The following is a 115343-nucleotide window of genomic DNA, read 5'->3' as shown; positions in this document are numbered from 1 at the left end:
TTTTTACGAAGAAGTCCGTTATCAACGAACACACAAGTAAGCTGCTTGCCTACCGCTTTATGAAGCATAACTGCCGCAACAGATGAATCCACACCGCCTGAAAGAGCACACAAAACTTTACCGTCACCAATCTTTTCACGCAAAGCCTGAATTGATTTTTCGGCAAAATCGGACATAAGCCAATCGCCCTTACAACCACAAACGTTAAACAAGAAATTCTTCAACATCTGCTGACCTTGTACAGAATGATTTACTTCCGGGTGATACTGTACCGCATACAATTTCTTTTCTTCATCTTCATAAGCCGCACACGGACAATCGTTAGAATAAGCAGTAATCTTGAAACCTTCCGGAATTTTATCGATATAATCCGTATGGCTCATCCAAACTACTGTATTTTTATCAACATTTTCAAACAACTTACTTTCAGAAGTTGTAATTTCCGTCTTACCGTACTCACTTACAGGAGCAGTATCAACGTGACCGCCAAGAGTATATGCCATAAGCTGACTGCCGTAACAAATACCCAAAATAGGAATACCAAGTTCAAAAATCGCCTTATCGTAGTGTGGTGATTTTTCGTCATACACACTGTTCGGACCGCCAGTAAAAATGATACCTACCGGATTTTTTTCTTTAATCTTCTCGATAGAATTTTTGTATGACATAACCTCACAATATACGTTACACTCACGTACTCTGCGGGCTATAAGCTGATTATACTGACCGCCGAAGTCAAGCACAATTACTGTTTCATTCTGCATTTTCTTTCCTCCGTTTATTATATTATTTTAATTATATCATTAATCGACACTGTTTTCAATAGCTTTTAAAAGTTTTAATGTTCTTTGCACGACCATTCTGTCACAGCTAATTTTATGACAGCCGTGCGTTCAAGCACGTTTTCGTTAAATTCATAATCGGATTTACCTGTATAGTGGTGCATGATCTGATTAAGTCCTTTAATTTTAGTGTCCCTGTCTGCCACTATTTTTACCTGTCCCCTACCCATAATGCTTTGATACAAATACGAATGCCCGCAAGCAGTATCACTTGTTACAAGCTCATGTTTCGTATCTGTTTCAAAACTTATTTCGGGTTGATTATTGATTAGATCAATCTTCTTCCCCTCTGTCGCTCCGTGAAAATACAATGTAAGTTTGCCGTTATTATCTTCATATCCGAAGTTCATCGGAACAATATACGCACCTTTATCGTCCACCAACCCTATACGACAGCAGTCACACGATTTCAATATTTCAATCATTTTATTGTAATCCGTAACTTCACGTTCTTTTCTTCGCATAATCACAACCTCAGTTCTTGCTCTCCAAAATTATTGTAACAGGGCCGTCATTTGTAAGTGATACTTTCATATCCGCACCGAATTCGCCTGTTTCGGTATGTATACCTTGTTCCCTGATATATGCAACAAATTTTTCATACATTTCATTTGCGCTGACAGGCTCCATTGCATTGCCAAAATACGGTCGTCTGCCATGCGAGCAATCGCCGTACAAAGTAAATTGCGATATAACAAGCATACTTCCGCCGACATCTTCAAGACTCAAATTCATTTTATCGTTTTCGTCACTGAAAATACGCAATTTTATAATCTTGTCTGCGATATACTTCATATCTTCTTCTGTATCACCGTTGCCGACACCTAGAAGAACAAGCAAGCCGTTATCAATTTTTCCGTTTACTCTGCCGTCAATTTTAACATCGGCATTTGTTACTCTCTGTACAACCGCTCTCATACGTCATACCCACTTTCTTCTATTATCATTTGCAAGCGTTCCCATTCTTCCATAAGGCTTTCGATTTTGTCCTGCAATTCTGTTATTTTGTCGGTTATCTCGCCTGCTTTGACATAATCGGTTGCAATATCGGAATTTTCAAGCTCTTTAGAAAGTTCCTCAACCTCCGATTCCTTATTTGATATTTCGTCCTCAACCTTTGCAAAGCGATTAAGCGTTTTACGTTTTTCCGCCTCCAAACGCTTTTGCTCCTTATAATCAAGGTGACCTGCCGACTCTGTTTTCTGTTCTGTCTTAATCGTTTCGCGTGCCACAAAGCTGTCGTAATCACCGCTGTAACTTTCGACACCGTTTGGCGTCAAATACAAAATTCTGTCAGCAAGTTTATTTATAAAATATCTGTCGTGCGATACCATTATCATAGTACCGTCATAATCGGAAAGTGCATTTTCAAGAGCCTCTCTCGATTCAATGTCAAGATGGTTTGTAGGTTCGTCCATTATAAGCAGATTAACACTCTTAAGCATAAGTTTTACAAGTTCAACCCTAGCTCTCTCGCCACCGGACAACTTATGTATTTCCTTGAACACATCTTCACCTTTAAACAAAAATACTGCAAGTGCATTTCTGATTTGGGTTTGAGTAAGGTTAGGATATTCATCCCACACCTCGTCTATAACCGTTTTATCCATATTAAGATTTTCTTGAATTTGGTCATAGTATCCTATATGAATATTCGCACCGATTTTATATGAACCTTCCGTCTGCTCATAATCGCCCATTAAAATTTTAAGCAACGTCGTTTTACCGCAGCCGTTCGGACCTAAAAGGAATACCTTTTCACCCTTTTTAATAAGCATATCAACATTTGAAAACAATCTGTTATTATCAAATGCCATACCCAAACTTTCCGTCTGCACAACGTCTTGTCCGCCGCCTGCACAAGCCTTGAATGTAAACTCCATTTCTTCTGGCGACTGCATAGGTGCATTCAAATCTTTTTCAAGTCTTTCGATAACTTTCATTTTGCTTTCGGCGGTTTTAATATTTTTCTCTCTGCCCCAACGTCTTTGTTGCTCAACAACATTTTCAAGACGTTGAATTTCACGCATTGTGTTATCATAATTTCTCTGTTCGGTCTTTTTGTCAATCTCTTTTTGTGCCATATATGCACTGTAATTGCCGTTATATGAACGAAAACGACCGTTTTCAAGTTCAAAAGTCTTGTTCGTAACTCTGTCAAGAAAATATCTGTCGTGCGATATTACAATAAATGCACCGCTATAATTTCTTAGGAAATCCTCTAGCCATTCAACCGACTCTATATCAAGATGGTTTGTCGGCTCGTCCAAAAGCAACAAATTTGCATCGGACAAAAGAATTTTACCGAGTGCGACACGCGTTTTTTGACCGCCGGATAATTTGTCTACACACAAGTCAAATTCATCTTCCGAAAAGCCCAGTCCCGTAAGTGTGCTTTTAACTTTTGATTTATAATAAAATCCATCACGTTCGGCAAATGCTTCCTGCAAAGAAGTTTGACGTTTTACAAGCTCGTCGATATTGCCGTTATTATTTTCTATATCGAAACGAATTTCATCAAGCTGATTTTCCATTTCGATTACATCGGCAAACACCGTAAGAGTTTCTTCCCATATACTCTTTTCACTGCCGTTTACGGAATACTGATCAAGGTAACCGACACGCAAGCCTTTATTCTTAAAAATTTCACCCTCATCATAATCCATATCACCTGTGATTATTTTAAAAAGGGTTGATTTTCCCGCACCGTTTACACCGATAAAACCGATTTTATCGTTACTGTCAACATTAAACGATACACTGTCAAAAAGCGTTTCATCAAGAAACATTTTCTTTATATTACTTCCATTAAGCAGTATCATAAATTACTCCTTGTATTTTAGTATTTCAACATATTTTCAACCATTGTCATTATGTCATATCCGTAATTAATATCAGGACACCAACGTCCGCCAAGTTGCTCGACATACTTTACCGTACCTGCCCAAGCTATACTCTTTACAACATAATATCTGTCGTGCGGCTCTCCTACTGGTGCAAGTCCGACATACGCAGCCATATGATTATAATGTGCTCTTACACCGTCCTCAGGTGTTGCAAAAGTTTCGTGATCCTCTGTTTTGTCACCTGTCGGTTTTTTAATTTTTATGCCTGCCCAGTTATTCATTTCAGGCAATACAGCGCCGCCGTAATTTCCGTATGCTGTTTCTTTGCCGGCTTGTGCATACATCACTTCCGGTCTGATTCCGAAAACTTCTCCGTAATACCAATAAATCGGTGCTATATCAATAAATCTTTGGTGTGCCCCTTTTGCCTTTGCCCAAGCCTGTGCCTGTTCAACCGTTACCTGTGCGTTACCTGTGATTGAAGTTTTGTCTGCCGCAGGATTTACCACTCTGTAAAGGAACGTACAAGCCTCCGCTCTTGTAAGCAAATCTTTCGGACGTATATTACCGCTGTCACCAAGCATATACAAATTTGTTACTGCGGTTTCAAGAAAATTTTTATATGCGTCATCAACGCTTTGAGCGTCTTTAAAGCTGTAATTTGTGATTGTATAACTGTCAGCTGCCTTTTGACCGCTTGCTTTTACCAATGACGCCGCAAATTCTTCACGCGTTACATATTCACCGCCGTTAAATAACGAGCCTTTTTTCGGCATATAATCTTGAAATGCCTGTACATATTTATATGACCACTTATTTTTTTCCACATCATTAAATCGAACTGCTGAATTCGATTGTAAATTAAATGTATCTGTAAATATTTTCGCCATTTGTTCTCTTGTAAGATTTCCGCCGAGCATAAGGTCACCTGTTTCGTCACCCGAAATTATATTGTTTTCCAAGCAATATTCAACGCTTTCCTTTGCCCACGGATACTGTTTCTGCCAGCCTGCCGCCATAACAGGTGCAGATGCCGTCGCACAAATCGCCACTGCAGATATTAACGAGATTATTTTTTTCATAATAGAATGTTTCCTCCAAGTCGTATATTTTACCAATAATACATTATATATCAAAAACATACCGATTTCAACATCATAGTTAAAATTATTTTGATATATTACCAAAATATATATGTATCATATCTCAATTTACCGAATAAAATACATTTTTAAGGTTATTACTATACACAAAAGGAGTGATATTATGATAGAACAAGATACTGTAAAACTTTTAAGAGAATGTGACGCCGGTATAAAAATGGGCGTGTATTCAATAGAAGAAGTTCTCGGTGATGTAAACAACGGTAATTTCAAGCAAATGCTTGAAAAAGCAAAATCAGACCACCAACAACTTCAAGATGAAATTCAAATACTTCTTGACAAATACCACGACGACGGCAAAGATCCTAATCCTATGGCTAAAGGTATGTCGTGGTTTAAAACGAATATAAAAATTTCTGCCGATTCTTCGGATAATACGATTGCCGACCTTATCACCGACGGCTGTAATATGGGTGTTAAAACATTGCACAAATATCTTAACAAGTACAAAGCCGCCGATGAAAAGTCAAAAGATATTGCTAAAAAACTTATCAATATTGAAGAAGAACTTACCGTTGATATGCGTTCTTATTTATAATTTATTTAGATAAAAACGAAACAAATCTGAACTTTTTATCCATCATATTGCCGATAATGCCGACCGTTTTACCCATAGTAAACGCCGCAAGGACAGTTCCTATTCCCAATCCGTCAAGACGTCCGAAAAATATAAGCGTCATACAGGCAGTTACTGCCAAACACGTTACGTCAAAAATTATTTTGACTTTTGAATATGAAACGTTTATAATCTCCGATAACTCTCTCGGGAAAAGGTCTGTCTGTATTATCGGTAATTTACATCTGTTTGATAATGCTATGCCTATGCAAAGCAAGAAATAACTTACGACAAAGTATAACACGCACCAACCCAAATCGGTCGGTAAAATGTCTATCCACATTTTATGTACATCAAGCAATTCACTGAATATAAAGCCCACCACAAAGCTGAACAAATATTGCGGAACAAACTTTTTTCTAAGAATCATTAAACTCAAAACAAGCAATCCTTGAAAAATATATGTCCATGTTCCAAGCGATACTTTCGGAATAACCTCCGAAAACGCATACGGAACACTCGATATAGCCGAAATTCCCGCACCTGAATATAACATAAGCACAACGCCAAAACTGTTGATTATAACCGCCAACGCAAGTGCCAATTCTCCTCTGAATATATGTAAATTTTCTTTATCCGTTGTGTATCCCTCCATTGTTTTTTGCCTTTGATTTACACATCGGGATTTATTATACCACAAAATTATTTCTGATACAACAGAAAAACTTCTATAACACAACGTTACAGAAGTTTTTGAATATCTATATTTTTAATTTTCACATTTTGTATTGCATTTTCGTTAAATCCGTTTACTTTTGCGTTAATCTTTAAATTTTCAAAAGTAAAATCAGACAATACATATTGACTTTCATCTGTCTTGACATCAAAAAACGTATTACACTCACATTCGCAATTTTTCATTACAACATTATCCGCATAAGAAAGTGGCACATCTTCCCTGTCTTTCAAATCGTAAAACTGCGTCCACGGGTTTATATTAATAAAACTGTCAATTTTACCTTTTATATCTTTAACACTGATATATTCATAATGCTGAGGTGTATCTGGACGCATTTTAAGCCACAACAAATTTTTACCCTCTTTAATATTTATTCTTCTTAAAATTATATTTTTATTATGTACAGATTCCGAACCGCAAGTTAGGCAACCGTGACAGAAACCGTATGTACAATCTTCAATTAAAATACGTTCGTTAGAGCCGTTTTCGGGTAATTTATCCGCCCAAGGACCTTTTCCGCCTTTCAGTACCACCGAATCATCATTAACTTCAAGATAACAATTTTTAACCAAAACATCTGTACACACGTCTATATCAACAGCGTCTGTACTCGGTGCTTTAATCGGCTTTGACGGTGAAAATATATTGCAGTTTATATACTTGACGTGATGACATTTGTATATATGAGTAGTCCAATAGTGCGAATTTTGCAAGTGCAAATCGACTATTGTGACATTACTGCTGTTTGATATGTAAACAAGTCTTGGACGTTGCTCGTCCTTGTTGGTACAGTTTGGATTCCATTTACGTCTTAGCCAAAACGCTCTCCACGCTTTCAAACCGTTTCCGTCTATTGTACCTTTTCCGCACATTTTAAAACCGTCAACATTATCTGCATTAATCAACGCAGCAAAATACGGACACGTTTCACCCTCCATACGAGTTTGCATTATCGGATAATCGTAAATATCATCACTGCCCTTTAACACTCCGCCGTCCTCAATATAAAGATTTACCCCTTGTTTGAAAAACAACGCACCCGTAAGATATGTTCCTTTCGGAACTACAATAACTCCGCCGCCGTTCTCATATGCTCTGTCAATCAAATTCTGTATTTCTTTCGTATGTATCTTGCCGTCATCAAGGACATTGTTATCGGTTAATACATATTGCTTACCCAAATCACTTAATTCGGGTATCTTTATATCGTAAAACCACTTATCTATAACAGTTCCGTCAGGGAAAATTTCTTGTTTGTCCATATTAATTCTCCTATTTTTTTATTTAATTATATCACGTCACTTTGCATTTTGCCATATGTTTTGCTTGTTTTTCACCTGCATAATATGATACAGTAAAATAAATTTTTATAATATTGAAACTTTTTATATATTTTCTGTGTATATAATAGCGTACACATCAAAAAATAGTGCTATTTTTTACAACGAGAGGAGGCTTATATTTTGATTGATGAACAAAAACTTTTACATAATCTCAAAAAGCGAAATCGTAACAGCTTAGATGACATTATAAAAATATACACGCCGTATATAAGCGTGATTGTTTATAATACAGTCGGCTGTAAATTATCAAAAGAAGATATGGAAGAAATCGTTTCCGATACATTTTTTCTTTTATGGCAAAACTCTTTAAATATTGATGAAACCAAAGGCAATATGCGTTCATATTTAGCAACTATTGCCCGAAACACATCAAAGAATAAACTTCGCAAATATCATTCAAATGAAGTTCTGAATGAGCAAATTATATCAAGCGATTTAACACCTCAAGACAATATAATAAAAGCAGAAAACAGTCAATTTTTAACCGAACTGATTACATCACTCGGCGAGCCTGACAGTGAAATATTTTTCAGGTATTATTACTACAATGAAAAAATCAAAACAATTTCAAAAGCAATGAATATTTCCCTGTCGACAGTCAAAACAAAACTGTATCGCGGTAAACAAAAATTAAAAAACACTATTATAAAAAGGAGGGCTAATGATGAATAAACATTTAGCTAAATTACAAAAAGAATTAGATATTTCAGATACTCATAATATGCCGAGTACGGATATTATTCTGAAAAACGTAAACAACAAAATCAATGTTTCTCCTGAAGAAAGGAAGATTTATATGAAAAGAAAATATTTAAAAATAACATCAATCGCCGCCGTTATATGCGCACTTGCGGTTACAACCGCATTTGCAGCTGATTCAATCAGCGGTAAAATCGGCGAAATTATATCATATTTCCAAAATGACAATGCTGTCGAAATGACAAGCCTTGAACAGCTTGCAAATTTTAACGACTCAATCGGAAAAAGCATATCAAAGGACGGTTACACACTTACTCTCGACAACGTAGCCGCTGATGATAACTTTGTTCATGTATTTTATACAGTTACTTCTGAAAATGAGCCTTTTTACAATAGCTCTGACAATAACGCACCTATTTGGAGCAACAGTTTAAATGTTTCGGCAGACATTCGATGTGTTATAAACGGCAAGCTATCAGACGTAAGCAACAACAATCACGAAAGCGGATATTTTGTTGACCAACATACATATAAATGTGCGAAAAAATACAATGTGTCAGGATATAATATTCCGAATAAATTCAATCTTGAATTGTTTGCATTTATATCAAAAGCAGATACTTCCGAAGAAAATTTTCCTGTCGCATTTACCAAATTGTTGAACGGTCAATATGACGGTATAACCGATGACGATAAAAACTCAGTGTGGTACATTTCAACCGATATTGACAAATCAAAAGTCAAGGTTAGTAGTATAACAAAAGACATAAATTTAAAATTGCCTAATTCTGACGCTACTGTTGAAAAAGCCGTATTTTCACCATTCGGCAATCAGCTTGTGATTTCAACCCCATCAACAGGTGATCCTGATAATGTCATCGCAAATATTGACAGTTTTGCTTTGTATGACGAAAACGATACTTGCCTTGATATTTTAAACTCTGATTTAAGTGTAAATGGTGACGGAAGTTCACGAAATTCACTTGAATTTCTTAAAGCAAACAAGGATACAAAACAGTTAAAATTCGTACCTGTTAAATACTCATACAATACAGAAGATTGCGATACAATATTTAACAGTGTCGGAACATATCCTATTGAATACAAAATTAACGACTATGGCAAAGTGATTGTAACCGGTATCAGAATTACAGACGGTGAAATTGACATTGATTATTACAAAGACGGTTTTGTTCCATATGATCCTGCGTTTGTTCTTCAAAATGATAACGGCGAAAATGCCGAACCAGGCGATAAATTCAGCTCAACATTATACACCGATGTAAATTACGAAACTAACAGCTATACTGCAAGGTATGTATTTGAAGCATATGACGATAACGGTAAACTATTACCGATACCCGAAAGTTCAAAAGCAGACGCTCTAAAACAGCAATTTACAAAACTCGGTGTTGTTAAAACAGATTACTACACTCTTGATTTTGACAGTGCCGTAACAGTTAATCTAAAATAGTTAAAAAGGTGTCAAGCCCAAGTGAACATAATTTCAAAAAACTGATAATAAAAAAGAGCCTCCTATGGTAAAATGAAACCATAGGAGGCAATTTTATGTCAAAAAGTTATCGTCATATACAAGAATGTAACAAAGAAATTATTGGATTAAAGCATAACGGCTGTCCGGTTAGACAAATATGTGAAAAATACAGATTTAGCAAAAATACTACTCTATATTATTTTGAATGTTCATTACAGAATACACGGCAAGAAAATAAGAGGGAGAGAAGAAATCTTATTAGGGGTAACAAGTAGACCGTATATTCTGAAATCAACACTCAGCTCCATCAATTATCACATATATCGGCAATAACACCGGCTAAAGCATCTCCCATCTGCTTATATCCTATTTCAGATGGATGCACCCAATTAGTTATATGTCGTTCAAAATGTTCTGAATATATATTACTTTTTATGTAATCACTCTGAAATCCATTCACTGTATCACATACAGCAAGCATAGGACATACAAAAATATTCTCGTTTCTGCGTCTGTCAAACAAGTCTGTAATTGCACTGCAAGCCATTTTTATACAATATTCATATTGTTTCGCACTGCTTTTACAACCAAGTTGTGTACCCCATGAATATTGATCGCCACCACATATAGGGAGATTTATGACAATTTTTATGTTATGATTATATTTATGTATCGCCTCTATCATATTATTAAGATTGCATATAAATTTATTTAATTCATTGTCAAATTCAGAATAACTGCATATTTGAAATTCATTTGCACCGAATAAAATTGAAACAATATCAGGAGTCGGCATTGAATAACGCTCCATATATTTTGAAAAATCAAATTTGAACACCGGATTTTCACAAACAACATCATATATTCCTTTACTATAACGATACAGTTTATCATTATCGCAAATAACCATTCCGTCTTGTATTGGCGTTACAGATGTTCCTATATGACTGTAATCTGTATTTGCATTGAGCATATATTCATAAAATTTTTTATCACCGTAATATTCTTTACCGTCAAATCCTTCAGGAAATAAGAACGGAGAAATTCCCCAACCGTCATCTGTATATTTTTCAAAATACGCACTGCAAGTCCAACCGCCTCTTCCTTCGTGATTTACATTATGACTGATATTTCTTAAACCTATTGTATTAATATTTTTTAGTTTATTCACAGTATGAGCAATATAAGTTTCAGCCATAGTCATACTGTCACCGATGCAAAGCAAATTAACGGTCGGATATTCTTTTTTCTCAAATATTTGAACGCGGCAACTCTTTTCAGTGAGCAATTTGCCGTAATATCCATAAATTTTCAACGTAAGCAAAAAAGTATCGGCTATGTCATTAAACTCTTCCAACCGCCAACAATTACCAAGATTTTTGCCAAATTCACACTCTATCTGAACATCATATTCTTCAGAGTATGGATAAATAATATTTTTATAATATATCGAATACTGTTCAAAGTCTGTATATATACTTTGATTTTTGACATCTCTTAAAACAGAAATTTTTTCAGGCAATATTATAATAGGCTTATCACAATACATAATCATTTCATCCTTTGGTTTAATATATGTGATACGCGGCATAATGCCGCATATCACATTATAAAAATTATTTATATATAGGTCCGTAGTTTTTGCAAGCCGCATAATCTGCTGCTTGAGAATCTTCTGTACCAAAAGACGACCATACGTGTGGACGATATACCTTTTCATCAGCTACATTGTGCATTGTTACAGGGATTCTCAACATTGAGCAAAGGGTTATCAAATCAGCGCCAACGTGTCCGCCGATTGTCACGCCGTGATTAGCACCCCAATTAGCCATTACACTGTATACATCAGTAAATGCGCCCTTACCTGTAAGAATCGGAGCAAACCATGTTGTCGGCCATGTAGGGTCTGTACGTTTATCAAGTTTATTATGAATATTATCATCAAGATTGCAAGTATATCCTTCTGCTATCTGAATAACCGGTCCAATACCTTCAACGATATTCACTCTAAGCATTGTTACAGGCATTTCTGCTTTTGTTCTGAAGTGGCTTGAAAAACCGCCGCCTCTGAAATATTCATAATCTGCTCTGCACCAATCTGTTGCATCAATACAATTTTGAATATCTTCATCAGTCATATTCCACCATTCTTTTTGTGTACCGTTGCCGTTCTCGTCTTTTGCCGCACCTGTACAATCAAGCGCCGTTGCACCGGAATTAATGAGGTGAATAATGCCGTTAGCGGCTTTACCTTTAAGTTCTTTACCTGTTACACGTTTTACGGCGTCGGGTGACCAATATGTACGAACATCGTGGAATGCAGGTGCTTTACCTGTAACAAGTGTTGCCAAAAGCATTGAAATACCGTTTAATGTATCATTTTCGGTTGCAAACGGAGTAGGCATTTTTTTACCGTTCCAGTTGAATGACGATGCCATAATTGCCTCTGTAAAATCAGCGTTAGGCAGCCAATCTGTCCAGTGTCTTTGACCTTGGAAACCGCCTACTATTGCATTCTTTCCAAGTGCTTCTTCATGCCAACCAAGTTCGGCAAGTTTTGGATTTCCGTAAAGAATATCATTTACGATTAACGTAAACTTAGTGATGAATTCCCAATCCTTATCTGCCGGAACAACTTTCGATTTTGTAATAATATCAGGCAAGTTTTTACCTGCATTTTTATCAAAGCCTTCTTTGCAGTTTTCTTTTATCCATTTATATGCTTTTTCATACTCATCTTTATCATATATACCAAGAGTAATTCTTCTCAATATTTCTGTCAAATCAACAAATTCAGCTCGTATACCAAGATACTTTTGCATAAATGACATATCACAATATGAACCTGCAATACCCATTGCGACACTGCCAAGGTTCACATATGCTTTGTTCTTCATTTGACCGACCGCAACAGCACCTTTTGCCCAACGAATCATTTTTTCGGCAACATCTTCAGGAACTGTGTTATCATCAATGTCCTGCACATCGTGTCCGTACATCGAAAATGCAGGAAGTCCGCGTTGTGCAAATGCAGCCATTACTGCGGCAAGATAAACCGCACCGGGACGTTCCGTTCCGTTAAAGCCCCATACAGCTTTTACTGTATCCGAGTTTAGGTCCATTGTTTCTGAACCATAGCACCAGCATGGTGTTACAGCCAATGTTGCACATACATTTTGTGTTGAAAAATAATCGTTGCATTTAGCCGCCTCAGCGCCTGAACCTATTGTACAAGGTGAAATTACACATTCAACAGGTGTTCCGTCTTGATAATGCACATTACTTTCGATAAGTTCCTTAGCTGCATTTGCCATAGCCATTGTTTTTTCTTCAAGGCTTTCTCTGACGCCGCCCCAACGACCGTCTATTGTCGGTCTTATTCCTATTCTTGGTTTCATTTTTATTACTTCCTTTCTGTTTTTAATTAATTATAAGCATGAATATAATACATTTCTCAGCCTTGGCTGATAATATTCTTCTTGTGGGTTTAACATATGGTGTGCATAGAAAAGTGCAACTTTTTCTTCTGTATCGGCAATTATTGTTGCACCTGCCGCACCTCCCCAACCGATTTCACCGATTGAACTGTTTGAACCGCTTTCGGCTTTATCTATAAGCGTTCTTACACCTAATCCGTAACCGTAACCTCTAAGACGTCGCCAATTCATAGTTTTACGCTGTGCCTCATTTAATTGATTTGTTTTCATCAGTTTTACTGTGGCACTGCTAAGTATACGATTATTATTAAGTCCTGTTCCGCTATTTGCCAAAGCCGCCGCAAACTTAGCATAATCATCGACAGTCGTTATTATTCCTGCACCTCCGCTGTCATAATTTTCACCGAATACAAGTTCATTGCCGTATGCTCTTTTGACAACTCCGGTTGTATGTTCTTTTTGCTGAAGTTCTACAATGTTCTTCGTATCTTGTATTTCGTATATATATTGCGGAGATATTATAACATCGTTCGGTGTATAGTATATAAGTGCATATCCTCTTGAACTTTACGAGCATAAGTTATCAACTATGAAATTGCAAATTATCGGTATTTTACTTTTGCTTATGATTATTATTTTCATACTTGCTTATGTTGCGTCTGTCAGAAGTTACAGTCCGCTTAATGAAATTATTTCATTCCTTGATAATTCACAGCCTCCTGCCGACAGTATTGAGGAAGAAGATAAAAACGAACTTATGTATATAATAAACAGCATACAGACGCATATCAACGACAAGACAAAAATGGCTGAAATTTTAGAAGAGCGTATGAAACTTCTGAGGAAATCACAATACGATATGCTCCAAACACAGATTAATCCGCATTTTCTTTACAATACGCTTGAAACAATTAATTGGATGGCTTATAATATGTCCAATTCAGAAAATCCGGTATCTAAATCACTGATTAATCTTGCAAGCTTTTTCAGAAATACACTTACTTCCGGTTATTTTGTTTCTATCGAAAACGAAATAAAATACACCAAAGAATACATTAATATTCTTGCACTGCGTTACGGTGATTTGTTTGATATAGAATGGGATATTGACGAATCGATTTTATCATATACGATTATAAAAATCTGTTTGCAACCTATTATTGAAAATGCCGTTTATCACGGAATAAAGCAGAAAAATGATAAAGGCTTAATAAAAATCAAAGGCTTGTGTGACGACAACAATATTATCCTCATAGTCAGTGATGACGGTGTCGGAATTGAAAAAGACGATCTTGATGAATTAAACAAAACTCTTTCCGAGACATCTTTTACAAACGAAAAATCGCATATAGGTCTTTCAAATGTAAATCAAAGAATTAAAATTATATTCGGTGACAGCTACGGAATACACGTTGAATCAACAGTCGGTGTCGGTACTGATGTGTACGTAACTATTCCTAAAAAAGAACAATAGAATCACAGGCAAGCCTATTTTACGGCTTGCCTGCTTTGTTGTGTCATTATTTCGATTTATTTAATATTGCGGCTTTAACTGTATTTTTCATAAGCATAGCGATAGTCATAGGACCTACGCCGCCGGGAACAGGAGTTATTGCACCTGCAACCTTTTCGGCACTTTCAAATTCCACATCACCGCATAGTTTCTTATTTTCAAGTCTGTTTATACCCACATCAATTACAACAGCGCCTTCCTTTATCATATCACCTTTAATAAAGTTAGGTATACCGACTGCCGCTACAAGAATATCTGCATTTTTTGTTTTTTCAGCAAGATTCTTTGTCTTTGAATGGCATATTGTAACTGTACCGTTTTGATGTAAAAGCAGCATTGCTTGCGGTTTGCCGACAATATTACTTCTGCCGACTATAACACATTCTTTACCGCTTACATCTATACCGCTTTCTTTTATAAGCTCCATTACACCGGCAGGTGTACAAGGTACAAAATCATAATTGCCTACCATAATTTTACCTACGTTTACAGGATGAAATGCGTCAACGTCTTTATTTGGTGCTATTGCGTTAATAATCGTCTTTTCATCAATATGTTTAGGAACAGGTAATTGTACCAAAATACCCGAAATACTGCTCTTATTATTAAGTTCATCTATAAGCTTTAATAGCTCTTCTTGAGTTGTTTCTGCAGGAAGTGCGTACTTCTCCGAATATATTCCGCATTCTTCACAAGCACGCTCTTTATTTCTTACATATACCTGACTTGCAGGGTCTTCACCTACGATGATTACGGCTAACCCCGGATTTATTCCCTCTTTTTTCAGATTTTCTACTTCTGTCTTGAGTTCTGCCTTTATTCTTGCCGAAACTTCCTTTCCCATTAATAGCTTTGCCATTGTCATTCCTCCTATTTTTCTTTTGATTATTAGATAGTATATCGCCCTTTGGCGGTCTGATAAGACATCTGTTCTGATAGCCTATTAAGTCTGTTCTTCCTATCTTAGTAAGTGCTTCGTAAACAAGTTTATAATTTTCGGGATTTCTGTATTGCAACAATGCACGTTGTACCGATTTTTCATGCGGAGTTTTTGGCACATAAACTTTTTTCATTGTAAACGGGTCTATTCCTGTATAAAACATACAAGTTGAAATTGTTCCCGGTGTAGGATAAAAGTCTTGTACTTGTTGCGGATTTATATTGTGTTCATGCAAATATTCCGCCAAACGTACCGCGTCACGAATTGTACTTCCGGGGTGACTTGACATAAGATACGGCACCAGATACTGTTTTTTACCTATTTTCTCATTTATCTGATAAAACTTATCCGAGAACTTATTAAACACGCTGTTTTCGGGCTTACCCATATATTTCAAAACATTGTCACTGATATGTTCCGGTGCAACTTTAAGCTGACCGCTTACATGATATTTACACAATTCATAGAAAAACGTATCGTCCTTGTCGTTTATAAGATAATCGAAACGTATTCCCGAACGAATAAACACCTTTTTAACGCCCTTTATAGCACGAAGTTTTCTAAGCAAATTAAGGTACTTCTTATGTGAAATATCCATATTCTTGCAAGGCTCCGGAAATAAGCACTGCTTATTTTTACAAGCACCGAGTGTCAGTTGCTTTTTACAGGCAGGTCCTCTGAAATTAGCAGTCGGGCCGCCGACATCGTGTATATAGCCCTTAAAATCAGACATTTTTGTCATTTCTTCCGCCTCTTTTATAAGAGATTCATCGCTTCTTGAAGTGACAATTCTGCCTTGATGAAAAGCCAAAGCGCAAAAGTTACAACTTCCGAAACAACCTCTGTTTGCGGCAAGCGAAAATTTAACTTCCTGTATGGCAGGAATACCGCCGTCTTTTTCATACATCGGATGATAATTTTTCATATACGGAAGTGCATACACTTCGTCAAGCTCGTCCGTTTCCAGCGGCGGCATAGGCGGATTTTGTATAAGATATTTGTCACCGTGCTTTTGCACGAGTGTTTTTCCTATATACGGATTCTGCTCATAATACTGCAGTCTGCACGATACAGCATATTTACTTTTACTCTCTACACATTCTTCATAACTCGGAATAAGAACGGAATTTTGTTCATCATATTCAGATGATATATAGCACGTTCCCGGTATATCCGTAATTTCGTTTACAGGCACACCGTCCCTAAGTTTATCGGCTATTCGTACAATTTGTTTCTCACCCATACCGTACATCAAAATACTTGCACGAGAGTCAAACAAAATCGAACGTCTAATCTTATCATCCCAATAATCATAATGAGCAAATCTTCTAAGACTTGCCTCAACTCCGCCGATAAGTATCGGCATATCTGAGCCGAAAGCCTCTTTAATTCTGTTACAATACACAAGTGTTGCTCTATCCGGACGCATACCGCCCTTCCCGCCGGGTGCATACATATCGTCATGTCTGCGTTTTTTAGCGGCAGTATAGTGATTTACCATACTGTCAATATTTCCTGCCGATACAAGCACTCCGAGTTTAGGTCGTCCCATTCGTACAAAATCGTCTATTTTATGCCAATCAGGCAATGCAACTATACCCACCTTATATCCGTGGCTTTCAAGCACGCGTGATATTATGGCATGTCCAAAACTCGGATGGTCTACATACGCATCTCCGACAATATATAAAAAGTCAAGTTGTTTCCAACCTCTTTTATCCATATCTTCCTTTGAAACAGGAAGAAAATCAACCTTCTTCATATTCTTCATTCTCCGGTCGTGATAAATCGGCATGGCTCACAAGCACATCTCTTGGCTTTGAGCCGTTTGCACCTGATATTATCCCTCTTGCCTCCATTTGATCTATGATACGTCCGGCTCTTGAATAACCCACGCCCAAACGGCGCTGTACCATAGATGTTGATATTTTGCCTAAACTCATAGCAAGTTCAATAGCCTCAGGAAGAAGTGCATCGCCGTCATCTTCAACATCAGGTGTAACACCGTTTTCGCCTGTTGCGTGACGTTCTATTTCTTCTTCCAAATCCTCACTGTAATGAGTTTCGCCTACATTTTCTTTTATAAATTCAAGTACCGACTCAATTTCAGGGTCTGAAACAAATGCACCCTGAACTCTTGTTGCGGCTCTTGCACCTGCGGGATGATACAACATATCACCCATACCAAGCAATTTTTCCGCACCGCCTTTATCAAGTATTGTACGGCTGTCTACTTGGCTCGATACAGCAAAAGCAATTCTTGACGGTATATTTGCTTTAATAAGACCTGTAATGACATCAACAGACGGTCTTTGTGTTGCGATAATCAAATGTATTCCTGCGGCACGGGCAAGTTGTGCCAAACGACAAACATAATCCTCAACTTCCTTTGCCGCAACCATCATCAAATCAGCCAACTCGTCTATTATAACAACAAGCTGCGGTATTTTCTCACCGCCTGTGCTTTCCATAAGTTTGTTGTAAGACTCAAGTTTTCTCACACCTGTATTTTTAAACAAATCATAGCGGCGCATCATTTCGCTTACCGCCCAATTAAGTGCACCTGCCGCCTTTTTAGGCTCTGTAACAACAGGCACAAGCAAATGCGGTATACCGTTGTAAACGCCAAGTTCAACAACCTTAGGGTCAATCATAATAAGCTTAACTTCCTCAGGTGACGACTTGTACAAAATACTCATAATAATACTGTTTACGCAAACACTTTTACCCGAACCTGTCTGACCGGCAATAAGAACGTGCGGCATTTTTGCAATATCGCCTATAACTACATTGCCGCCTATATCCTTACCCAAACCGACTGTCAATTTTGACTTTGCATTTTTGAATGCATCCGATTCAAGCATTTCGCGTATTGAAACAGGAGTAACCTTGTTGTTAGGTATTTCAACACCGACAGCCGCCTTACCCGGAACAGGTGCGACAAGAACAGTTGACACAGCAAGGTTAAGTGCTATATCGTCTGCAAGTCCTACTATTTTAGAAAGTTTAACACCTGTGTCCGGTTGAATTTCATATCTTGTTACAGTCGGACCTTGTGTTACTTGCAACAGTTTTGCTTTCACGCCGAAATTGTCAAGAACGGAAATAAGTTTTTCCGCCGTTCTTCTCATTTCTTCACGTTTATCACCCGAAGTTGCCTTAGGTTTGCTCAATAAATCCAAAGGCGGTATTACATATTTCGGAATAGGTCTTTCTATTGCCTTGTTAAATTCCTCGTTGTATCCCTCTTTTTCACTTTCGGACATATTCTTAGCCTTTTCGGGTTGTTCTTCCTTTTTCTCCCCGACTTCTTCTATCGGTTCTTCAATTATATCATCCATTTTACCGAATGCCTCATCTATACCGTTTGAAAAAGGTTCTTCTGCCGGTTCTTCTTTTATAGGCTTTTCTTTTGTTTTTGATGATTTTTTAGCAGTCGGTTTAGTTACTGATTTTTTTGTGTTATTCTTTGTGTCATTTGCAAATGAATTTGCCGCGTCAAGAGCACTTGTTTCTTCTTCGTAATATTCATCTTCATACACATCATCTGTATACTCATCTTCATATTCTTCTGCAAGCATTCTTTCTTCCATTCGTCTGTCATATTCTTCTTTTAATTCCGAATACTTATTTTTCGCACCAAACATAACATTTCTTGCCCATTTGAAAAATTCCGTAAAAAACGATACATTAGTTATAAAGCTTGCCAATACAATAAGTGTAATTGATAAAATTATGTAAGACGCAACTTTCTGCACCATTTGTTCCATAAATACAGAAACACACGCACCTAATAAGCCTCCGCATATATACTGCTGACCTGCCGAAAAAGCATAGCTTATATCAGTATTAATCGACGAAAGATTTACAATCGCACTGACATTAATAAGTGCCAAAAATGACAGTATAACCTTACTCCAAAAACGCTTTATGTCCTTAGTTTTAATAAGGTATGCCGATACACCCGCACAAATTACAGGCACAAAATAACCGCATATGCCGAACAATCCGCGGAACAGATTTTTCACCGCATTATTTATTACTCCGCCATTACCTGTATCAATGTACATAAAAACAGCTAATAACAATGTAATGAGCATTGATGAGATAATGTATGTAGGCATATAGTTTTTTGTCTGATTATTCTTTTTTACAGTAGCTTTTGCCGTAGTTTTAGAACTTTTTTTTGAACTGCCCTTTTTAGCAGTTGACTTCTTTGTTGCCATAAAACCTTGCCTTTCTTATGTAAATAATAATTTTATTCATAAATATTCACTGTGTATTATATCACAAATCATTTAAAAATTCCACAATGTTATAATAATGTAATATTTAAAGTACTTGTTCCGTTGTCAGTTTATCTATTACCTGCGTTTCTGTTATAATGTCCTTTACTTTGCCGTCGTCACTTACAATGTAAACCACATTATAGTCTTTCGGAATAAATTCATCCACTATGTCACAATAATTACACTCATTTTCAACCACAATATGTCTTACCGATTTTTTCTTTTTATTGTTGAACATCAATGTTTTAGTTAAATCCACATTATATTTTTCACTTTGAGTAAATATATTGCCTATCATCAAAGCAGAAAACAGCAATACCGAAAAATTGAATTTTGTAATGTACATCACATATATACCAAGTCCCATAATCATAGCAGAAAACACTGCGGATATTATAGTCATAATCTTATTTGCACTGTTATATCCGAGTCTGTATGCTATAATCTTTTTGAGCAAAATACCGCCGTCCAAAGGTACTGACGGAATCATATTCATACAAAACAGCATAGTATTGCTTATATAAAAAAACTTTACGCTTTCATTCGGATAACGGCTGTACACAATCATTGCGATAAGTGCAAATAAAATATTACAAAACGGTCCGCTGAAATATAATATCATTTCATCTGCAAGTGAATATACAAGTTTATTTTTTAATTTCAAATTGACACCGAACGGATAAAAGTCAATATGCGATATTTTAAGCCCTATACACACAGCCGCAAGGCAATGTGCCAATTCGTGCAAAATCATAACCGCATATGTGACGCAAAGCATATCCGCTTTATTAAATATAATGCAAAACACAAACAAGGCGATTGTCAGTACATTAACTCTTAAATAGTTTGTTATTTTAATCAAGACAAGCACCCCCTCTGATTATTATATTCACATAGCATACAATACAGAACACAAAAATACCCTTTATGCTTTCACACAAAGGGTATTAAATCATTTTGCCGTATATTCAAATTGAATATCCACACGTTTATAATGATGTGTATTATCGACAGGAATTTCATAAAAGCCGTATTTTTCATATATATGCAATGCCGGTTTTAAAATACTGTTTGACAGGATTATAAGTTTATTGGCACCGTTTTCCAAGGCATAATCCATACACGCTTTAAAAACAGCACTTCCCGCACCGTGTCCATCATATCTTTCGTCTGCGGCAAGTTTACATATTTCCCACTCATTATTTGTCATAGGCTGTGCCATACAAGTTGCGTAAACTACACCGTTTTCAATAGCAAAATAAATCATTGCACCGTTTTTGATAAGTTTATCTATATTTTCAAAAACTTCAAAATCATCACTTTCAAGTGCAAAGTATTTTGTTATCCAATTCTTGCTCAGACGGATAAAATCGTTTTTGTATTCGGGTTTATATTTTACAATTTCCATATTAATCATACTTTCTCTTGAATTTTGATTTATTATAGCATATAGATTATTTTTAGTAAAGCGAATATTTTTAGACAAATTCCGATTTTATGCTAAAAGTTTTGGGAAATAAAAATTCTCTGCAAAACAAATTGCAGGGAAAATTTTTTTCTATTCTTCAGTAATTATCGGTTTCATATTGTCCGTCGATTCCCAATAAAACTCTTTGTGTGATGATGAATTTTCAGTTTGCTTTATATCTTCGATACTGATTTTTTCGATTGAGCTATCCTTTAGCGTTCCGTTATCGTTGTAATCGGCCGTAATCTTTACACATTTCAAATCATCATTTGTAATTCTCGCCTCAATAACACCGCCTGCACAATTTGTACTGCTCTTTGGTGCAAATTTAACAGTAACGCTGTCCTTTCCTTTTGTATATTCTTCAGGAATTTCATAGAATACATCATATGCGTTATTCATTTTTTCGTTGTTAAGCGTTTGTTCGGCAAGTTTATTATCATCAATAGAGATATAGAAATCACGCGTATAATTTACATTATTTTTTGTAAACGGTCCGTCACTGCCCCAATATCTTACAAACAGATAATTTTTATTGCTCTTATCCACTTCCAAAGAATATTGGAAATATGCGTTGTCACTACCGTATGCGTCACGCCAGTAATATGTTTTTGTACCGCTTGTAAAACTGCCGTTATTTGAATTTTCACTTGCCAAACCGTGTCCGAGTTCGTCCTGCTGACCGTCCGGTTCAACTCTGTCAATCGTTGCACTGTTCAGACGTTTATCATATTCATTCACACCGTTTCCTACGTTGAAATATACAGTATAGAAACTGTGGTGAATTTCATAGAACGGTTTTAGTTCAATATCCTTGCCTGTAGATGAATTTTCAGCCTTAATTTTAAACATCAGCTTGTCCGTGTCAACCGTATCTATATACTTATCCAAATTGCTTGAATTACCTACAATATACGGTACATCAGCAGTTACACTGTCAATCTTAGTTTCGTTTGAAATATATTCATTCACTCCGCTAACGTCGCTGACGCTTCCAAGGTCTGCCGCCAAAACCACAGGACCGTACTGATATGCCGCCTGTCCGTCAATTCTTGAATTGTATACTGTAACAGACATTGGAATTGTAATATCTATAATGTCGCCGTCTTTCCATTCGTTAGATATAGCAAGATATTCTCCGCCCTTTGATGTATACGTCTTATTGCCTGCTTTTACTGTCATATCACTTTCAAGCCATGACGGAGCTCGTAGGTTGATATTTGCACTTCCTGTTCCTGCGACTTTAATTTGTACCTTGTCGGAATAAGGATATGTTGTTTCAACAGTGAATGTAAGACCTTTTTCTTCCCATTCATATGTACCCGGCATATAAAGATTTACATATAAATCGTCACCGTCTTCATAATACGCACATCTTGTGTATCTTCCCGGGTTCTCCATACCTGTACCCGTACAACACCACCAAGATTTATCCTTTTGCTCATATACTCTGTGGTGTCCTTGCAAAAGCGATACAAAGTACATTTTTGCACCTGTTTCAGGCTCTTGCTGACCGAGAATATGGTTGTACAAAGCCTTTTCATACCAATCCATATATGCACTGTCATGTTTCAAAGCGAATAAATGCTCAGACAGACGCATCATATTATATGTATTACAGCTTTCGCAAGTCTTAACTCCAAGTGTCTCTGCACCCTCTGCCTCGAAATGTTCGGCAATCGAGTTACCGCCTATTGCGTATGAACGATTGTTTACAACGTAATTCCAGAAATTTTCGCAAGCCTTTTTATAATCGGCATATTTCTCCGGATTTTGTTCATATATTTCTGCCGCACCGATTATTTTCGGTATTTGAGTATTTGCGTGAAGTCCTGTCAAACTGTCCTTACCTTGTATAAGCGGATTTAAAATCGAATCGTGAGTAAATCTTCTTGCCGTATCCAAATATTTTTCATCACCTGTAATTTCATACATTCTCGCAAAAATTTCATTCATACCGCCGTATTCAACGTCAAGCATTGACTGCATTTGTGCGTCGGTAAGATTTGATGTACCGTCAACTGCCCAATCTGCAAATTTTTTCAATACTTCATAAGCAGTGTCATTTTCTGTATAGTCATACGCGTCAAGCAAGCCTTGATATATTTTGTGTATTCCGTACCATGGCACCCAATAGTTATCAGCCCACTTTGTATTACCGCTAAACAGTTTTGTAAAACAATCTTCGCTACATCCGCCTATATATGGTGAATTTGAAGTCTTTTGAAGTTCATCGAGTTTAGTTACCGCATAATTAAGTTTAGTCAAAACTTCTTCATTGCCTGTATCACGATATAATACCGCAGCTGCACTCATCCAATGTCCCAACGAATGTCCTGCAAGTGTGAATGTATCTTTTGAACTTCCCCAGTTGCTTGCACCTTTTCTTTCCCAACCGCCGTAACGATGTGCATTGTTCGGAGCGGTCAGTCCATGCATTTCGTATGACGGTGCAAGAAGTCTGTCAACGTCTATTGACAAAACATATTTAAGTCCTACTTGCTCACTCTTTTCAAATAAGCTGTCCTTCTCTAAATTAACTCTGTCGCCTCCGGCAAAGTTACCTGTATTATCTATTTTTCTTTCCATTACGCTTGAAATCGCCTTTCCTGTTGATTTGTTATAAACGGCTGTTTTCACAGTCAAATTACCCTTATAATCTCTAATATCTTTCTTCATTTTTACAGTATTGTCGGACGGCACAAAATCTTTTGTATCTTCCGACAGAAGTGTATCACCACTATAAATTTGCATTTTTAAAACCAAAGTGTCGGTTAGTTCAGATGTTACAACATACTCCGCTTCAACAAATGATGAACCCGAATTTTTAACAATATTCATATTACGGATTACAGAATAATTATCGTCCAAAGAATCTGTTTCAACAGTTATATTCGCGATAACATCGTAGCTTTTTCCTGATATTTTCGTAGTACCTGTTACTTTATACGTTCCCTTTTCGGTATAACTGTTCACTTCTCCCCAGTCAACTATCGTTTTGCTTGTCATTCCGTTGAATATGATGCTGTTAAATCAGCCGCATATGCACTTGCCTGCAATATAAATGCCGTAGCCGCTGCCGTTAAAATCACTTTCTTGAACTTCATTTTCTCCCTCCAAAAAATAAATTTTCAACAAATTAATCTTTATATATCCCGGGTTTCTTTAGTAATATTATATAGTATATTTTTTTAAAATTCAATTAACTATATTAACATCATTTGAATGTATATTAACATTTTCACATTGACTTTAATAACTGTTAATGCTATACTGAATATGCAGGAGGTACGCTATGAATCCGAGATTATATTTTGATGAAAAAACGTTAAAAAAATTAGGTGATGTATTTGTTGTAAACACATATTTCCCTATTAAAACAGTTCCCGACAGTGCCGACTATTTTTTGCTTGTATATATTGCTCATTCTAACGCCATACACAACATTGATAATACAAGCAGAAAATTAGAAGAAGGCGATGTCGTGCTAATATCGCCGAATGTAGTCAATTCATTCACCTGTACCCATAAAGATGAACTAACCATTGCATATTGTTGTGTCTTTTCCAAAAACGCATTACAATACAGCTTAAAACAGTATTCAGGCAATTTTCCGTTGCTTTCAGATTTTTTTGAGGGAAAACGCTCATATATACAAGTACACGACACACCGTCAAAAACAATACGAAATTTTATGATACAAATGATAGATAATTTTAACTATTCACAACCCGGATATTTGTTTTCAATCCGCAGTACAATAACACTGATTTTAGTTAATATGTTCAGATTGTATTCAGTTGATAAAAATAAAGCCGACGGTTTTCATTCCAATGTGGTTATAAATAACGTTACCAACTACATAAATTCAAAAATATATTCAAAGCTTTCGCTTAACGAAGTAGCCGATAAATTCGGTATCACCCCGCAACACCTTTGCCGATTGTTTAAGAAACACTTTAATATGACTTTCACCCAGTTTTCAAACAGGCAACGTGTCGATAAAATCCGTGATGAACTCGAAAATATCGACAGACCTATATATCAAACCTATGAAGAATTTGATTTCACACCTCAATATTTAAACAGTATGTTCAAAAAATATACTGGCTACTCTATCAGTGAATATAAAGCCAAATTCAACTATAAAGCCGGTAATCCGCTTTATACGATATAATATAAAAGGACGACTGCACAAGCCGTCCTTTTCCATTAATTTTTAACTATTCAGCAATCCTAATTGCTCTTGTTTCTTATTTTCTAATTCAGACAATTCTTGTTTCATTTCGTTTACATTTTTTATTATTTGAGCAATTAATATGTCTGCCTTTTCTAATTGATTATCGTATTCTATCTTTAATTTTGAGATCATTTCTTCACATTCTAATATTTGAGGATTTGATACAATACTTTTCTTAAGCGTTCTCATAGCGTCATTAAGTTTCTGTAAATCTTCTATCATCCTATCCTCGGATTTTGTTTTAAAAATTGAATGTAACGGTGTTGAATTTTTTCTTTTCCTTGACAATTCTGTATATTCACACTCCATTTTATCATACTGTTTTTTCATTTCTTGTTCAATTTCTTTCTTTTTCTGTTCCTGTTCTCTAATCGCTTGTTCTAATTCACCTTTTCTTTTACTAAAACTATTTCTAATATCATTCTGTTCAAGTTCTTTTTGCTCGATTTTCCTGTTAATATCTCTTATTTGTTGTTCAATCTCCAATATATTCTGATTTATTTCATTTATAATATCATCATTATATTTTTTTATTTTATCAATATAATTTCCTTCACCAAACCTTATTGCTTTTTTGTAATTTCCATAATTATTTAATGGTTTTTTTATCGTTAATAATTTTTCTTCACCATTGAGTCTCAATTCACACAAAAGTTTACCTATATACGCTTTTGGTTCTCTCGGATTCCTGTTAAGAACCTGTTCCAATAATTCATCAGCTTTCTTGAACTCAGAATCTTCTATACACAAAAATGCACGATCAAGTAGAGGTGCAATATTTCCTGCTACATTTTGTACTATATTATTTTCATTAACAGTATTATCATCTACTGACGACGCATCAACTATTTTTTTTATTCCTCTTATCAAGTCTTGCATAAAACCAAGTTTAGACATATCTTGTGCCTGTAAATGAGAAAATTCATCCGGTAAATCATACGGATCCATTTCCTTATATGCAGGAATTAAAATTTTATTTTTATTACTTTTTATGAGTTTTAGAAATCTTGACCATTCATTTTTTACCCACACTGCATTGAAATATTCTGGTTTTGTACCAACTACTACCATAACTTTTGCACTGTTTAATGCTGCAAATATATATGGTTCATATGCTATTCCAATTTTATCTTCAAGAGTTATTCGAGAAAAAAATACTTTATACCCCTCTTGTACTAATTGATAATATAAATCTTGTGCCAAAACACTGTCTTTTGTTCTTTGACCTTTTTCATCCGTTTCTTTATAGCAAATAAATACATCAAATGCATCTTCATTTTGCGATATTTCAAGAATACCTTTTTGAATATTATCTATAGTTTTTGCCTCTTCTTCATAGATTGCCTTTTGATATGGATCGGCATATTTTATTGCATCCTTGTAATTTTCATTCATAAACACGGATGTATATTGTGCTCTATTGACTGTAGGTATTCTCTTATGCGTAGCTGGATCTTCTACATATTCTATACCGTATTCACACAATAAAAGCGACCAATATGCCTCAGCATCAGTATTATCTATATCAAGAATTCTCTCATAAATAGACATTGCTTTATCATAATCATTACTTCTTCTAAAATGTCCAGCTCTATCATACAAATTTGATTTTTGTTCTTCATCTAATTTAGGTAAAGTTTGCTTTGTGCCACAATATTCACATTCTGCAACACTCATTCCGTCAACAACGTCCAAATCTCCACCACACATTTTACACTTAAATACTGCCATTGTACTTTCCTCCGTATTTTATCTATTTATATAAATTAAATAAATTGTAATAACCAACATAATTAATAATATTACTATTAATTTTATTTTGTTTCGTTCCGCCGTTTTAGGCTTACGATTAACTTTTTCTTCCTCAAATTGATTATATCCAAATTTTGCGTTATTTTCAAATTCATAAATATATTTACTGCATTGTTGCATTTTTTCACGCGAATTCTTATAGTCGCCAAGCCTTTTAAAAATTTTATAAGCTTCGCAATAATCCGCGTATGTAGACGGGCTTGTTTCAATTAGCTCACAAGCAAGCTGATATTCGGCAAATCCGTCCTCTTCTGCGCTTAATTGTTCACATTCCGCAATCTTGTTTTTAATATCTTTATAATCGGTCTTCTTAATCCTTTTCAAGATTTCAATTGCTTCACTATACCTTTTCTCGTCCATTGCTTGAACTGCCGATTGATAACTTTTTTCATATATTCGATTTTTTATAACCTCGTTGTATCTTATTATTGCGTCTTTTTCGCTGCCTCTTGCAAACCTTACAGCCTTTCGGTAATCAGCATCATTTTCTAAATCACTTGAACATTCTGTAATTTTTTCTTCAAGTTTAATCTTATGACTAATCATCATTTTATAAAGATATGCCTTTGAACATTCGTGGTCTTCATCAAGTACTCTTTCGCAGTATTCGTTTGCTTGTTTCCATGCTCCGTCCTCCAAAAACAAGCCTATTCTTCTCAGTAATGCAGAATTATTGCTGTCCTTGTGAATTTCGTGTGTAACGACGGTATTTTGTTCCTCACTGCCGACTATCTTTTTAACACCGCGTATCAAGTCCTGCATAAAGCCGAGCTTTGACATGTCTTGTGCTTGCAGATTAGAAAATTCTTCGGGTAAATTGTACGGGTCCATATCCTTGTATGCTGGAATTAGTATTTTATCCGCACCGTTCTTGATTTGTGCCAAAAATCTCGCCCACTCATTCTTTACCCATACTGCATTAAAGTATTCGGGCTTTGTACCGATTACTACCATTACCTTTGCGCTGTTCAGTGCCGCAAAAATATACGGCTCATATGCCGCACCGAGTTTGTCCTCAAGCGTTATACGCGAGAAAAAGACTTTGAAACCCTCTTGTGTAAGCTGATGATACAAGTCATTTGCAAGTACGCTGTCGTGCGTTCTTCTGCCGTGTTCATCTGTTTCCTTATAGCAGATAAACACATCAAACGGTTCTTCATTTTGCGATATTTCAAGTATGCCTTTTTGAATGTTATCAATATTTTTTGCTTCTTCTTCATAGATTGACCTTTGATATGCGTCTGCGTATTGTATTGCCGATTTGTAGTTTTCGTTCATGAAAACAGACGTAAATTGCGCTCTGTTCACTGTCGGTACTCTTTTATGTGTTGACGGGTCTTCTACGTATTCGATACCGTATTCACATAAAACAAGCGACCAATACGCTTCCGCATCGGTGTTGTCTATATCAAGGATTTTCTCATAAATCCCCATTGCCTTATCAAACTCGTTGTTTCTTCTGAAATGTCAGGCTCTTTCGTACATGATTTCTTTCTCGTTGTCGTTAAGCTTCGGTAAAGTCTGCTTTGTACCGCAGTACTCACACTCCGCCACACTTATTCCGTCAACAACGTCCAAATCTCCGCCACACATTTTACACTTAAATACTGCCATTGTACTTTCCCCCGAATAACTACTTTAACAATTTACATTTTTTGTTTCTGTCTGCAAATAGTACGTTCATTTCTTCACAAACTTTTTTCACTTCAAAACAATCATTATTGTCCACAGCCGTTTCCAAAGCGTTAAATCTCATTGTTATTTGATTTTCTACGCCATTTAAGGCACTACTCGACATCGGATCACTGTATCTGCAAGTGTCTTTTATTTTGCTTACTTCCTTTTTAATATCTGCGTTTTTAGCTTTCATTTCCAATGTTTCCAAGTCAATTGTAAGCGATTTTATAAACAAAGTTTTTTCCTTTATCTTATTGTCAATATCACTTACAATCTCACCGACTGCCGTCGCTTTAACAATAGCAGTTGCATATATAACAAATATAAATACACATAATATCGCACCGATCCACACCGGGATAAACGGAATAATCATACACAAAACGCCAACAACTGTACTAACAATTAATGCAGAGTAACTTACTGTTATAATAGGTAAATTTAAAAATACCTTATTTGAATTGTCTGTATCTTTAAAAAATTTGTAACTGCATGCTGCTTGACCAATGAATGCAATCATAACAAATATATATCCTACCCAATATGTCCCCTCAAACTTACCAATCATTATTGTAGACGGAATTGCAAATGATATTACATTAAAGAGCACAACTGCCAACAGCCAAACTATTCCATAATATTTAAACCCTTTTTTCATTATCTTAACTCTCCTCAAATTTTCTCGCCGCACTCAGGGCAGAATTTTGTATTTGCTTCTATTTCATTGCCGCATTTAGGGCATACATTTTTAGTCAATTTGCAACCACATTCAGGACAGAATTTACCTCGTGGTACTTTTTTCCCACATTCAGGGCAAATTACAGTATCAGTCTTAATTACTTTCTCGCCGCATTCAGGGCAAAATTTTGTACCTTTCTTTATAAAATTTTCACAATTCTTACACTGAATCATCTGTGAAGGATCTTGCATCGTAGTATTTAGGGTGTCATTCATCATATTACCTACCATACCTCCGACTGCTCCTCCTACTCCTGCCATAGTCCCAAATCCTACACCCATATTAGTAAATTGACCTACAGCTTCATTTCTTGCAATATCATGTGCAACATCAAAACCGCGTTCTTGTTGATATGTATAGCCTTCCTGTGCTCTCTTTTGCGCTAAAGCCTGTGATTCTATAACCATCTTTTGCGCTTCCGTCTGCTTGTCTATAATGCCAACTTGTTGTCTAAGCTTTGCTTCCGCAATATCCGCATATTGTCTGAAATGCAGGCTCTTAAATTTTTCATATGCTGAGTCACCGTCAGGCTTTACTATCGTTGTAACAAAAAATCTCTCTAATGCTACACCGTAATCGACAAAATCATCGATAAGCATTTTATGCAGATTTTCCGATAGCTCCTGCAAATGCTCGTCAATTTCAAAAATGCTTATTTTGCTTTCACGTATGCTTCTTGCCAAGTAAGTTTTTATTTTTGTCATCAGAAATGCTCGAAATAATTGCGTAAGCTTGCTTTGTGTTAAATAATTTTCTGTGCCGACTACCTTTAGCAAAAGCTTTCTTGAGTCCTCTGCTCTCAAATTCATTTCACCACATGCACCTATTTTTATAGGAAATTGATATGTCGGCTCCATAAATTCAACCTTGCTGTCCGTACCCCATTTTATTGCCATTTGTTCAGTTTTATTTATAAAATAGACTTCACAATGAAATGGTGTTTCATCACCTGTTGCTCTTTTTAAAAATCGTCCAATCTTAGGGATATTTTGAGTTTCCAGTGTATATCTTCCCGGTCCGAACAAATCCAACGCCTGACCGTTCATCATAAAAATCGCTTCCTGTGATTCGTGTACAATTAATTGTGTCAATGAATTAAAATCCTCATTCGGATGTTTCCATATAAAGGTTGTATTATCACCTTCATATTTTATCACATCAGCTATTTTTTCCATTTTTCCAGCACCTCTCGTTCTTTATTTTATACTTCCATTTATAAATCCAACAAAAATTTTGGTATATATTACAAAATTATAATACCACATTTGACTTATTCTGTCAACATTCACTACATGAATCATTTTCAAAATGTATAATCACATTTTGAAAACAAAAAAAACTCATTACAATGTATTTGCATCGTAATGAGTTTTTTAGGTAGTATTATTAATTTTTAGCCGCATTATAAAGCATAACCGCGACATCAATACGTTTAACATCTGTGCCTAATCTGCTTGATGTTACATTATCAAACAAATTATACTTTTGAGCGGCGGACATAAAGCCGTCGGGATATTGAGTTTTACTGTTTGCATATCCGTATGCACTTGTCAATATTTTAACCGCCTGTTCAACGGTAATATAATTATCCGGTGCAAATTTATTATCACCGATACCATGTATTATATCTGCTTTTACGCACGCATTTACATATTTACTGCTCCAATGATATTTTGTATCTGTAAATGTGCTATTCTCACCAACATTATACCCCATCATTCTGCATATAACCGCAGCAAATTCTGCTCTGGTTATGGTTGCGTCAGGTCTGAATGTATTATTTTCATAGCCTGTCATAATATCATTGCTTATAGTGTAATTTACTGCATTTTTCTGACTGTTATTAAGATAAGATGTATCAGAAAAATCCTCTGCTTTTTCTGCCGGTGCATAGCTGACAAGCTGATATTCACGAGTCATAGAAGTTCCGTTATTCCCATTTGACACCACTCTTAAATTATGCGTACCTTTTATGTCACTTAGTTGTACGGTATAAGGTATTTCGTTTGTTGATTTAACGAGTTCACCGTCAAGATAATATTCAACATTTATCCAATCCGATCCGTATATATGTGGATATGCGTACAGTGTTGTATCTCCGTTCATCGTTATTGTACTGCCTGCCTTTTTAAAGAATTGTCCGGCGCTGTTTGCATTATTATTTTGTATAAACCACTGTGACTCTGTTACATCATTATATGAGTTTTGAAGTTCACTGTCTCCGTCGAGATTATAGTAATTCACCTCATAATTCATTTTAGCGTTAAAATACGCTATAAGCTTTACTTGAGGATATACCATAGGAATAAACGTATATATTTGTTTCAAATATTTTGCCGCCCATTCACTGTCGGTTTCATTTATATCACCGTTAGTTCTGTATGCACTTCCACATTCAGAAATCATTATAGGTTTTCGACCGCCGTATTTTTCAACAGCATCCTTTATCATCAACACCGGATCGGAACTGTATCCTGTTTTAAAGCAAACTTCATTATACCTGCTTTCCCCCTGCCAAACTCTGCCCTGGAAATACTTACTTGCATAACAATTCACGCCTACCCAATCAACATATTCATCACCGGGATAGAAGTCATCAGCCGTATAAGGCCAATCGTTTGTTTTCCATGAAGATGTGTGTGCCATACTCCAAACAGTAGCAACGTTAGACAATCCGCTCACACTGTTTGCAACTGCTTTGAATGCAAATATAAATTCATCGGGTGTACATTTATCACCCCAAACATTAAATTCAGCACCTATTCTCAAATAAATCGGCATGTTTTTGTAACTTGACAACATAGAGCGTAAATTCAATAAAAAAGAATCCGAACTGTTTATATTTCTTACCGTTGTGCCTTCCTGCGGAAAATTGAGAGTAATTTCTACCGCTTTATTTTGTGTTTCTGCTTTATCAAGCATCGCACGAGTCCAACCGAATGTACTTTCATCACCGTATTCCAAATACAGCAATGTCATTGATTCATTACTTTTTGCCTTATCTGCCACTTGTCCGTATAAAACACCGTTCGGCTCATTTTTTGCACCATACACCTTTTGCGATTGTTCCGTAGCTTGATATACGTCAAATGTATTTGTAAATTGCTTAACGCAATTTTCTGCAATAATTACGCCATCAGTCCACCCTAATTGCTTACCGTATGGAATATACATTTCAAAATACTTCGCCGCATTTGTATAATCACCGTTCATAAAATACGCAAATGCAACGTCATATGTTCTTGAGCCTAAAATATTTATTGTCTGCTCATTCTTTGGCTCTGATGATATTAAATTGATAATTTGTACTCCGTAATTTATCGTTTCATCATAATTTTTGCTGCTTGTTGCATTTGAATAACCAGAGTCCAAGCCCCAAAATGCGTGCGGCAATTCATATGCCGTTACGCTTAAATTACTTGAGATTATCAGACTTATCATCGCAATTAATATTATGCTTATTCTTCTTTTCAATTAACATCACTCCCAAGATTATTTTATATTCAGTATATCATACTAACAATAAATTTACAATTACCCATTTACATATTAATGCAAAATGAAACAAAATATTCTTAATAAATACTAAAGTATATCTTTTTTAAAAACATTAATTAAAATTACATTCTAAATTATTACTAATCGGAACTAAGTTATTTAGACTTTCAAAAAAATATACATCAGCCCTTGATATCGTTGTATATCCATTTATCGAATCAGAATGGATTAATTTGCTATTATATGCAATGTCAATATCGCCATTATGAATCTTAATAATATTGCCATTTTTATCTCGATATACAATTATTACAATACCTTTTATATCTTCGGCTGATAAATTCGTAATAGCCACTTCCAACATATATGACACATCCTTTTTTGTACTTTTCATAACTGTACTATTACAAACTATTGATTTAATAGGTTTTGAAGAATTTAATGTTGTAAATGATTTGATTTCCCCTTTATATTCTTTTCCATTTACTATTGCATAACATTGCCAATAGTATTTTGTGTTACTGTCTAAATATAATCCTGCTTCATCATTCAAATCATACCACATGTCAAATGGATTTTTATTATGATTAATAACATCATTTGCGACTTTTGACATACTATTTTCCGAGGTACCAAAATAAATCCCAACTTCATTTGGCTTTTGTCCACTATAAGCCACCGTACCTCGAACTGTTGCATTAGATTCCGTAATGCTGTCCGCCATAGTTGTATTCACTGTCACCGGATTTACGTCGATGTATTCACCATACCAATAATTCATATCAACATTTGTATTTATACCGTTTACATATCCTGAACTTGTATACTGCCACATAGTATAATTTCCCGAATATGTACAGCTTGAATTATATTGAGCTACCCACTTATACCATAATGAATTATTAAATGCAGAGTCAGTCAAATAATTAGTCCACCAATTTTTATTGGCATATATACCCACTTTGTATCCTTCATTTTGAATTATGTTGCAAAATACAGATGCTATATTCCCTCTTTCCGAATCAGACAATACAGCCTGTACCTTATCTTCCATATCCAAATAAATAGGAAAACTAAGGTTATATCCTTGTATAAGCCTTAACACATGCTGTGCCTCGCTTACAGCCTTATCTGTAGTATCAGCATAAGAATAAATATATACTCCAAACGGTATTCCTAATCTTGTGCAAGCATTAGCATTATTATACCATTGACTGTCATCTTGAGTTATATCATCATTACCATATCCACATCGAATAATCGCATAATCAATATTTCCATATACCGAATCCCAATTAATAACACCTTGATGCTTGCTTACATCAATTCCTTTCATTGTAGGCGTTGCAAATGAATCCAATTCATTACTATCACTTTCTTCAGTTTGTATTGGTATTCCATTCTTATATCTCCAACTGTTTTCTTTTAATTCTTCTGCATTAGCAGTAATGGTCAATAAGGAAAAAGCAATACTGAATAGGCATAAAAATTTTAATATATATTTCAAAGTCATTACTTCTTTCTATTAATATTATATATAAATTTGCGGCAGCAATAATAATATCGCTGCCGCAAATTTATGTTTTATTGTAAAACTATATATGATTTATATGAGTATCCGCTAATACCGTTATATTCTACCCAATACCAGTTTCCTGATGTCTTATCCGGATATACTGTACATGTCGCACCTTCAGGGATATATCCAATATCATTTCCAACCTTTGGCTTACTGTTTATAACAAGACTTCCATCTGTTCCTCTGATAATACCAGTTCGTGTATTTGAAGAACTTGATTCCCTTTGAGCCATCAACTTCACCATTATCAGCATATACATAGATTGTAGTACCCATACTACCTAAGCCACCGTTCTCTACCAATTCTTTTGAACGCAATACAAACGCATATGCTTGTCTTCCGTTATGTTCCACTGTAGCAGTGTCACCGCCAAGAAGAATATCGGAATCATTTACGAACTCTGCAGCTTTTTCTTTTGCTTGTTCATATGCAAGCAGTGCATTTTCTACATAAACACTTCTTGTTGCATTATCCCAAGTAATATTTAATCCAACCATATCGCAAAATGCTCTTAATGGAACATAAAAAACGTCACTGTATTGCAACGTTGCCGGAACATCAAGTTCATATGTTGATTCAGCTTGACCATCAGATATTGTTTCAGCTGTATAGTTTTCTGCTGTAAATTTGTAACTTACTGTCCCACCGTCTTTTGCAAATATTACTGTTTTTGCATTTGAATCGTATGAGTTAGAATAACCTAAAGCTTCAAATATAGGAACCACTCTTACCAAAGTTCTGTCGTTAGCAATAATAGGCTTATATTGACCGTTGTCGATTTTTTGACCATTCACATATACTGAAACATCTTCAGCATATGATGTTTGTTCAAATGCACCTGCTGTTACAGAGACTAATGCACTTACCGTCATCATAGCAGCTGTTGCTGCCGCAAATACTCTTTTTTTCATAATTTTGTTCTCCTTTATTTTTTAATTTGCTAAACCTACAATTTTGTTATTTGCATCTACTATAACACACGATGTATTTTCATCATCACTTTTATCAAAGTTTTCTTCTGAAGTAGATAAAACATAATATCTCGAATCTTGTTTGTTATATGAAACTTTATAACATCTTGTCATTGGTGGATTTGTATCTTTTGATTCTACATCAAATATTTCTATAGAACTATCTTATAATTACCGTTCTTCTGCACACACCGCAAACAACAAAATTTTTCTTAGGTATATTTATACTTATGGGATGTATATTCATACTCAGTGACGATAAGCCATTGAAAAAGATATTATTTACATTCATTCCTTATATATCGGATATTTTATTGTCCCTCATATATCTTTCGCTTAGAACAATATTACTGCCGAATTTTGATTCGGCCTACGGAGGTCAAACACTTACAAGGCTTTCGCGTATACCTAACGCTGTTGAACCGTTGCTTTTATTTATAGTTGAAATGTTAGTACTGTTTTTAATCTCAAAATGGATACAACATAAAAAACCTAAAATGAGCGACCTTACCATCATATATATACTTTCAATAATAATTGTTCAAATATTTATATTAACATTCTTAATGCACATTTATTATGCAAAAGTAAGTATATTGAAATTTATATTGGTTTTAATTCTTTATATGGTTATTTCAATTTTGCTTACAGTTCTTGTTATACGTTACAGTATTCGTATCAGTAAAGAGCAAGCAAAGCAAGAATTTGTTGTTAATCAGTACAATCTTTTAAGCTCGCAATACGACCAACTGAGAAACAACTATTTAAACTATAAAAAATTACGTCACGATTTAAAAGACCATATTAACGTTATTAACGGTCTGTCACAAAAAGCAGACAAAGAAGAATTAACCGAATATACAAGTAAGTTATTAAAAAATTGGGATTCACTTTCGGCAAAAACATATTGCGATGTTCCGGCGATTGATATTATATTGGCTGAAAAATACAATATAGCTGCAGCTAATCATATACGAACCGATTTCTTAGTCGGCGGTATTAAAGAGGCTAATCTCGACAATGTTTACTTATGCAGTATCTTCTCCAACCTATTAAATAATGCTTTAGAGGCGTCTAAATACTGTACGATAAATCCTTATATTGAATTAAAAAGCAGTATACAACTCGGCAATTTAGTTATCACCTGCCGCAACAGTATGCCACAAGTTATTCGTAAAAAAGACGACCCTAATCACAATCACGGGTACGGATTACATATAATTAAAGATTTATCCAATCTTCTTGGCGGTAATTTCGTTTACGAACATGATGAGCACAATTTTACCGCCATTGTAACAATCCCGATTAATGACAAGGAGGAAGTACATAAATGATTAATATCGCGATAATCGATGATGATAAAACTTTCTGTGATGATTTTAAAGAACAAATAAAAAAAATTGATAACAGCTATAATACCGACTGTTATTATGATATAAACACTTTTTTAGAATCGGTTTCAAGCTACAATATCGCTATTATTGATATAATGCTTGGAAAAGATAACGGAATAGATATAGCGTCAGCAATCACTGAAAAATACCCTAATATAAAAATTATATTTATATCTGTTGAGCAAGACTTTTTTCAAGACGTCTATTCCGTCAATCATTTATACTTTTTGGTAAAACCAATATCGAATGAACAGTTAAAACAAGCCTTGTCAGTTTGTTGCAGTGAAATAAATAAGCAGACTCTTTATACAAAGCTCGGCAGCGGGACTACTGCTATAAATCTAAATGATGTTTCCTATTTTGAGGGGATTTTAAAGAAAACTATCGTACATTATGTCAATGCGCCAAAGCAAACCTTAAACGAACCTCTAAAGGACATTGAAAAAGAAATTCTTAACACCAACTTTATACGCATACATCAAAGTTATATTGTAAATCTTACATACATAACTCAATTCACCAAAACAAAAGTCAATATTCAAGACCTTGAAATACCTATAAGCAGAAAATACTCACAATCAGCCTTAAATGGCATAAGCAAGTTTTTAGGTAATAATCTAATTTAAAAACAAGTCGGAGTCGGGCTCCTAAAGGAGTCCGGCTCCGACTCTGAAATTAACCTTTTCGGCTTATTTTAAAATTTATCTGAATTTACATATTGCGTTATACTGCTTAAAAGCTGTTTACATTCGGGATAATCTCCGTCTAAATCAAAACCGCAGAACAATAGCTTTGCTTTGCCTATTTTTGTTTCAAACAGCGGTGATGACGCAGTATTATCAAAAAAATTCGGTACTGTTTCAATTATAGGTTTTACTTCACCAGCAAACTTCGATATATCTGTACCGACCGAGTTATCAAGCAGTCTTTTCCACTGATAATCGGGATATTTTTCTGTCGGGAAATCATCAAATATTCTATGCTTATTATCAATTATTGCACCGCACGGTTTTTGTGACGGGAAATGTACCGGCGACCAAAATACAGGTATAAAACTTCCATGTATCGGATTTTTGAAACACTCTTTCGTCACAATAGCTTTTCCGCCGTTTTTGATTATATCATCAAGTTCTTCTTCCGATTTAATCATACGAACATTGTTTTCAATCTTATTTTCGGCAAAAACAAATATTCTCCAAGTATTTTTATAACCGCTCACTTCAAGCATAACACTAAGCATTGTTGATTTTGTTATACTGTTTAGAGGTATACTTACCTTGCTTTCTGTTGTTGACGTTTTATAAAATACTTGCTCACCGTTTTGTACCGTCAATTTATAAACAGGATTGTTGATTTTCTTTTCGCCGAAATCATATAAGTCCAATTCCGCCTCCAATGTATCTGTATTTTTAAATATTCTCTTTGCTTTAAATAACGGTACTGCCTCACCTGCAAAATTTTTAAATTCATCGGACGAAATTAAGCCTTTACTTTCATAAAACACATCAAGTATGCCGACAGTAGCTGTACTTTGCCCTGTGTAATCCGATAGCGACAAAAGTTCAAAACCGCCGAAATCTTTTGTCCTAAGTGCCGCCTCGATATCTTCTTTATAAAGCTTAACAGCTAAGTCGCCCGACGCCTTGATATAATCATTCAATTTATGATACACATTCTTTTCAATCATAAATTTTTTAATCGCGTCAAGGTTTACCGGCAGAATATTGCCTGTATATTTTTCAATTAAGTCAACATCTGGATATACACAATACTGCCCCACTTCAAACGAAATTATCGGTACAGACACATCTTTTACCGCAGAGGAATAATCAAGCGATGTGTTTTCAGCCGCCTTATCCTGACAGTTTTGTATTCTGACATTGTGACCGCCTGCCTCATATGCACACAAATAATCTTCACACGGCATAATTGGGTGGTCGAAGTTAGTCGTAAGCGTATAAATTCTTCTGTTGTCATAAGCCTTTATGCAAGTGGTTATGTCGTTAAGCATATCAAAATCGCCCATATTTTCATTACCGTTTGAAAACATTATAAATGACGGGTGATTTCCGTATGTTTTTGAGATATTAATAGCCTCCTGCATAAAATATTGACGGTGTATAGGATCTTCACCTGTTTCAAGTGCACATACATCGTGATTAAGCCATAGCGGCATTTCAACAGACATATACATTCCTATTTCATCAGCCGCATTAAAGGCACATTCAGGCGGACACCATGCGTGAAAACGAACGTGATTTAAGCCATAGCTTTTGATAGTCTTGAAATTTTTTCGCCACACATCAATATCCATAGGCGGATAACCTGTAAGCGGATATATAGCACAATCTATTGTACCGCGCAAAGAAATTTGTCTGTTGTTAAGCAAAATCTTTTTATTCTCCGTTTTTATCGTTCGCATACCGAACTTTACGGATTTTATATCGGTATGACCGTTACATTCATATTTAACTGTTACAGTATATAAATTAGGATTAAATTCGTCCCAATAATTTATTTCGGAAATATCGTATCTGAAATAATCGACTTGTTTTGAATTAAACACCTTCGTTTCAAATATTTTTTCTCCAAGTAAATCTCCTTTTGGTGAAGTGACATTTACGGTAACAGTCGCTTTCTCCGTTTTAAACGGAGAATGTACATCCGATGTTTCAACGACTTTAAGCGTTATGCCTTTGTCATCTGTATATACTTGAATATTGTCAATATGTTCTTTTTCTTCATATTGCAGTTCAATACGTCCGATAACACCGTTCCAATATCCTTGCGTATCGACACTGTATCCGCTTGCCATTGTATCAAGGTTTAGCAAATTTCTGTTGTCTATTTTCAGTGTAAACATATGTTCGCCCGGAGTTATTTTGCCTGTTAAATTGTATATGTGAGGTGTGGACAGCTCAATTATTTGTCTGTCTGTTTTCACACCGTCTATCCATAATTCAGATGCTATATTAACTCGCTCCATAAACAGTCTGACAGTTTTACCGTCTGTATCATTCGGAATGTTGACCTTTTTTTGCAACCAAAGAGGAGCGATATATTCATATCGCTCTCTCGGTGCACGTACAGCCTCTTTTGATATTTTGTCAAAGTATTCTGTTTTTTTGCCTATATGATTATCACAAGTTGAACCCGGAAGATTAAAATTATTATTTTCAAATTTTATGCTGTCTATTGTCTGACTATCGTCAATATCTGTTTTATAATTCCATTTTCCGCTTAAATCTATTGTTTTCATTGTATCACGTATAATTAAAACTATCTCGAAAGGGGGGTAGTTTTAATTATTTCTCCTTTCCTCAAAATTATTATATTTGCAGGAGTAGCTACCTGCGATATAATAAAGACAAGCACTGTGGATTTGTATCTATTGTTTTACAGCTCAGACTGGTTAGAGGTGACTCAAACCACAGTGGTTTGTCTGAAATGGTAATTAGTTAGTTAACGCTCTGACGTTTCTATTTGCGTGAATACATTGGCAGACCATCTGTGGAAAACAGCAGTGCAAAAATATCAAAAGGAGGAACCCATGTATTACATTGGTATCGACATTTCAAAATTCAAGCACGATTGTGCCGTAATTGACGACTCCGGAGAAATTGTTACTCCTTCGTGGTCTTTTACAAATGACGCTGAGGGATTTTCGCAATTAAAGTTATTGCTTAATTCCCTTGATACAGAAACAAGAATAGGACTTGAATCTACCGGTCATTATGGTATGAATCTAAAGCTGTTTCTTGAATCCAACAACTTTTCATTCATGGAGTTCAATCCCCTGCTTATCAATCGTTTCGTTAAATCCAAGTCCCTACGAAAGACTAAAAGCGATTCTATTGATTGCATGATGATTGCTCACTATTTAATGACGGTAGAGTACAAGCCCTATCCATCATCATTTTACCACACAGAGAAGCTAAAGTCACTAACAAGATTCAGAGATTCTCTTATTAGGCTCAGAAGCCGCCAGCTTGTAGAGCTCACAAACATCTTAGATAAGGTGTTCCCTGAGTTTAAACCATTCTTTGGCAGTAGGTTTTCGGTTACAGCATTATACATACTCTCTAATTACTCATCGCCTGAAAAGATTGCTAACATGAACTCTAAGTCTTATGAAGCACTACGCAAATTATCTCGCGGCAGATTTTCAACAGTAGATTTTGCAAAGCTTAAACAGCTTGCTAAAAATACTATAGGTACTACTGAAGATTATTTACTCTTACAAATGCAGATTGTTTTGGATATTTACAGACAATTGGATTCAAAGATTGATGAGACAGAAGTTTCTATCAAGGAATGTGTTTCCGATATGAATCCGCCTATGCTTTCTGTTCCGGGAATCGGTATTGAATCTGCTGCTGTAATCTTAGCTGAATTTGGCGATTTCTCTAAATTCAAGAATGCTTCTCAAATGCTTTTCTTTGCCGGATTAGAGCCGGGATACTTCCAATCAGGAACATCCGAGACAACCGGTAAAATGGTTAAGCACGGTTCATCATATTTGCGTTATGCACTTATGAACTGTGCCCAGACAGTTGTAAATTATGAACCGACATTTGCTATGTTTTACTCCAAGAAACGTGCAGAGGGTAAACCTCATCGTGTGGCCTTATCGCATGTTGTTAAAAAACTACTGCGTGTCATTTATACGCTGCAAACTAAAAACATTGCATATGATGCTGATTTTGTAAGGTAGTTACTAACCTACTATTTTTTAAGTCCTTGCAATACAGGACTTTTTTGCCATGTTGTTTTTCAGCTTTTAAAAATTTTTGAAAAACTTTTCAAAAACCTCTTGACTTCTAATAGTTAGTCACCTATTTTACTATATCTCTGAGTTCTGCGTGGCATTGATTTAATTCAAGTCCTTGCTTTGCATACTTTTGGGCATTATCAGTATCACCGATACCCAAATATCCCAGTGCCGCCATAAGATTACAATGCACCTTATTGTTTTTATTTAAGTCACCCTCGAATATCAAGAAATCAGGCAACGATACTGCAAAATAATCAATCTTCATTTCATCATTCATATGATTATTTGCATACTCGATAAATGCATTAAATCTCTTTTTAGCCTCGTCTTTATCGCCAAGTGCCTCAATCGCTTTTGCGGAATAATACATCATCTGTGGCGGTTGGTCGTTATAATACATCGCCGAAGAAAGATTAAATTCACCTCTTGCTGCAAGTCTGTATGCCTGTTCGGACTTTTCCTTATCTTCATACAAGTTACCAAGCATATAATATATATCGTTATCCATATTACCGATTAACTTGCCCTCACCTAAATTATACGGATAAACGAGAGCTTTTTCAAGATATTCTATTGCTTTTTCTGTATTTTTTTCTGCTTTAGCCTTATTAATAAGCGCAATTCTGTACTGAGCAGGTATCTTACCTTCACCGCCCTCCCAAGGGTGGAAGTTATGGTTCATAATACGATTGTATGCGTTATCATATTCGCCGTTCATATTAAGCAACGTGATATATTCCGTATATAAATCGTCACGCTTTTCAAGTAAGTCGGAATTTTCATTCATATTTGCCAATCTCTTTTCAAGAGAAAAATTAAGTGTTTTGTACAGTTGATCAAGTTCAAAGAATATTCTTGCGTCACTCTTATCAATACCGAATGCTTTTTTCATTGCTTTTAGTGCTAAGACACCGTCTTTTAATTTATTGTAATAAACAAGTGAAAGGTTTCTATACACTGTCGGAAGTGTTATATTATCCGCACACTTTTCCCATAATTCTTTTGATTCTTCCCATCTGCCTTTGTCATAGAACAAACAGCCAAGATAATAAGCAGCATAATTACCGCCGTTATATATTGCCTTTTTCAATACAGCTATATCTTCAAGTCTGTTTGGGAAACAATACAGGCTGTCAGAATTTTCAGCTTTATCAAGTTCTGATTTGTCATTTGTCAGTGCATACAGATAGTAATGTACCATAGGCTCATTGTCATTCGGTGCAAGTTTTAATATTTCGATTGCGTCATCTGTCAAATATGCTGACATATAGCTAAGTGCAAGTTCGATATAGTTATGATTGTCACCACGCATAACAGCTTGCATTTCGTCTAAGCCGTTACCGTTTAGTTTGTAAAGTTCATAATATGCACTGTGATCTAATGCGTCTATATTGCGTGTTTCTTTTGCAAATTCTGTTGCCTCTGTATTTTTTCCGAGTTTTCTGAGCAACGCCGATTTTAAAGTTCTTGCCTTTAAATTATGCATTCCCTTTACAAGCGACTTTTCTATATATTCCAACGCATCATTATAATCACCTCTGCCCGATGCAATACAAGCTAATTGATAAAATGCTTTATCCTGCATATTTCCGTCCCAAACAGCTTTATAAAACGCGTCAAATGCAGTATTGATTTTACCTTGTTTCTTTAATGACAAGCCTAAATTATAATACGGTTCACAGTCATATGGATTGGGATTTTTCCAGGTTGATGATTTAATAGCCTGTCTGAAATATTTTTCACTTTCCGCAAATCTGCCCTTATTATACAAATACTTTCCGTATCCGTTATTAAGACGAATATCTGTTTCATCTCGTTTCAATCCCTCAAGGTAATAATCTTCAGGCGAATATGTAGCGTGACGGTATTGCTCTAAATGTGTAGCCGCAAGGAACAGTTTTTCGGTTGTTTCCACAAATTGCGGTTCAGGCAATGCCTCTGCCGGATTAGGTGTTTCCTCGTCATTTTCGCCCATAGGAGTGTAGCTTAATAATTCGTTTCCGTCTTTATATACGGCAAGTGTAAGCTTTGTTTCATCAATGTCAGGAATAGAAACACTCTTTGTAAATATATCGGTCGGTGATATGTTTGCTTTTTCTTCAAATACCGTATTTCCGTCATAAACAAGTTTGATTGTCACATTGCCAAGTTGTATCGGAGAATATACAGTTACATTAGCACTGTCGTTATCCAATTCAAGATTCATAACAACTTCTGTTGAAGCATTTTTAACCGCACCGACATTTTTGTATGGCATAAAGTATTGAACGAAAGTCTTTTCTTCATACGGTTTTAAGAATGTAAAGTCGGGCTGATTATCAGTAAACATACCTGTCATAAGTTCAATATACGGACCGTTTTCGTCTGTAAGATTTCTGTCCCACGCTTTTCCGAAATCACCGTTACCCCAAGTCCATTGCTTTTTACCCGGTGAAACGTGATGGTCGGCTATATGAAGAAGTCCCGCATTTTTGGAATAATCGTAATTGCCTATAAAATTATAATCTGAATGATATGCCATATACGAAGTCGGTACAGGAATATTTTTGTATCTTGAAATATCCGTACCTGGCGCATAATCAACCTTATAATAAACTCCGTCGGCAATAGGGAATTTTGATACGTCACGTTTGCCGTGATCCATTACAGCGTGAACGTCAGGCGGGAAGATTGACTGTGTATAGTCATTTACCGCAACGGCAGGATTTGCCCACCATAAAAATGTTTGAGGTCTATCTGTCGGATTGTATACCTGACCTTTTATTTCAAGATATGCCTTGTCTGGGTATACAGTAAATCCCGCCATACCTTTCGTATGGAACATCTTTTCTGTTTCGCCTACCCATACCGTAATTGAACCGTCATTGTTTTCTTCGATTTTATAGTCAACAGGATCAAATGTGGACGGTCTGTGATGTTGCGGCCAATTAAACTCAATACCTCCCGAAATCCATGGACCTGCCAAGCCTACAAGCGCCGGTTTTACAACTTCATTATAATAAACAGCGTCATATCCGTTTGTTTTATCGTATAATCTTTGAATTTTACCGCCGATTTCAGGTAAAATCATTACAAGAATATAATCGTTTTCCAAGAAAATTGCGTTGTATTCTTTATCAGTCTTAACGTCCGAAACGCCCTCGCATACAGGGTGCGGATAAACTCGCCCGCTTGAACCTTGATATACACGTTTTTCAAGAAACATAGGATTTTTGTCGTAATCAGAAATTTCATATGTAGGTATTGTAACTTTTTCTTGCTTTAATATAACCTTACCCATAATAATTGCTCCTTTGCATATCGTTTTATTTATGATTAGATTATACACCGCCAAATCCAAAAAATCATTAAGCATTATTGCTGTAAAATATGAAATTATTGCTTTTTATAAAAAAGCAATAATTTCATTTGCCGACGCTGAACCTTAATCTTGATATGCGATCCATTCAATTTGTGCCGTTCTGCAATATTTCATATACTTTAAATAACATTTCTACCGCCACAATAATACTTAAAAGAGAAGTTTTTAAATGTGTACATACATTAACATTTTAAATAACCCAAAAAGGTCGGTGCATTATGCACCGACCTTTTCTATAAATTTATAATATTGAAATTTCAACAGTTTCTGCACCGTTATATAAAATTTCTCTGCCAATATCCATAAGTTTTTCTTTACCCTCTGTTACAGTCAAGAAATGATTGCCTGCAAGTTCACCGGCTTTGCTTCCGAAGTGGCAACAGCCATATGCCAACATCATTTCTGTTTCACTTACACCGCCGGGATACAAAACCATTTCTCCTACTTTCGGATATGTCGTTGCATTTTCAGGAGGAAGTCCTGTTTTTGTATCTCCGTACGGAATCCAAACAGCTTCACCACTCCAACGAACATGAATTATTTTATTTTTTATCGGCAACATTTTTTTGAAAAATTCACAGGTAAGCGGTGCTTTTTCTTCTTCCAATACTGCCTTTAATTCTTCTTTGCCTATTTTAAATTTAAGTTCCGTCATAAGATTACTCCTTTATTCATAACACAAACCAAACGGTTTTGCACTTACAAATTGACCCGTTCCGCTTTTACCTACATATTTTCCGCAATCTGCAACAAGTTCACCGCGAAGAAAAACTTTATCCGGTCTGCCCTTTTGTTTCATACCTTCATATGTAGAATAATCAACACCTTGCAAACTGTCCGCATTTGTAAATACGCCCTCATATTCAGGATCAAATATAACAATATCCGCATCCGAACCCGGGGCAATAACACCCTTTTGCGGATATATTCCGTTTATTTTTGCAGGATTTGTACAACAAAGCTCAACGTATTTCTGACGTGATATTTTTCCCGTTTCAACACCGTATGCCCAAATCACATTCATTCTGTCACCCATACCCGGCGCACCGTTAGGAATATTCACAAAATTGTCTTTACCTTGATGTTTATTGTCTTTCCAGTTAAATCCGCAGTGGTCAGAACTGATTGCATTCAAATATCCTTTTTTAACTGCTCCCCACAATGCGTCCAAATGCTCTTGTGAACGAAGTGCCGGTGAACAAACATATTTTGCACCTTCAAAATTCGGCTTTGCAAGATTATCTGTTGTAAGTGTTAAGTAATGTGTACACGTTTCTCCGAAAATAGGATAACCGTCTGCATAAGCATCTCTGATTGCCTCCATTGCCCCCTTAGCAGTTACATGAGCAACATACAACGGTGCTTTAGCAAGCTTAGCCAGTGAAATTGCTCTTTCAGTTGCCTCAACTTCTACAACAGGCGGTCTTGAAACCGCATGTCCGTATGGTTCTGTCATTCCCTTTGCAAGACATTCTTTCTGTAATGTATCAATCATATCGGCATTTTCACAATGTGTCATAATAGTTACACCGGCACCGACCGACTTCTGCAAAGCTTTAAGCACCGTGTCATCATCACAATGTTGAGGATGGCCTTTATATGCCATAAACAACTTACAGGTTGAAATGCCTATCTCCGGTAATTTCTCGATTTCATTTATGATTTCATCTTTTGACTCAAATATTACTGTGTGCAAAGAATAGTCACAGCAAGTAATACCGTCAATTTTATTTGCTCTGTAATCTCTTACAGAATCAGTCATACTTTTTCCTATTTCCTGATTTGCAAAGTCAATAACAGTCGTTGTACCGCCTACAACCGCCGCACCTGTGGTATCCCAACCTTGCACAACAGCGTCACCGAATTTAAAATTAAAATGAGTATGCTGATCTACGCCACCAGGGAAAACATATTTTCCTTTTGCGTCATAAATATTTTCGGCTTCAACCGCTAAGTTTTCGCCGATTTCCTTTATCTTACCGTCCTCAATCAGTATATCAGCTTTATATTCAGCTGACGCAGTTACTACTGTACCGTTTTTAATTAATGTTTTACTCATTTTGATAACCTCCTAATCTTCTGTTTCTTTATCTTGATTATAGTTTTTTTATCAAAACAAAAAAAGTGCATACTGCACAATTATAGATATATCAAGCAATCACTTTGCACAATAAAGAAAGCGAGCCTAAAAAAAAACGGAAAATGAGGTGACCACCAATTTGTCAGATTTTTGGTCTGACTTTTGGGGTCGGTTCAAAAACCGCTCTTTAAAATATCACTTTATTTGTAAAATGCGTCTATAATTTTCTTCGCATGTATTCCCATTTGTATATTTAGAACAACCTCACTGTCGTCTAAATCCATCATAAGAATATCTTTAATTTTCTCCATTCTGTAAAGCATGGTGTTCCTGTGAAGATGAAGAACATCTGCCGACTTTGATACGTTTTTGAAATTATCTATATACGATTCAAGCGTTATCAAAAATTCCGTATTATTTTCTTTGTCATATTCGTCAAGTATTTTTACCGTTGATGAATATATACCGTAAATTTGCTCATAATTCATACTGCTGTGCATAAGGTTATATACCAGCATATCCTGATACATATATGACTTCTTATTCGGATAAAGTTTCATTCCCAAAGGCAGTGCGTCAAGTGATTGTTTGAATGAGGTTGAAATATGAGCTATCGAATCTCCAACCGTACTTATTGATATATGATACTTATATTCCGCCGCATCAAGCTGTTTTTGCAATGCTTTTGTTACTTTTCTGACGTCCGATACAATATCTATATCGGACACGTTTTTAGAAAACAAACAATAAATCAAAAAGTTATTTCTGAAATGTGCATAATAACAATTTACATTGCAATCTCTCGATACATTATTTTTTACCCGTATCATATTGTTTTGTATAGCCGAACGCTTGTCGTATGTCATATTAAGAAAATCGTCAATATCTATGTTTACACACATACGTTTTTTCGTATAATCAAAACCGTATATATCACAATAGTACTTTATCATATCTTCACTGTCGGAATTTGAAAGCAATACATTTGACACAAAATTATTTTGTGAATGCTTTATATTTTCCGACATAAGTCTGTCCTGCAATAAGTGTATACCTATTATTGATACAACATTTTCAAGTATTCTGTAATCGGTATAATTCAAATGAGCCACTGTTTGCGGTATAGCCAAAAACCCAAAAAGTTGTTTTTGCATTTCAATCGGAAGTATAGCCATATCTATACTTTTTCCGTTTTTGCTTACTTGAACGCTGTGTGCCTTAAAATGTGTTTCTTTGTAAAAATCAATAATATCATTTTTTTGAATTTCGTTGAATACGCTGTAACCGTATGTGAGTTTAACAAAATTCATAAGGTTTACGTCGTTATCCGCAACATTTTCATATGCAATCAGATTAGTATCCTCATCAAGTAAGAATAACGGATTATTTATTACATCGGCAATGTTAAAAAGTGCTTGTTCAATATCAGCACCCGAAAGCACTGACTTTGTAACCTGTTGATAGACAAGATGTGTTTTTTCATTTTCAGACATTTCATCGCTGAATAGGTTTGTGTACACAAACCTTGAAATATCCGACATACGCATTTCATACGAAATCTCAAGAATGGGAAATCCGTATTTATTACCCTCACTGATTATTATATCGGGTATTTTTTCAAAGTATCTCTTTACTTTAAACCCCAGACCGACACAACCTTTTCTGTGTAAGTCCTTTACAAGTGTATTAAGCATGGACGGATTATTCTTTGTCACATATCCCGTTGACAATATAAGCTCACCGCCATAAAGCCACGACACAATTTCAGGATTATCAACGACATTTACACCGAGTATTTCCTTATCCAAACCCTTATGTCCCGCGACACATTTAAGTTCTCCGTGATATGATTTTTTTAAAAGCTGATTTAATGTAATAGCCATACCAATCACCCTCCCATTGTACTAATTATATCATAGATACAATGAGTATACAATTAACATTTATCACGAATTTGCAACGGCAACAGCGTTGTAATTTTTCTTTTCTTCATACACCAGAATAAATGATACCGTAAACATTATTATTGCACATATCCACACTGATTTTGCACCTATCAAATTACTGAATATCGCACCGATTCCGCATCCGATACAAAACGTAAAAATTATAATATATAATTTCATGCACACGGATTTTTCCGACTTTTTTTCAGTACCGTCTATAATTTTATATAGCAGCTCCGTTGCATTTCGGAGCATACCGGTACACATTGTAGTCGCATATGTACAGTCTTTCATATGTTTGAATGCACCGTATTGCATAGCGGTTATAAATGATATTGTAACCACGACTATGTCGTCATACTTCGATTCAAGCGGTACAAATCCCGCTAAGACCAATGCGATTGTTTCAAACAGTAAAATAAATCCTTGCCATGTAATAAATCTTTTAAATTTGAAATTTTTCATACAAAATACCGAACAAAGTATTCCGATTACAAACGCTATAATTGCACACACATTCGTTATCGCATCGCCTGCATTGCCTTTGGCAAGGTTGACGCCCGTCATAACTATATTACCCGTCTGTGCATTTGCGAAAGTACCGCCTCTCAGCATAAATGTATATGCATCCAAAAAACCGCCTGTCAACGTAAGCAGCAATGCAACAAGTATTGAATCTTCTTTTTTACCGTCCATCACACAGCACCCTCTCTGATACGTTTTTTTCTAAATCCATATTGCCATTTTTTCGTACTTACATACCAATGTCCAATCGGTATTGACACACTCGGTGCAACAGCACAAGCAATAAATACACCGACAATTCCAAAAAGCATATTGAATACTATTGTTAACACCAATCTGAAAATAATGCAATTAACAAAAGAATTACATAGCACAAACAAAGTATGACCTGCTCCTGTGGCAAGGGAATGTTGTATCATAAACACACTGTAGAAAAGCTGACCTATAACTTCTATTCGGATATTTAATACCGCATAATATATCGCCTCTGTATCCTCCGTAAACACCCCGGCAAGATACGGTGCAAAAATTTCCATTATAATTATAAGCACTGATGTAATGCCAAGAGTCATACCCATTGCCGTATACATTATTTTTTCAGAACGTTCATACAGACCGGCTCCCAAGTTTTGTGCAATCATAGCCGACGCCGCATTCGACATTGTACTGACAACCAAAAACGGAATATCTCTGAGTTTCATACTTATAGCGCTTCCGGCTGACGCGGCAACACCGTATGTATTGATTGTGTATGTAACAACGATAAACGAAATACCCGCAACAGTCATTTGCACTGCACACGGAAATCCTATCTTTATAATTTTTCCGAGAACATTACCGTAAATTTTTAAGCTTGTCCACATATCTTTTTGTTTCAGAACAAATCCAAGTGCCATAAAAAAACTTATTCCCTGTGCTATAACGGTTGCCAAAGCCGCACCTGCCGTGCCTAATTTAATAACTCCCATAAATATAATATCAAGCACAATATTAACGGTTGTCGATACAAAAATACAATACATAGGCATTTTTGAATTACCTACCGCACGCATAACACCGCTGAGAGCGTTATAACAAAAAGTAAAGAAAACTCCTATTGCACACACTTTAAAATATGATACCGCCTCATTATATGCCGGTGTTTTCATAAGTGTTATAATCATCGGCGATACAAAATACAATACAACAGACATTATAATTCCCATAATAAAGAATGAATTTATAAAAGTATTGCTTGCATTCTGCATTTTGCTTTTCTCACCTTGACCGAACAGTCTGCCTATAAGTATTGTTCCGCCCATAGACAGCCCTATTACAACCGTATTCACAATTCCCAACACCTGCGAACTGTTGTTAATTCCCGATATGCCCGCACTTCCAAGAAATCTGCCTGCTATTAATATATCAAACAGACTGTAAAGTGATTGCATTACACTTGTTGCTATTAGCGGGAGTGAGTATTTTACAAGTTGTTTCCATATTACACCTTGTGTAAGGTCATTTGCCGATTTCATTTTGACCACCTCATTTTTCTATATTGCTGTACTCTTTTCCTAAATAAGATGTTCTTATATCTCTTAAATACGGAATTTCATCTCTTTGTTTGTATATATCATTAATATCTATATCCGCCATTACAACTTCGTTGTCCTTAGTTGCCTCCGCAATAACTTCACCTTTTGTATTGACAATTCTGCTCATTCCGCAAAACTCAAGGCCTTCCTCGTCCGATGAATGATTTGACGCAAGTACAAAGCAACCGTTTTCCAATGCTCTTGCTCTCGTTGCCAAATCCCACGCATATCCTCTTGCACGCCCGAAAGCCGCACTGTAACAAATTATTTCCGCACCGCCGAATGTAAGCATTCTTGCATTCTCGCTAAAACCAACTTCATAACAAATCTGAGCCGCTGTATTTATACCGTCATTTTTCCATACCGATAATTCCTCTCCTCTGATAAATCTATTCTTTTCCGCACCCCACAAATACATCTTTCTGTATATCTTTGCTTTTTCATTTTTATGTACATACATAACCGAATTATATACAAGTCCGGGAACATTTGAACGCTCTATAAATCCTGCCATTATGCTCGTATCATATTTTACGGTATAATACTTCAGAAATTCGTATGTTTTATCGTTACCTGTTTCGGCTAATGCCCAATCATCCCTGCAACAATAACCGGTATTAAAAAGTTCCGGCAATACAATGAGTTTTGCACCGTTTTGGCAAGCCTCTTCAATCATCGGTGCGGCTTTTTCAAAGTTTGCGTTTTTATCTCCGATTGTACACGTCATTTGTATAACTGCAACTTTCATAATCTATTCCTCCTTTAAAAAAGCGGACAGGCTTTCACCTGTCCGCTTAAATTCAATTTATTTTTTTGATAAAAAATCTTCGCATGCCTCAGCGTATGTAACGAATGTAACTCCAGGCTTACTTCTCATATATTCAATTAATTTTCTGTGCATTAGAATACCTTGAGGACGTCCGCTTACGTCAGGATGAATTGTAATCGGGAATACGCCTTCTCCTTCTTCATATAGGAAATCGAACTGATTTTTCCATAGTTCAAAGATAACATCAGGTGATACCCAACCGAAACTGTTTGGACTTGACTTAATAAACATCTGCGGCGGAAGATCGTCAAGATACCAGCTACATGGTACTTCAACAAGATCGGTTTCCTTACCGAATTCCATTGGTTTCATCCATGTATCCGGGTCTTGATCATATCTGATTGGATACCACTTATCACCCGTTGTTACAAAATACGGATGAAATTCATCGTGCATAAGACTTGAATCATACTTAATACCGTGTTTAACAAGCAAGTCATTTGTAACCTTTGAGAATTCCCACCATGGTGCTCTGTAACCTACCGGCTTTTTACCTGACAATTCAGTAACAAGGTCGATTGTGTGAAGAAGAATTTTTTCTTCCTGTTCCGGTGTCATTGCAAGCGGATTTTCGTGTGAATATCCGTGCAAGCCGATTTCGTGACCTCTTGCAACAACGTCTTTCATCTGTTCAGGGAAAGTTTCGATTGAATGTCCGCATGAAAACCATGTTGTTTTAATTCCGTATCTGTCGAATAAATCAAGCAATCTCGGAATACCTACTCTGCCGGCAAATACACCTCTTGAGATGTCACACGGTGAATCTTCTCCTCCATATGATCCGAGCCAACCTGCCACACAGTCAACATCAATACCGTAACATACCTTAATGTCTTTCATAATCTTATCCTCCATTTTCTTAATATTATTTTTAAACACTATGCGTTTTGTAACTTAGTGATTATGTTCAAATTCCTTTTTTATTTGTTCCGCATCATATCCCATTGATACAAGTACGCTTAATTTCATTCTTGCTTTTTGTCCGCTTAGATTACCGCCGTTTATAAGTCCGATTTTTTCCATAAGCATTTTTCCGCCGCCTAAATAGTTATAAACCGGTACGACATATCCTCCTATACATCTGCTCACAAGCACAATCGGAATACCTTTTTCAACTGTACTTTGTAAACATTCAAGCATATCTCCAGATAAATTACCTGCTCCGAAAGCCTCTATTACGATACCTTTAACACCATGCTCAACGCATGCTCTTATTAAAAAATCGTCCATTCCCGTATATGCTTTTAAAAGCACTACGTTTTCTTCAATATATTTAGGTTTGTATGTCTTTTCTTTGATAGGATAGTGATAATACTTCACTTCACCGTAACACGCTACACCAAGTGAGCCGTTAGGTGAACTGAAAGCGTCCACATTTGTTGTATTCATCTTTTCAACATCATAAGCCGAAAAGATAGTCTCATTAAGAAGTACAAGTACCCCTTTACCTTTCGATTCATCCGCCGCAGCGGTTTCTATTGCATTTAATAAATTTCCTCTTGCATCTCTCAGTGCCTCCGAGTGACTTTTCATTGCGCCGGTAAAAACAATAGGTTTATCGCCGCCGTGCAATATACTTTGCAGATAACTCATTTCATCAAGAGAATCCGTACCCTGTACAACAACCGCACCGTCTATATCGTCTTTTAGCAGGCAAGCCTCAATCTTCTTATTAAGTTCAAAACCTACCGTTGCATTAAGCTGTGAACTCGGTACACGACATACGTCATGTAATTCGACCTTAATCCCATGCAAATCATTTTCTATTTCATGTATTAGCTCTTCACCGCTTAATGTCGGAATTGAGCCGTTTTCTTCATCATAAACACAACTGATAGTACCGCCGATTGTAAATACTGCAACTTTTGGCATATACTACACCTCCATATTCGCAAGATCAAATAATGTATTTGCAAGCAATTCCGCTCCGCAAGCTATATCAGCCATTTCGGTAAATTCAGCTTTATGATGGCTTATTCCGTCTTTACTCGGTACGAAAATCATAGCCATCGGTGCAAACTCCGCTACAAGAAGTGAATCATGATATGCTCCGCTTACCATCTTTTTATATGGAAGTTTCATTTCTTTGCAATGTTCTTCAAGAATTTTAACAATTCTTTTATCTGACATTCTCGGAACATCATTTCCCGTTACAGTGTATTCGATTTTAACACCTCTCTCAGACGCCACTTTTTCCATAAAGGAAATTATACGTTTTATAACTCCGTCTTTGCTGGCCATATCAACATCTCTTATATCAATGACAAAATCAACTTGACCGGGGATTACATTTGCGGCATTTGGGAAAACATTTAATTTACCGACAGTCGCAACCGCATTTATACTGCTGATTTCATTCGCAGCCTTTTCTGTTTCCAAAATAATTTCAGATGCCGCACACATTGGGTCTTTTCTAATATCCATAGGTGTCGAGCCGGCATGTTCTTGAACTCCTTTTACCGTCACATTAATATACGACGCTCCGCATATGCCTTCAACAACTCCTATAGGAAGTTTTAATCTGTCAAGCACAGCGGCTTGTTCAATATGCAGTTCAACACTTGCAAACACATCGCCTTTTTCTTTTTTTACTTCATCAAATTTATCAATCGGGAAACCGAGTTTTACAAGCAAATCATATAATGAAATACCTTGTTCGTCTTTCATTTTTTTACTGTCTTCTAAAGTTAAATGACCTGCCATCGCACGACTTCCTATACATGATATACCAAATCTTGTCGGTTCTTCGGAAGTATAAACGATTGCCGTAAGATTTCTCTTATGTTCAAGTCCCGATTCTTTAATCGCCCTTAATGCCTCAATCGCTGATATAACGCCTGCCATACCGTCAAACATTCCGGCATTAAGCACAGTGTCTATATGCGAGCCGCTCCATACGGGTGACAATGTCGGATCTGTGCCTTCAAGTGTACCGAATATATTTCCTATTGCGTCTTCCGTAACAGTCAATCCGCACTCTTGCATAAGTGATTTTATATACTCTCGCGCTTTCACTTCTTCATCTGTAAACAATACTCTTGTTGTACCGTTTCCCTCCGTTGAATTGAATGTGTTTAGAGTATTAAGTCCTTTTGCTATATTTTCCTTACTAATCGAAAATCCCATATAAATCAACAGCCTTTCGCTTTATACTACATTCTGCGGTTCACCGCTTTTCCAAGAAGTTATATTATTAATTGTTATAACAGCCCTTTTATAGAGAGCCTCTTTTGTTGAAAAACCAATATGAGGCATAAGTACCGTATTAGGTGCGTCAAGCAACGGATAATCGGGTGCAAGCGGTGGTTCTGTATCAAAAACATCAATTCCCGCTCCCGCTATTTTTCCGTCTTTTAATGCTTTTGCCAAGGCCGCATTATCTATAATCGGTCCTCTTGCCGTATTAATTAAAATTGCATCGCTTTTCATTTCATCTATAAGCATTGATGAAACAAGGTCTTTTGTTGAATCATTAAGCGGTACATGTACCGATATAATGTCACAAGTTCTCATCAAGTCACATAGCGTGATATACTTAATTCCGTCAATGTGTTTTTCTGTTCGGCTGTAAGCATATACTTCACAACCAAACGTCTTTGCAATTTCTGCTGTTTTTAAACCTATTGCCCCTGTACCTATAATTCCGAATTTCTTACCTGATAATTCTATACCCGGTGCCATTTTTACACCGGAAGTCATATTTTCTTTACCCTCATTAATCTTTCTGTAAAGTGAAATAATAAGTCCGAATACGAGTTCGGATACCGCATTAGTCGAATATCCTGCCGCATTGCATACGCATATTCCTCTTTTTTTACATTCATCCACTGCAACATGGTCAACTCCCGTAAATGCTACCGAAATCATTTTTAACTTTTCGCATTTTTCAACCACTTCTGCCGGAAACGGCTGATTGGCAAGCACAACCACATCTGCGTCTTTTACCCGTTCAATGAGTTTATCTGTATCGGTTTCACGACTATCGTAAGCAATATATTCGTCACCGTTATTTTCAAGTTTTTCAACAAGAGATTTTAATTGTTCGTCTGTTATACCCAAAGGCTCAATCTGTACAATTTTCATTTTGAAAACCCTTTCATATAATTTTTTCTATCTCCGCCGAATTTTAATCCGACGGAGATATATTTACTATTCCAATACGTTTGATGATGTATACAAATCAGGAAGTGTTTCTTTCATTACTCCAAGTTTCATATAGTCAGCAAGTTCATACTTCTTTGATGTAACTTTTTGTTGTAATGCGAAATCAGCAATACCGTCTGTTGAATTCAAGAATGTATCGTCAACTTCCATTGTGTAATCGTTCTTTTCCATAATACCCTTTAGCAAATCTTCATCAAGGTCATATTGCTTAGCAAGGATTGGAATTGCCTCTTCACGATTATTGTTAAGGAAATCAGTACCTTTCTTTAGTGCTTTGATAATCTTTTTAACAACATCTGCTTGATTGTTATATACATCTTCTGTTACTGTCAAACAAGTATATAAGTTACACCAGTCAACTGTTTCACCGTTATTTTCAGGCAAGTAGCTCTTTGAACCCGAGAACAGAAGTGTACCGCCTGCCTCAACGCCGTGTGAAATCCATGGTTCCCAACAAGCCATCAAATCAATATCGCCTTTTTGCAAAGCTGTAAGTTGGTCTGAAAGTGTTAGATTTACATATTGTAATGAATTTTTATCAACGCCGAATTGGTCGCACATATTCATAATAGCAAGCTGTACTTCCGCACCGTTTACCATACCGATTTTCTTACCTTCCAAATCCTTTGCGGATTTTATCTCAAGTCCCGGTCTTGCAACAACACATTGTGTACCGCCGATATTAACAACCGGTGCGGCAATCTTTACAGGGATACCGCTTTCAACCCAACTTAGCGTTGTATATGTAGTAGCAAGTGAAATCTTTGCGTCACCGCTTGCAATCATCGGTGCAAGGTCAGGTGCAGATGCAACCCAGTTATTATTAACATCAAGACCTTCTTCTTCATAATATCCTTTTTCCATTGCAATTACATGCGCTGCCGACATTTGTGGGTCAGGGATTGTGTACATTTCAACTTTTTCAAGACTTCCCGATGACGAATCGGCTGTCTGCGTTTTACTGTCCCCACTTCCTCCGCATGACGCGGTTGCCAATACCATTGTTCCTGCCAATGCAAATGCAATTCCTTTTCCTAATAAACTCTTCATAATCTTTTCCTCCATTCTTTTTTCTTAATTATTTTCAACTACTGCTGATATACCTGTCTTCTTCCATTTGAATAACTTCTTTTCAAGGAAAGAAAGTAGGAAGTAAATAACAAGGTATTCGGCAGCAATAAGAAACATTGCCATAAACATATCCGAAACTCTGAACCAGTTTTTAGAGTCTACTATGATATATCCTAACCCTATATCCGAACCCATCATTTCTGCAACTACCAAACCCGAAAATGCAAGTGCCAAGCTTGTTTTCATACCTGAAATGATACTCGGGAATGCCGCTTTAAATGTAATTCTCTTAAATATCTGCCATTGGTTTGCTCCCAAACTCATTGCCGCTCTTATCAATACGGGATTAATACTGTTAATTCCCTCTCGCGTATATGACAGCAATGGGAAGAATGTTACATATGCAATCATCAAAAACTTCGGAAGTTCACCGATACCGAACCAAATGATGAACAATGGCATAAATGCGTAAGCCGGAATCGGACCGAATATATTGAATATTGGGTCTAATATGTTTGAAATTATCTTGCTCTTACTGCATATATAACCTACCGCAACCGCAACTACCGAACCAAGTAAAAATCCGCCAAGTATTCTGTAAAGGCTTGTCCATATGTGCTGGAACAGTGTTCCTTTATCAAATATGTATTCAATAACCGTTTGTACAACCTCTATCGGTCCGGGCAAGTATTTCGGATTCATAATTTCAGCCGTTTGATTGTATATACTGAATCCTTGCCAAAACAGCAAAAACGCTACTATCGACATAATGTTTAGTAATACGTACTTTTTTTCTTTTAATTTCTTCATATTCCTCACCCCTTAATCATTTGTTATTGTTGTCTTTGCAACTTGATTTCCGTCTGAAAGCATTGCTTCAAATCTGTTTACATACTCAACAAATTTCGGATTGTTCATCTCACGTTTTCTCGGGATATCAATCTTTTCATCCATTTTTATTTTTCCCGATTTTATCATTACAACTCTGTCCGCAAGATATACAGCCTCCGGAACACTGTGAGTAATAAATATTACTGTCGTTTTTTCTGTTTCCCAAATATTCAAGAGTTCTTCTCGCATTTTTTCTCTTGTGTATGGGTCAAGCGCTGAAAACGGCTCGTCCATTAACAGTATTCTCGGATTATTTGCAAGTGCTCTTGCTATTCCGACTCTCTGTCTCATACCGCCTGAAAGGCTGTCCGGATAATAATCCTTATATTTTTCAAGTCCTATCATTTTGATATACTTCATTGCTATTTCTTCTGCATTCGGGTCTTTTCTAACCGATGGACCAAATGCTACATTCTGCAATACTGTGTACCACGGATATAACGCGTATTCCTGAAATACAATCCCCCTGTCAGCCGAAGGTCCGTGTATCATATCTTTATCGAGATACAAGGCTCCGTAATCCGGTACAGTGTATCCGGCAAGAAGATTTAGAAGTGTACTTTTACCGCATCCGCTTTTACCCAAGATACAGACAAATTCGTTATCTTCGATTTTAAGACTTATGTCTTCAAGCACTCTCTTTCTTCCGCCACTACTCTGTGGAAATTCTTTTGTTACCTTATCAATCCTTAGCATTTGACTCACCTCATCTTTTAATACAAAAAGCGATGGCTGCGTTTTTTTATGACGCCTTTGCCATCGCTTTCTCTTTGTTTATTTGTTAAACTTATTATAGCAGTTGAACTCATTATGTTATAGTATACTATGCACAAAAACCGACACTTTATTTAAACATTTCATACAATGATAAATGTTTTGTCATTGACGGTAGATTTCTTTTTTGATACACATCGGTAATAATTCGCATATAATAAATTTCTCACATTGTGTCGTATAATTCAATCTAAATCATATATATATTCACTTTTATAAAAAAATAACCGTAGCATAAGCTACGGTTATCTGCTTTAAATTATTACTTTGAAGCCAAGAAGTCATTAATCTTCTTTACAAGTTCGTCAGCGTCAACGCCGTGAACCATGCAAGCTTCCTCAAGCGATTCACCCTGTGATGCCGGGCAGCCAAGGCAGTGCATTCCGATACCCATTAGTATTGGAGCGATTTCTTCATCTATGCTTAAAGCCTCACCGATTAGAGTCTTTTTTGTTACTTGTGCCATTATTGTTTCCTCCTTTTTATATATTAAAACATTCTTCAAATTCTTGACCGTCAATAGTTTCCTTTTCAAGAAGTTTTTCAGCCACTCGTGTAAGTACAGCCATATTTTCAGTAAGAATTTGTTCAGTTTTCTGATATTGTAAAGTCATTATATGCTTTACTTCCGCGTCAATATCTGCGGCTGTTTTTTCGGAATATGCTTTTGAGTGTGCAAAATCACGTCCGATAAACACTTCACCGCCGTCATCATACGATACAGGGCCGATTGCCTCTGACATACCGTATTTTGTAACCATTTGACGTGCTATATCAGTTGCACGCTGAATGTCACTTGACGCGCCTGTGCTGATGTCGTCCATTGTAAGTTCTTCGGCTACTCTGCCGCCAAGCATTACAATTATTCTGTCCAACATCTCATTTTTTGATGTGTACATTTTATCTTCATCAGGCACATACATCGTATATCCGCCGGCTCTGCCACGCGGTATTATTGACACCTTATGAATATGCGATGTTTTATCGACAAGTTTTGCCAAAACCGCATGACCTGCCTCGTGAAATGCCGTAAGTTTCTTTTCTTTTTCGGTAATAATTCTCGAACGTTTTTCCGTTCCCATCATTACTTTTAAGTTTGCGTCCTCAATATCTTTTCTTGTTATTTCAAGATGGTTTCGTCTTGCCGCAAAAATAGCGGACTCATTCATCAAGTTTTCAAGGTCTGCACCCGAATAACCTGCTGTTGCTTTTGCGATTTCTTCCAAGTCAACATCATTTGCCAAAGGCTTTTTAGCCGAATGAACTTTTAGAATAGCCTCTCTGCCCTTTACGTCAGGAACGTCAACGACAATCTGTCTGTCAAAACGTCCCGGTCTTAAAAGTGCGGGATCAAGTATATCCGGACGGTTTGTAGCCGCCATCATTATAACGCCTTCATTTTCGCCAAATCCGTCCATTTCAACAAGCAACTGATTTAAAGTCTGTTCTCTTTCATCATGACCGCCGCCCATACCGGCACCTCTTTTTCTGCCGACTGCGTCTATTTCATCAATAAACACAATACACGGTCTGTTTTTCTTTGCCTGTTCAAACAAATCTCTCACTCGCGATGCACCTACGCCGACATAAAGTTCAACGAAATCCGAACCGCTTATAGAGAAAAACGGAACTTTCGCCTCTCCGGCAACCGCCTTTGCAAGAAGTGTTTTACCCGTACCCGGTGAGCCGACAAGAAGTACGCCTTTCGGTATTCTCGCACCAAGACTTACAAACTTTTGAGGATTTTTCAAAAACTCGACTATTTCCGCAAGTTCGGCTTTTTCCTCATCAGCTCCCGCAACATCATTAAATGTCACATTCTTGGTGTTCTCATTAAGTCTTGCTCTGCTCTTTGTAAAATTGGTTGCACCCGAACCGCCTTTCCGCAAAAATCCGAAAAAGAACACACATATAAATACAATTATCAAAATTATATTTGTAACCGCCGTCCATGAAATCTTGGTTTCATAAGCCTCTTGCTTTAAAGTGCCTTTATTCATTTGGTCGTTCATTTCTTTTCCGACATCTGCCTGCAACGTGTCAAGTGACGGAATTTTCACCTTCGCTTTGTCACCGTTTGTAAGTGTCACCGTTACGGTATTTCCCGACACAAGCATCGAATTTACCTGTTCGGACTTTATACTGTTGACCAAATCAGAGTAAACCATTTTGGTCTGCGATGCACCGAATCCGACTGCAAACATATAAATCAGATACGCAACTATAAGCATTGCCACCCATACTCCGAGTCCTTTAAATCTTTTCTGCAACTGACTGCCTCCTTAATTATCGTAAAATTCTATTTTTATGCCTTTATCCTTGAAAGCAAAACGTTTGTCTATTCTGTTGCCGACTGCGGCAATTTCGCCGTTAATCTCAATTATCGGCACACTGTTTCGTTTATCTTTAGGAATTTTTTTATCTATAAAATATTCCTTTAATTTCTTCGTACCGTTCATACCCATAGGCTGAAATTTATCACCGTTTCGCCTGTTTCGTACAATGACTTTATCAATTTTGTCACACGAAAGATATACCGCACCGTCTTTATTTCGCATATCCGTTTCAGATACCGAAATTTTTTTGTCAAGTTCCGAAATAAAAACTGTTTCACCGATATTAATACTGACTTCAAACGGCTGTGTTTCTTCTTTTTTGTGTTCAAGTATTATTTTGCCGTACTCGTTTTTTGCAACAATACCGTACGGCAAATTTATTTGTCTGCCGCTTGATTTATCGGCAAGCAACAATATATCCGCAACATATGTTGACGAAATATCGTTAAGACCATTATAAATATCTCTTAACATCAATCTTAAAACACGTCTTTTTATCGCAATATCCGTATTATTCAAATCTTCAATATTAACAGCACAATTTCTGATGTGATGTTTATAAAAATCTTCCGCAATACCGTCAAGATAATCACTGTCATCCTTTATCAAGCAAGCATTTTCCGTAACGGTTTTAATAAAACTCGTATTAAATTCCTTTTGAATATACGGAAGTAATGTGTGACGTATTTTATTGCGTGTGTAATCTTCTGTCAAATTTGTACTGTCTGTCATATATTCAAGTCTGTTATCACTGCAATATTTTTCGATTTCATCTCGTGAAACATTCAATATCGGACGAATTATATTTCCGCGGACATACGGTATTCCGCAAAGTCCGTTTGTCGTACTGCCACGCATAAAATTCATAAGCAAAGTTTCGGCATTGTCATTTCTGTTATGCGCCGTTGCAACTTTGTTTATATCGTATTTTTCGCACAATTTATTAAAGAAATTATATCTCACATTTCTGCCGGCTGTTTCTTCCGACACATTTGTATCTTTTGCAATTTGGGGTATATCTGCATTTAACACAAAACATTCAATGCTCAATTTTTTTGAAAAGTTTTCGGCAAAAAGTTCATCTCTCTTTGCCTCCTCGCCTCTTATGCCGTGATTAATATGAGCCGTATATAATTTTATGTCAAATTCATTTTTCAGCGACCAAAGTGCGTGAGTAAGACACACCGAATCCGCACCGCCCGAAAGACCGACCAGCACGCTGTCGCCGTTATTCAATAAATTATATTCACGCAAGGTCTTTTTAATAATATCTAAAACCATTATTCTTCCTTCAATGCAAATTCAACATTAGAAAACTTAGTATATTCACCTTTCCAACCAAGTTTAAACATACCGGTTTCACCGCTTCTGTTTTTTGCGACAATACATTCAGCCAAATTTTTATCCTCGGTATCGGGATTATAATATTCGTCACGATACAAAAACATAACCATATCGGCGTCCTGCTCGATAGCACCCGATTCACGCAAGTCCGAAAGCATGGGACGCTTATCGCTTCTCGATTCAGCCGCACGCGAAAGCTGTGAAAGTGCAATGACAGGAATATTAAGTTCCTTTGCAAGAATTTTTAACGAACGCGAAATTTCGGCAATTTCATTTTGTCTGCTCTCTGTTCTTCCGCTCGACTGCATTAACTGCAAATAGTCGATTACGATAAGTTCAAGATTTTTTGTCTGCTTTAATCGTCTGCATTTTGCACGGATTTCCGATACCGTTATTGACGCAGTATCGTCTATATACATCGGTGCAGTTGCAACTCTGTTTACTATTGCACCGATTTTTTCCCAATCTTCGCCTGTTATATCACCTGTTCTGATTTTATTTGAATTAACAAGTGCCTGGCTGCATATAATACGGTTTACAATCTGTTCTTTCGGCATTTCGAGGTTGAATATCGCAACGGTTTTTTTATCGGTAATACTGACGTGTTCCGCTATATTTACCGCAAAACTTGACTTACCCATACCCGGACGTCCGGCGATAAGAATAAGTTCGCCGCCATGAAAACCGCCCGTACGTCTGTTAAGTTCATCAAAACCTGTAGGCAAACCCGTTATACCGCTTTGATTTAAAGAGTTTTCAACAAGTTCCTGATAACTGCCCATGAATATCTCACTTATAGGAAGTATATCGCTCTTGTTGTTTGATGATGTAACGTCAAAAATAAGCTGTTCGGCTTGGTCGACTATTCTTTCGACTTTATCGTTCTGACCGTAAGCCATATCGGAAATATCGTTGGCACTTTTAATAAGTGTTCTCAAAACTGCCTTTTCCTTAATTATTTGCGAATAATACGTCACGTGCCTTGTTGTCGGCACATTTGTTGCCGCATTTCTCAAATAAGCGATACCTCCGACAGCCTCAAGTTTGTCGCTTTGGCTCAACTTATTTGAAACGGTAATAAAATCTATAGCCGCATTTTCGTTAAATAAATCAAGAATTACACTGAATATTTCCTTATTCTGTGGGAAGTAAAAATCTGACGGTCTAAGTATTTCAACCGACTCCGCAACACTGTGCGAATTAGTAAGAGCACTGCCTATTACAGCCAATTCCGCCTCTTGACTATATGGCAGTTCTCTGCCCATTACGTCAACAGGATTCGACATTTCTGCCATAAATCCATTACCTCCCCAAAGTTATATCTGTTCTACAACTACGTTTAACTTACCGACAACGCCTGTATAAATTTTTACATCAACAGTCGTTGTTCCCAATGTCTTTATGCCGTCAGGCATAACAAATTTCTTTTTGTCAAGTTTGATGTGGTGTTGTGAAGTAAGCGCCTCTGCTACATCTTTTGATGTTACAGATCCGAAAAGTTTACCGTTTTCGCCTGCTTTAGCCTTTAGCACAACCTTGATTTCTTTCATTTTCTCTGCGATTGCATTTGCCTCTTCAAGCTCAACTTTTTTCTTGTATTCAAGAGATTCCTGCTTACCCTTCATTACGTTTATATTCGACTTTGTAGCCGGTTCGGCAAGACCTCTCGGCAAAAGATAGTTTCTTGCATAACCGTCAGATACATTTACCATCTGACCTTTTTTACCTTGTCCTTTTACATCTCTTGTCAATATAACTTGCATTGTCCTTCCTCCAATTAACTTTCATTATTTGCAACGTAATCAAAGACAGCCTTTTCAACGTCCTCAATTACCATATCTACATTTTTGTCTTTTACTTGTGCACCGGCAACGGTACTGTGTCCGCCGCCGCCGAGATACTCCATAATAAGCTGTACATTAATATCACCGAGTGAACGGGCGCTTATACCCACGCCGCCGTCCTGTGCATATACAACTATCGACGCACGAATATCACCTATATTAAGCATTTCATCAGCCGCCTGTGACGCTATCACTCTTATATTGGGATACTTTGTGTAACACTTTGCGACTGCAATCTGCGATACTATAATTTTCGATGTCTTTACAATATCGGCTCTGTGGTCATAGTCCTCTTTATTCACGTTAAACAGCTTTTTAACGTCTGCCGTATTCAGTCCCAAACGTCTTAAATATGAAGCCGCCTCAAATGTTCTGACACCTGTTTTTACTATAAAGTTCTTTGTATCCATCAAGATACCCGTATACAAACACTCCGCCTCAACGGTTGTAAGTGAACTTCCCAAATTCATATATTCCAATAATTCAGTAGCCATTTCACAAGTTGACGACGCATACGGTTCGTGATAAATAAGCGAACAAGGATTAATAAAATCAGTCGAACGTCTGTGGTGGTCGATAAGCACAACCTTACTTGCCTTTTCGATAAGTTTCGGGCATGGCAACATTGACGGTCTGTGCGTATCAAGCACAACTATCAATGTATCTGATGTAACGTTTTCGACTGCGTCGTCATTGCTTAGAAACATACCTCTGTACTCACTCATTGCACGAAGGTCGTCATACATTTTTTTTATGGCCGGTGAATTGTTGTCATAGACAATATACGGCTTTTTGCCGAGTGTTCTGACTGCTCTCTGCAAGCCTACCGCCGCACCGAAGCAGTCATAGTCTGCACCGGAATGTCCCATAAATATTACTTTGTCGGAATTTTTTATAAAGTCTTTTAATGCAACAGCAATAGCTCTTGTTTTAACTCTTGTACTCTTTTCATAATCACGAGCCTTACTGCCGTAAAATTTATACTGTGTATCGTCCTTTATGCTGACTTGGTCGCCTCCGCGTCCAAGTGCCATATCAAGTGCATTTCTTGCATACATATCATTTTCCGACAGACTTCCGCCTACGCCGATACCGATACTTATACTTACCGGAAGTTTCATATCTTCACCGACTTTTCTCACCTTATACAATATATCAAACTTTTTACTGACATACTGTGCAAGATAGCGATGTTCAAAGAACATATAAAATCTGTCGCGGTCGGTTACTTTTAAAAGTGCATTTGATTCGTCTACCCATTCATTGATACATTTTCTTATTTGTGCCAAAATCTGTTGTTGCTCATTGTCATTGACACGTTGCAATACATCGTCATAATTATCAATATTGATAATCGCAACATCTGTTTTTTCGTTAACGTATTTTCTTTTTAATTCATATTCAACAGTTCTGTCAATAAGATAAATATATACGGATACCTTGTCCTCATCTTCGGAAATACTTATATTTCTGTTTCTGATTGTATTTGCAATAAGCAAATATCGCTTATCGTCAATTCGTATACGTTTTTCATAGTGTGAGGCTGATTTTAAAATTTCTCCCCACTTTATATCGGATATTGAATTTTCGAGTTTTGTGTCAAAAAGGTCCTTATTAAAAAACAATTCCGAAAATTTGCCGTTGTACCAGCATATAGAACCGTCTATATGCACAACAACAATAGGTATAGGAAAAGAGTCCATAATATTTGCCGAAATCGAATTTGAGCTTTTCGCCATAATTTCAAGAAAATTATTAACACTCTCATTTCTTTTATTTCTTATAAAAATAACCGCACAAAATGCTATTATCCCCGCAATTATCTCTAATATTGCTATAACCTTGCCTTTAATCGCATAACTGAGTACACCGCTTATGATCAAAAGTAGTGCTGATGCAAATGCTATCTTAATGCAAGTTTTAACAACTTGTCCGTAATGTTTTCTCATAAGTCCCTCCAAAGTGCATTAATGCACTGTAAGCCTTAGCGGCTCTTTAAATACTTCTTTAGTTCCGACATATCCGAAAACTCTATCTCAAGTTCGTGTCCGTTTTCTTCACCTATGCCGAGAAGTTCGGAAATTTTTTTATCTATGCTTGCATAACCGATTCCCAACCGTCTTGCAAGTATGTAATCCATAGCAATAACCGTTGCTATTTCATTTGTAACACTCTCATAATCGCCTATTTCGTCATAGTCCGCAAGAGTTCTGTAAAGATGTGCTATCTCCGATAAAATCTCACCTTTTATCATATCAATAGCTTTTAGATTTGTTGAAATGTTCATAATGATGCCTCCAATGATGTAATTAATTTTGTGTAGTCCTATCTGATACTATATTCTACCACAAACTTCATATCAAGTCAACATCATTAAAGAACTTTGCCATAAAGCAACAAAAACACTCTTTATGAGTGTTTTTCAGACTGTCGATAAATTGTCCGGAACGTGCAATATATTATTTTTATATTTTAAAGTTTAATTTATAGCTTGAATTGTCAATTCAAATGCAACGATATATCAAAATAAACTTCAAAAGGCGATTTCCAGTTCAAGCATTTGCGTGGACGCTGATTTAAAATAAGCGCTTTATCTCTAATTAATGATGGTTTAATTTCTGTTAAATCCTGTTTTTTAGGAAAATATTCGCGTAGAAGTCCATTAGTATTCTCATTAGTACCTCTTTGCCATGGTTGATGTGGTTCAGGAAAATAGAATTGCACATCATTTAGAGCTTTACTGATTTCTTCATGTCGTGAAAATTCTTTGTCCCTATCAGGTGTAATTGTTTTTGCTCGACTATCTTTTAACATATGAATTATCGCTTGTTTTACACTGATAGAATCTTTTTTTGCTACTTTTTCGCACAACAAATAACGACTCTTTCGGTCAACAAGCGTTACTAAACACGCTTTTCCTGTTACGCCTGCAACAGTATCAGCTTCCCAATCGCCTATTCTCTCTCGTTGATTTGCTTGTTCTGGTCGTTCTGAAATGTGATGACTAATTTTAATTTTGCCTCTCGTTTCAATACTACCATTTTTATGTCTGGTTTTTCCTTTATGTCTTAACTTTCTTGCAACTCCACGTTGACCGGGAGATAATTTCCCTTCTTCTAAAAATCCTCGATATATTCCACGATAAATTGTAGCATAACTAATTTGTATAGGATTTTTCTCATGTTTTAAACGAAATGAAATTTGCTCCGGAGACCATTGATATTGAAGAAACAAGAATTGAACAGTTTTATGAATATCAGCATTTAATAACAATGGTTTTCTACCACATTTGCGTCTTCGAATTTCATATTGCTTTTGTGCGTATGATGGCGAGTAAATGCCTTCAGTATTAGTATTACGCTTAATTTCACGAGATACCGATGATTTATCTCTCTGCAATTCTTTGGCTATAAAACTAATTGTTTTTTCTTGTGCAAGAAAAAATAGTATCTTTTCTCGTTCTTTTGTGGTAAAATGTTTGTAGTGGCTCATGGGAATCATCCTTTCAATAATAGTCGTTGCAATTCTATTATACTGGATTTTTCCCTTTGAGTCATTATTTTTTTACTTGTTGCACTTATATTGTAAATTCAAGGTAGAAAAAAGTAAAGACAAAAAGACCACCGTATAAAATGATATGCACCCCAAAAGTTAGACACTTTTGGAGGTGCATATTTTTATGGCAAAGAAAGGACAAAAATATAGAAAACACTCGCCAGAATTCAAACTATCTGTTATAATGGATATGCGAGAAAACCATTTGGGTATAATGGAAACAGAGAGAAAATACGATGTTAAACATAATGTAATATCGAAATGGGAACGCATATTCTTGGAAGAAGGAGCCGAAGGGCTGATGAAAGAAAGACGAGGTAGAGCCAGTAAAGTAGATGGAATAGCAAAAGGTCGTCCACCCAAACTTGATAAGAAAATTGAAGAAGATTTAATTGCCGAAAATCAGCGATTAAGAATGGAGAATGAATACTTAAAAAAACTCAGTGCCTTAGTTCGGAAAAGAATGTTAAAAGAAGAGAAAAAGCAGCAATAGTCAATGAATTAAGGCAAAAATATCCGTTAAAAGACTTGCTGCAATTATCAGGTTTAGCCCGTAGTACCTTTTATTACTATATACAACATCCAATCAAAGATAAATACAAGAAAGAAAAACAAGAAATACTATATATATTTTTAGCTAATAAAGGCAGATACGGCTACCGCAGAATCTTAATTGTATTAAGACAAAAAGGATATACAATTAACCATAAAACTGTGTTGAAACTGATGAAAGAACTTAATCTCAAAGGAAAACAACGCAAAAACAGTAAATATCGTTCATACAAAGGAGAAATCGGCAAAATAGCCGACAACTTACTTAACAGAGAATTTACAGCTACAAAACCTTTTGAAAAACTAGCAACTGATGTAACTGAATTTAAAGTGTGTAATGATAAAGTATATTTGTCACCTGTAATGGATTTGTATAATCGAGAAATTGTGTCATACTCAATTTCATTAAGTCCAAATTTGCAGCAAATTAGAGAAATGCTTGATGGTTTATTCAAAAAGCTGCCCGCTAATGCGAAACCATTATTCCATTCTGACCAAGGTTGGCAATACCAACATTCGGAATATCAACGTTTACTGTCAGAACACAATATTGTACAAAGTATGTCTAGAAAAGGAAACTGTATGGACAACGGTGCGATGGAAAACTTCTTCGGAAGATTAAAAGTTGAAATGTTTTATGGTGAAAAATTTGAAAGTGTCAAAGCTTTCATAGATGAATTAAAAAGATATATTGATTATTACAACAATGAAAGAATTTCTTTAAAGCTAAAAGGAATGAGTCCGGTACAATACCGAACTCATTCACAAGCAAGTTAATATTTAATTTTGTCTAAATTTTGGGGTTCGCTTCAAAAATTGGTCAAATAAGGTAAAAAATACATTTACTCTGATACGGTCAAAGAGGATACATATTCTTTTAATTTACCATATTAAATACGGAAAAATTTGTTTGATTCGGTTATCATATAGACATAATATATCTTACCTGCATAATATTTCTTATCCATAGTTTTCCACAAACTGCCACAATTAATATAAAAAGATGGTTAAATCTGTGTTGGTTTAACCACCTTTTTTATTTACTCTACTTCTATCAGCAGTTTCTTTATACTATTTCAAAAATGGCCTGTCATTATTTATACATTGGTCCGTAATTTTTGCATGCCATATAATCAGATGCATATTCATTTTCTGCCCCGAAAGCTGTCCAAGAATGAGGTCGATATATTTTTTCTCTATGAACATTATGCATTGAAACAGGAATTCTCAGCATAGATGCCATTGTGATAAGATCAGCCCCTATATGTCCATGGATTGTTACAGCATGATTTGCTCCCCAGTTTGCCATAACATTATATACATCTTTAAATGCGTTGCTACGATTAAGTATAGGTACAAACCAAGTTGTCGGCCAAGTTGGATCGGTTCTTTGATCCAATATTTTATGAATTTCTTCATCAATAACTACTGTATAACCTTCTGCAATCTGAATTGTCGGTCCAACTCCGTCAACAAGATTTATTCTTAACATTGTCACAGGCATCTCTGCCATCGTTTTGAAGTGCGACGAAAAACCGCCACCTCTGAAATACTCATAATCTGCACGACACCAATCTACTGATTCAAGGCAAGACTTTATATCACTGTCCATCATTTTGCACTCCTTGTTGTTTTATTTTATTATATGCTGAAAACCATACATCGGTTTTATATTTTCCGTACTTTCAAAAACGAACGCTTTGATTTCGGTCTGTTTTGTCAAATCCTCACCGGTTACCGTAATAAAATCGGTTTCGATTATAGCCTGCGTTTCTTTCGGTTCGGACATCTTTAGATCGCCGAGCGTTCCGTTAACATACTTCGCAATGATAACAGCCGCTGTTTTTCGTCCCTCCGGCAAAGTGAGCTTTGCTTTGAATTTTCCCGCCTTCAATGTCTTATCCGCTTCCGCACCGCTTTCATCCGTAATTATAAACGAAGCTGACGGGCGGTCTTCTTTTGCTTTATAGTAGCAGGTAACGGTCAGTCCGCCGGTGCCGACGGTCTTGTCCGTACCCTCAGATTTGACCAGGGTGTAGCCGTTCAGCTCCTTTGGAAGTTCCCAGTCAACCTTTGTTCCTGCCGCAGCCGGGAACACGGTGGACTTGGTATTCGGAACGTCACTTCCGTCCTCCAGCTTGTATTCGATGGTAATATCGGCATAGGTTTTGGTTTCTGTATCGTCATCAACAAGCGTTGCACCCGTAGCGTCGTCAACCACCTCAAAACCGACGGTATCGCCATTTTGCAGAACTACGTTCTGCGGGATAGTATAAACGAGAGAACAGTTGACAAGTCCGGAATCGAAATCGCTGCCGTTATATTCCAGTGAGTTCTTCGTCCAAAACTTGGATTTATCGCCCCAGACGGGAATATCAAATTTCTTCTCCGTTAAAATTTTCCCGCCGTCCGCGGCAGTGGCTACCGTTCCATCGGAATGTTCCACCCACATCCGCAGAGTTACTGTCTTTTTTTCGGTATCCGACAGATTCTGAACGATGGTACGCAGCTCTATCTCGCTGCCCTTAAGTCCGGAATTAAACCGATTTTTGCTATATCCGCTCAAGAGACGGTTGCTCCTGTCAGTATCGTATCGGGAATAACCGTAAGATGTCGCATCTTCAAAAGCAGAGGAGTTTTCGTTTGGGTTTTTGTAGTCTCCGGTATATATCTTTACCTCCGGTTCCGCCACATAGATATCAGGCGAATTTTTGATCAGCTGGCTCATACGCTTGAAACCCTGCAGCCTGCACACATCGCATAATTCACTGTTTGTACTTGACCGCATAATACACATGGAACTTGAATTGTATATATATGAACCATCCGCATGCGGACAGGAATAGGTGTGCCGAAATCCAAGCATATTCTTCCATTTCACCAGTTTCGGATCCTTTGTGTGCGACAAATTCAGCGACGCTTTCATTGATTCCTCCGATACCGGACTATACCTCACTTCGTACTCATCACCCAGACGCAGCAGCCCATGCCCCAGTTCGTGTCTCACCGTAAACGGAGAGTAGTAGTTATCCGATGATGTAACGATATAGTGGATACCGGATTTAATATTATCATGAGAAGCTCCGAAATAGTTGCCGCTGTTTGCAAGCACAATAAACTGGTCAATGTAATCGTATACATAATAATACGGCTCATACTCGTTATCCCCCCGGAACTCGTTCGGATTTGTTGTCTCGGGAACATGCGCATCATGAATCTTTTCTATGAATGCGGGACCTATGGCGCGCTCCAGCATATGATTTTTCCACTGACCGTTCATATTAACAGAGATATAGGCATCACGCGAACCGTTAACTACGCTGAAAAATGTGCTGTCACCGCCATAGGTGTCTATCGACGCCGTACACAGCGCATATACATTGAAGCGATCTGCCATACTGCGGTACGGCTCTGTTTCAAGCGTTTTTCTCCACATTCGCTGAACATCTTTTATAAACTTTGACTGCTGACTTTTGGTATAGCCTTCGGCGCAAAACAAAATTACCATGTTTTCCTTATCGCTCCGGGGTTTCTGAATCACATACACCGGGATTGTGGGATTGGAATATTTACCGTCTTTGGAGTAAAGCTCTCCCAGCGTAAGCTGAATGTTTTTATCCGTATCAACATCCCAGTTCCCGTCTCCTGTATCACGTTCTGCTCCAGAAAGGCTGATACTCTCCTGCGGCTTGTTTTTCACCGTACCGACATACGGTTCGGACTCTGTTCCTTTGCCCTGCAAAACGGTATAATACTCAGCGTCCAGATAGAATGCCGGACGGACTCCGTAGTATCCTTTATAAGGAGCGTCACGCCAGATGTTGCCGCGCAGATCAACGTAACGCATGTCGTGGTTACAGTCCGTAATCGGTGTACGCAGCCAATAGTTCCAGCTTTGTCCCGCTTTATTCTTTGCAATGTAATAGCTTCCAAGCTTCTGCTTAACCGTATTGAGCTGCTTCACGTCAAGCAGAAACACCTTATCGGTAATATTTTCGTAATATGCGTTTTCGTATCCGTCAGCAACCGTATCAATGTCGGTATTGTAGGGAAGATCAAGTCCCGGTTCGTCAATATATCCCGCACTGTACTCCGGGTGAGAAACGATGGAACGCTGCGTTACCGTTTTGATGGCGGAAATCTCGTCCTGAGTGAAATCGCTTAAAAACCCTGCCTTTTTGTCATATTCATGTCCGGACGTTACATATCCTGCCTTCGGCGGATTGCCGCACAGCCATGTTACCGTATTATCCTCTGAGTTAAGCCATGAACGCATATTGCTGTCACGCCAGTGATTTGAGCCGTATTTGCTCCGATAACCGCTGCGCCTGTGCGAACATGTATCGGCATTATCGCTTGTCATTGCGTCGTAGGGCATATAATCCTCCAGCACTCTGTCCGAGAGCATCAGCGGACCGTTGTCGTCAACGTTAACGCAGCGCCACAAGACAGACTCGTTATTATATGTCCCCAGTCGAATATAGTCTCCGATCTTGATATTTATTTTGGCGTCCGCCGACTTTGCCGGCAGAACCGTCATGCACAGCATCATTACTGCGGAAAGCAGTATAGACAGCATCCTTCTTTGTTTCATTTTCATTCTCCTTCCTTATCTCGCAGCATTCCCGCAAAGCGGCCGTATATCCTCCAAACTGTTCCAGAAAAAAGCCCGGAGAGCGTTTGCGGTTGTTTTTGTCCATCCGCTCGGCAGCAAAATCGTTTTTTCTCCCGGTTCGTTAAATGTGACCGGGACTATTGCGGTTCTTTTCAGTTTTTCTCCTTCGTATTCCGCAAAAATTACATATTTTTCTCCGGTATCGTTCAGGGATACCCTTACCTCTTTATCCGATAAAAACAATATTTTTGTTTCCGTCAGCTTTGCAATAGTTTTATTTATCCTTACAATATCCGACTTTCTTCCGCAAACAAGCGTTATCGTCCCTGTGGCTGACCCCTCTGCCGAAGCGGTTGCGGGGGTGACGGTAAATTCATTAACCTCTGCCGTAACATTTGTATATCCGCTTTCCGAAAGCCCTGCTTTTATCTTATATTCAAGCTCTGCTTTGCCGCTGCTGTTGGTTGCCCTATATCCTTCAACAATGCTCTCCGCTATCGCTTTGGCTTTTGCAAGACGAAGTGTATCGTCAAGTGCTTCATGATATTTTACATCAATCGGCATATCAGTTGACGACACTACCGCGCTGTAAACCATGTTGTTTATAAGCTGCATCGAACCGTTCCATGCAGGTCTGCACGTTACGTCTCCGAGCCGGGTAAGATTCTGAGGCTCGTCCTTCGGCGCGCTGTATGTGACTACTGCGCCGTCCTGCAGAACAGATATATAAATACATTCCGTGCCGACCGCTATGCTTCCGTATGACGAATTTGCCGGAACAGCGCTTAAATCATAAGTAAGATTCATACCATCGTTTGTCAGAATGTTCAGTTTCGGAGATTGTTCGTTATATGTACTGAAAAGGTAAACTTCTCCGTCCGCTGCCGCCGCGTCATTGGCGTTTGCGCTGCCGGATTAGGTCACAATGCTTTTCCAGCCGTCAAGTTCAAGTATTTTTGCTTCTGTTTTCTTCCCGAAAAAGTCTCCGTATATTACTGCGGGGCAGCCGGATTTATCAAAAATTTCCGGTGACGCAACGAGTTTTACATTCAAAGCGCTGCCCGACTTTTCAAGCGTACCGGAATTCAGCGCATAAAGTTGCGGATTTTTGCCGCAGTCATCTATCAGTGCATACAGCTTACCGCCTGCCGCACCGAGTGCCGGCGCATTTGAATACTTGTTCGCTCCGAAATTCAGTACCGATACCGTATTCCACTTTCCGCCCGAGTATTTTTTCAGTTCACATTTTCCGTTGTAGTCGGCAAAAAGCACGTACGGTTCGCTGTTAAATACGGTCAATGCCCCACTGCCTCCAGTCTCGGCGCACTTTCCGAGATTTGTCCAGTTATCTCCGTCATATCGGAGTACCGAAGACGACCTTATATCCTGCGCCAATACATACAGATTGTTCCCGTCTGCGGCGGTTTTTACCTCTGACGCTTTTATGCCCGATAATGCGTTGCCGCCATCAGCATTTGCTAACGACTTCCAGAGGTCCATATTAGTATAATCCGGAAATTCTATACTGAATTTAACCGAATTGACGTTCTGTTCGGTGACCTTGATATGTATTCCCGAATTTCGGCCGTCAGAATAACATACAGCGTTATCCGTGATTGTCTGATTCAAATCAAGACTTCCGATTTCCTGTCTCGCAGCAGAATATACCGGAAGCCCGATCTGCGCTTTTCCGATTTCTCCCGCTGATGCGGTAATACTCGTATCGTTCGGACGGTATACATAGATATAGTCGTTGCCGCGAAGATTGCCTTCATCCTTATATACGGGATTTACTCTATATACAATAATGCCGTCTGCCGGCGCTGTCTGATCCAATGTATCAAATTTGTATCTTTCGCCTTTTTTGCGGTACTCTATGACAAAATATTCAGTCGGCGAAAACGGCGGCTTTACTTTAACCGCCTGTTTTTTTGTTTTATCCGCATAAGCGGCAGACGCCTCGTATAGGGTATACACGCCGTTTTGCGGCTGTATTTCGTCAACTGTCGTCCAGCCGATTGCCTCGCGCGTTACCGCAAGCGGCATGGGTCTGCCCCCGGGAACGCCCATCGGATCCCACAGTCCGACAGGCGTGTCGCGCGTTTCCGATATATAATTCTGCCGGTAGTAGTCAGGCACTCCGAAGGTGTGTATGTATTCGTGTGCCGCCGTATGAATATTAAATCCGTAGTATCCCGAAGTATCACTGAAGGTTGTTTCAATCAGATTATACGGTCCTATGCCTTTTCCCGCGATCTTTGTATCGTTTCCGGCATTGGCGGAATGCGCCACAAAATGTCCGTTCGACTGTACCTGCGCAATAATCATAAGATTATCCGCAACACCGTCGTTATCCCTGTCTATTGTCCTGCCGTCAAGATTCGGATATTTTGCATTCAGCTGTCCGGCAATCTCTTTAATCATCTGAATTTCCCCGACCGCACTCTTGTATTCGTCAACAGTCCTTTCCATTGTCAGATAACATATCAATCCGTCGCCGTCCGTTTGCGGGAACACCGATTCGACCATATGCTGTCCGCCGGAAATATCCCGCAAATACTCCTTAAACGATCCAGCTCCGAATTTGTCGTTGACTCCGTTAAATTTGCGGATAAGGCTCTCCCAATATGTTCTCGGTGCATTTGCTATTGTACTGTTATACGGTTTATTGAACCCTGTTCCGTTATCACCTTGCATGTCACCTTTAAACCTTACCAAAACAACCACATTTGCAAATTCTCCGATTGCACTTGCCGCACATATCGGGACTGTTGCAAAGGCGTTGCACATACTCCCAGCAGTTATCACTGTACATATTATCGCCTTAATGAGCTTTTTCCGAATCGTCTTCTTTTTTACTACTTTCATTGACACTCCTCCCTCTTTTAAGAACTCATCAAGTCAGAGATAATCGCCATAATTTTATCATGACATCCGCTGCAGCCTGTCGAGCAGTGCGTTATCTTCTGCACATCTTCAAATTCTTTTTCAACATCGGAAAAACGGTCTTTCCGATAAAGTGCGTCTTCTATATCAAACAGCTTTACCTGTTTGCAATTACAGATCACTGTATTTTCCGTGCCTTCCGTATTTCTCATAGCATTCACTCCTTAGTTTCCTACCGCAGCGATAGACCTTTGTTTTAATTATATCATATATGTCAACTACACAGTGTCTACTAATTTCAAAATTTTTTTTTAACATCTTGAATTGTCAAGTCAAATGCAACGATATATCAAAATAAACTTCAAAAGGCGATTTCCAGTTCAAGCATTTGCGTGGACGCTGATTTAAAATAAGAGTTTTATCTCTAATTAATGATGGTTTAATTTCTGTCAAATCCTGTTTTTTAGGAAAATATTCGCGTAGAAGTCCATTAGTATTCTCATTAGTACCTCTTTGCCATGGTTGATGTGGTTCAGGAAAATAGAATTGCACATCATTTAGAGCTTTACTGATTTCTTCATGTCGTGAAAATTCTTTGCCCCTATCAGGTGTAATTGTTTTTGCTCGACTATCTTTTAACATATGAATTATCGCTTGTTTTACACTGATAGAATCTTTTTTTGCTACTTTTTCGCACAACAAATAACGACTCTTTCGGTCAACAAGCGTTACTAAACACGCTTTTCCTGTTACGCCTGCAACAGTATCAGCTTCCCAATCGCCTATTCTCTCTCGTTGATTTGCTTATTCTGGTCGTTCTGAAATGTGATGACTAATTTTAATTTTACCTCTCGTTTCAATACTACCATTTTTATGTCTGGTTTTTCCTTTATGTCTTAACTTTCTTGCAACTCCACGTTGCCCGGGGGATAATTTTCCTTCTTCTAAAAATCCTCGATATATTCCACGATAAATTGTAGCATAACTAATTTGTATAGGATTTTTCTCATGTTTTAAACGAAATGAAATTTGTTCCGGAGACCATTGATATTGAAGAAACAAGAATTGAACTGTTTTATGAATATCTGCATTTAATAACAATGGTTTTCTACCACATTTGCGTCTGCAAATTTCATATTGCTTTTGTGCGTATGATGGCGAGTAAATGCCTTCAGTATTAGTATTACGCTTAATTTCACGAGATACCGATGATTTATCTCTCTGCAATTCTTTGGCTATAAAACTAATTGTTTTTTCTTGTGCAAGAAAAAATAGTATCTTTTCTCGTTCTTTTGTGGTAAAATGTTTGTAGTGGCTCATGGGAATCATCCTTTCAATAATAGTCGTTGCAATTCTATTATACTGGATTTTTCCCTTTGAGTCATTATTTTTTTACTTGTTGCACTTATATTGTAAATTCAAGAGCTATAAAAAGCAACAGGCAAGCCTATCTTCGATATACGGCTTGCCTGCGCACTTTTTGTGAAAATAAACTCTAGCGTACAAACGTACGCCGACGAGTTCATTTTCGCAAAATCCGAACTAATTTCTCAACCTCTGCCAGCGTGTAGACACTTTTGTCTACACGCTAAAAAACACTCTTTATGAGTGTTTTTGTTAGCATATTATATATTTTCCGCAATAAGTTTAGCCATTTTCTTACAGCCAACCTTTTTCATACCGTCTGACATAATATCGGTTGTTCTGTAATTTTGGTCAAGTACCTTATCTACTGCGTCATTTATTGCCTTTGCTTCTTCTACAAGGCCGAATGACATTTCAAGCATCATAGCGGCTGAAACAATGGTTGCAATAGGGTTTGCAATATCCATACCTGCAATATCAGGAGCACTGCCGTGAATCGGTTCGTACATACCGCATTTTGTTGCGCCAAGTGACGCTGACGGCAACATACCGATTGAACCTGCAATAGCACTTGAAAGGTCGGAAAGAATATCTCCGAATATATTTGATGTAACGATTACGTCAAATTGTGCCGGATTAATTGCAAGCTGCATAGCTGCATTATCAACATACATATGAGTAAGCTCAACTTCGGGATAGTCTGCCGAAAGCTCAATCATAGTCTTTCTCCAAAGTCTTGAAGATTCAAGTACGTTGGCCTTATCAACAGATACAACTCTTTTATCTCTAAGCATAGCTGTTTCAAATGCAATCTTACCTATTCTCTTGATTTCTTCAACCGAATACTTTTCTGTATCCGACGCCCAAGAGCCGTCCTCGGCTTTCTTTCTTTCACCGAAGTAAATACCGCCTGTAAGTTCGCGGACAACCATTACGTTAAGTCCCTTTTCAAGCTTTTCGTCTTTAAGCGGTGACGCGTCCTTTAGCTGTGGCTTTAGGATTGACGGACGAAGATTTGAATATAATTCAAGAGCCTTTCTTATGCCCAAAAGTCCTTTTTCCGGTCTGTTTTCCGAAGGCTGTGAATCCCACTTCGGACCGCCGACTGCACCTAAAAGCACACTGTCTGATTTTTTACAAATATCAACTGTTTCCTGCGGAAGCGGTACACCGTACTTATCTATGGCACAACCGCCCATATATACTTCCTGATAATTAAATTTGTGTCCGTACTTTTTGCTTACCGCGTCAAGAACTGTAACAGCACCCGATACGATTTCAGGACCAATTCCGTCACCCGGTATAAGTGCAATATTAAATTCAGCCATTTTATTACATTCCTTTCTTTATGTACTCAACCAAACCGCCTGCATTGATAATGCCCTGCATAAATTCAGGGAATGCAACTGCTTGATAAGTCTTATTCTTTGTCTTGTTTGTGATAACGCCTGTATCGAAATCAACTTCTACTTCATTGCCCTCGTCTATATCCTCTGACGCCTCGGCACATTCAAGAATAGGAAGTCCGATATTGATTGCGTTACGATAGAAAATCCTTGCAAAATCCTTTGCGATTACGCATGAAATACCGCTTGCTTTTATAGCGATAGGTGCGTGTTCTCTTGATGAACCGCAGCCGAAGTTTGCACCGCCGACCATAATGTCGCCGTCTTTAACTTTATTTACAAATTCTTTATCTATATCTTCCATACAGTGTGACGCAAGTTCCTTATGGTCTGTTGTGTTAAGGTATCTTGCCGGAATTATTACGTCTGTATCAATGTTATCTCCGTATTTAATAACTTTTCCGTTTGCTTTCATATTAATCCTCCGTTCCAAACTTAACTCAAAATCAATTTTAAGTTGTGAAGTTTATTTTTTACATCACTTCTTCAGGTGCTGTTATCTTACCCGTTACAGCACTTGCGGCCGCAACTTCAGGACTTGCAAGATAAACTTCACTGTCAACGTGTCCCATACGTCCGATAAAGTTTCTGTTTGTTGTAGAAACACATCTTTCGCCTTCCGCCAAAATACCCATATGACCGCCAAGACATGGTCCGCAAGTAGGTGCAGAAATTACACAGCCCGCCTCAACAAGTGTCGATAATGTACCGTCTTTTAATGCTTCAAGATAAATTGCCTGTGTTGCAGGGAATACGATAACTCTTATACCCTTTTTAACGTGCTTACCCTTTAGAATTTCAGCCGCATGACGTAAATCCGAAATACGTCCGTTTGTACATGAGCCTATTACAACCTGGTCAATTTCAACATCGCCCCAGTTTTCCGGTGTTCTTGCGTTTTCAGGCAAGTGAGGGAATGCAACCGTATGAGGAACTGTTGCAAGGTCAATGTCTATTGTCTGTACATATTCAGCGTCATCATCAGCTTTAAATACTGTATATTCTTTGTCAGAATGGTCTTTCATATATTCAACAGTCAAATCGTCAACTTCAAATATACCGTTCTTAGCACCTGCTTCAATAGCCATATTTGCGATTGAGAAACGGTCGTCCATAGTAAGAGTGTGCATACCCTCACCTGTAAATTCCATTGACTTGTAAAGTGCACCGTCAACGCCAATCATACCGATTATATGTAAAATAAGGTCCTTACCGCTTGTGTATTTGTTAAGCTTACCTGTCAGGTTAATTTTAATAGCCTCAGGAACTTTAAACCAAGCCTTACCTGTTGCCATACCGGCTGCCATATCTGTTGAGCCGACACCTGTTGAAAATGCACCCAATGCACCGTATGTACAAGTATGTGAGTCTGCTCCGATAACAACGTCACCTGCAACTACCAAGCCTTTTTCAGGAAGAAGTGCGTGCTCGATACCGACTTCGCCGACTTCAAAATAGTTTACAATATCCTGTTCCTTTGCGAAAGTTCTGACCTTTAGTGCCTGCTGAGCAGACTTAATATCCTTATTCGGTGTAAAATGGTCAGGAACAAGAGCAACCTTTGCTTTATCAAATACTCCGTCAAGTCCTATCTTATCAAATTCTCCTATTGCAACAGGAGTTGTTATGTCGTTGCCAAGAACTAAGTTTAAATTCGCCATAATAAGTTCTCCGGCTTTAACACTTTCCTTTCCTGCGGCATTCGCAAGAATTTTTTGCGTCATAGTCATTCCCATAACAAAAACCTTCCTTTCCGAAATGTTTATTTTACTTTTATTACTATTGAATTATAGCACAACAAGTGATATAATTCAAATATATATAATTTATATTATCCATAAAAATAACTTATATGAGGTGTCAAATGTATAACTACGATAATCTTTCCAAATACAAGGTATTTCTTTGTGTTGCCGAGTGCGGCAGTATCTCTCAATCTGCCGAGCAACTTTATATTTCTCAGCCGGCTGTCAGTATGACAATAAAAAAGCTTGAAGAAAGTCTTGGAACAACTTTGTTTTTACGAAAACCGAGAGGTGTTGTTCTGACCGAAAACGGCAGACTTCTTTATGACGGAGTAAAGCAAGCGTTAAATATGCTCTCCGATACCGAAAGCAATTTAAAGCACCTTGAAAACAACGGCAGACTTCGCATTGCCGCAAGTAATGTGCTTTGCAAATATCTGCTTATGCCCTATCTTCAAAAATTCACCGAAAAATATCCTTTCACCGATGTTTCCATAACTTGTACATCATCTGCAAATGCCCATAAAATGCTTGAAGAATGTAAAATCGACGTTGCGCTTATGGCAAAGCCCGACAACATCAGCGGTCTTGAATATTATCCGCTCGGTGAAATACAGGACACATTCGTCTGTACTCCGTCATACTTGAAACGTCTTAACTGCAACGGTTTTGAAATTTTTGAACGTGGCAATATTATGCTTTTAAACAAAGACAATGTTTCCCGTATGCATATAAACAACTACTATGCCGAAAACAATATCAATCCTACGCATATCCTTGAAGTAAACGATATGGATATGCTTATTGAATTTGCAAAAATCGGTATAGGTGTTTCATGCGTTGTAAAGCAGTTTGTAAAAAACGAATTATCTAACGGCTCACTTATCGAAATAAATTTGCCTTATGCAATACCGCCACGTGAAACAGGCTTTTTATATAATCAAAATATTCAGCCGTTTAATGATAATATTTTAAGGCTTATCAACATTAATTGATTATAGACAAAACCTTTACGGTTTTGTCTGCTTTATTTTTTGGAGCTGTCGACATTTTGTCGACAGACTCTCTATTAATTAATCTTTTTCACCTTTGCAAATGCCGCCATAAGACGTTTAAATCCGATACTTTCAAATTGAATTTCAAGAATACAGTCATTTCCGCAAGGAGTAGCTTTCAGAATTTCTCCGCGGCCGAATGTTCTGTGTTCAACGGTATCACCGGCTTTGAATTTAGAATAGTCTGTTGAACCGCTTGATTTTACACTGCTGCCAAACCCTTTTGTCATATAAACTTCCTTTTTTGGTGCAGCCGCATTACGCACCCCTAAGTCTTGCATTACCTTTGCAACTTTCGGTTGCAGCGTTGTCTTGTCCTCAAGATATTCAACAGGTATTTCCTTGAAAAATCTTGACGCAGTTGTCGGCATTGTTTTACCGTGAATAGTTCTGCTTATCGTTTTGGTGATATAAAGCTGTTCTTTCGCTCTCGTTATCGCAACATAGCAAAGACGTCTTTCTTCTTCTATATCATCGTCCGATTCCATTGAACGCATTCCCGGGAACAATCCTTCTTCAAGACCGCTCAAGAATACAATCGGAAATTCAAGACCTTTTGCACTGTGAATAGTCATAAGTACCGCACTGTCCTCATTTTCGTCATATCCGTCTATATCCGAAACAAGACTTATATTTTCCAAAAATTCACCCAGTGTATTCCCCGTTTCTTCATTCTTCTCAAACTCGGTAATAACAGAAATAAATTCGCCCAAGTTTTCTATTCTTGTCTTACTTTCCGTTGTATCTTCCATTACAAGTGCCGGCATATATCCTGTATCATTCAATATTCTTCCCGTAAGTTCTTCAATCGTAACGGTATCTTTAAGTTTGATAAGTGATTGTATTATTTCCGAAAAACTAAGTAATTTTTTTATAGCCGTTTTAAATTCATGGTAATCGTCCGCGTGAGAAATAACATCATAAAGACTTGTTTCCTTTTCACGTGCAATATTTCTCGCTTTTTCCAGCGTTGCGTTACCGATTTTTCTTTTTGGCTCATTGATAATTCTTGCCAGACTTACATCATCATTCGGATTGTATACAACTCTCAAATATGCGATTATATCCTTAATTTCCTTACGGTCATAGAATCGAAGTCCCGAAAGGACTTTGTACGGAACAGACTCACGCATAAGCATTTCTTCTATTACACGCGACTGTGCATTTGTTCTGTACAGTATCGCACAATCCGAAAATGAACCTTGTTCATCGAAATGCTTCTTTATCTGACGTGCAATATATCTTGCCTCGTCATATTCATTTGTACCTGTGTATACATAAACTCTGTTTCCGTCGCCGTTTGACGTCCACAATGATTTACCCATTCTACCCTTATTGTTAGATATAACGCTGTTTGCGGCGTCAAGGATATTTTGCGTTGAACGGTAATTTTGGTCAAGCGTTATCTTTTGTACATCAGAGTAATCATCTTCAAAATTAAGAATATTTCCGATATTGGCACCTCTGAATTTATAAATACTTTGGTCGTCATCACCGACAACGCAAAGATTTCTGTTTGCCTGTGCAAGAAGATTAATAAGAAGATACTGTGAATTGTTCGTATCCTGATACTCATCAACAAGTATGTACCGGAACTTATCTTGATATTTTGACAATACATCGGGATTTTCACTTAAAATCTTAACTGTATTCAAAATAATATCGTCAAAATCGACTGCATTGTTTTTTCTGAGTTTTGTTTGGTATCTATAATATATTTTCGCAATTATGCTCATACGGTAATCGCTTTTGTAAACATTTTCAAAAGTTGCCGCATCCATCAAGTCATTTTTTGCGTTACTTATTATAGATAACACGTTTCTGACAGGAAAACTTTTTTCGTCAATATCAAGTTCTCTTAGACATTCTTTCATAACAGTCTTTGTATCTGCTGTATCGTAAATTACAAAATCACGGCTGTAACCAAGCAAATCAATGCAACTACGCAAAATTCTGACGCAAACCGAGTGAAATGTACCAATCCACATATCTTTTGCGGTATCACCCAAAAGTCTTTCAATACGGTCTTTCATTTCTCTCGCGGCTTTGTTTGTAAAAGTTATCGCTAAAATATTCCATGGACGTATATGTTTTTCGGAAATCATATATGCAATTCTGTTTACAAGCACCGTTGTTTTTCCGCTTCCCGCACCTGCAAGCACAAGAACAGGACCTTCCGTTGCCAATACAGCCTCTTTTTGCCTTTCGTTAAGTTTATCTAACATATTATTCATAAAGTATTCTCCTAAAATCATTTTTATATTATGACACACTATTCTTCTATAATCATTTTTGTATTATACCACATATTCATAAAAAACACAAACTTTTAAAACCATTTCTTCAATAAGTTTTTCAGTATAAACGTGTCGAAATTCGGCAAATTTAAGTGTAGAAAGGCGGTGAATAATTTGAAAAAAGTTTCCTGTAAAACAATAGTTTTTCTTCTTTTAAATTTGTGTATTTTCACAAGCGTTTATGCCGATGAAATCAAAGTCGTTCCTATCGGTAAAGCGGTAGGCGTAAAGATATATACCGACGGTTTGCTCGTTGTTGGGACATCGGAAGTAAACGGTGAAAATGTTTCAAAAAAATACGGTATAAAGATAAATGACAGAATAGAAAAAATAAATAATCAACTCATCAACAATACAGAAGAATTTTCAAAGACCGTAAATGAAAATCCAAGCGGTGTGGCACTTTCAATAAAGCGGGATAATCAAGATATTTTGATTAATGCCGTTCCCGTTTTATCGGAAGACAATATATACCGTTTAGGTCTTTGGGTGCGTGACAGTACCGCCGGAATCGGTACTGTGACTTATTACAATCCCCAAAACAACAGCTTTGCCGCACTCGGTCACGGAATAAACGATATTGATACAGGTAATATTTTATCCGTTAAATCAGGAAATATTCTTAATTGCGATATTTTATCTGTATCAAAAAGTTCAAAAGGTCATCCCGGAGAAATTAACGGTGCGTTTGACGGTAATACAATAGGTAATATCAGTATAAATTCACAAATAGGTATTTACGGAAATATGTCTTGCGATGAATTTTCCTCTGATAATGCCATCCCCGTTGCCGCAAAGGAACAGATATGCGAAAGTGACGCGTATATACTTTCAGACGTTATAGGGCAAAAAACGGAAAAATACTCGATAAAAATAAACAAAATCACAAACGATTCCGACAAAGGATTGATTATTGAAATTACCGACCCTCGTTTAATCGACTGCACAGGCGGAATTGTTCAGGGTATGAGCGGCTCGCCGATTATACAAAACGGTATGCTTATAGGTGCGGTAACTCATGTATTTGTAAACAATCCCACAAAAGGATACGGAACTCTTGCTGAAAATATGATTGACATGACTAACACCATAGATTAAAAAAATCAAAAATCACATCAAAATTGATGTGATTTTTGAGCTGTATTAAATTTCAATAAGTTCTTTCGGTGATGATGTCAGATTTACCGCTTTACCGTTTTGTACAACGATTAAATCTTCAATTCTTACGCCGCCGAAACCGTCTATATAAATTCCCGGTTCAACCGTAATTACGTTACCGTTTTGCACAACAGCATTGTTTTTCGGTGAAAATGACGGATTTTCGTGAATTTCAATACCGACACTGTGTCCAAGACTGTGACCGAAGTTTTCACCGTAACCTGCTGCGGTTATAATCTTTCGTGCCACTCCGTCCACTTCACTGCACTTCATACCTGCTTTAATTGCGTCTATTGCAGTGGTTTGCGCTTTTAAAACTGTATTGTAAATTTCTTTTTGTTTATCATTCGCTTTGCCGACAACTACTGTTCTTGTCATATCCGAACAGTAACCCTCGAAAACACAGCCGAAATCCAAAGTAAGAAAATCTCCGTTTTCGATTTTTTTATCGGTAGCTATGCCGTGTGGCATTGCCGAACGAATACCCGATGCGGAAATAGTGTCAAACGACAATGCAGTCGCACCTTGTTTTTTCATAAAGAACTCCAAATCAAGTGCTATTTCTCTTTCGGTTACTCCCTCTTTAATTCTGCCTAAAACATATTCAAATGCCATATCGCCAATTTTTTCAGCCTCTGCGATTTTTTTAATTTCGCATTCGTCTTTTATTTCTCGCGGTTTGTTTATAAGATTTTGCATTTCAACAAAATCTTGTCCGTCTTTTAGTTTTGCTCTTATTCGCTTATTTTCTCCGACGCTCATATATGATTCTTCAAAACCTATATATTTTTCGTCTATTCTTGAAAATATTTTTTCAAAACCTTTTGCAATATCAATCACTTCAAAGCCTTTTGCTTGCTCACGCGCCTGTATTGTGTATCGCGAATCTGTGATAATATACTTGCCGCTGTGCGAAATAAGTAAATATGCGTCCTCTGACGTGAAACCACTGTAATAAAATATATTCGGATAGCTTGATATAAAAACCGCCTCGTTATCGTGCATTTTTTCGCACAGTTTATCTATTCTGCTCTGCATACCAATGCCTCCAATGCAAGTTCATACCCCTTAAATCCCAAACCGCAAATCTGTCCTATACATTCAGGTACGATAACAGATGTATGTCTGAACTCTTCACGTTTATGGATGTTTGAAATATGTACTTCGATTACGTCCATTTTAACCGAACCGAACGCATCTCTGATAGCATACGAATAATGAGTAAATGCCCCCGGATTTATTATAATACCGTTGTAATTACCCATTGCACTGTGTATTTTTTCAACGATTTCACCCTCAAAATTACTTTGAAAAAAATCAACCTCAACACCAAGTTCATCTGCTTTTTTTCTAATGTTTTTTTCCAAATCGTCAAGAGTGCTGTTTCCGTATATTCCCGGTTCTCTGATACCAAGCATATTTAAGTTTACGCCGTTTATAACAAGATACTTCTTCAATATATCCCAATCCTCTCGTATTATAATGTTTCTATTTCTTTCATAAGTTCATCGACAAGGCTGTCTTGAGGTACTTTCTTTATAATCTCGCCTTTTTTAAAAATAAGTCCCTCACCTTTTCCGCCTGCAATTCCTATATCAGCCTCTCTCGCTTCACCGGGGCCGTTTACCGCACAACCCATAACGGCGATTTTAATAGGCTTATCAATATTTGCGGCACGTTTTTCAACTTCGTTTGCGATTGAAATAAGGTCAAGTTGAGTTCTTCCGCAAGTCGGACACGAAACTATCTCCGCACCTGTTTTTCTCATACCCAAAACCTTTTGAATATCATACGCTGCATAAATTTCTTCAACAGGGTTTGCCGTAAGCGAAACACGCATAGTATCGCCTATTCCTTCTGCCAAAAGTGCACCAATTCCGACAGCCGATTTAACCGTTCCGCCTTTTAACGTACCTGATTCGGTTACACCGATATGCAACGGAATATCCGATATTTCATTGAATTTTCTGTATGCGCAAAGCATTTTCGGAACGTCTGAAATCTTAATTGACACAACCACATTATTAAAATTAAGTTCGTCAAGAATTGCAACGTGTCCCATAGCACTTTCCACAAGTGCGTCGGCTGTTACACCGCCGTATTTTTGAAGTAATTCTCTTTCAAGCGAACCGCCGTTGACGCCGATTCTGATAGGGATTTCTCTTTCCTTTGCCATTTCGACAACTTGCTTTACTCTGTCGCGGTCACCGATATTGCCGGGATTAATTCTGACTTTATCCGCACCGTTTTTCATACATTCCAACGCAAGACGATAATCAAAATGTATATCGACAACAAGTGGTATATGAATTTGCTTTTTTATATCCGCTACGGCTTTAGCCGCAACCATATCAGGCACGGCAACACGAATTATCTCGCAGCCTGCATTTTCAAGTTCATGTATCTGATTTACCGTTGCTTTGACATCTCTTGTGTCAGTATTACACATAGACTGAATTGCAACGGGATTGTCACCGCCGATTTTCACACCGCCTATATTTACAATTCTTTTTTGTTTTCTCATAAATATTAACCTCACTTATTGAATAAACGCATTATATCGTGGAATGATACGAACACAATGAATGCCAATAACAATAACATTCCGACTGCATGAACTACCCCCTCTTTTTCAGGCGGAATAGCCTTTCTGCGTATCATTTCGATCAGTACAAACAATATTCTTCCGCCGTCAAGTGCAGGTATCGGAAGAAGATTGAATATTCCGAGATTTATTGTCAAAAGTGCAACCAAGTTAAGCACATAAAGCCAACTGTAACTGCCCGAATTAACCGCGTTGTTCACTTCGCTTACAATTCCGACAGGTCCTGACATTTGGTCTACTCCGACCTTACCTGTTATCATCTGCCAGAATGACTGATACACAAGCTTAACCACAAATTCGGTTTCATTTAAAGCCTCTCCCCAAACATTAAATATCGTTATATCCTTTGTTTTAGGTGTAAAGCCTATTATATATCTTGTGCTTGTTTCCGACTGACCTACAAGTGAATCGTCCTTAGGCATTTTATCGGAATATTCCACAAACTGACCTGTTGTGTATCCGTTTATTGTACTGTCAACTTGTACGCCGTTTTCTCCGTAAGTTGTTTTGACAATTTGCTCCGTCGGCATAAATGAATAGTCGATTTTTTCACCGTTTCTTGAAACCGTTACGGTTGCCTGTTCGTCTTTTTTGAAATTTTGAGCATAAAGTGAAATATCATTATAGAAATTAATTTTCTTTCCGTTAATCTTTATAATCTTATCATTCGGCTGTACTCCGACTTGTTCTATATAGCTGTGCGGAACAACCGTATCAATAACATTTGTTCGTGCAGGCGACGTTGACGGAACGATAACAAGAAACAGTACAAAACCCAAAATAATATTAAAAACACCGCCTGCCAAAAGCACAAGCAATCTTTTCCATGCTTTTTGATTTGAAAAAGCTCGCGGATCGGTATTGTCGGCTTCATCTTCGCCCTCAAATTTACAATAACCACCAAGCGGCAAAATTCTTATTGAGTATTGTGTTTCGCCTTTCTTTTTCTTGAATATTGCAGGTCCCATTCCGACAGAAAATTCATCGACTTTAAAGTTCAGCATTTTTGCAACAATAAAGTGACCGAATTCGTGCAGTGAAACCATTACAAGGAACATTACAACAGATACAATCGCAGTTATCAAATTAAACTCTCCTTTTCAAATCTATATACAATCTCACGGGCTAACTTATCTGTTTCCCATATATCCGAAATTGTCGGATTTTCGATATTTTTAATCTCGCTCATTGCCTTTGCGATAGCGTCGGATATACCGAGATAAGATATTTTACCTTGCATAAACAACTCAACCGCCGCCTCATCGGCACTGTTAAATACAGTCGGTTTTATACCGCCGTCTTTAAGTGCGTCATATGCCAATTTCAACGCATAAAACGTGTCTGTATCAGGTTCGTCAAATGTAAGTGACGGATACTTTGTAAAGTCAAGTTCGTTATTCTTCATCGGAAGTCTGTTCGGATACGTCAATGCGTACTGTATAGGAAGTCTCATATCAGGTGCACCGAGCTGTGCAATTACTCCGTTATCCACGAACTCAACCATTGAATGTACAACGCTTTGTCTGTGCACCAAGACTTTTATGTTATCCGTTCCGAAAAGCCACTTTGCCTCCATCACTTCAAGTCCTTTATTGACAAGCGTTGATGAATCTATCGTAACCTTTGCACCCATATTCCAATTAGGGTGTTTTAATGCGTCCTCAGGTTTTATGTCAACCAGTTCTTCACGTTTTTTCCCAAAGAACGGACCGCCCGATGCGGTTAAAAGTATTCTCTTTACTTCGCGTCTGTCCTTACAGCCTTGAAGTGACTGAAATATCGCACTGTGTTCACTGTCTACCGGAAGTATCGCAACTCCGTTTTCCTTTGCCAAATCCATAACGATATGACCGCCTGTTACAAGGGTTTCCTTATTCGCAAGAGCAATATTTTTCTTTGCCTTTATTGCCTCTATTGTAGGCTCAAGTCCCGAAATACCGACAACCGCGGTTACAACCGTATCAGCACCGTCAGCCGTTGCCGTTTCTATAAGACCTTCTTTTCCTTGTACTACTTTTATATCGGTATCGGCAAGCTTGATTTTTAAATCCTTAGCCTTTTCTTCATCGGTAATGCACACCGTTTTCGGTTTAAACTCTCTCGCCTGTTTTTCAATCAAATCAATATTTGAATGTGCAGACATTGCCTCTATTTTTATGCCCTTGTATTCGCGGGCAATTTCAAGAGTCTGTGTACCGATTGAGCCTGTTGACCCCAATACCGCTATTTTCTTTTCAAATTCCATTTGTCTTTTCTCCAATTAATTTGACATTCCCTACATAACTCCAAAAATTACTATCGGCAATATGAACATTATAGGTGCTATAAACATAACGCTGTCAAATCTGTCCATAAATCCGCCGTGTCCCGGGAATATCCAACCGAAATCTTTTATTTCTGTATCGCGTTTGATAGCCGAAGCAATCAAATCGCCGAGCTGTGACAATGCACCGCCTACAAGACCGTAAACCGCACCCTCAACAACTACATTACTCCACGTCAACATATTTGTATCAAATACATTTTTCACAATCAAAAGATACACAATGCAGATAACCATTGCACCGACAACACCGCCAACTGAACCTTCAACCGTTTTATTTGGGCTGACATGAGGTATCAGCTTGTGTTTGCCAAAAAATCTGCCTGTAAAATATGCAAACGTATCACACGACCACGCACATATAAATGTTAAAAGCATTGTTGCTGTATCAAACGTTTCTTTTGCAAGCCACACGCAACTCATCGAAAGTACAATATATATAGTTAAGAAACCGTTTGAAAGTATATCCTTATAATTTCTTTTACCGTGCTTTGCCACTACTGTAATCATATGCAGTGCTATGATAAAAATTATACCTATTGACGCAGTTGCCCATGCAAAAGTATCCCACTCTATTGCTTTGCAAAAATAAATTGATGACATCAATATGACAGCGGAAATAAATCCGATAGTTTTCATTCCGACATCGGCTTTTGTCGCACTGTAACACTCATATAGCATAAACAATATAACCGCCGCAAGTGCAACTGTAAAGCATATAGGCGGTAAAAACAGTATACCAACAAATACCGCCAATGCGACCACCGACGTTATAATTCTCTTAACCATTTTTACACACCCCCAAATCTTCTGCCTCTGTTTTGAAAATCGATTATAGCCTTATGTAAATCAGTCGGTTTAAAATCAGGCCATAGCTTATCGGTAAACCACATTTCAGCATAGCTTACCTGCCAAAGCATAAAGTTTGACAATCTCTGCTCACCGCTTGTTCTGATAAGCAAGTCAACGTCAGGTTGATTTTCGGTATACAGATAGCTTGAAAAAACTTCATCGTCTATATCATCAACATTCTGCCTGCCGTCCGTAACATCCTTACAGACATTTTTCACTGCATTGACAATTTCTTCACGACCGCCGTAGTTAAGAGCGATATTCATAACAATTCCTGTATTATTCTTTGTAAAATTCTCTGTCTTTATAATCTGCCGGCAAATTTCTTCGGACAGACCTTTTCTTGAACCGATTACACGAATAACAACATTCTCTCCCGAAAGAGTTTTTTCGGCATTTCTCAGATAGTCAAGCAAAAGCGACATAAGATAGTCAACTTCTTCTTTCGGTCGTTTCCAATTTTCTGTTGAAAAAGCATATACCGTTATATACTTTACACCGAGATTATTTGCCTCTGTGATAATTTTTTTCAGTGAATCCGCTCCGGCACTGTGTCCGGTACTTCTCGGCAAGCCTCTTTTTTTCGCCCATCTGCCGTTACCGTCCATTATAATTCCGATATGCTGCGGAAGTCTTGACATATCTATTTCATTGATTTTCTTTTTCTTTGAAAAAAACATACGATACCTCTCTATTTAGCACAATACCGGCAGACTTAGCCTGCCGGTCATATGCGTAGTGATTTTAATTATCAAACCTCAAGGATTTCTTTTTCCTTTGCGGCACTGATATTATCAATTTCTTTAATATACTTATCTGTCAAGTCTTGTATATCCTTTTCTGTTTCTTTCAAATCGTCCTCTGTGATTTCGCCGTCTTTCTTCATAGCCTTGTACTTATCAATCGCGTCACGTCTTGCGTTACGAATTTGCACCTTAGCTTCTTCTGTATACTTCTTTACAGTCTTAACAAGTTCTTTTCTTCTTTCCTCTGTCAGCGGAGGGAAGTTAAGTCTTATAACCTTACCGTCATTTTGTGGTGCTATACCGATGTCAGACGCATTGATTGCCTTTTCGATTTCCTTTAAAACGCTTGCGTCCCAAGGTTGAATAACAAGTAATCTCGGTTCAGGTGATGAGATTGAACCTACCTGTTGGACAGGCGTCATTGTGCCGTAGTAATCAATAGCAACTTTATCAAGTACAGACGCGTTTGCACGTCCTGCACGGATTGTCTTTAATTCACCCGCATAACCGTTTATTCTTTTTTCCATCTTTTCTTCAATTTCAGGATACTTACCCATTTTAAAATTCCTCCTTAAATATATCAATTAATCCTAAAGTTTTCCCTCATTATTTACAAGTGTACCTATTTTTTCGCCTTTTACCGCTCTTACAATGTTTTCAGGGTCGCTAAGACCGAAAACAAGTATAGGCATATTATTATCACGGCACATTGATGCCGCAGTTGAATCCATTACGCCGAGATTTTTTGAAAGTATATCACTGAATGAAAGTACATCATATTTCTTTGCGTCAGGATTTATATTAGGGTCGCTGTCATATACTGCATCAACTTTCTTTGCAAGCAATATAACCTGTGAATCTGTTTCAACTGCACGAAGTGCGGCGGCTGTATCTGTTGACATAAACGGATTACCTGTTCCGCAGCCGAATATTACTACTCTGCCCTTTTCAAGATGTCTTTCAGCCTTACCTCTGATATAAGGTTCTGCCACCTGTCGCATTTCAATCGCAGTCTGCACTCTTGTAGGTACATTGCAGTTTTCAAGTGCACTGCAAAGTGCCAACGCATTTATCGCAGTTGCAAGCATACCCATATGGTCAGCTCTTGTTCTGTCCATATTCTCACTGCTTCGTCCTCTCCAGATGTTTCCTCCGCCTACAACGATTGAAACCTGTACACCCATGTCCACAATTTTCTTTATGTTCTCACTGATATGTGCAATAGTATGCTCATCAAGTCCAAATCCATTTGTTCCCGCAAGTGCCTCTCCGCTTATTTTTAAAAGCACTCTCTTATACTTTGCTCTCATCTATGGTATCCTCCTTAAATTGTTATTCATATTGTATAATATTATACCAAAACTTTCACAAAAAAGCAATATAGAATTGTCATTTAATTATAGTTTTTGCACTATTAAAGTCTTTGTGCAAGCTTTTCAACATTTTCACGTCTGAATTCTTCAAATCTGTCCTCTTCTATCGCCTTTCTGATGCGTTCCATAAGCTCATTATAAAAATACAAATTATGAAGAACTGCCAATCTCATTCCAAGCATTTCTTTTGCCTTGAACAAATGTCTTATATATGCTCTCGTATAGTGCTGACAAGCAGGACAACCACATTCTTCGTCAATCGGTCTTGTATCAAGTTCATATTTTTGGTTCATTAAATTCATTGTGCCGTTTCTTGTAAAGATAAATGCGTGTCTTGCGTTTCTTGACGCGATAACACAGTCAAAGAAGTCTACACCTCTTGCAACCGATTCAATAATATTTGACGGTGTTCCGACACCCATTAAGTATCTCGGCTTATTTACAGGTGCATGAGGAAGTACAACATCAAGAATATGATACATTTCTTCGTGGCTCTCGCCAACCGCCAAACCGCCTATCGCATATCCCGGTAAGTCAAGTTCCGCAATTCTCTGCATATGCTCAATTCTTATATCATCGAAAGTTCCGCCTTGATTGATACCGAAAAGCATTTGATTTTTGTTAATTGTATCGTCAAGCGAATTAAGTCTTTCCATCTCTTTTTTACAGCGAACAAGCCATCTGTACGTTCTGTCGCATGAGTCCTTTACATATTTGTACGGTGCGGGATTTTCAATACATTCGTCAAATGCCATTGCTATGGTAGACGCAAGGTTTGACTGTATCTGCATACTTTCTTCAGGTCCCATAAATATTTTGTGACCGTCAATATGTGAATTAAAGCTGACGCCTTCTTCTGTTATTTTTCTCAAACCGGCAAGTGAAAACACTTGAAAACCGCCGCTGTCCGTTAAAATAGGTCTGTCCCAATTCATAAATTTGTGAAGCCCGCCAAGCTGTTTTATAACTTTGTCGCCCGGTCTTAGATGTAAATGATAGGTATTTGAAAGTTCAACCTGACATCTTATCTCTTTTAAATCCATTGTACTTACCGCACCTTTTATTGCCGCTATTGTTCCGACGTTCTGAAAAACGGGCGTCTGTACAACTCCGTGTACCGTATGAAATTCACCGCGTCTTGCATTTCCGTCAGTATGCAAAATTTTAAACATTTCGTATCTCCTTTATTTTATAAACATCGCATCGCCAAATGAAAAAAATCTGTATTTTTCCTGTACCGCTGTTTTATAGGCATTCAGCACATTTTCTCTGCCCGCCAAAGCACTTACAAGCATTATAAGTGTTGATTCAGGCAAGTGGAAGTTTGTTATAAGCGCGTCTATAACGTGAAATTCCTTACCCGGATAAATAAATATATTCGTCCAGCCTGTTTTTTGTTCAAGTTTTTCGTTTTCCATTCCGACCGTTTCCAAAACTCTTGTAGCAGTTGTTCCGACAGAAATTACACGTTTACCGTTTGATTTTGTTTTATTTACCAAATCGGCTGTTTCCTGCGGAAGTATATAAAATTCCGAGTGCATTTTATGTTCAAGTATATCATCGGCTTTAACAGGTCTGAATGTTCCGAGTCCGACGTGAAGTGTTACATAACCTATATTAACGCCTTTTGCCTTAATCTTTTCAAGCAATTCAGGTGTAAAGTGAAGTCCTGCCGTAGGTGCCGCCGCACTGCCGGGATTTTTTGCATACACTGTTTGGTATCTGTTTTTATCTTCAAGTTTATGTGTTATATAGTGAGGCAGAGGCATTTCTCCGAGTTTATCCAAAACCTCCTCAAATACTCCCTCATACTCAAACTTAACAAGTCTGTTACCGTCATTTATAACGTCCAAAACCTCTGCTTTAAGCTCACCGTTGCCAAAAACAAATCTTGCGCCGGGTTTAGCTTTTCTGCCAGGTTTCAAAATCACTTCCCAAGTATCAAGCGTATGCTTATGCAAAAGCAAAAATTCAATAGCACCGCCCGTGCCCTCCTTTTGACCGTACAGGCGTGCCGGAAGTACCTTTGTATCATTCAATATAAGTGCATCACCCTCATTTAGTTCATCGACTATATCATAAAAATGCTTATGCTCAATTTCACCTGTATTTTTATCAAGTATCATAAGCCTTGAAGAACTTCTGTCCTTTAAAGGTTCTTGTGCAATAAGTTCTTCGGGCAAGTCATAATAAAAATCCGTTCTTTTCAAAATAATTACCTCTTTTTTCTGTTCATTTAGATTACATTATACCAAAAAAATAAGGTTGTTGCAATAGTTTGCGACAACCTTATTAAATTTTAAAGAATTCTTTTAATTGACAGTTGTTATTGTATTAGTTAATGGGCATTTAGTATCATCCCACAACATAAATTTATAATTTGATGTTTCCGGGAAATCTGAAGTGATTGTCAAAGTACCGTCTGCTACTTCACCATTATTTAATTTAACTCCTAACAATTCGCCGTTTTCATCATATTCTGCAGTATACAATGTAACTTCAGGTAAATCACTATTATCCGCAGATGTTATTGTAAATGTTATTTTATTGTTTTTCAATTCTTTTTGAACTTCTACCTTATCTGCATATTTACCTATTGCCACAACATCAAACTTAGTTACAACATCAGGATTGAAGAATGTCGCATTACCATTAATTCGGTTCCAAACAAATGCTTTGAAATGGCTTAACAATGCGGTTTATTGGGGTTGTGTATTGTAAAATAAAAATTGTGATTTGATAATATTTTTATTATCCTTAACCATTCACTTCTTTTTATTCATTAATCAATTCCTGTACAAGATATTCATCGCTCATACAATGCATATCAGATACACCGTTACTCATTAATTCATACAACTGTGAATGATAAAAATATCCAATGCTTTTTCAATAGTGATTGCATTTTTCTTTGCAAAAAAGTTCCACCACACGAGCATATTTCTTTTGCAACAAAATCGGATTAGCATTCATAGCTATTCACTCCATTCAAAGTGCAAATAGTTCAATGCTTTATCTGTACGAAAAGCTATTTGTAAGTTCGCCTTGCCAATCTCCTGTTATTTCGCTTATTAGCGGTTACAGCAGGCGTCTTGAGTATATCCACACTTTTTGATATACGTTTAGCAAAAATCAAAAATAGCATGGCAGTATTAAAACCACTATGCTATAAAAAGTTTAATTTTTTTGGAGTGGTACATAATTTGATAATTTGCATTATGAGAGGTTCAACGACGGTACCGTAAAATGTATCGAAGATGAAATCCCTTTCAACTTGCCAGAGGGGTGGGTGTGGACGAAGTTAGGGTGCATTACTGATGTTATTCAATATGGTTTAAGTAATTCTGCTGAATCAACTGGTGACTATCGACTGCTAAGAATTACAGATATTCAGGATGGTTATGTGGATTGGGAGTCTGTCCCTTTTACTAATACAGATGCCGCAAAAAAATATTTGCTCCATAAAAATGATATAGTATTCGCACGTACTGGAGCTACTGTTGGTAAATCTTTTTTAATTACTGATTTGCCATATGATTCTGTATATGCATCGTATCTCATTAGAATAAGGCTTATAAAGGGTATCTCAGCAAATTACATTTATCAATTTTTTAATAGTTATTGCTATTGGAAACAAGTCACTGGTAAGGCAATAGGTGTTGGACAACCAAACTGCAATGGAACTGCACTAAAAGAACTCTTTATTCCATTGCCATCACAAGCAGAGCAAAATCGAATTGTTTCGGTTGCTAATAATCTTTTGAAGATTGCCGATATTATTTCTTTTGAACAAGAAGATTTATCTGAACTTATACAGACCGCAAAATCCAAAATCCTTGACCTTGCTATTCGTGGCAAACTTGTACCACAAGATCCGAACGATGAGCCGGCTTCTATGCTTCTTGAGCGTATTCGTGCAGAAAAAGAAGAACTCATCAAGCAAGGTAAAATCAAGCGTAATAAGAAGGAATCTGTCATCTTCAAAGGTGATGATAACTCTTATTATGAGAAGATGCCTGACGGAAAGCTGAATTGTCTTAATGAGCAACTTACGTTTGAGCTTCCTGAAGGTTGGGAATGGTGCAACTTATTGATGATTGGTACGACAAATATTGGTCTTACCTATCGTCCTGCCGATATTGATACTCAAGGAATTATGGTTTTGCGTTCATGTAATATTGTAAATGAGAAAATAAATCTTACCGATTTAGTGCGTGTAAAAACTTCAATAAGAACAAATCAATTCGTTCAGAAAAACGATATTTTAATATGTGCCAGAAATGGAAGTCGTACTCTTGTAGGAAAATGTGCTTTAATTCCTGAGTTAGATGAACAAGCATCATTTGGGGCATTTATGGCAATATACAGAACACCATATTTTGGTTATATTATTCATTTTCTTCGTTCCAATTTCTTTAGAAGTATTTTCGATGATAGTAACTCTACCACAATCAATCAGCTTACTCAGGATATGCTTAAACGAGCTATTGTTCCACTCCAACCATTAGCGGAACAACATAGGATAGTGAAAAAACTCAATACTCTGCTTACAGATTTAAGTTATATTGAAAAGGAACTCAACTGAGATTCGAAGAAATGATATTCAATTATAGAATGTTCAACACATAGTGACAGAAATTCAACATAAGAGGATTGTAGACATCTTCGATATAATATTAGAGCGACTATTTCGCAAAAATATTTTATCGGAGGTGTCTTTTTTATGAAGGCAAAGCAAACATTTGAGGAATACTTGAGAAAGGGGAATTTATCAGAAAACACGATTACATCTTATCTGTGGACAGTGAATTATTTTTTGGAACATTATGACACTGTAAGCAAAGAAAATTTACTTGCATACAAAGGTTATTTAATGGAATTTTTCAAGCCAAAGACGGTGAATTTGCGTATACAAGCGATGAACAAGTACTTGGAATATTTGAAAAAACAGCAGTTGCAGTTAAAAGCTGTAAAGGTACAGCAGAAGAATTTTTTAGAAAATGTTATCAGCAATGCAGATTATAATTTTCTGAAAAAGCAACTCAAAAAGGACGGCAATATGGAATGGTATTTCGTTGTCTGGTATTTAGCTGCTACAGGGGCAAGAGTAAGCGAGTTGATTCAAATTAAAATTGAGCATATCGAAATCGGATATTTCGATTTATACACTAAAGGCGGAAAGCTTCGACGATTGTACATACCGAAAAAATTAAAGAAAGAAACTCTCGAGTGGCTGAATGACACACAGCGTTCTTCCGGTTATTTGTTTCTTAACAGATATGGCAATAGAATTACCACCCGCGGAATTTCACAACAGCTTAAAAACTATGCCGAAAAATACGGACTTGATAAAAAAGTGGTTTATCCTCATTCATTCCGCCACAGATATGCAAAGAATTTTCTTGAAAAATATAATGATATTGCTTTATTGGCTGATCTTATGGGGCATGAAAGTATTGAAACAACACGAATTTATCTTCGCCGTACCGCCAGTGAACAACAAGAACTTGTAAATAAAATTGTAACTTGGTAAAAAACATTCAGCCGTCCTCGGATGAGGGCGGCTAAGATGTTAATTTGCATTTTTTGCGATGGAATCAAGCAGAAAGAATAATTGATCAACTTTCTTAGATATTCGCTTTTGTTCATTTATAGGTGGAATAGGAATAAGAGTAGTTCTAATATGTTCAAGATGAAGATTAGGAACACCTATTCCTTTTAGAGAACTATTAAAATAATCTTGAATGGTATTACTTGCTAGTATTTTTAGTAAGTATTGTGGCAAAATATCGTTATTGCTTATTACTCTCAAAAGAGCCAATGTTACGTAAATATCAAATTCACACTCTCTATCTACTATTGCAGCAACTCCTGTGGTTCCATTTTTCGCAAGTAATATATCATTTATTTGCGGTGATATTCTTGAATATAGTTCATCATGCAAAGATTTTGGAATATACATAACATCATTCCAATTAATTTTTCCTGTAGTTATATTTTTTGCTGACAAAAAGATATAACCTGTATCAGAATATGTGGGGGTTTTATGAGTTCCATCAGTTATAGGATAACAAATAGTCTGCAATCTACTCCATTCCCAATTTTGCGGTAATTCAAATGGTATTTCATCATCAATATTTGTTGTTTCATCTCCAATACTTTCATAGTAAGAGTTATCATCACCTTTGAAGATGACAGATTCCTTCTTATTACGCTTGATTTTACCTTGCTTGATGAGTTCTTCTTTTTCTGCACGAATACGCTCAAGAAGCATAGAAGCCGGCTCATCGTTCGGATCTTGTGGTACAAGTTTGCCACGAATAGCAAGGTCAAGGATTTTGGATTTGATCTGTGAAACTAAGTTAACAATTGCATCACTATCAGTATTGATAAAATCCACCTTAGAAATCAAATTGTTTACAGCAGTAACAATTCGATGTTGTTCTTGAATAGGTGGTATCGGAATTAAATATTTTTTTAGTACATCAAATGGTGGAATATTTTTTAATGCGATACCATGTCCTTGTTCCTGTACTGCACTCTTTAGTTTGAAATCAAAATACGTTAAATAAAAATCCATAGTTTCTAAATCAAATAAAGAAATTTTCATTAATGCTTGATTTATAATGCCTTTTCTCATTCCTATTGGTAATACAAAAGTTTCTCCGATTGTGCCAGCGCAGCTGACGATGATGTCGTTAGGAAACACCTCAAAACCTTTCAGTGATTCATATTTTTCAGCAGAAATGAAATAACTACCTAATGTTGCATCCTTGTTAATTGCATTTTTTTGCTCGTAAACTTTAACAGCATCTGGAATGTCTGGAACAAACATTGCTTTAGTAATGCTACTTCCAAAAGGTCCTTTTTTATACTGTGCTAGATATCCAAGACGTTCCCATTCCCACCCTTTTGGTAGCTCAAATGGTATCTCATCTTCGATACATTTTACGGTACCGTCGTTGAACCTCTCATAATGCAAATTATCATCACCTTTGAAAATGACAGTATCTTTTTTTATATCCTTAGGTTTTAGCTTTCCGTCCTTAACCATCTGTTTCTTTTGTTCACGAATACGCTCCAAAAGAACAGACGCCGGCTCATCATTTGGATCTTGCGGTACAAGTTTACCTCTGATTGCTAAATCCAATATTTTTTGCCTTAATGCTTTGGTATCCATTACTCATCCACCTCGCCTATTATTTTTTCCAATTCGGCAACAGCGTTCACAATATTAGCTGACTTCTCCTTGATTTCCTGAAGCAGTTCTGCAAGGGTGCGGTCATCTGCACCGTTATTAATCTTCATCCATGTAATATCAAGGCTTGTCTTATCACGAGCCATAATCTCATCTATTGTGAATTTACGCCATCTCCCATTAGGATTTTCCTCACTGTATGTTTCCTTACGCTTGCTTAAATCTCCGTCAGCATAACACTTAACAAACTCATCAAAATGTTCTTTCTTCAATGGATTTGTCTTACCGAAAGAAGGCATATCAGAACGCAAGTCATAAATCCAAACTTCTTTAGTATTATCCTTATCGGTCTTACCTCTTGTAAAGAATAAAACGTTTGTCTTCACACCCTGTGCGTAGAAGATTCCCGTAGGCAATCGGAGAATCGTATGAAGATTACACTTATCCATCAAGTCCTTACGGATACGCTCCCCGTCACCATCCGCAAACAATACGTTATCAGGCAAAACAACTGCAGCACGCGATTTACCGTCAGTCTTTAAGCTACGGTAAATGTGCTGGAGAAAATTAAGCTGTTTGTTGCTTGTCGGAAACGTAAAATCATCACGTGTTGCACGCTCTCCGCCTTTCTTAGTTCCAAACGGAGGATTTGTTAAAATCAGATTATATCCTTTCATTGATTTTCCGATATTAGAAAGTGTATCGCCTAAAACAATCTGACCGTCAATATCGTGAAGCATAGCATTCATCAAAGCAAGACGATGCGTGTCATGTACAAGTTCACAACCTGTAAAAGCTTCTTCTTTCTCAAATCTTGCCATATCAGCGTCAAGTGAAAAGAAATCATCTGTGTTATCTCTGACATATTGACTTGCTGAAATCATAAATCCGAAAGTACCGCAAGCGGGGTCTGTTGCCGTTCTAAAAATGATACAATGTAACGGTACACCTTTTAACGATGAACACGCACACCCATTAGTGGGTGCATAATTTAACGATGCCGTGTTCATTTGCACACGGTGGTAACGATTGGGTGCAAAGGCCTATATCTTTTCATAACTCCGTAATTTGCAAAAAAAATATCTATTTTATTATAATCGGAAATGTTTGATTTCACAAGCAAAAATACCGCCAGTTAACTTCACATCAACAAGGGCGGTATTCTTCTCAGCTTAGTTTTCTTTTCAGTTTTTCTACATTCTCAAAAATCGCTTGAATCGTTTTTTCAAACTCATCATCGCTCTTTCCAGAAGGATCATCCAGCCCCCAATTCTCGGCATACTGAGATGGAACATTTGGGCAGCTTACATTGCATCCCATGAAGATGACTACATCTGGCTGCGGTATATCTTTAATCAGCTTATTATGTTGGGTTCGCTCCATATCTATGCCATGCAGCTTCTTCATCATGCGAACTGCATCAGGGTTGATATGGTCTTTCAGTTCTATTCCGGCAGAATAGCTTTCAAACACATCGGATGCCAGTTTCTTTCCTAATGCCTCTGCTATCTGGCTTCGACAGGAATTATGCACACAGACGAATGCTACCTTCGGTTTTCCATCACATTCAAGTTCAGGCTTATAGGACTCAAAATCATAATCAATATCTAATGTACCATTATCTCCAAAATAGTGAATTGCTGCAGCCGGACATTGCCGCTCACATCCGTGACAGCCATGAACGCAGCCTATTCCATACACAACCCTCGGCTTTCCATTCTCATCATTCGGCTTATATACTCCGTGTCGGCACATATTGTTGCAAGCCATACAGCCAACACATTTGTCATAATCAATGACTGGATACCATGCTTTGCTCATCTATTATCTCCTTTCTGTGCAAATGAATTTTTAGTCCTATTTGCTATCTTTACTAATGTCAGCATAACAGGAACTTCCGTGAGAACACCCACTGTTGTAGCCAATGCCGCAGGACCTGTTGTTCCAAACAGCGCAATCGCAACTGCAACAGATAATTCAAAGAAGTTAGATGCGCCAATCATTCCCGCCGGAGCCGCCACATCATGGGGAAGTTTCCAAAGTTTGCAGGCAAAGTATGCAATAAAGAAAATCAAAAATGTCTGAATTGTGAGTGGTACTGCAATTAACACAATGTGTAGCGGATTCGATAAAATTACTTCTGTCTGAGATGCAAAAATTAACACCAAAGTAAGAAGTAATCCAATGATAGTTGCATTATCAAACTTATGAACGAAAATGTTATCAAAGTATTCCTGACCCTTCTTTTTTATCAAAGTAACACGAGTTAGTATTCCGCCAATCAGCGGAATGACAACAAACAAGATAACGCTGATAATCAATGTACTGTATGGAACTGTCACATTGGATACTCCTAACAGGAACTTCACAATAGGCACAAATGCAACCAGTATGATTAAATCGTTGGTTGCCACTTGCACCACGGTATATGCCGGATTGCCTTTTGTAAGAGTACTCCAAACAAAGACCATCGCCGTACATGGTGCTGCTCCAAGGAGAACCGCACCTGCCAGATACTGTGTTGCAATGTCCGGTGTAATCCATGCTTTGAATACTACAAAGAGAAAGAAACTGGCAATTCCATACATGGTGAATGGCTTAATGAGCCAGTTCACTATCCATGTAACAATCAATCCCTTTGGATTTTTCCCTACCTGTTTCACACTCTGGAAATCTACCTTCATCATCATGGGATAAATCATCACCCAAATGAGAATGGCAATGGGAATAGATATACCCGCAACCGTCAGCTGATTCATAAAGGCAGGGACAGCAGGCAGAAATTTTCCAATCAAAACACCTGCCACCATGCACAGAAACACCCAGACTGTCAGGTAGTGATTAAAAAAGCTGATTTCACTTTTCTGTCTGCTCATGACGCCCCTCCTTTAGAATCCCAGTTTATGAAGCAGTTTCTCTACATCTGCGGCTTTCATAACCTTTCCCATAGAAACAACTTTTTCGTTGACTACAAGAGCAGGCATACTCATTACTCCGTACTCCATAATTTTCTGCATATCTGTAACATACTCTACTTCGACAGAAAGTCCCATTACCTTTACCGCTTCCTTGGTATTTTCCAACAAGTCGTGACAATTCTTACATCCGCTGCCAAGAACTTTAATGCAGCATATACCATTCCCTGCTTCAGCACAACAATCGTTTGTAATCTCTGTCGTTTCCGATGTCGGACAGCTACAGTTACAAGCACAAGCAGGTGCTTTCTTCTCTTCTTTTTTCTTTCCAAAATTAAATAATGTCATAACTGAATCTCCTCCTGTTTTAGATAAATAAATATTGGAATACATTAAATCCATATCCCACCAATATGATACCAATTGTACAGATTGCAATAAAGGTAGCAAGCAGCTTTGGCTTTACAGCCTTACGTAACATAATCATAGAAGGTAGAGATAATGTTGTTACTGCCATCATAAAGGATAGTACTGTGCCAAGCTGTGCGCCTTTACCAAGCAGTGCTTCTGCAACTGGAATTGTACCAAAAATATCCGCATACATCGGAATGCCAAGTAATGTAGCAAGCACAACACCAAATGGGTTGTTGGAACCAAGCACCATCTCAATCCATTCCTCCGGAATCCAGTTATGAATGACTGCACCGATACCTACACCAATCAAAATGTAAGGAAACACCTTCTTAAATGTAGAAACGACTTGATCCTTTGCATATTCTAATCTTTCTTTTACTGTAAGCGTTTCTGTTTCAATATCTACTGCGGATGCCTTACGAATAAATTCTTCCACCTGATTATCCATATGGAGTTTTTCGATAATCGTACCACCTACAACTGCAACAATCAGACCAACTATGACATACACAATGGCAATCTTCCATCCGAAAATACTCATCAGAAGTACCAGTGAACCAAGGTCTACCATTGGCGAAGAAATCAAGAACGAAAATGTCACACCAAGTGGCAGTCCGGCACTTGTAAATCCGATAAATAGTGGAATGGATGAACAGGAACAAAACGGTGTAACTGTACCCAGCAAGGCTCCAATGATATTTGCCCATACTCCATGGAATCTTCCCATGATTTTTTTGCTTCTTTCCGGCGGGAAGAAACTCTGAATATAGGAAATCAGAAAGATTAAGAAACAAAGCAGTATTGTAATTTTTACAACATCATATATAAAAAACTGCACACTGCCGCCAATTCGCCCAGTCACATCAAGCCCCAGACTACTCAGCAAATCTCCAATAAGGGCATTCAGCCACTTCATACCAAGAACTTGATTTTGAATAAATTCTCCTATTGCTTTTATCACACTCATAAATAACAGCCTCCATCCCATTTATTCATTTATATGTGTCTATATATAGAATTATGATATAGGCAATCCGAAGATTGCCTAATCTTATTCCTCTCTGCAGGAATCACATTTCTTATATTTTTTATAATCATTTTCGCTAATTGTATAGTGCTGAACCAAATCAAATAATCGTTTACTGCCTTCCAACGAAAGAGAGTAGTGCATCCATTTTCCATCCTTGCAGCTATCTACGATACCTGCATCACATAATATTTTCATATGGTGTGATAAAGTTGGCTGTGTGATATGAAGTTCTTCCAGCAGAACACATCCACACTTTTCTCCGTCTTGCAGAAGTTCAAGAATCGATAACCTATTCTCGTCAGCAAGAGCCTTGATTAGTTTTACATCTGCCTTGTAACTCATTTTTCATCTACCCCTTTCTTAAAACTGTAATAATTATATCGCACACATAGAAACTTGTCAATGTTTCAATATTAAATTCGTATTCTTCCACAATTTATAGTTATAATTTGCCTTTGCTATTTATACAACAACCACAAAACACCTTGCATCTCAGCAAGGTGTCCATGTATATCTCTGTTCAGTTTTATGCCTGTACTTCCGAGCCGTCTTTAAATGTGACGGTCATTTTCTTATCCTTATCAACCGTAATGTACTCAACCATGCTGCCCCACATCCCGGCATCAAATTCCGTGATAGGCTCTCCATGCTTTTCAAGGGTGTCAATGAAAATGCCCAGTTTTTCATAATGAGCCTGCTTTTCCTCGATGGCTTCCACTATAGCATCGTACCTTGATTTGACCTTTTCGTATCGCTCTACCAAACCGTCATAGCGTTTCTGGTAGTCCTCCTGGTTCTGTGCGGTTCTCGCATTCTCCGCCACACAGCTTTGGGTCAGTTCCACCACAATTTCCATCTCGCTGCGAAATTTGTCCTGTTCTTGCTCCAAAGCAGTGACATCGCAAACCGTCTGCCGTATAAGCTGAATATTTTCTATGATTTCATCTCTCTCGGTAATAAGGGTATTCATTGCCTTGATAAAAGCAGCGATGATTTCTTCTTCCGTAACATGAGGTGTTTCGCATTTTCTGTTTCCATCGAATTTATGGTTGCAGCGGTAAATGACCCTGCGGTACTTGTCATTGGAATGCCAGACCTTGGAGCCGTACCAACTGCCGCACTCGGCACATTTTATCTTGTTTGAGAAGATGCTGACCCCACTGTACCTTGCTTCGTTTTTCTTGGAGCGTTTGGCAAGTTCCACCTGCACCAAATCATAAACGCTTGGCTCGATAATGGCTTCGTGGTTGCCCTCCACATAATACTGCGGAACTTCGCCCTCATTTTTCTTGGTCTTTTTCTGCAGGTAATCCACCGTGAATTCCTTTTGGAGCAAGGCATCACCCTTGTACTTCTCATTGGAAAGCATCCTGCGGACGGTTGCTCCGTTCCACTTGTCCTTGCCGCCAGGGGATTTTATGCCCATTTCGGTCAGTTCCACTGCTATGCTGTGTGGTGTCATGCCCTCAAGGAATCTTCTGAATATCAGCTTCACTATTTTTGCCTGTTCTTGGTTGACCACGATATTCCCATCAGGTCCCTTCTCAAGACCAAGCACACGGGAATAGGCGAAGCTGACTTTTCCGTCAGCAAAACGCTTTCTGTGTCCCCATGTGACGTTCTCGGAAATGGAGCGGCTTTCTTCCTGCGCCAGTGAACTCATAATGGTGAGGAGCAGTTCGCCCTTACTGTCAAAAGTCCAAATATTCTCCTTTTCAAAATAGCACTCCACGTTATGTTCCTTCAGCTTTCGGATGGTAGTAAGGGAGTCCACTGTATTTCGTGCAAATCGGCTAACCGACTTTGTTATGATAAGGTCGATTTTACCTGCCAGGGCATCTGCCACCATGCGTTTGAAGCCATCTCGTTTTTTGGTGTTAGTCGCAGATATTCCTTCGTCTGTATATATCCCGGCAAACTCCCAATCCTCTCTGCCTTTGATATAATTCGTGTAATAATCTACCTGTGCCGCATAGCTTGTGACCTGATCTTCATGGTCAGTGCTGACACGGGCATAACCTGCCACCCTACGTTTCTTCCTGCTGTTGACCGGAGTGGCGGTAAATTTATTTATGGTTGCAGGAATAGCCGTTACTTTTCTTTGCGCCAATTTTCGCCACGCTCCTTTCTCATCTGCTTCATTCGTTCACTCATCTCGGTTTTTCGCTCCGGAGTCCATTTTTCCTTCATAAGGCTTCGCATATGTGCTTTCTGTTCCTCTGTCCTTGGCAGTCGCTTTGGAGCAGGCGGTGTATAAATCACTGCCGTTACCGTGCCGTCCTTTTTGTGAATCTCCAAGTCCTTATCCGTCAGCACTGAAATGTAGTCCACGGTCTTTCTGAACACCGCTTCATCAAACTCTGCCATTCCAAGGGTATCTGCAAGAAGCGGTATAAGTACATCCTCACGCAAGCCTGCCGTTTGACAGCCATTGCTGTGTTCGGAGCATCGCCAGTAATTGACCTTTCCGCTTTCCGCCGTGGCTGACGGCTGTGTGGCTCTGCGGAAATTACATCCACAATTCTTGCACTTGATTTTTCCAGTAAAACAGGATGAGCCTTTGCAGTTCGTACCGTTCTTTCTTCTCTTGGCAGAAGTTTTGGCACGATATTCTGCCGTCCAGCAATCCTTATGTCCTGTGTTTGGACAGTCCTTTGTGATAACCCTGCCATCTGTCATATGAAACTCCAGCACATAACGTTTTGGAACATCGATATGGTCAACCTCTCGAAGAAAAATCTCCTCATTGAATTCTTCTAATCCCAGCACCTCGGTGCAGGCTTTGACCATATTCTTATGGTTAATGCTCCCGCCAACCTCACAGCGGCCACCCTTTTTCTTTCTCGAACCACAGCACCAAAACTCAAGATAGTTGCCACGGTCGGTACGCTTGTTGTGCATATAGCTGACACCGCAGTGAGGGCATTTGATTTTTCCCGTAAAGCAGGTGGTGTTCAGGCTCTTATTCGCCAATGCACCCAGTTCTTTTCGCCTTGCAATCTCATCCTGCACATACTGGAATGTTTCCATATCGATGATTGGCTCGTGGGTATTCTCCACGAAATACTGCGGCAATTCGCCACGGTTCTTTTTGCGATGCTTTGTGATAGGGTCCTCGATGAACTCCTTCTGCAGGAGAAGATTCCCTGTGTAGGTGATATTGGTAAGCACCACCTTAATGTTAGAATCCACCCATCGACATCCGTTTGACGTGGTAATGCCCTCGGCAGCAAACTCCTTTTCCGTTTCAAGCCTTGACTTGCCGTCAAGGAAATTCTGAAAAATGCGTTTGACGATTGCGGCTTCACTTGGCTCTATCACAAGCTGGTCTTCATCCCATCGATATCCAAAAACTCTGAACTTACCGTTCGGAATACCTTGTTCAAAGCGTTTCTTGGTTGCCCAGCGAACGTTCTCGCTAATGGAACGGCTCTCTTCCTGGGCGAATGATGCAAGGATGGAAAGCATAAGTTCACCGTCACCGCTCATGGAATTTATATTTTCCTTTTCAAATCTCACCTCGATACCCTTGGCTTTGAGGTCTCTTACCGTTTTCAAAAGGTCAACCGTATTCCTGGCAAACCTCGAAATGGACTTTGTAAGAATGATGTCTATTTTTCCTTTCTCGCAGTCGGCAAGCATACGCTTGAATTCATCACGCTTTACCGTATTCGTGCCGGAGATAAAATCATCGGCATAAACACCCGCGTACTCCCAATCGGGATTCTTCTGAATCAGCTTGCTGTAATAGCTGACCTGCGCGGAAATGGAATGCATCATTCTCTCCGACTGCATGGATACTCTGGCATAAGCCGCCACTTTTTTTAGTTGCTTTATGGCAGGCACAGTCGGTTCAATTTTGCTTATTTTCGGCATATAATCACTTCCTTCCGCTACTATACATCACTCTTTTCGCCCCAGAAGTCAACGATATGTCGGCAAATAATGTACCCAGAGTTGGGTTGTATTTTTCACGAAAAATTGTATCAATCTGCCCATACTCCTTATCTGAAATAATGCCCTCGGAGAGCATCTTTCTTGCCATAAGCATGGTGGTCTGATACAGTTTTTCATTTCTGAATTCCTGCTTATCCATCAATACCACCTCCGAACCGATGCTCCACATAGCACTCGTGGCAGCAATACTTTCTGTGGCTGTTGCCATATACCTCAAACTCCTTACCGCAGTTCGGGCATTTATATTTGTAGATGGCTTTTCGCTGCACCCGGTCGAGATGTGCATTCCACCATTTATTTCTGCAGGTATCACAGCAGAATCTTTTTTTCTTCCTGCCTTCCATCTGCACCATTGCTTTTCCGCAACATTCGCAGACAGAACCGTCTGCAACAGGCACATTTGGCTTCTCCGTGCCAGTGAGGTTATTCCTCCGGCAGAACGATTTAATGGTGTTCTGTGAAATGCCTGTCTGCTGTGCTATCTTCATATATCCGGCACCCTGTTTTCGGAGTGCGCAGATTTGCGCTTTCTGATTTTCTGTCACTGCTGACACCTCCCATCGTTATGAGGTCATCGCCTCTAACAGTGAAAGGACAGAAACACATCATTCAAGAACCACAAATTTCAATAAGGGCAAAAAAATAATGCCCGCCAAGGAAAAATCCAAGACGGGCATCAAGTCAGTACACAAGTATCACAAGAATTACTATATAATTATTTTTCTATTTTATAGAGGGAAACACGCACACGTATACGCACATACGCGCGTATAGGAATTTTCCGAGCCTGCCCAGTCACTTGTGTCTTTTGTTCCCATGGCAACAAAAAAGTATCTTAATCATATTTCAAATGCCTCCTAAAATGCTATATTTTGCTCTGATTTGCCGCGATTTGCCGAGTATATCAGATGCCTATTTTCACCCCTCACTCTGTCACAAAAATCCGAAACGGAGCAAAATGTGGCAAATTGATGCCGTCAATCGTAGTAAAAACGTAGTAGAAATTGCGTATTCTTACTACTGCGATTATTTCGTTTCACTTTTGTTCCTTATCTTATATACTATATCATGCCACACATATTGTGTCAATTCGCAATACATACAAAATCTTACAGAGGGAGTTACAGCATAAAAAATATAGCCTATGAAGAAAAATCCTCATAGGCTTATATCAATTATTCACTTTTTCCATCCCAACGGTGGTCATAAACTCCGGCTCTGTCATTGGTTACAAATACCCTCAACAATTCATCCGTTAAGCCAAGGCAGCCATTCTCGTCACCTTTGAGAAAGCCTTTATCCATCATTTTTTGAATGGTAGGTCTTGCCCAATCAGGCATATTATCATCCACATAGTTATATATCATTTTACTGTTTGTTTTTGCTACCTCTGCTTTAACTGCAGAAATCTCTGCTTTTAACTCATCATATTCCTTGCTCATAAGTTCGTCCTCCTCGATTTCATAATTTATATCACCATAGCCCATAATCTTGCTATACGAAAGGCTGTATGACTTTTTCGCCACACAGCCACCGTTTGCTATAACACCACTTGCCGATGAGGTGTTACCCTCAATCGTATAAACCTTTTTGCTGTCAACTGCCACCACAATGCCCGTATGACACGCAACACCGCTGCCATTGCGGAACATTATCACATCACCCGGTTTTGGATTGCTTGTTTTCCAAATACCCGCTGCTTTGAAATGATTTACTCCATACGGACAATAGGCATAATGGCCATTGATCATTTTCTCGGCAAGTTCTGCTCCGAAAGCATTAGCAAATACTACGGATACGAACATCGCACACCAAGGCTGTGCCTGATATACATTTTTCTTTTCACCAAAGTAATCGCAATAGTCAACAGCAAACCTTGTATAATTATTGTTTCCGGCATTTGCAGTGAAATCATTTAAATATCTGTTGCTTTTCTTTTCAAGATAACCAACCCACTTTTCAGCCTCGGTAATCAGTTTATTTGCGTTACTCATCAATATCACCATCCTCTGCTCTATCGTGGAGTTGTTTTAAAATATCCTTTAGCTTTGAGGGTATCGGCAATCCAAGATGTGCAGCATTTTCTAACAGTGATACACCCTCGTTTGATATGTAGAAAAATATAACCGCTGTTCTTAACACACAGCCTGTGCCGATTACCTGAGTATCAAGTATATTCGCAAGTCCGACAAGTATAAAAATAAGCATCTTTTTACAGATGCCCTTAAATCCAATCTCACTTGAAAGTCTTTTATCAATTATCGCACACATAAAGCCTGTTATATAATCTACCACCACAAAGGCTATAAGTGCATAAATCAAGCCATCACACCCTCCCATAAAATATCCGATACAACCGCCTATGCTTGCAAATACAATCTGTATTGTGTTCCAAAATCCTTTCATACCTAAAACCTCCATTTCTTATGTGTTTTCCAATTTTTCTACTCTTTCGAGCAAGTTATTAATCACACCTACAATATCACTTCTGCCGATGCAAACGGGTTTTGAGTCGATATATAAATACTCGGCAAATCCACCGTTTTCAGGAACAATGTATATTGTACTCTCATCCTGTTCTTCGGAGTAAATGCCCGTTATAGCTATATTATCAATACTCATTTCCGCATTGTTTACATAGCTGTAAACCTCAATACCTGTGACCTTATTAACCGTTACATCCATAAAATCAAGTGTGTCACTTAAAGTATCTGACGGTGTACTGTTCGATATTATATATGACACCTTTTTTATATCAAAGTTTATGATGTACTTGCTATGTACCCAACAATTAAAAAAGGTATTTTTCCAAGTTAAATCAGTGTTTACATAATAATAGTTACCGTCCTTTGTGCCTTGGGATATAATAACACCCGTAGTTTCATATGAACCTCTGTTTGATTCGGCAGGTCTGAATACCAAATCCGACAATCCAATATACCAACGGTCACCTTTGATAAGTGTATCAAATTCAATTATGACTTGCTTTGCACCGTCGGTATATTTTGAAATGTCAAAATACGCAAAGGCATATTTATTTGCAGCATTTGACGCAGTGATTATTTTCTCATACTTATTACCATCAGCATCTGTAGCTATTTCAGCTGTACATCTGCTTGATGCAAGAAACAGTGATTTACTGTCTGCATAATCAAACTCGGCGGTGCGTGACGGAAGTACACCGGCAATTTTCTTTTTTAAATAACCGTCATTTTCAAGGGTTGATTTATTTACCTTTTTTGCCACTTCAGCCTTTAACACATCAACTTCTTCACCTTTTGCCAAACGAATATCCTCATTCATTGTTTATCATTCCTTTCCGCAAATTCTGTATTTGCTGTGCAAGCTCAAGTATCGCATCACGTAGCTCAAGCTCCTTTGATTCGGATGCATCGTCATTTGTATATGAGAATGTTCCGCTTGTATCACCTGTTGATGTTTGGGTAAGCGTAACAGAACCGATACTTATTTCACCACCCTCGTAGCTATTGTAATATTCATCCCAATATATAACACCGTCTACGATTTCAAGTGTTATAGCAAGTGAAATGGTACTTCCTGCGGTTGCTGAAAACGAGCCGTAGCTATTTCGATAAACCGCCTCACCAAAGGTAGTTACTACACTGCTCAAGATATGTGAAAAGCCTGATGTAGTTCCATGATAAAATGTAGCCGTTCCACTTGCACTTACAACCTCAAAGGTATTTGACAAGGTAACAGTTGCTGTTTTGTTTTCAAGCTCATCTATTTTGGCATCTATTGTTTTGGTATTATCGTTCAAATCATCAATATTGATTTTATCCGGTTGCTCTGGTAATTTCATTTTATAATTCTGTGTGTATTTCATATCAAGTCACCCTTTCATAGTAATCGTGCATATGGTTCATTATCGATAAATACCACATATGCATTTGCTCCATCTTCTTTTAAATATACTTCATTATCATCTACATACAGCCAAGTTCTGCCGTCATAGTCTTCTGCACCGCCCCAAGTGAGCGATGTTGCATTGCCCCAAGTATTGAGCTTGTCGGCAAGGTCTGCCCACGTATTTTTAGTAAATACATATTTAATACTGATATGAGCAGGCTTTACCTCATCAACCGCAACCTTTATCTCGTCAAGGTTATACGGCTTGCCTTTTCTGCCTGTAAACGCTATTGTCACTGTGTACTTCGAAAACTGCTCGTCAATCTCACAGCCCGTTTTATCATAGATGTATATGAGTTCTTTTAGTGCCTTTTTCGTAAGCACATGACCTCCTCGAATACGAGCAAGAACCCTCGCACGTTTGGTTTCATTATCGGCAGATATATTCGTCAAGCCCACATTCTTTTCGTGCTGTGTGAAATCTGTTGTTGTGGTTATGAACAGCTTCAAATCCTCTGCGGATATATCATCAGAAATCTTATCGAGGATTTTCTGCACTACGGAATATAAATCCTCAACAACTTTTGATTTTCTGTAATAGTGCGGTAATTTCTCTATCATGTCACACTCACACTCCCAAGCACAGGAACTGCTCCGTCAGCAATCGTAATATTGCTTGTTCCACTGTTTACTCTTAAGGAGCTGTAATCCTCAACACCGTCAACAGCTAATATAATGCTACCGATTTTTGCATAGGAAATATATCCTTTAACAAGAGCCTCTTTGGAAAGATAATTCTTGACTGCATCAGAAATGCTTTCTGTCATTTCATCAGTAACAGTGTTTGAAACATTAACCGATACAGTAATTGTAAGCTCACTTGCACTTACCACCGTAACCTTTGCACCGATAGGGCGTAAGGTTTCGATATGCTCACTAACGGCTGCGATTAAATCATCATCCGCAGGCTGATTAAGGCTATCGACAATAACCACCTTAACCGTACCCGGACCGTTTCAAAGCGGAATGACAGAGGCATCACCAACACCGCTGACTTCCTTTGCCCATTCGATATAGTGATATTTGTTACCGCTCACATTAGGACGGGACACCCTTTCAAGATAACGCTCTAAAAGCTCACTATCGGATTCTTCATCATAGCCGCCTGTAAATTCGGTTATGTTTGTCACCTCTGTGAGCTTTGGAAGTGTTACCGGAAAATAGCAAATATCACCTATATTAACATTGCCGACAGCTCCGGCAATAACACAGGTTGCGGGAAGGTCAATATATCCGTTGTTAGGTATAACGGTAGTTTTATCAACAGCAAACAAAACCTCATCAGCTGCGACTTTCGAGCCTTTCTGAATAGTCGCACCCACATCACCGCTTATTCGCACAATGCCTGTTGCAAAAGTGGCTTGTTTTCTTTTTATTCCTTGCTCTGCCACTTTGCGGTCGAGGTATTCACCAACAGCGGTCAAAGCAAAGGCATTTAAATCCAAATCAGATATTTTACCTTGCAATCGGTACACTTGCTCTGCCACAGGATAAAGAAGGTCATAAAAAAACGAGCCAACCGAGGTGTCATATTCACTCGGTACGCTCGTAAGCATATATTCAATTATTTCATCAAATGTCATAGGCAAATTCCTCCGTTATATTCCCGTATATTGTTTTTAAGGTGAATGTTACGTTTAAAGCACTACTGCTACGCACAGCACTAAAGCCTGTTACAGCTAAAATATCCTCGTGTCGTAATAATGCAGTTTCAATCTCTCTTTTCATCTCCGACTCCACAAAATCAAAGCCGTAGCTTTTGCCGATTACCAAATCCTCGATATACGCACCGTATTTTTTACCGCTGTACATATTATACCTGTCTATCTGTGTGCGGATAGCTTTTTCTACCCAGAGCATCAACGCATTGCGTTCGGTAAGAACTACGGCAGTTCCTTTTTCAAATACAAACTCACCTTGCTTGAAGTCAAAGTTATATGTGTTTTTCATTCCTCAATCACTCCAATCGCAATGAATTTATTATCACCTGAGTATGGGAGCAGCACAACTGTTTTATTAAGATTAACATACCGCCTTCGTTCGTCAATAACCTCTGTTTCGTAAATATCAAATGTGGCTTTTATATCAGATTTAGTTAAAAGAACTCTTGTACCGAGCCGTATTTTTAGTTTTGGCAATGAGATAATCTGACCGAACATCGGCGAATACGGCAGAGGGTTATCTCTTGCTTTGATATGCTTTGCAAGCTTTGTAATGTTGTTCATTGTAACCTCCTTTCAAGGCATAGAAAAAGCGACTACTACGAGTCGCTTTTTGTGTATTAATTTATAAACTTAAAGTTATTCAATTATCAGATTACAATCTCATAGAAACATCGTAAGTTCTATTCATATGTATTTTTTCTTTCAATTCATATATATCATTTTGTTGCAAAACTTCTACAGTTTGTAATTTCTCTAAAAATTTATCATTTTGCTCAATAATGGTACAACTATGAAATGGTGCAATGGCAATTATTTTATAATCATTACCTACATAGCGTTCTTGGACTCTCAAATTAGTAGTTTTATGTACATTCCCCTTATATCTTACATATCCACTCGAAATTTCATTGTAAGGAACAATATCCTCATTTTCAATAACCGCAACAT

At 37.6% G+C, this 115343-nt stretch carries 101 protein-coding genes and 5 pseudogenes (2 of these 106 cut by a window edge); 14 read left to right on the top strand and 92 right to left on the bottom strand.

What is annotated here, in order from left to right; translation table 11 throughout:
• The 6 genes and pseudogenes from guaA to ACSAMO_RS00820 form a co-directional block, all read right to left on the bottom strand.
• Positions 1-764, bottom strand: partial view of a glutamine-hydrolyzing GMP synthase gene (gene guaA / locus ACSAMO_RS00845; protein WP_499209584.1) — the 5' portion only. It extends 769 nt beyond the left edge of the window; the window shows 764 of its 1533 coding nt (coding positions 1-764); its start codon is at positions 762-764; the stop codon falls past the left edge of the window.
• A 74-nt stretch (positions 765-838) separates the two neighbouring features.
• Entirely contained in the window at positions 839-1306 is a 468-nt protein-coding gene (locus ACSAMO_RS00840) for a pyridoxamine 5'-phosphate oxidase family protein (RefSeq protein ID WP_022229134.1), read from the bottom strand.
• 10 nt (positions 1307-1316) lie between these two features.
• Positions 1317-1760 carry a D-aminoacyl-tRNA deacylase gene (gene dtd / locus ACSAMO_RS00835; RefSeq protein ID WP_499209583.1) on the bottom strand — a complete coding sequence of 148 codons (444 nt, stop codon included), beginning with the start codon at positions 1758-1760 and terminating at the stop codon, positions 1317-1319.
• Positions 1757-2176: an ABC transporter C-terminal domain-containing protein gene (locus ACSAMO_RS00830; RefSeq protein ID WP_499210111.1), complete on the bottom strand. Its 420-nt coding sequence runs from the start codon at positions 2174-2176 to the stop codon at positions 1757-1759. Before ACSAMO_RS00830 ends, dtd begins: the two co-directional genes overlap by 4 nt.
• A 36-nt stretch (positions 2177-2212) precedes the next feature.
• Positions 2213-3631: pseudogene (abc-f, locus tag ACSAMO_RS00825) on the bottom strand (ribosomal protection-like ABC-F family protein); the annotation flags it as partial.
• A 50-nt stretch (positions 3632-3681) separates the two neighbouring features.
• Entirely contained in the window at positions 3682-4770 is a 1089-nt protein-coding gene (locus ACSAMO_RS00820) for a glucosaminidase domain-containing protein (protein WP_499209582.1), read from the bottom strand.
• 184 nt (positions 4771-4954) lie between these two features.
• Between ACSAMO_RS00820 and ACSAMO_RS00815 the strand changes: the two genes are divergently transcribed.
• On the top strand, positions 4955-5389 hold the full coding sequence (locus ACSAMO_RS00815; protein ID WP_022229138.1) for a hypothetical protein: 435 nt from the start codon (positions 4955-4957) through the stop codon (positions 5387-5389).
• 1 nt (position 5390) lies between these two features.
• Here ACSAMO_RS00815 and ACSAMO_RS00810 read toward each other — a convergent pair whose 3' ends face one another.
• Complete coding sequence (locus tag ACSAMO_RS00810; RefSeq protein ID WP_499209581.1) at positions 5391-6062, bottom strand: DUF6198 family protein; 672 nt, start codon at positions 6060-6062, stop codon at positions 5391-5393.
• An 86-nt stretch (positions 6063-6148) separates the two neighbouring features.
• The gene (locus ACSAMO_RS00805; protein WP_499209580.1) at positions 6149-7408 is read right to left on the bottom strand and encodes a rhamnogalacturonidase; all 1260 of its coding nucleotides are present in this window, start codon (positions 7406-7408) and stop codon (positions 6149-6151) included.
• Between the two features lie 201 nt (positions 7409-7609).
• On the opposite strand from ACSAMO_RS00805, the gene ACSAMO_RS00800 reads away from it, so the two are divergent.
• Together ACSAMO_RS00800 and ACSAMO_RS00795 are read left to right on the top strand one after the other, a co-directional pair.
• Complete coding sequence (locus tag ACSAMO_RS00800; RefSeq protein WP_022229143.1) at positions 7610-8161, top strand: RNA polymerase sigma factor; 552 nt, start codon at positions 7610-7612, stop codon at positions 8159-8161.
• Positions 8154-9662, top strand: coding sequence for a DUF4179 domain-containing protein (locus ACSAMO_RS00795; protein WP_499209579.1), 1509 nt, complete (start codon positions 8154-8156; stop codon positions 9660-9662). The genes ACSAMO_RS00800 and ACSAMO_RS00795 overlap by 8 nt, the downstream gene beginning before the upstream one ends.
• Before the next feature lie 328 nt (positions 9663-9990).
• Here the strand turns inward: ACSAMO_RS00795 and ACSAMO_RS00790 are convergent, their stop codons facing one another.
• From ACSAMO_RS00790 to ACSAMO_RS00780, 3 genes are all read right to left on the bottom strand, one after another.
• Positions 9991-11232, bottom strand: coding sequence for an SGNH/GDSL hydrolase family protein (locus tag ACSAMO_RS00790; protein ID WP_499209578.1), 1242 nt, complete (start codon positions 11230-11232; stop codon positions 9991-9993).
• A 67-nt stretch (positions 11233-11299) separates the two neighbouring features.
• On the bottom strand, positions 11300-13081 hold the full coding sequence (locus ACSAMO_RS00785; protein ID WP_499209577.1) for an L-fucose isomerase: 1782 nt from the start codon (positions 13079-13081) through the stop codon (positions 11300-11302).
• A 30-nt stretch (positions 13082-13111) separates the two neighbouring features.
• Complete coding sequence (locus ACSAMO_RS00780) at positions 13112-13597, bottom strand: serine hydrolase (protein ID WP_499210110.1); 486 nt, start codon at positions 13595-13597, stop codon at positions 13112-13114.
• Between the two features lie 112 nt (positions 13598-13709).
• Here ACSAMO_RS00780 and ACSAMO_RS00775 point away from each other — a divergent pair, with 112 nt between their 5' ends.
• A complete protein-coding gene (locus tag ACSAMO_RS00775) occupies positions 13710-14594 on the top strand; it encodes a sensor histidine kinase (RefSeq protein WP_499209576.1) in 885 nt (294 codons plus the stop codon).
• A gap of 46 nt (positions 14595-14640) precedes the next feature.
• Here ACSAMO_RS00775 and folD read toward each other — a convergent pair whose 3' ends face one another.
• From folD to ACSAMO_RS00745, 6 genes are all read right to left on the bottom strand, one after another.
• Positions 14641-15477 (bottom strand): bifunctional methylenetetrahydrofolate dehydrogenase/methenyltetrahydrofolate cyclohydrolase FolD, encoded by an 837-nt coding sequence (gene folD / locus ACSAMO_RS00770; RefSeq protein ID WP_337600177.1) that lies wholly within the window; start codon positions 15475-15477, stop codon positions 14641-14643.
• A complete protein-coding gene (locus ACSAMO_RS00765; RefSeq protein ID WP_499209575.1) occupies positions 15371-17335 on the bottom strand; it encodes a YgiQ family radical SAM protein in 1965 nt (654 codons plus the stop codon). The genes folD and ACSAMO_RS00765 overlap by 107 nt, the downstream gene beginning before the upstream one ends.
• On the bottom strand, positions 17322-19799 hold the full coding sequence (locus ACSAMO_RS00760) for an FtsK/SpoIIIE family DNA translocase (RefSeq protein ID WP_499209574.1): 2478 nt from the start codon (positions 19797-19799) through the stop codon (positions 17322-17324). The genes ACSAMO_RS00765 and ACSAMO_RS00760 overlap by 14 nt, the downstream gene beginning before the upstream one ends.
• A gap of 106 nt (positions 19800-19905) precedes the next feature.
• Entirely contained in the window at positions 19906-20724 is an 819-nt protein-coding gene (locus ACSAMO_RS00755; RefSeq protein ID WP_499209573.1) for a zinc metalloprotease, read from the bottom strand.
• Between the two features lie 90 nt (positions 20725-20814).
• Positions 20815-21270, bottom strand: coding sequence for a GNAT family N-acetyltransferase (locus ACSAMO_RS00750; RefSeq protein WP_499209572.1), 456 nt, complete (start codon positions 21268-21270; stop codon positions 20815-20817).
• 150 nt (positions 21271-21420) lie between these two features.
• Positions 21421-24339, bottom strand: coding sequence for a beta-L-arabinofuranosidase domain-containing protein (locus tag ACSAMO_RS00745; protein WP_499209571.1), 2919 nt, complete (start codon positions 24337-24339; stop codon positions 21421-21423).
• 286 nt (positions 24340-24625) lie between these two features.
• On the opposite strand from ACSAMO_RS00745, the gene ACSAMO_RS00740 reads away from it, so the two are divergent.
• Positions 24626-25507, top strand: coding sequence for a helix-turn-helix domain-containing protein (locus ACSAMO_RS00740; protein WP_117968855.1), 882 nt, complete (start codon positions 24626-24628; stop codon positions 25505-25507).
• Positions 25508-25549: 42 nt separating this feature from the next.
• Here the strand turns inward: ACSAMO_RS00740 and ACSAMO_RS00735 are convergent, their stop codons facing one another.
• The 8 genes from ACSAMO_RS00735 to ACSAMO_RS00700 all read right to left on the bottom strand — a co-directional run bounded on the left by ACSAMO_RS00735 (position 25550) and on the right by ACSAMO_RS00700 (position 35787).
• Positions 25550-27301 (bottom strand): TIR domain-containing protein, encoded by a 1752-nt coding sequence (locus tag ACSAMO_RS00735; RefSeq protein ID WP_499209570.1) that lies wholly within the window; start codon positions 27299-27301, stop codon positions 25550-25552.
• Positions 27302-27319: 18 nt separating this feature from the next.
• A complete protein-coding gene (locus ACSAMO_RS00730; RefSeq protein ID WP_499209569.1) occupies positions 27320-28816 on the bottom strand; it encodes a TIR domain-containing protein in 1497 nt (498 codons plus the stop codon).
• Between the two features lie 33 nt (positions 28817-28849).
• Positions 28850-28996, bottom strand: coding sequence for a hypothetical protein (locus ACSAMO_RS00725; protein ID WP_499209568.1), 147 nt, complete (start codon positions 28994-28996; stop codon positions 28850-28852).
• Between the two features lie 19 nt (positions 28997-29015).
• On the bottom strand, positions 29016-29717 hold the full coding sequence (locus ACSAMO_RS00720; RefSeq protein ID WP_499209567.1) for a hypothetical protein: 702 nt from the start codon (positions 29715-29717) through the stop codon (positions 29016-29018).
• 14 nt (positions 29718-29731) lie between these two features.
• Positions 29732-30973: an SPFH domain-containing protein gene (locus tag ACSAMO_RS00715; protein ID WP_499209566.1), complete on the bottom strand. Its 1242-nt coding sequence runs from the start codon at positions 30971-30973 to the stop codon at positions 29732-29734.
• Positions 30974-31184: 211 nt separating this feature from the next.
• On the bottom strand, positions 31185-33272 hold the full coding sequence (locus ACSAMO_RS00710) for an S-layer homology domain-containing protein (RefSeq protein ID WP_499209565.1): 2088 nt from the start codon (positions 33270-33272) through the stop codon (positions 31185-31187).
• A 136-nt stretch (positions 33273-33408) separates the two neighbouring features.
• Complete coding sequence (locus ACSAMO_RS00705) at positions 33409-34803, bottom strand: glycoside hydrolase family 25 protein (RefSeq protein WP_499209564.1); 1395 nt, start codon at positions 34801-34803, stop codon at positions 33409-33411.
• Positions 34804-35025: 222 nt separating this feature from the next.
• Positions 35026-35787, bottom strand: a complete 762-nt coding sequence (locus tag ACSAMO_RS00700) for a copper amine oxidase N-terminal domain-containing protein (protein WP_499209563.1) — start codon at positions 35785-35787, stop codon at positions 35026-35028.
• Positions 35788-36443: 656 nt separating this feature from the next.
• Between ACSAMO_RS00700 and ACSAMO_RS00695 the strand changes: the two genes are divergently transcribed.
• Both ACSAMO_RS00695 and ACSAMO_RS00690 read left to right on the top strand, forming a co-directional pair.
• Complete coding sequence (locus ACSAMO_RS00695) at positions 36444-37181, top strand: sensor histidine kinase (protein ID WP_499209562.1); 738 nt, start codon at positions 36444-36446, stop codon at positions 37179-37181.
• On the top strand, positions 37178-37867 hold the full coding sequence (locus ACSAMO_RS00690) for a LytR/AlgR family response regulator transcription factor (RefSeq protein WP_412273537.1): 690 nt from the start codon (positions 37178-37180) through the stop codon (positions 37865-37867). The genes ACSAMO_RS00695 and ACSAMO_RS00690 overlap by 4 nt, the downstream gene beginning before the upstream one ends.
• 68 nt (positions 37868-37935) lie before the next feature.
• On the opposite strand, the gene ACSAMO_RS00685 is transcribed toward ACSAMO_RS00690, so the two are convergent.
• On the bottom strand, positions 37936-40500 hold the full coding sequence (locus tag ACSAMO_RS00685; protein WP_499209561.1) for a DUF8487 domain-containing protein: 2565 nt from the start codon (positions 40498-40500) through the stop codon (positions 37936-37938).
• Between the two features lie 291 nt (positions 40501-40791).
• Between ACSAMO_RS00685 and ACSAMO_RS00680 the strand changes: the two genes are divergently transcribed.
• Entirely contained in the window at positions 40792-41955 is a 1164-nt protein-coding gene (locus tag ACSAMO_RS00680; protein ID WP_499209560.1) for an IS110 family RNA-guided transposase, read from the top strand.
• A 121-nt stretch (positions 41956-42076) separates the two neighbouring features.
• Here the strand turns inward: ACSAMO_RS00680 and ACSAMO_RS00675 are convergent, their stop codons facing one another.
• The 22 genes from ACSAMO_RS00675 to ACSAMO_RS00570 all read right to left on the bottom strand — a co-directional run bounded on the left by ACSAMO_RS00675 (position 42077) and on the right by ACSAMO_RS00570 (position 68246).
• Positions 42077-45295: a DUF5107 domain-containing protein gene (locus tag ACSAMO_RS00675; RefSeq protein WP_499209559.1), complete on the bottom strand. Its 3219-nt coding sequence runs from the start codon at positions 45293-45295 to the stop codon at positions 42077-42079.
• 322 nt (positions 45296-45617) lie between these two features.
• A complete protein-coding gene (locus tag ACSAMO_RS00670) occupies positions 45618-46031 on the bottom strand; it encodes a DUF3830 family protein (protein WP_499209558.1) in 414 nt (137 codons plus the stop codon).
• Positions 46032-46043: 12 nt separating this feature from the next.
• On the bottom strand, positions 46044-47435 hold the full coding sequence (gene hydA, locus ACSAMO_RS00665; RefSeq protein ID WP_499209557.1) for a dihydropyrimidinase: 1392 nt from the start codon (positions 47433-47435) through the stop codon (positions 46044-46046).
• A 221-nt stretch (positions 47436-47656) separates the two neighbouring features.
• Positions 47657-49339 carry a PucR family transcriptional regulator gene (locus ACSAMO_RS00660; RefSeq protein WP_499209556.1) on the bottom strand — a complete coding sequence of 561 codons (1683 nt, stop codon included), beginning with the start codon at positions 49337-49339 and terminating at the stop codon, positions 47657-47659.
• A gap of 63 nt (positions 49340-49402) precedes the next feature.
• Positions 49403-50098 (bottom strand): YoaK family protein, encoded by a 696-nt coding sequence (locus ACSAMO_RS00655; RefSeq protein ID WP_482489936.1) that lies wholly within the window; start codon positions 50096-50098, stop codon positions 49403-49405.
• Positions 50098-51441: an MATE family efflux transporter gene (locus ACSAMO_RS00650; protein ID WP_482489934.1), complete on the bottom strand. Its 1344-nt coding sequence runs from the start codon at positions 51439-51441 to the stop codon at positions 50098-50100. The genes ACSAMO_RS00655 and ACSAMO_RS00650 overlap by 1 nt, the downstream gene beginning before the upstream one ends.
• Before the next feature lie 10 nt (positions 51442-51451).
• Positions 51452-52249: a carbon-nitrogen hydrolase family protein gene (locus ACSAMO_RS00645; RefSeq protein ID WP_482489932.1), complete on the bottom strand. Its 798-nt coding sequence runs from the start codon at positions 52247-52249 to the stop codon at positions 51452-51454.
• A gap of 57 nt (positions 52250-52306) precedes the next feature.
• Positions 52307-53170 (bottom strand): polysaccharide deacetylase family protein, encoded by an 864-nt coding sequence (locus tag ACSAMO_RS00640; protein ID WP_482489930.1) that lies wholly within the window; start codon positions 53168-53170, stop codon positions 52307-52309.
• A 54-nt stretch (positions 53171-53224) separates the two neighbouring features.
• Positions 53225-54202: an asparaginase gene (locus ACSAMO_RS00635; protein WP_499209555.1), complete on the bottom strand. Its 978-nt coding sequence runs from the start codon at positions 54200-54202 to the stop codon at positions 53225-53227.
• Between the two features lie 3 nt (positions 54203-54205).
• Entirely contained in the window at positions 54206-55456 is a 1251-nt protein-coding gene (locus ACSAMO_RS00630; RefSeq protein WP_499209554.1) for a M20 family metallo-hydrolase, read from the bottom strand.
• 21 nt (positions 55457-55477) lie between these two features.
• Positions 55478-56413 carry an NAD(P)-dependent oxidoreductase gene (locus tag ACSAMO_RS00625; protein ID WP_337600691.1) on the bottom strand — a complete coding sequence of 312 codons (936 nt, stop codon included), beginning with the start codon at positions 56411-56413 and terminating at the stop codon, positions 55478-55480.
• Between the two features lie 66 nt (positions 56414-56479).
• Positions 56480-57544, bottom strand: a complete 1065-nt coding sequence (locus tag ACSAMO_RS00620) for an ABC transporter substrate-binding protein (protein ID WP_499209553.1) — start codon at positions 57542-57544, stop codon at positions 56480-56482.
• A 24-nt stretch (positions 57545-57568) separates the two neighbouring features.
• Positions 57569-58375: an ABC transporter permease gene (locus ACSAMO_RS00615; RefSeq protein WP_499209552.1), complete on the bottom strand. Its 807-nt coding sequence runs from the start codon at positions 58373-58375 to the stop codon at positions 57569-57571.
• Positions 58376-58387: 12 nt separating this feature from the next.
• A complete protein-coding gene (locus ACSAMO_RS00610; protein ID WP_337600972.1) occupies positions 58388-59152 on the bottom strand; it encodes an ABC transporter ATP-binding protein in 765 nt (254 codons plus the stop codon).
• A gap of 340 nt (positions 59153-59492) precedes the next feature.
• Positions 59493-59696 (bottom strand): DUF1858 domain-containing protein, encoded by a 204-nt coding sequence (locus tag ACSAMO_RS00605; protein WP_022229254.1) that lies wholly within the window; start codon positions 59694-59696, stop codon positions 59493-59495.
• A 16-nt stretch (positions 59697-59712) separates the two neighbouring features.
• Positions 59713-61461, bottom strand: coding sequence for an ATP-dependent zinc metalloprotease FtsH (ftsH, locus tag ACSAMO_RS00600; protein ID WP_499210109.1), 1749 nt, complete (start codon positions 61459-61461; stop codon positions 59713-59715).
• Between the two features lie 51 nt (positions 61462-61512).
• Positions 61513-62847, bottom strand: coding sequence for a tRNA lysidine(34) synthetase TilS (gene tilS / locus ACSAMO_RS00595; RefSeq protein ID WP_499209551.1), 1335 nt, complete (start codon positions 62845-62847; stop codon positions 61513-61515).
• Complete coding sequence (gene dnaB / locus ACSAMO_RS00590) at positions 62847-64205, bottom strand: replicative DNA helicase (RefSeq protein WP_337871017.1); 1359 nt, start codon at positions 64203-64205, stop codon at positions 62847-62849. The genes tilS and dnaB overlap by 1 nt, the downstream gene beginning before the upstream one ends.
• 21 nt (positions 64206-64226) lie before the next feature.
• Complete coding sequence (gene rplI / locus ACSAMO_RS00585) at positions 64227-64673, bottom strand: 50S ribosomal protein L9 (RefSeq protein WP_022229250.1); 447 nt, start codon at positions 64671-64673, stop codon at positions 64227-64229.
• 14 nt (positions 64674-64687) lie between these two features.
• Positions 64688-66703, bottom strand: coding sequence for a DHH family phosphoesterase (locus tag ACSAMO_RS00580; protein ID WP_412579276.1), 2016 nt, complete (start codon positions 66701-66703; stop codon positions 64688-64690).
• 35 nt (positions 66704-66738) lie between these two features.
• Positions 66739-67041: a MazG-like family protein gene (locus ACSAMO_RS00575; protein ID WP_022229248.1), complete on the bottom strand. Its 303-nt coding sequence runs from the start codon at positions 67039-67041 to the stop codon at positions 66739-66741.
• 212 nt (positions 67042-67253) lie between these two features.
• Positions 67254-68246 (bottom strand): IS30 family transposase, encoded by a 993-nt coding sequence (locus tag ACSAMO_RS00570; protein ID WP_499210108.1) that lies wholly within the window; start codon positions 68244-68246, stop codon positions 67254-67256.
• A gap of 187 nt (positions 68247-68433) precedes the next feature.
• Here ACSAMO_RS00570 and ACSAMO_RS00565 point away from each other — a divergent pair, with 187 nt between their 5' ends.
• Both ACSAMO_RS00565 and ACSAMO_RS00560 read left to right on the top strand, forming a co-directional pair.
• Positions 68434-68802: a helix-turn-helix domain-containing protein gene (locus ACSAMO_RS00565; protein ID WP_022229812.1), complete on the top strand. Its 369-nt coding sequence runs from the start codon at positions 68434-68436 to the stop codon at positions 68800-68802.
• A complete protein-coding gene (locus ACSAMO_RS00560) occupies positions 68736-69638 on the top strand; it encodes an IS3 family transposase (RefSeq protein WP_147514788.1) in 903 nt (300 codons plus the stop codon). Before ACSAMO_RS00565 ends, ACSAMO_RS00560 begins: the two co-directional genes overlap by 67 nt.
• Positions 69639-69954: 316 nt before the next feature.
• On the opposite strand, the gene ACSAMO_RS00555 is transcribed toward ACSAMO_RS00560, so the two are convergent.
• The 9 genes and pseudogenes from ACSAMO_RS00555 to leuC form a co-directional block, all read right to left on the bottom strand.
• A complete protein-coding gene (locus tag ACSAMO_RS00555) occupies positions 69955-70473 on the bottom strand; it encodes a hypothetical protein (RefSeq protein ID WP_412295140.1) in 519 nt (172 codons plus the stop codon).
• Between the two features lie 21 nt (positions 70474-70494).
• Positions 70495-73455 carry a M64 family metallopeptidase gene (locus ACSAMO_RS00550; protein WP_499209550.1) on the bottom strand — a complete coding sequence of 987 codons (2961 nt, stop codon included), beginning with the start codon at positions 73453-73455 and terminating at the stop codon, positions 70495-70497.
• Positions 73456-73470: 15 nt separating this feature from the next.
• Positions 73471-74283 carry a hypothetical protein gene (locus ACSAMO_RS00545; RefSeq protein ID WP_176857832.1) on the bottom strand — a complete coding sequence of 271 codons (813 nt, stop codon included), beginning with the start codon at positions 74281-74283 and terminating at the stop codon, positions 73471-73473.
• A gap of 108 nt (positions 74284-74391) precedes the next feature.
• Entirely contained in the window at positions 74392-76344 is a 1953-nt protein-coding gene (locus tag ACSAMO_RS00540; protein WP_176857831.1) for a hypothetical protein, read from the bottom strand.
• Positions 76345-76361: 17 nt separating this feature from the next.
• Positions 76362-76574 carry a (2Fe-2S)-binding protein gene (locus ACSAMO_RS00535; RefSeq protein WP_176857830.1) on the bottom strand — a complete coding sequence of 71 codons (213 nt, stop codon included), beginning with the start codon at positions 76572-76574 and terminating at the stop codon, positions 76362-76364.
• 115 nt (positions 76575-76689) lie between these two features.
• Positions 76690-77688, bottom strand: a pseudogene (locus ACSAMO_RS00530) (IS30 family transposase).
• A 299-nt stretch (positions 77689-77987) separates the two neighbouring features.
• Positions 77988-79055 (bottom strand): 3-isopropylmalate dehydrogenase, encoded by a 1068-nt coding sequence (gene leuB, locus ACSAMO_RS00525; protein WP_499209549.1) that lies wholly within the window; start codon positions 79053-79055, stop codon positions 77988-77990.
• 4 nt (positions 79056-79059) lie between these two features.
• Positions 79060-79548 (bottom strand): 3-isopropylmalate dehydratase small subunit, encoded by a 489-nt coding sequence (leuD, locus tag ACSAMO_RS00520; protein WP_117968116.1) that lies wholly within the window; start codon positions 79546-79548, stop codon positions 79060-79062.
• Positions 79549-79606: 58 nt separating this feature from the next.
• Positions 79607-80869: a 3-isopropylmalate dehydratase large subunit gene (gene leuC, locus ACSAMO_RS00515; RefSeq protein WP_117968114.1), complete on the bottom strand. Its 1263-nt coding sequence runs from the start codon at positions 80867-80869 to the stop codon at positions 79607-79609.
• Between the two features lie 128 nt (positions 80870-80997).
• On the opposite strand from leuC, the gene ACSAMO_RS00510 reads away from it, so the two are divergent.
• Positions 80998-81873, top strand: coding sequence for a LysR family transcriptional regulator (locus tag ACSAMO_RS00510; protein ID WP_499209548.1), 876 nt, complete (start codon positions 80998-81000; stop codon positions 81871-81873).
• Positions 81874-81947: 74 nt separating this feature from the next.
• Here the strand turns inward: ACSAMO_RS00510 and pcrA are convergent, their stop codons facing one another.
• Positions 81948-84167 (bottom strand): DNA helicase PcrA, encoded by a 2220-nt coding sequence (gene pcrA / locus ACSAMO_RS00505; RefSeq protein WP_499209547.1) that lies wholly within the window; start codon positions 84165-84167, stop codon positions 81948-81950.
• A 177-nt stretch (positions 84168-84344) separates the two neighbouring features.
• Between pcrA and spoIVB the strand changes: the two genes are divergently transcribed.
• Positions 84345-85328 carry a SpoIVB peptidase gene (spoIVB, locus tag ACSAMO_RS00500; protein WP_499209546.1) on the top strand — a complete coding sequence of 328 codons (984 nt, stop codon included), beginning with the start codon at positions 84345-84347 and terminating at the stop codon, positions 85326-85328.
• Positions 85329-85373: 45 nt separating this feature from the next.
• Here spoIVB and ACSAMO_RS00495 read toward each other — a convergent pair whose 3' ends face one another.
• The 12 genes from ACSAMO_RS00495 to ACSAMO_RS00440 form a co-directional block, all read right to left on the bottom strand.
• Positions 85374-86426: a M24 family metallopeptidase gene (locus tag ACSAMO_RS00495; RefSeq protein WP_499209545.1), complete on the bottom strand. Its 1053-nt coding sequence runs from the start codon at positions 86424-86426 to the stop codon at positions 85374-85376.
• Positions 86411-86845 (bottom strand): type II 3-dehydroquinate dehydratase, encoded by a 435-nt coding sequence (gene aroQ, locus ACSAMO_RS00490; RefSeq protein ID WP_482489907.1) that lies wholly within the window; start codon positions 86843-86845, stop codon positions 86411-86413. Before aroQ ends, ACSAMO_RS00495 begins: the two co-directional genes overlap by 16 nt.
• Positions 86846-86865: 20 nt before the next feature.
• Positions 86866-87912 carry a flavodoxin-dependent (E)-4-hydroxy-3-methylbut-2-enyl-diphosphate synthase gene (gene ispG / locus ACSAMO_RS00485; protein ID WP_147514529.1) on the bottom strand — a complete coding sequence of 349 codons (1047 nt, stop codon included), beginning with the start codon at positions 87910-87912 and terminating at the stop codon, positions 86866-86868.
• An 11-nt stretch (positions 87913-87923) separates the two neighbouring features.
• Positions 87924-89078 carry a M50 family metallopeptidase gene (locus tag ACSAMO_RS00480; RefSeq protein ID WP_499209544.1) on the bottom strand — a complete coding sequence of 385 codons (1155 nt, stop codon included), beginning with the start codon at positions 89076-89078 and terminating at the stop codon, positions 87924-87926.
• Positions 89075-90238: a 1-deoxy-D-xylulose-5-phosphate reductoisomerase gene (locus ACSAMO_RS00475; protein ID WP_499209543.1), complete on the bottom strand. Its 1164-nt coding sequence runs from the start codon at positions 90236-90238 to the stop codon at positions 89075-89077. The genes ACSAMO_RS00480 and ACSAMO_RS00475 overlap by 4 nt, the downstream gene beginning before the upstream one ends.
• 30 nt (positions 90239-90268) lie before the next feature.
• Complete coding sequence (locus ACSAMO_RS00470) at positions 90269-91105, bottom strand: phosphatidate cytidylyltransferase (protein ID WP_499209542.1); 837 nt, start codon at positions 91103-91105, stop codon at positions 90269-90271.
• 2 nt (positions 91106-91107) lie between these two features.
• Positions 91108-91848 carry an undecaprenyl pyrophosphate synthase gene (gene uppS / locus ACSAMO_RS00465; protein WP_118446261.1) on the bottom strand — a complete coding sequence of 247 codons (741 nt, stop codon included), beginning with the start codon at positions 91846-91848 and terminating at the stop codon, positions 91108-91110.
• 71 nt (positions 91849-91919) lie between these two features.
• Positions 91920-92471, bottom strand: coding sequence for a ribosome recycling factor (gene frr, locus ACSAMO_RS00460; protein WP_117968097.1), 552 nt, complete (start codon positions 92469-92471; stop codon positions 91920-91922).
• 33 nt (positions 92472-92504) lie between these two features.
• Positions 92505-93224, bottom strand: coding sequence for a UMP kinase (gene pyrH / locus ACSAMO_RS00455; protein ID WP_022229233.1), 720 nt, complete (start codon positions 93222-93224; stop codon positions 92505-92507).
• Positions 93225-93328: 104 nt separating this feature from the next.
• The gene (gene tgt / locus ACSAMO_RS00450; RefSeq protein ID WP_482489903.1) at positions 93329-94459 is read right to left on the bottom strand and encodes a tRNA guanosine(34) transglycosylase Tgt; all 1131 of its coding nucleotides are present in this window, start codon (positions 94457-94459) and stop codon (positions 93329-93331) included.
• A 12-nt stretch (positions 94460-94471) separates the two neighbouring features.
• Positions 94472-95497, bottom strand: a complete 1026-nt coding sequence (gene queA / locus ACSAMO_RS00445; RefSeq protein WP_482489901.1) for a tRNA preQ1(34) S-adenosylmethionine ribosyltransferase-isomerase QueA — start codon at positions 95495-95497, stop codon at positions 94472-94474.
• A gap of 102 nt (positions 95498-95599) precedes the next feature.
• On the bottom strand, positions 95600-95980 hold the full coding sequence (locus ACSAMO_RS00440; RefSeq protein WP_499209541.1) for a hypothetical protein: 381 nt from the start codon (positions 95978-95980) through the stop codon (positions 95600-95602).
• Positions 95981-96576: 596 nt separating this feature from the next.
• On the opposite strand from ACSAMO_RS00440, the gene ACSAMO_RS00435 reads away from it, so the two are divergent.
• Positions 96577-97872, top strand: coding sequence for a restriction endonuclease subunit S (locus ACSAMO_RS00435; RefSeq protein WP_499209540.1), 1296 nt, complete (start codon positions 96577-96579; stop codon positions 97870-97872).
• Between the two features lie 138 nt (positions 97873-98010).
• The gene (locus ACSAMO_RS00430) at positions 98011-98820 is read left to right on the top strand and encodes a tyrosine-type recombinase/integrase (protein WP_499209539.1); all 810 of its coding nucleotides are present in this window, start codon (positions 98011-98013) and stop codon (positions 98818-98820) included.
• 39 nt (positions 98821-98859) lie between these two features.
• Here ACSAMO_RS00430 and ACSAMO_RS00425 read toward each other — a convergent pair whose 3' ends face one another.
• The 22 genes and pseudogenes from ACSAMO_RS00425 to ACSAMO_RS00320 all read right to left on the bottom strand — a co-directional run.
• Complete coding sequence (locus tag ACSAMO_RS00425) at positions 98860-100467, bottom strand: restriction endonuclease subunit S (protein ID WP_499209538.1); 1608 nt, start codon at positions 100465-100467, stop codon at positions 98860-98862.
• A pseudogene (locus ACSAMO_RS00420) lies at positions 100467-101396 on the bottom strand (HsdM family class I SAM-dependent methyltransferase); the annotation flags it as partial. The gene ACSAMO_RS00425 and the pseudogene ACSAMO_RS00420, both read right to left, overlap by 1 nt.
• Before the next feature lie 256 nt (positions 101397-101652).
• Positions 101653-102090: an arsenate reductase/protein-tyrosine-phosphatase family protein gene (locus tag ACSAMO_RS00415; protein ID WP_499210107.1), complete on the bottom strand. Its 438-nt coding sequence runs from the start codon at positions 102088-102090 to the stop codon at positions 101653-101655.
• 138 nt (positions 102091-102228) lie between these two features.
• Positions 102229-102306 (bottom strand): annotated as a pseudogene (locus ACSAMO_RS00410) (4Fe-4S binding protein); the annotation flags it as partial.
• Positions 102303-103361, bottom strand: coding sequence for an ACR3 family arsenite efflux transporter (arsB, locus tag ACSAMO_RS00405; protein ID WP_499209537.1), 1059 nt, complete (start codon positions 103359-103361; stop codon positions 102303-102305). The gene arsB and the pseudogene ACSAMO_RS00410, both read right to left, overlap by 4 nt.
• Before the next feature lie 12 nt (positions 103362-103373).
• The gene (locus ACSAMO_RS00400) at positions 103374-103748 is read right to left on the bottom strand and encodes a thioredoxin family protein (protein WP_499209536.1); all 375 of its coding nucleotides are present in this window, start codon (positions 103746-103748) and stop codon (positions 103374-103376) included.
• Positions 103749-103767: 19 nt separating this feature from the next.
• Positions 103768-104781, bottom strand: a complete 1014-nt coding sequence (locus ACSAMO_RS00395; protein WP_499209535.1) for a permease — start codon at positions 104779-104781, stop codon at positions 103768-103770.
• 84 nt (positions 104782-104865) lie between these two features.
• Positions 104866-105186, bottom strand: coding sequence for a metalloregulator ArsR/SmtB family transcription factor (locus tag ACSAMO_RS00390; protein ID WP_148461418.1), 321 nt, complete (start codon positions 105184-105186; stop codon positions 104866-104868).
• A 184-nt stretch (positions 105187-105370) separates the two neighbouring features.
• Complete coding sequence (locus ACSAMO_RS00385) at positions 105371-106954, bottom strand: recombinase family protein (protein WP_499209534.1); 1584 nt, start codon at positions 106952-106954, stop codon at positions 105371-105373.
• On the bottom strand, positions 106936-108720 hold the full coding sequence (locus tag ACSAMO_RS00380) for a recombinase family protein (RefSeq protein ID WP_499209533.1): 1785 nt from the start codon (positions 108718-108720) through the stop codon (positions 106936-106938). Before ACSAMO_RS00380 ends, ACSAMO_RS00385 begins: the two co-directional genes overlap by 19 nt.
• Positions 108721-108724: 4 nt before the next feature.
• Entirely contained in the window at positions 108725-108940 is a 216-nt protein-coding gene (locus tag ACSAMO_RS00375) for an SHOCT domain-containing protein (protein ID WP_499209532.1), read from the bottom strand.
• Positions 108933-109346, bottom strand: coding sequence for an RNA polymerase subunit sigma-70 (locus ACSAMO_RS00370; protein ID WP_499209531.1), 414 nt, complete (start codon positions 109344-109346; stop codon positions 108933-108935). Before ACSAMO_RS00370 ends, ACSAMO_RS00375 begins: the two co-directional genes overlap by 8 nt.
• A gap of 630 nt (positions 109347-109976) precedes the next feature.
• Complete coding sequence (locus ACSAMO_RS00365) at positions 109977-110795, bottom strand: CHAP domain-containing protein (RefSeq protein ID WP_499209530.1); 819 nt, start codon at positions 110793-110795, stop codon at positions 109977-109979.
• Entirely contained in the window at positions 110788-111207 is a 420-nt protein-coding gene (locus tag ACSAMO_RS00360) for a phage holin family protein (protein WP_499209529.1), read from the bottom strand. Before ACSAMO_RS00360 ends, ACSAMO_RS00365 begins: the two co-directional genes overlap by 8 nt.
• An 18-nt stretch (positions 111208-111225) precedes the next feature.
• Positions 111226-112104 carry a hypothetical protein gene (locus ACSAMO_RS00355; protein ID WP_499209528.1) on the bottom strand — a complete coding sequence of 293 codons (879 nt, stop codon included), beginning with the start codon at positions 112102-112104 and terminating at the stop codon, positions 111226-111228.
• Entirely contained in the window at positions 112097-112648 is a 552-nt protein-coding gene (locus ACSAMO_RS00350; RefSeq protein ID WP_499209527.1) for a hypothetical protein, read from the bottom strand. Before ACSAMO_RS00350 ends, ACSAMO_RS00355 begins: the two co-directional genes overlap by 8 nt.
• A 14-nt stretch (positions 112649-112662) precedes the next feature.
• Complete coding sequence (locus tag ACSAMO_RS00345; protein ID WP_499209526.1) at positions 112663-113292, bottom strand: putative phage tail protein; 630 nt, start codon at positions 113290-113292, stop codon at positions 112663-112665.
• Complete coding sequence (locus tag ACSAMO_RS00340; RefSeq protein WP_499210106.1) at positions 113289-113498, bottom strand: hypothetical protein; 210 nt, start codon at positions 113496-113498, stop codon at positions 113289-113291. Before ACSAMO_RS00340 ends, ACSAMO_RS00345 begins: the two co-directional genes overlap by 4 nt.
• 69 nt (positions 113499-113567) lie before the next feature.
• Positions 113568-114287 (bottom strand): annotated as a pseudogene (locus tag ACSAMO_RS00335) (baseplate J/gp47 family protein); the annotation flags it as partial.
• A gap of 16 nt (positions 114288-114303) precedes the next feature.
• Complete coding sequence (locus ACSAMO_RS00330; RefSeq protein WP_499209525.1) at positions 114304-114681, bottom strand: DUF2634 domain-containing protein; 378 nt, start codon at positions 114679-114681, stop codon at positions 114304-114306.
• Positions 114678-114956 (bottom strand): hypothetical protein, encoded by a 279-nt coding sequence (locus ACSAMO_RS00325; RefSeq protein ID WP_499209524.1) that lies wholly within the window; start codon positions 114954-114956, stop codon positions 114678-114680. Before ACSAMO_RS00325 ends, ACSAMO_RS00330 begins: the two co-directional genes overlap by 4 nt.
• Positions 114957-115047: 91 nt before the next feature.
• Positions 115048-115343: the 3' portion of a serine/threonine-protein kinase gene (locus tag ACSAMO_RS00320; protein ID WP_499209523.1), read on the bottom strand. The gene runs 1210 nt beyond the window's last position; the window shows 296 of its 1506 coding nt (coding positions 1211-1506); the start codon falls outside the window, past its right edge; it ends in the stop codon at positions 115048-115050.

Source organism: Ructibacterium sp. SJQ-7 (genome assembly GCF_054696575.1).
Note: the sequence above shows the minus strand (reverse complement) of the source record. Positions and strands in the feature narration are given on the sequence as shown.

Excerpts from the sequence above, each read along its gene's own strand:
- ACSAMO_RS00580 (WP_412579276.1), bottom strand. The coding sequence starts at position 66,703 with ATGAGAAAACATTACGGACAAGTTGTTAAAACTTGCATTAAGATAGCA.
- ACSAMO_RS00625 (WP_337600691.1), bottom strand. The coding sequence starts at position 56,413 with ATGAAAATTGTACAGATTGAGCCTTTGGGTATAACAGACGAACAATTA.
- ACSAMO_RS00815 (WP_022229138.1), top strand. The coding sequence starts at position 4,955 with ATGATAGAACAAGATACTGTAAAACTTTTAAGAGAATGTGACGCCGGT.
- ACSAMO_RS00685 (WP_499209561.1), bottom strand. The coding sequence starts at position 40,500 with ATGAAAACAATAGATTTAAGCGGAAAATGGAATTATAAAACAGATATT.
- ACSAMO_RS00380 (WP_499209533.1), bottom strand. The coding sequence starts at position 108,720 with ATGCCGAAAATAAGCAAAATTGAACCGACTGTGCCTGCCATAAAGCAA.
- ACSAMO_RS00610 (WP_337600972.1), bottom strand. The coding sequence starts at position 59,152 with ATGCTAAGGATTGATAAGGTAACAAAAGAATTTCCACAGAGTAGTGGC.
- tilS (WP_499209551.1), bottom strand. The coding sequence starts at position 62,847 with ATGGTTTTAGATATTATTAAAAAGACCTTGCGTGAATATAATTTATTG.
- tgt (WP_482489903.1), bottom strand. The coding sequence starts at position 94,459 with ATGTTTAAAATTTTGCATACTGACGGAAATGCAAGACGCGGTGAATTT.
- ACSAMO_RS00765 (WP_499209575.1), bottom strand. The coding sequence starts at position 17,335 with ATGAAGAAGGTTGATTTTCTTCCTGTTTCAAAGGAAGATATGGATAAA.
- ACSAMO_RS00375 (WP_499209532.1), bottom strand. The coding sequence starts at position 108,940 with ATGGATAAGCAGGAATTCAGAAATGAAAAACTGTATCAGACCACCATG.
- ACSAMO_RS00365 (WP_499209530.1), bottom strand. The coding sequence starts at position 110,795 with ATGAGTAACGCAAATAAACTGATTACCGAGGCTGAAAAGTGGGTTGGT.
- ACSAMO_RS00830 (WP_499210111.1), bottom strand. The coding sequence starts at position 2,176 with ATGGTATCGCACGACAGATATTTTATAAATAAACTTGCTGACAGAATT.
- ACSAMO_RS00810 (WP_499209581.1), bottom strand. The coding sequence starts at position 6,062 with ATGGAGGGATACACAACGGATAAAGAAAATTTACATATATTCAGAGGA.
- ACSAMO_RS00680 (WP_499209560.1), top strand. The coding sequence starts at position 40,792 with ATGTATTACATTGGTATCGACATTTCAAAATTCAAGCACGATTGTGCC.
- ACSAMO_RS00740 (WP_117968855.1), top strand. The coding sequence starts at position 24,626 with ATGAATCCGAGATTATATTTTGATGAAAAAACGTTAAAAAAATTAGGT.
- ACSAMO_RS00675 (WP_499209559.1), bottom strand. The coding sequence starts at position 45,295 with ATGGGTAAGGTTATATTAAAGCAAGAAAAAGTTACAATACCTACATAT.
- ACSAMO_RS00555 (WP_412295140.1), bottom strand. The coding sequence starts at position 70,473 with ATGGACAGTGATATAAAGTCTTGCCTTGAATCAGTAGATTGGTGTCGT.
- pyrH (WP_022229233.1), bottom strand. The coding sequence starts at position 93,224 with ATGAGAGCAAAGTATAAGAGAGTGCTTTTAAAAATAAGCGGAGAGGCA.
- ACSAMO_RS00650 (WP_482489934.1), bottom strand. The coding sequence starts at position 51,441 with ATGAAATCGGCAAATGACCTTACACAAGGTGTAATATGGAAACAACTT.
- ACSAMO_RS00400 (WP_499209536.1), bottom strand. The coding sequence starts at position 103,748 with ATGACATTATTTAATTTTGGAAAGAAAAAAGAAGAGAAGAAAGCACCT.
- ACSAMO_RS00700 (WP_499209563.1), bottom strand. The coding sequence starts at position 35,787 with ATGAAAAAAAGAGTATTTGCGGCAGCAACAGCTGCTATGATGACGGTA.
- ACSAMO_RS00670 (WP_499209558.1), bottom strand. The coding sequence starts at position 46,031 with ATGACGGAACTTAAATTTAAAATAGGCAAAGAAGAATTAAAGGCAGTA.
- ACSAMO_RS00840 (WP_022229134.1), bottom strand. The coding sequence starts at position 1,306 with ATGCGAAGAAAAGAACGTGAAGTTACGGATTACAATAAAATGATTGAA.
- ACSAMO_RS00605 (WP_022229254.1), bottom strand. The coding sequence starts at position 59,696 with ATGGCACAAGTAACAAAAAAGACTCTAATCGGTGAGGCTTTAAGCATA.
- ACSAMO_RS00775 (WP_499209576.1), top strand. The coding sequence starts at position 13,710 with ATGAAATTGCAAATTATCGGTATTTTACTTTTGCTTATGATTATTATT.
- ACSAMO_RS00785 (WP_499209577.1), bottom strand. The coding sequence starts at position 13,081 with ATGAAACCAAGAATAGGAATAAGACCGACAATAGACGGTCGTTGGGGC.
- ACSAMO_RS00545 (WP_176857832.1), bottom strand. The coding sequence starts at position 74,283 with ATGAATCTTACTTATGATTTAAGCGCTGTTCCGGCAAATTCGTCATAC.
- hydA (WP_499209557.1), bottom strand. The coding sequence starts at position 47,435 with ATGAGTAAAACATTAATTAAAAACGGTACAGTAGTAACTGCGTCAGCT.
- ACSAMO_RS00820 (WP_499209582.1), bottom strand. The coding sequence starts at position 4,770 with ATGAAAAAAATAATCTCGTTAATATCTGCAGTGGCGATTTGTGCGACG.
- ACSAMO_RS00575 (WP_022229248.1), bottom strand. The coding sequence starts at position 67,041 with ATGAACATTTCAACAAATCTAAAAGCTATTGATATGATAAAAGGTGAG.
- ACSAMO_RS00715 (WP_499209566.1), bottom strand. The coding sequence starts at position 30,973 with ATGGAAAAAATAGCTGATGTGATAAAATATGAAGGTGATAATACAACC.
- frr (WP_117968097.1), bottom strand. The coding sequence starts at position 92,471 with ATGGGTAAGTATCCTGAAATTGAAGAAAAGATGGAAAAAAGAATAAAC.
- ACSAMO_RS00690 (WP_412273537.1), top strand. The coding sequence starts at position 37,178 with ATGATTAATATCGCGATAATCGATGATGATAAAACTTTCTGTGATGAT.
- ACSAMO_RS00340 (WP_499210106.1), bottom strand. The coding sequence starts at position 113,498 with ATGACAGAAAGCATTTCTGATGCAGTCAAGAATTATCTTTCCAAAGAG.
- ACSAMO_RS00540 (WP_176857831.1), bottom strand. The coding sequence starts at position 76,344 with ATGAAAGTAGTAAAAAAGAAGACGATTCGGAAAAAGCTCATTAAGGCG.
- ACSAMO_RS00565 (WP_022229812.1), top strand. The coding sequence starts at position 68,434 with ATGGCAAAGAAAGGACAAAAATATAGAAAACACTCGCCAGAATTCAAA.
- ACSAMO_RS00570 (WP_499210108.1), bottom strand. The coding sequence starts at position 68,246 with ATGAGCCACTACAAACATTTTACCACAAAAGAACGAGAAAAGATACTA.
- ACSAMO_RS00645 (WP_482489932.1), bottom strand. The coding sequence starts at position 52,249 with ATGAAAGTTGCAGTTATACAAATGACGTGTACAATCGGAGATAAAAAC.
- ACSAMO_RS00535 (WP_176857830.1), bottom strand. The coding sequence starts at position 76,574 with ATGAGAAATACGGAAGGCACGGAAAATACAGTGATCTGTAATTGCAAA.
- ACSAMO_RS00550 (WP_499209550.1), bottom strand. The coding sequence starts at position 73,455 with ATGAAACAAAGAAGGATGCTGTCTATACTGCTTTCCGCAGTAATGATG.
- ACSAMO_RS00660 (WP_499209556.1), bottom strand. The coding sequence starts at position 49,339 with ATGGCTATTACATTAAATCAGCTTTTAAAAAAATCATATCACGGAGAA.
- ACSAMO_RS00720 (WP_499209567.1), bottom strand. The coding sequence starts at position 29,717 with ATGAAAAAAGGGTTTAAATATTATGGAATAGTTTGGCTGTTGGCAGTT.
- ACSAMO_RS00355 (WP_499209528.1), bottom strand. The coding sequence starts at position 112,104 with ATGAATGAGGATATTCGTTTGGCAAAAGGTGAAGAAGTTGATGTGTTA.
- ACSAMO_RS00790 (WP_499209578.1), bottom strand. The coding sequence starts at position 11,232 with ATGTATTGTGATAAGCCTATTATAATATTGCCTGAAAAAATTTCTGTT.
- ACSAMO_RS00635 (WP_499209555.1), bottom strand. The coding sequence starts at position 54,202 with ATGCCAAAAGTTGCAGTATTTACAATCGGCGGTACTATCAGTTGTGTT.
- ACSAMO_RS00640 (WP_482489930.1), bottom strand. The coding sequence starts at position 53,170 with ATGAAAGACATTAAGGTATGTTACGGTATTGATGTTGACTGTGTGGCA.
- ACSAMO_RS00655 (WP_482489936.1), bottom strand. The coding sequence starts at position 50,098 with ATGGACGGTAAAAAAGAAGATTCAATACTTGTTGCATTGCTGCTTACG.
- arsB (WP_499209537.1), bottom strand. The coding sequence starts at position 103,361 with ATGAGCAGACAGAAAAGTGAAATCAGCTTTTTTAATCACTACCTGACA.
- ACSAMO_RS00750 (WP_499209572.1), bottom strand. The coding sequence starts at position 21,270 with ATGGAAATTGTAAAATATAAACCCGAATACAAAAACGATTTTATCCGT.
- ACSAMO_RS00735 (WP_499209570.1), bottom strand. The coding sequence starts at position 27,301 with ATGGCAGTATTTAAGTGTAAAATGTGTGGTGGAGATTTGGACGTTGTT.
- ACSAMO_RS00330 (WP_499209525.1), bottom strand. The coding sequence starts at position 114,681 with ATGAAAAACACATATAACTTTGACTTCAAGCAAGGTGAGTTTGTATTT.
- ACSAMO_RS00390 (WP_148461418.1), bottom strand. The coding sequence starts at position 105,186 with ATGAGTTACAAGGCAGATGTAAAACTAATCAAGGCTCTTGCTGACGAG.
- uppS (WP_118446261.1), bottom strand. The coding sequence starts at position 91,848 with ATGTTTTTTTCAAAGAAAAAGAAAATCAATGAAATAGATATGTCAAGA.
- ACSAMO_RS00360 (WP_499209529.1), bottom strand. The coding sequence starts at position 111,207 with ATGAAAGGATTTTGGAACACAATACAGATTGTATTTGCAAGCATAGGC.
- pcrA (WP_499209547.1), bottom strand. The coding sequence starts at position 84,167 with ATGAATAATATGTTAGATAAACTTAACGAAAGGCAAAAAGAGGCTGTA.
- ACSAMO_RS00805 (WP_499209580.1), bottom strand. The coding sequence starts at position 7,408 with ATGGACAAACAAGAAATTTTCCCTGACGGAACTGTTATAGATAAGTGG.
- dnaB (WP_337871017.1), bottom strand. The coding sequence starts at position 64,205 with ATGGCAGAAATGTCGAATCCTGTTGACGTAATGGGCAGAGAACTGCCA.
- folD (WP_337600177.1), bottom strand. The coding sequence starts at position 15,477 with ATGGGAAAGGAAGTTTCGGCAAGAATAAAGGCAGAACTCAAGACAGAA.
- ACSAMO_RS00430 (WP_499209539.1), top strand. The coding sequence starts at position 98,011 with ATGAAGGCAAAGCAAACATTTGAGGAATACTTGAGAAAGGGGAATTTA.
- ACSAMO_RS00325 (WP_499209524.1), bottom strand. The coding sequence starts at position 114,956 with ATGAACAACATTACAAAGCTTGCAAAGCATATCAAAGCAAGAGATAAC.
- ACSAMO_RS00760 (WP_499209574.1), bottom strand. The coding sequence starts at position 19,799 with ATGGCAACAAAGAAGTCAACTGCTAAAAAGGGCAGTTCAAAAAAAAGT.
- ispG (WP_147514529.1), bottom strand. The coding sequence starts at position 87,912 with ATGAGAAAACAAAAAAGAATTGTAAATATAGGCGGTGTGAAAATCGGC.
- leuB (WP_499209549.1), bottom strand. The coding sequence starts at position 79,055 with ATGGCTGAATTTAATATTGCACTTATACCGGGTGACGGAATTGGTCCT.
- ACSAMO_RS00350 (WP_499209527.1), bottom strand. The coding sequence starts at position 112,648 with ATGAAATACACACAGAATTATAAAATGAAATTACCAGAGCAACCGGAT.
- ACSAMO_RS00615 (WP_499209552.1), bottom strand. The coding sequence starts at position 58,375 with ATGAAGAAATTAAAAGAAAAAAAGTACGTATTACTAAACATTATGTCG.
- ACSAMO_RS00510 (WP_499209548.1), top strand. The coding sequence starts at position 80,998 with ATGTATAACTACGATAATCTTTCCAAATACAAGGTATTTCTTTGTGTT.
- ACSAMO_RS00630 (WP_499209554.1), bottom strand. The coding sequence starts at position 55,456 with ATGGGATTTTCGATTAGTAAGGAAAATATAGCAAAAGGACTTAATACT.
- ftsH (WP_499210109.1), bottom strand. The coding sequence starts at position 61,461 with ATGCTTATAGTTGCGTATCTGATTTATATGTTTGCAGTCGGATTCGGT.
- leuD (WP_117968116.1), bottom strand. The coding sequence starts at position 79,548 with ATGAAAGCAAACGGAAAAGTTATTAAATACGGAGATAACATTGATACA.
- ACSAMO_RS00725 (WP_499209568.1), bottom strand. The coding sequence starts at position 28,996 with ATGGCAGTATTTAAGTGTAAAATGTGTGGCGGAGATTTGGACGTTGTT.
- ACSAMO_RS00395 (WP_499209535.1), bottom strand. The coding sequence starts at position 104,781 with ATGAGTGTGATAAAAGCAATAGGAGAATTTATTCAAAATCAAGTTCTT.
- ACSAMO_RS00745 (WP_499209571.1), bottom strand. The coding sequence starts at position 24,339 with ATGACAAGCAAAACGATAGTTGACTGGGGAGAAGTGAACAGTTATACC.
- rplI (WP_022229250.1), bottom strand. The coding sequence starts at position 64,673 with ATGCAAGTTATATTGACAAGAGATGTAAAAGGACAAGGTAAAAAAGGT.
- dtd (WP_499209583.1), bottom strand. The coding sequence starts at position 1,760 with ATGAGAGCGGTTGTACAGAGAGTAACAAATGCCGATGTTAAAATTGAC.
- ACSAMO_RS00795 (WP_499209579.1), top strand. The coding sequence starts at position 8,154 with ATGAATAAACATTTAGCTAAATTACAAAAAGAATTAGATATTTCAGAT.
- ACSAMO_RS00620 (WP_499209553.1), bottom strand. The coding sequence starts at position 57,544 with ATGAAGAGTTTATTAGGAAAAGGAATTGCATTTGCATTGGCAGGAACA.
- ACSAMO_RS00345 (WP_499209526.1), bottom strand. The coding sequence starts at position 113,292 with ATGATAGAGAAATTACCGCACTATTACAGAAAATCAAAAGTTGTTGAG.
- leuC (WP_117968114.1), bottom strand. The coding sequence starts at position 80,869 with ATGGGAATGACTATGACGCAAAAAATTCTTGCGAATGCCGCAGGAAAG.
- ACSAMO_RS00495 (WP_499209545.1), bottom strand. The coding sequence starts at position 86,426 with ATGCAGAGCAGAATAGATAAACTGTGCGAAAAAATGCACGATAACGAG.
- ACSAMO_RS00470 (WP_499209542.1), bottom strand. The coding sequence starts at position 91,105 with ATGGTTAAGAGAATTATAACGTCGGTGGTCGCATTGGCGGTATTTGTT.
- ACSAMO_RS00730 (WP_499209569.1), bottom strand. The coding sequence starts at position 28,816 with ATGGGGATTTATGAGAAAATCCTTGATATAGACAACACCGATGCGGAA.
- ACSAMO_RS00475 (WP_499209543.1), bottom strand. The coding sequence starts at position 90,238 with ATGGAATTTGAAAAGAAAATAGCGGTATTGGGGTCAACAGGCTCAATC.
- ACSAMO_RS00425 (WP_499209538.1), bottom strand. The coding sequence starts at position 100,467 with ATGGATACCAAAGCATTAAGGCAAAAAATATTGGATTTAGCAATCAGA.